Raw genomic sequence first — 100,415 nt, forward strand, 5'->3', positions numbered from 1 at the left:
AGTTTTCATGAAGAAGCGGCCTATTAAGCGGCTTTCTCGTCTGACTTCGGGATAATTATTTCTTCGGTATTATCCTGGTTATCCCGATATCGGGATAATCAAGATCTTAGCGTAGCCGGCAAACGTGCCGGACTTCAGGGTGAACGATCTGGGCTGTTCATGGAGCAAATCCGCATTGTGAAGGAGATGAGAGCCTATGACAAAGCAAACGGAAGGACAGCTGACGCTGTTCGACCTCGATATATGGTCTGGGAAAATGTACCCGGAGCTTTCTCCAGCGCAGACGGAGAGGACTTCCGGGCGGTACTGGAAGAAACCTGCCGAATTGCTGACAGTACCGTATCTGTACCTCGACCTACGGGAGGGGTATGGCAATCTGCTGGGGCCATATTGGGACCTCAATTCTCCGTTGCTTGGAGAATATACGATGCTCAATACTGGTCCGTCCCACAAAGGCGCAAGCGTATCTTCCTTGTCGCAGATTTTGGAGGCCGCACCGCACCCCAAATACTATTTGAGCAAGACCGCCTGTTTGGGGATTCTGCGCCGGGCGAAGAAACGCGGCAAGGAGCTGCCTTCTGTTCTGAAACAGGCGCTGGAGATCCAGGCGGAAATCCAGCCAATTCCGGAGGAACAAGCGGAGAATCCCTGACCCCGTGGGATGTGCAGAGCCGCAGGATTTATGAGGAGGATGGCGTTTGGCCCTCCCTGTATGGAGGGGAAGGCGGCGGTCATGGGTATGTATCGGCAGAAAAAAACAAGCAAATCACCATCCCCATCAACACACAGATTGCCATGCGGCACAAGCGGATGGGCGAAGGCACCGGGCTGGGCATCGGAGAGAACGGCGACCCGGCCTTTACTTTACAGGCGGCGCATTCCCATGCTGTGTTCAGTACGCAGGTAGAAAGCAACACATCCGTTGCCTTTGCGTGCAATCAGCGGGATGAGGTGCGCGATCTTAATAATGTTGCTGGAGCGATACAAGCCCAGCCCGGTATGAAGCAACAGACCTTTATAGTGGATTCCGCAGATATTACTACATTTCATATCAATCAGCGGGATGAAATAATTGATTTACATGGAATTTCGGGTGCGCTGTTAGCAACTTGCAATATGCAGATGCAAACATTTGTATCTGAGTCTGTTCTTTGCCTGAACGATCAGGGCGGAAGTGTAATGGACGTAAGTCACAATGTTACTGGAACACTTCGGGCACGAATGGATGGCCACCCTCCACTAGTTTTGGGCAACGATCCAGAATTGTTTGAAAATCATGGTATTGACTCGCGCTATACCGGCCCACATGAAGTAGCCCCAACCATGTCTGCCAGATACGGTACCGGCGGCAATAACGTGCCGCTCATTTCCCAGCCGTCTGTGTTTCTTGCGGATTCCGGGGAAGAATCGTCACCTGCCGAAACGTACTGCATTGCCGGCAATATCATTGACAGGCAGGATCACAACGGCGGCAACGGTATGGGGTTTCAGCCGGACATCAGCTACACCTTGAACACCGCGGATCGGCATTGCGTATTTTCCCAGCAGCGGAGCGATGAGTATGCTTCCAATAACGTGGTCAGCACCCAGAGTGCAAGACAGTATAAAGACGCCACCGACCTTGTGTGTGAAACGGATGTTGCTGGTCTGGATTGCCGCAATGGGACGGAAAACGGAAACTTAAGCGGAACACTCCAATCCAAGACGGATGGAGGATATTCCCTCAATAATGTGCATCCTGTCCGCATCGGCAAGCTGATCAGGCGATTGACGCCGCTGGAATGCGAGCGTCTCCAGGGCTTCCCCGATTACTGGACGGACATCCCCGGCGCTTCAGACAGCGCAAGATACAAAGCCCTCGGCAACAGCGTTGCGATCCCCTGTGTTGAGCATGTACTTCGGGGGATCGCTTATTTTTTACGAAAATTTAAACAAGAATGGGAGGAATCCGAATGTATACCTACATCTACCCCGACAACCTGAAATCCAAGGCAGTGCTATGGCTGTGGCAGCTGCGCGACATCGGTATCATCGGCGTTGGCCTTTTGCTTTCTGTGTTTGCGATAGCGCAGCTTAAGTTTCTGCCGCCCATCGTCATCACAGCCCTCTATGCTTTTTTGACCATCCGTTTTGACGATACCAGCATCCTTGATTTTATCCGATACGCCTGCGCCTTTTTCCTTACAAAGCAGCAGACCTATGAATGGGGGTACAGCGAACAATGAGCAAAGCAGAAAAGAAAAATGTGAAACAAAAGCAGTATACCCGCCAGCTTATTAATACCAAGGCGGTCACCGACCATAGTCTGGAAACCTTCCGCGGCGATGAACTGGTGTATTTCATCATCAAGCCTACGAACATTTCCGTTTTATCCGAGGCCAGCATATCGGCTCGGATCTACGCCTTGATGACCGTCCTTAAAGGTGTGGCGGAGCTGGAATTCCTGTGTTCGAACAGCCGGGAAAACTTCGAGGATAACAAAGAGTTTCTTAAAAGCCGCATGGAACAGGAGAACAATCCGGCTGTTCACAGGCTGTTGGAGCATGACCAGACCCACCTTGACCGGATACAGGTACAGATGGCGACGGCACGAGAATTCCTTGTAGTCATACGGCTCCGAAACGAGAAAGAGAACGAAGCGCTTTCCTATTTAAGCCGCATTGAAAAGACACTTCGGGATCAAGGTTTTTCCACAAAGCGCGCCGACAAGGAGGATATCAGGCGTCTGCTGGCGATTTATTTCGAGCAGAACGTCACCACGGAGAAATTTGAGGACTTTGACGGAGAGCGCTGGATGATCCTGAATGAGTGAGTACAGCTCATCCAGACACCTAAAGTGTTCTAAAAAGCCCCAGCCTTTCAGCAGAACGAAACAGGCCGGGCTGCCTTCATCATATAAAAAAAGGAAGTGACCCCTATGGCATATAAGAATAAAGCACAGCGGGCATCTCAAACAGAGGATGTCCGTATTCAGGAATTTTTGGACATGATTGCCCCGTCCGCGATCAAATTTTTTACGGACTATTTCATTTGCGGAAATACATTCCGGTCCGTTTGGGCGCTCCGTGAGTACCCTACCGCTACGGAGGAACAGGCCATCCTCCGGCACCTTGGTGAAAAAGACAGTGTCACCCTCCACATCTACACCCGGCATGTGTCCCCTGTTGAAGAACGCAAAATCATATCAAATGCTGCCAACAAAAACCGTATGCAAAGAAGCAGTACTCAGGATCTGCAGCAAACCGTCACGGCAGAATCGAATCTCCAGGATGTGACCGCTATCGTTGCACAGATGCACCGGAGCAAAGAGCCTCTCCTCCACGCGGCGGTATATATTGAACTGTCCGCTCATGACCTTAACCAGCTGGGGCTCTTGCAGACGGAAGTGCTGACTGAGCTGGTGCGAAGCAAGCTAAATGTTGACCGGCTTCTGCTCCGCCAGCAGCAGGGCTTTTTATCGGTCATGCCAAGTGGCTGGAATGTGTTTTCCGACCAGTTTGAACGGGTGCTGCCCGCCAGCTCCGTTGCCAATCTGTATCCTTTTAACTACAGCGGCAAAACCGATCCCAACGGTTTTTATCTGGGCAGGGATAAATTCGGCAGCAACATCTTAGTAGATTTTAATCGACGTGCCGATGACAAGACCAATGCCAATATTTTGATTTTAGGCAACTCCGGCCAGGGCAAGAGCTACTTATTGAAACTCATCCTTACCAATCTGCGGGAATCCGGCATGAATATCATCTGCCTTGATCCGGAAATGGAGTTTGAGGATCTCACCAATAATCTGGGTGGATGCTTCATCGATCTGATGACGGGCGAATACATCATCAATGTGCTGGAACCCAAGACATGGGATGAAAACGGCAGCCCGGAGGACAAGGATGCACCTCAGACCTTCCGTATCTGCAGCAAGCTTAGCCAGCACATTTCCTTTCTCAAGGATTTTTTTAGAACCTACAAGGATTTTACCGACCGTGAGATTGACACCATCGAGATCATGCTGGGTAAGCTCTACGAAAAATGGGGAATTACCGATCATAGTAATTTTGACCGTTTAAAACCAGAAGATTATCCCATCCTGTCCGACCTGTATGAGCTGATTGAGTCGGAGTACAAAGAATTTGATGAAAGCCGCCGCCAGCTCTATACCGCAGATACCCTGCGGGAAATCTGCCTTGGGCTCCATTCCCTGTGCAAGGGCGCGGAGTCTAAATTCTTTAACGGGCACACCAATATAAAAAACAGTGAGTTCGTGACCTTCGGCGTCAAGGGGCTTCTGCAGACCAGTAAAAATCTGCGCAATGCCCTTCTGTTCAACGTGCTGTCGTATATGAGCAATGAGCTACTCACCACCGGCAATACTGCCGCCAGCATTGATGAATTCTATCTGTTCCTTTCCAACCTGACCGCCGTCGAATATGTCCGTAATTTTATGAAGCGTGTAAGGAAAAAGGACTCGGCAGTAATTCTTTCAAGTCAGAATTTGGAGGATTTCAATCTGGAGGGCATCCGGGAGTACACCAAGCCGCTGTTCTCTATTCCGGCGCACGCATTTCTGTTCAATGCCGGCAATATCGACAAGCGGTTCTATATGGATACCCTGCAGTTGGAGGAATCGGAATACAATCTGATCCGGTATCCGCAGCGGGGCACCTGCCTCTATAAATGCGGCAACGAACGATACAACCTCATGGTTCAGGCCCCGGAATATAAAGCGGCGCTGTTTGGAAAGGCAGGTGGCAGGTAATGGGCAGGCTGGAAGAATTCAAGGAAAATAAGCAGTATATCCTCGAAGATGCCCTCGGCAGCATTACGCCGGCTGACAACCGGGAAGCTGATATTTACAGCTTTATGCGTTCCTATCTGAACGATGAGCTGGGTGGTGTGGACAAGGCGGAGCTGTTAGAGGAACTGGCAAAGTGTATTACTGGCCAACCTTATGACCGGCCTGAAGCCTGGGAACCCTTTTACTCCCAAAAGGAAATTGATGAGCTGGCTGCTGTCATGGACCGATTTATTGACGGCTTGACCGAGGGCTGCGCAGAAGGACATCTGCCTCCGGCTAAAGCCCTCGCTGACAAAGCGTGGTCTGAAATCAGTATGCTGGATGAGAAAACAGGCAATCACCTTCTGGATTCCTGGCGGCGGGATGAAATCTACAACTGGATGAGTGAGGCTTGCGAAGCTTCCATTCAGGAGGCACTGGAGATCAAAAACAGCATGGGCGGAATGCAGATGTTGTAGCGAGGGGGTGAAACAAGCATGGACATGAAAGAGCAGCGCTTCGGGGTTGAAGTTGAAATGACCGGTATAACGAGGAAAGAGGCCGCTGAAATAGCTGCATCCCATTTCGGAACAGTTTCCCATTATGACGGTACTTTTTACGCAACATATTCCGCGCTGGATGAACAGAACCGCAAGTGGAAATTTACCTACGACAGCAGTATCACTGCCCAGCGGAAGGTTGGAAGAACGATAACCGAGGCCTCGGATGAGTATAAAACAGAGATGGTCACCCCCATTTGCCGGTATGAGGACATAGAAACCATTCAGGAGCTGGTAAGAAAGCTCCGTGCGGCAGGCGCAATTGTAAATAATAAGTGCGGCATCCACATCCATATTGACGCTTCTCCGTATAACGCGGGTACACTTAGAAACATCACCAACATCATGGCTTCCAAGGAGGATCTGATTTACAAGGCCATGCAGGTGGAGGTAGCAAGAGAGCGGCAGTATTGCAGGAAGGTGGAGCAGAGTTTTCTCGACGAGATCAACCGGAAAAAGCCCCACACGCTGGACGAGGTAAGCCGCATCTGGTACAACGGCCGCGACGGTCGCTCTGAGCACTACCACGACAGCCGGTACCACTGTTTAAACCTTCACTCGGTTTTCCAGAAAGGTACCATTGAATTCAGGCTGTTTAACAGCACTACTCACGCCGGCAAGATCAAGGCATACATTCAGCTCTGCCTTGCGATCTCCGCACAGGCCCTCAACCAACGATGTGCCAGCCGTCAAAAGACAAAGAGTTCGAATGAAAAATACACCTTCCGCACATGGCTCCTGCGGCTGGGGCTCATCGGTGATGAATACAAAACCGCCCGGCTTCACCTGCTGGAGCATCTGGACGGCTGTATTGCGTGGAAGGACCCAGCGCAGGCACTCCAGCAAAAGGAACGATTAAGACAGAAAAAAGAAAAAGAGCTGGCCGAAGCGGCACAAGCAGCATCGCAACAGCAGGAGCAAACAATTGAAAACGAACAGGAACAGACCGGGGCTGAAGAAGAAAGCCCCGGTCTTTCTATGAGCATGTAAATACTCATGAACCATTCTGGACAAGGAGGAATGAAAAATGAAATCAGAAATGCTGTACATTGCCTACGGCAGCAACCTAAACCTGCCGCAGATGGCGTTCCGCTGCCCTACCGCCAAGGTGGTCGGCGCCAGCGAAATAAAGGATTACGGGCTGCTGTTCTGCGGCAGCCGGAGAAACTCTGTCGCAACGGTGGAGCCGCTTAAGGGTTCCACCGTCCCTGTTCTTCTGTGGACGTTAAAGGAAAGGGATCTGCAGGCTCTCGACCGCTATGAAGGATATCCCCATCTTTACCGCAAGGAGATCCTCGATGTGGAGCTGAAAGGCAGGACGGTTCCCGCCATGGTCTATATCATGAATGAGGGCCATCCCTACGGTTCCCCCTCGGATTACTACCTAAATGTCATTATGGAGGGTTATAAAACCGCAGGCTTTGATACCGAAATTCTGGAACAGGCCGTGGAGAGATCCGTCCAGCTGGCACAGGAACAGCAGGAGCAGGAACCGGAGCAGGGCAATCTGTTCGGCCAGAAATGGTGGTGATGATGCATGGCAGATCCCGCAACCATCGCTCTGGCGGTCAAAGCCGCTGTTGCCGCCGCCACCGACAAGCGAACCTGGAAGGCCCTCGGCGTTATCATCGCTGCCATTTTAACACCTTTTATCCTCATCATTGTGATGATTACCAGCCTTCTCTCCGGCACTACTGACCACAACAACATGGCTGTTCAGCTTTCCTTTCACGGCGGCGTGATCTCCGGGCAGGTACCAGAAGATTACCGCCAGTACATTGAGGATATGCGGTCCGGCTTTACGGAATTGGACGCTGCCATCGCGGACATCACGCCCATGATTGAGGACGGAAGCCTTGACCCCACACAGGTCAAGGCCGTTTTTTATTCTCTGTATTTCGGCGTCGAATCTCTGCGTGGCATGGATTACCGGGGGATTGCCGATTGCTTCGTCCGCTATGAGAAACGCACCCGCACCGTGACGGATGCAGACGGTAATGAAACCGAAGAAACGTATACCGTGGCTGTTCCGATTGACTCCCTGCCTGAAATCTATGCAAATCTTGAAAGTACCCTTGGCCGGGAGATTACCTATGAGAATAAGGCCAACGCCTCAGAAATCTACTATAGGGCGCTGTATGGAACAGGAGCGCCGGGAGAAGGCGATAGTTTTGACCAGTGGTCGGATTGGACACCGGAGCAGCTGGCGGATCTGTTCTACGACCTGCCGGTGGGCGAAACAGGCTCTGAGGCTGTTCAGATTGCCCTGGACCGTCTGGGAGATCCGTATTCCCAGGAGCTTCGAGGTTCTGGCGATTACACCGATTGCAGCTATCTGGTGCAATCGGTGTACCGCCAGCTGGGAGTCAAGCTCCCCGGCACCGCCGCTGCGCAGGGCAAATATTGCGTGGATAACGGCCTGACCATCTCCAAATCAGACCTGGCTCCGGGGGATCTCGTGTTCTGGAGCCACAAGGTAAACGGACGATATCTCAATATTACGCATGTGGGGATTTACGCCGGGGACGGTATGGTGGTGGACGCATCATCCTCCCGTGGCAAGGTAGTATACCGTAGCCTGTTCGATGCGGATAAACAGGTTCTGTACGCAAGGCCATATGCCGAAGCGTCTAAAACAGCATCCGCAAGTGGATTTGTCTCTCCGCTTGGGAGCGGTTGGCGGTCCATGGTAACTTCGGAATTCGGCGGCAGAACTGACCCCGTCACAGGAGAATGGGCCGGACATGACGGTATTGACCTTGGCGCTGCTAAGGGCACGGCAATCCGGGCAGCTAAAGACGGCACAGTGGAAACCGTGAGCTATGGAACTACAGGATATGGTTATCACCTGACCATCGATAACGGCGGCGGGCTGGTCACGCTATATGGTCATTGTTCAGAGATTCTGGTCAGCGAGGGGCAGACCGTAAAGGCCGGAGATGTCATCGCAAGGGTGGGTTCCACCGGAAAGAGCACCGGAAACCACCTGCACTTTGAGGTGAGAGTAAACGGTACAGCAAAAAATCCAAGAAACTATCTGCCATAGGCAGGAAAAGGAAGGAGAACAATATGCTGAATTTACAGGCAGTCTTTGAAAGAAAGACCAATGAATTCCCCGTAAGGGACTGTGTGATTGAAAAAATTGTGGAATTGTCGGAAGAAGAATACCGGCAGTTCAAAAACAATCTGCTCCGGGATACCGGCTTTATTGCAGAGAGTGCGGACTTCATGCTGATGGATGGAAACGGCCTGAATCATTGTTTACTGGTGTTGGAAAAAAATAATTCCGAGGGTGTTCTTATTCAGAGTGAAGGATATGACTATGCCAGGTATGCCAGCCTCCTGCCGGGGGCAAGAGATTTTATCACGGTTCGGTTGGGTAAGCTCGCAGACCAGATCATCAGGGATGGTACACAGAATACCTCCAATGGCACATGGGCTGTTTATTTTGATGAGATCAAAGAGCAGTACGATGCCACCCTTAACTTTGACAACGGTATCGGTGCTATGCTGCTTTCCATCATGGAAGCAAGACCGGAGATGGCGGAAGTGGAACCGATGGAGGATGGCTATGACATGACCTTCTATCTCGATTACTGTCCGAATCTCGACGAGAAAGAAAAGCTCTCCTCCGGAATTCCCGACGATGTGTTTCGCTTAAAAGATTTAATCAGGGTACCTATTGAGGATTTCCACCTTGTTCATCATGAGGTGGACATGGAGCCGGCCACCATCGTATACCTGGCTTCCGACACCCTAACCGATGCCGGAAAACAGGAATGGGGCGATGTTTTGAATACACAGGTGGTGCGTGTGTTTCATGGTATTTATGGTATTCAGGCGGAATGCGCAGGAGTAGATCCCCAGCGTCTCGCTGATTTTTCTCTGATGTTGGCTGGGGATTGCCCCAATGAAGATTATGAAACCTGGGTTAGACCGGAGCCGGATGAACCCGGTATGACCCTGAAATTATAAGGAGGAAAAAATATGAGTACGACTGAATTAAAAGTCCTTTTCCCTTCGGAGCGGCTGGATGCCCTCCGTTTTTTCATGGAGAAAAAGGAACAGACCATTGAGCAGGAGTTGAAGGATTACCTCGACAAGACCTATGAGAAGGTAGTTCCCACTCAAGTAAGAGAGTACGTGGAGAGCCGCATGGAACAGACTCCTGCACAGGAGCAGGCATCGGAGGCTGAACAGACTCCTGCCTCCAGAGAACGTCCAGCGCGTCAGACCCGCCGTCAGCGGGAGCAGGCTGCGCCTGAAATACCTCCTTCTCCGGAAGCGCAGACCGAAGCAGAAGGCCCCGGCGAAGAAGAAACTCCGGGCATGACTATGAGCATGTAAATCGCAGAAAAGAAAAAGGAGGTGCTGAAAATGATTCGACTTGGTATAGATAACGGAAATTACAACACCAAATCCTCGGAGGGGATGCTTTATGCCTCCGGCTATGCGGCAAGCGACAAGGAATTCATCACGCCGGAGATGCAGCTCTTTTTTGAGGGCAGATATTATGCCATCGGGGAACGCCGTATGCGCTTCCAACAGGATAAGACCAGGGAGCCGGACGCTTTTCTTTTGACACTGCCGGCTATCGCGGATGCCATGAAAAAAGCAGGAACCACCAACGCGGAAATCGTCCTTGGCGTGGGACTGCCCATTGACAGTTACGGTATGCAGAAGGAAGCATTCCGTAGGTATTTCCTGCGTGACAATATCTCGTTTCGGTTCGAGGGAACATTCTACCGCTGCCATATTGAAGAGTGCAAGGTGTTCGCCCAGGGGCATGCGGCGCTGTGCCGCTATTACCCGCAGCTGAAGGATTACCGGAGCATCACTCTGGTGGACATCGGCGGCTATACGGTGGATATCCTCACGCTCCATGACTTCCGTCTGGACAGGTCGAGCTGTGCCAGCCTGCGCATGGGTACCATCACCCTGTACAGCCGGATTCAGGATACGCTCCAGCGCAGTGACATCCTCCTGTCGGATGAACTCATCACCGATGCCATCCGCGGGGAGATCCAACATGCCGACAGCAAATTGATTGAAACTGTGGTGGAGCAGGCTGTGGCAGTTTACTGCAAGGAACTGTTCAACGCCCTGCGGGAGCGCGGACTGGATCTGAGGCTCCCCACGGTGTTCGCGGGCGGCGGCGCTGAACTGCTTGAACCCATGTTGCACGGGAGCGGCCTGAATACGGTGGCGGTGCTGAACCGGTTCGCCAACGCAGATGGCTACAAGCTCCTGATGGGGTGAGCCTATGGCCGAGCGAAAACGATATTATCTTTCCTTCGATATGGACAGCCCAAGGCATCGGGAAGCGGAAGCGCTGTTTGCGCAGCAGGCCAGCCGGCAGCGCACCGAGTATGTGGTCAACAGTATCCTGACGGCACATCAGACGGAGAACCTGGAACAGATCGTCCGGCAGGCAGTCCGGGATGAACTGCAAAGTGCCAAGTTGCCATCGCCAACCACGCTGCCGGGGAAAACGGATACCGGTGTTCAGTTGTCCGATCTTCCCGGCAGCCTGATCCATGCGCTGGAGGAATTGTAACCATGTTGGCTCACTTTCCTGCCGTCGCTATGACGGAGGGTCGGAAAATGCACCAACATGGCTCACTTTCCTCTGAGAAAAGCAGAAAGGAGTGAACCTATCTTGAAAATGTCAACCATTCAAATTCAGTATGATACCGGGAAGTTGTGCGCTCTCCGGCAATGCATGCCCGATGAAACAGCGCTAGAGGCCGGACTGGAGGCTTCCCTCAAAGCTTTGTATGAAAAACATGTTCCAGCCGAAGTACGAGAATATATCGACAGCCAGAAAGGAGGCGATGCTTCATGAAAGAACCGATTACGCTGGAACAGTTTGTGCAGGAACATCCTCACGACATGATCCAGATAATGTCACCCGGCGGTTATGTTACTATCTCACCCAATCTACCATTGACCGAATTATCCGCTCATGCGGGTGTGCGGGGTACGGAAATTCCAATCCCCTGGGAGGAATTGAAGGACCAGATTGTCGAAAACTGCAATTACAATGAGATCGATGGGAACTGGTATCTGCTTACAGGCGAGCCCTCTCAGGACTACCCTGTTCAGGCTCCTGAAATGCACCTGTGAAGCAAAGAAAAAGGTTGCTAAGAAAGTCGGCATACGATTGTATTTTTATCTCTGTTGTTCGCGCTGTGGGTACTAACAAATAATCCTGCAAAGTGAGCAGTTTATGGCAGAATACCTGGGACTGGAGGAATAAGGTGCCGACTCCAACCGGCCCGCCGCGAAAAGACTGGCATAACCGGCCACATGACACTGTCAACCCGGAGATATCCGGGCTTATTTTAGTTGCCGCAATGACAGCCAGCTGTTGCCGCCCGTGTGCCCCTGTGTCGGCTTTTGACGGCAGGAGTGGCACCGTAACACCTGAAGACGGGCAATGCGCCGTGTAAGGGCTTTGTGAAGGAGCTTGGGAAAAGAGAAAAAGCGCCCTTCGCAGAAACCTAAAACCCTACCGAAAGAGGGCTGAACCATGGGGTCGAAAACGATGCGGGTTAAAGGAGCGGGGTCGTAAACGCCCCACTCCGGCTCACATCTCCCCGCAATGCGGGGAGAAAAGCGGTTTTTCACCGGGGTCGTAAAAACACCCAAGGAGTTGTTTCCGGAGTTGTAAGGAAAACAGAATACCGATAAAAGCGGGAAATAAAGGCTTTTCATAGGGGTTGCGACAGGTGTTGCACCTCTTTTTTGATAGAAAAGGAGGTTTGCTATGTCAGAAGAAGAAAAAATCAAAAAAAAGTTCCCTTTGTGGATGTATCCGGAAACCAGACAGCTGGTGGCAGACTGGTACAAAAGGGATAACTGCCAAAGCCAGAGTGAATTCATTGAAAAGGCAATTAAATTCTACTGCGGCTATATCTCAGCAGAGGAAGGCGTCCGGTTCCTCCCTGCAGCCATTACTTCGGCCATGACAGGCATGGTGGATGGTCTGGAAAACCGTATGGCACGACTTACCTTCAAGTTGGCGGTGGAGATGAGCATGATGATGAACATCCTCGCCGTCAATGCAGATTACGATGAAAACACGCTGCGCAAGCTCCGCGGCAAATGTGTGGAGGACGTGAAACGGTCAGTGGGTTCCGTGACCTTTGAGGATGTTGTGAGCTTCCAGAAGCCGGAAAGGCGTGACTGATCATGCCACGAATTATCTTTAAATGCCGCTACTTAAAAAATGCGGCGGCCCACGCGGAAAATCTGGTAACCTATGTTGCCACACGGGATGGTGTAGAGAAGCTTCCGGAGCGGATGCGAAACCGTCATGCCACAAATAAGCAAAAGCTGCTGGTATCGGATATTTTGGAGCAGTTTCCGGATTCCACCGGACTTTTTGAGTATGAGGATTATCTGGCGAAGCCTACCATGGAAAACGCCTCGGAATTTATCTCCGCTGCCCTGGATCAGAATCTTGACCAGCTGGCACACAAGGAAGTCTATGTCAACTATATCGCTACCCGCCCTCATGCTGAACGACTGGATACCCATGGCCTGTTCTCTGATGAGGATATTCCGCTGGTATTGTCACAGACGGCGCAGGAGGTGGCGGCACATACCGGAAACATCTGGACACCTATCATATCGTTGCGGAGGGAAGATGCCACCCGGCTGGGGTACGACAATGCTGCCGCATGGATGGCACTGCTGCGCAAGCAGCGGAATGTCTTTGCCCAACAGATGAAAATCGAACCGGAGAACCTGCGGTGGTATGCTGCCTATCACGATGAGGGTCATCACCCTCACTGCCATATGATCGTGTATTCGGTCGATCCCCGTGAGGGCTTTGTAACGAAGCCGGGCATTGAAGCCATGCGCAGCAGTCTGGCGCGGGAAATCTTTCAGCAGGATCTGCTCCAGATTTATGCAGAGCAGACAGAGCGTAGAAATGCACTGACATCGCAGAGCCGGGATGCCCTGCAGGTACTTCTGGTACAAATGCAGACCGGTGCCTGTGACAATCCCGTGCTGGAGGAACTACTTTCTCAGCTGGCAGAACGGCTTCGGCACACCACTGGTAAAAAGCAGTATGGCTATCTAAAAGCACCGGTTAAGGAACTGGTGAACCGGATCGTGGATGAACTGGCGAAGGAAGAACGTGTGGCAGCGGCTTACGCCCAATGGTACGAGCTTCGCAATGAGGTACTGCGTACTTACAGAGATGAGCTTCCGCCACCACTCCCTCTTTCTCAGCAAAAGGAATTTAAACAGATAAAGAATATGGTAATTGCGGAAGCAGTCCGGCTGGGCAATCAGGAGTTCACCTTTGAGGGGGATGATCAGGCGGAACCGCCTCTGGAGTATGAACCTATCATGGAGGAAACGTTCATTCCGGAGGATCTGGAAGTGATGCCAGATGCGGAGCCTGACGAGGAATTGACTGAGGAAGCAGAAGACTATCGATCCGAGCCTGACAACGATCATGACTTCGAATCGCCCAACGTACATTCCGGCAGTACGGATACAGTATCATCCAGCGGGAAGCCACATATCGCATGGAACAGCCGCTATAAGCAGGCCCGAGCATTCCTATACGGCAGTGATCTTTTAGAGCCGGACTTTGAACAGGCTCTTGCCCTGTTCCTGCTGGAAGCGGAGGATGGCAATGCCCTTGCCATGCATGATCTGGGAAGAATGTACGCAGACGGTCTGGGTGTAGAGATGGATGCAGACGTTGCCTTTGTCTGGTACGGAAAGGCCCTTGCCGTTTTTATGGCAATTGAAGCCAAGAAGGAACATCGCTATGTAGAATACCGTATCGGTAAGCTGTATGCAGCAGGGCTTGGCACGGAGAAGGACTATTTAGAAGCGGCAGACTGGTTTCAGCAAGCGGCTTCCAAGCGCCATAAATATGCCCAATACTCTCTTGGCGGTTTGTATTTCTGGGGCCAGGGCGTGGAGCAGGATTTTCAGACGGCATTCAGCCTGTACAAACGTTCGGCCGCTCAGGGAATGCCTTATGCAGATTATGAGCTGGCAAAGATGTACCGGGACGGAGTTGGAACAGCACGGAATGCTGGCGAAGCAGAGCTGCACTTTGAGGCCGCTTTCCATGGTTTTCAGCAAATGGAACGGCAAAGCCGTGATGACAAGCTGCAATACCACCTTGGACAGATGCTTTACACCGGCACCGGAACAGAAAAAGATGTGGACGAGGCTCTTCGCTATTTTGAAAAGTCTGCCCGGCTGGGGAATGTCCACGCACAATATATGCTGGGAAAAATTTATCTGGATGCGGACAGCGGGCATTTTAATGCGGAGAAAGCCATCCTATGGCTCACAAAATCAGCGGATAACGGCAATGCGCTGGCACAGTATGCTCTCGGAAAACTTTTCCGGGACGGAAATCATGTGGAAAAGGATATATCAAAAGCAATTGCGCTTTTTACACTGGCAGCAGAGCAGGATAATTCCTACGCTGCCTATGCTCTGGGAAAGCTCTATCTGCAGGGAGATGACATACCCAAGGTTATGGATGCCGCATTAAAGTGGCTGACAAAATCTGCTGACCTTGGCAACCAATTTGCGCAATATGTTCTTGGCAAACTGTACCTGACTGGTGAGGATGTGCCAAAGAACATTTCCAAGGCGCTGGAGCTGTTTCATAAATCAGCGGAGCAAGGCAACCAATTTGCACAGTACCAGCTCGGTAAGCTGTACCTGAAAGGAGAGGATGTTCCAAAAAACATTGGAGATGCCATTCGTTGGCTTACAGCCGCCGCAGAGCAGGAAAATCAATATGCGCAGTACCAGCTTGGAAAGCTGTATCTGCTTGGCGAAGATGTTACTAAGAATATAGAAGTTGCTATACGCTGGCTGACCGCTTCGGCGGAGCAGGGTAACCAGTTTGCGCAATATACCCTCGGTAAACTTTATCTGCTGGGACGGGATATCCCTCGTGACCGGGAGGCCGCTGTGAGGTGGCTCACCCTTTCTGCGGAACAGGGCAATCTATATGCACAGTTTTTTCTTGACCATCTGGACTCGTTCAGGGACCCTTCCTTATTTCTGGCTGTCACCCGGCTCTTACATCATGCCAGCCGGATATTTCAGGAGGAAGCCAGAAGACTGCCAGGTGCTCCCGGTATGCACACAGATAGCAAACTGAGCAGAAGACTCCGGCAGAAAAAGATTGCCCAGGGCCATGCACCGGACGATCACGAACAAAAATTCACAACCTACTAAATGTGAAGGAGGTTTCCATGCGAAAACAATCTCATGGGCAGACGAAACAGCTGCCCTCCATACAGCAAAAACAATTGTATCCCAAGCCGTCCGTTCATCAACGGGCGGCGTTTTTTTGTGTCCGCCACGGGCACATGCGCTGCGGGAAACGCAAGCGATAAAGGAGGTGCTTCGGTATGGCATATGTGTATTTTACTGATGAACAAAAGCAGCGGGCCAACGCAGTGGATCTGGTGGACTTCCTCCAGAGGCAAGGAGAGCAGCTGGTTCGTTCCGGTCGGGAATATCGCTGGAAGCGGTATGACAGTGTTACTGTGCGTGGCAACGAATGGTTCCGTCATTCCCGCAAGGAGGGTGGCCGTGCCATTGACTTTGTTCAGCAATTCTACGATATGAGCTTCCCGGATGCAGTCTCCTTTCTGCTCGGCGGGGAATCCGGTGTGGAATGGAACCAGACAGAGAAGAGCGCCCCTCCGCCTCGTAAGGAATTTTCACTACCGGAGGAAAATCCGGACATGCGCCGTGTTTTCGCCTATCTCATCAAGCAGCGCTTCATAGATCGGGACGTACTGTCCCATTTTGCACACAAAAAGCTCATCTATGAGGATAAGCAGTATCATAACGCTGTGTTTGTAGGGCTGGATGAAAATGCAGTTGCCAGGCACGCCCATAAACGAGGTACTTTTACTCAGGGTGAGCCTTACAAGGGAAATGTGGAGGGAAGTGATCCCTGTTATAGCTTCCACTGGATCGGGGAAAGTGACACCCTCTATGTCTTTGAAGCTCCGGTGGATATGCTGTCCTTCATTACCCTGAATAAGCAGGACTGGAAGCAGCACAGCTATGTGACGCTGGACGGTGTATCGGAGCATGCCCTGCTGCGCCAACTGGAGCTGCATCCGCATCTGAAGAACCCGGTGCTGTGTCTGGACCATGACGCGGCGGGGATTGAAGCCACTGGCCGGCTCAAGGATATTCTCTGCGAGAAGAATTATTACGATCCTGCCTATATGGACATTTCCGTTCTCAGATCGGAGTTTAAGGACTGGAATGAGGACTTAAAGGCTCTTCATGGCATCGATCCCATTCCGGCACAAGAGCATCCGAAGCTGGTGCTTCTGCCACAGATGTGTTCGGCAGTGCTGGAGGTTTGTCGAATGCAGTCTGTAAATCAGGAGGCTAATGCCCGTCTGCTGAATGAATGTGAACAGCTGGCGCCCCTGTTGCGCTCAGATAGTCTCCAGCGAAACGTATTAGAGGAACAATGCCGCCAGACAGTGGCTTGTGCTTTGATTTCCATTCAGAATACCTGCCGGCAGATGGAAATTCCGGTATCCATGGAGCGTGTAACCGGCTGGCTGCAGGCGGAATACAAACCTCATGAAGATAGGGGCTGGCTGCGCTCCAAAGCGGAGGATATTCGAATTGCCGTGAGGGATGTGTCCAGCCGCATCCGTACTCCTGGTATCCGCACGGCAGACGAACAGAAGCTTTTTATGCGCTCCTGCCTTACACTGGCGCTAAGCTGTATGAAAGCGCAAATGTTCATCGTGCTGGAAGCGCAGGAGCAAGCACCCAGGCAGGAGAAAACTGTAAATTTTACCATGACGATGTGAAGGAGGGATGACTGTGCAAACATCGCAACTTGTAACGCTGCTTGCTGCCGGACTGACCATGTTCGGTGTGATCGGCTTTTTATCACTGCTTGCTCACTATTATACCTTAAACGGTATCAAGTCAAAAACCGTAGGTGATGGTCAGCATGGTACAGCAAGATGGGCAACCAAAAAGGAAATACAGACAGTATATACGGCAGTCCGGTATGAGCCGGAAAAATGGCGGAAGGGAGAAAATCTCCCGACGGCACAAGGGTTAATTGTGGGCTGGAAAAAGGCTTCCCTATTCGACAAGACCGCTCCCCACGGCTATGCGCTAGTGGATGACGATGATGTCCACTGCCTGATGATCGGTGCGGCAGGTGTCGGCAAGACCGCCAATTTTCTCTATCCTAACCTGGAGTATGCCTGTGCTTCCGGTATGAGCTTTATCACAACCGATACCAAGGGTGACCTTTATCGTAACTATGCGGGTATTGCTAAGCATTACTACGGCTACCAGGTGTCAGTCATTGACCTTAGGAATCCCACCCGCTCGGACGGCAACAATCTGCTTCATCTGGTAAACCGCTATATGGATTTGTACCTTGCACATCCGGAAAGTCTGGCATATAAGGCCAGAGCGGAGAAGTATGCGAAAATAACCGCCAAGACTATCATCAGCTCCGGAGGCTTTGACAGCTCTGCAGCTGGACAAAATGCCTTCTTTTATGATGCGGCTGAAGGACTCTTAACCTCAGTAATCTTGTTAATTGCTGAATACTGTGAGCCCAAAGAGCGGCATATCGTGTCTGTGTTCAAGCTCATTCAAGATCTGTTAGCGCCCAGCGGTGTCAAGGGTCGAACACTGTTCCAGATGCTACTGGCACACCTACCGGACGATCATAAAACAAAGTGGTTTGCCGGTGCTGCTCTAAACAGCGCAGAGCAGGCCATGCAGAGTGTCCTGTCCACAGCACTGTCCCGGCTTAATGCATTCTTGGACTCGGAGCTGGAGCAGATACTGTGCTTTGACACTGCTATTGATGCAGAAAAGTTCTGTAAGCAAAAAGGTGCTATTTTCCTTGTTATGCCAGAGGAAGATAATACGAAATATTTTATCATCAGCCTGATTGTTCAGCAGCTTTACCGTGAAATCCTTTCGGTAGCAGATGAGTATGGAGGTAAGCTCCCGAACCGTATCATGATGTTTTTGGATGAGATTGGAACCATACCGAAAATTGAGTCTGCAGAAATGATGTTCTCGGCCAGCCGCTCCCGACGTGTATCGATTGTCGCCATCATTCAAAGCTTTGCGCAGTTAGAGAAAAACTATGGAAAAGAGGGCGCCGCCATAATTATTGATAACTGTCAGGACACCGTGTTCGGCGGCTTTGCTCCCAACAGTGAATCGGCGCAGATTTTGTCAAAGGCTCTTGGTAGCCAGACCGTTATGAGCGGTTCCATCAGTCGGGGAAAGAACGATCCCAGTCAATCCCTGCAGATGATTGAGCGCCCATTGATGACGCCCGATGAACTTAAGTCCATGCTCAAGGGCCGATTTATCGTCACTAAGACCGGAGTCTATCCCATGCGCACCCGTTTAAAGCTGTTTTTGGATTGGGGTATCACTTTCGGCAAGCCCTATGAGATTGCCGAACAGTCTGCCCGACAGGTACAATATGCAGACCGGCGCAAAGTGGAAGAAAAAATTATCCGGCGCCATGCCGCCTGTGAGGACGTTCCGGAGGAAACTGGGGCGGAGGCGACTACATCAGGAGGGATATTTCATACGTCGACGCCGACGATTAATCTTGATCCCTTTGAACAAAAGCAGGAGTCTACAAGGAGGTGAAGTTGTGGGTTATTATACATCCCTATATTCCTCGGAACTGCCGCACCGGGCTGTGGCGGTATATATGTATCTGCGTGATCGCTGTGATAAGGACGGCAAATGTTACCCAGCGATTGGTACCATCGCCAGAGAGCTGAAGTTATCCCGAAGCACCGTCAAACGTGCCCTTGCCGACCTGGAAAAGAACGGCCGTATCCGCAAGGAGCAAAGGTGGAGGGAAAATGGCGGTAAGAGCAGCAACATGTTTTATCTGGCGCAGAGAAATTCCAACTGATCCGGTAAAAAGTATGATCTTCCCGCCAGGGGGAAGGTCTGTTCTATTCATGGTCCAAGGGAGGGGTCATGGTGGACCATCAAGGGGAACTTCTCACTCTAAGTAAAAAACAACATCAGAAAAAGAATAATAGGGGATAGATCGTCAGAGTTCCACTTTTATCGTGATGGGGGAATTACCGCAGTATCCGGATGGATCACGATGATTCCCTTTTTTCCTGGCATATGCAATGAGCTGTGCCGCTGGCTCCAAGTAGGTAATGATATCATCATAAACTGCAGTATTGCTTACAGTATAAATTACAGTCACCCTTCGTGTGTTGGAAGATGATCAGGGACAATAATGAGCATAAAATCCGGATTATTGCTGATACCATAAAAGTGTTGAAAGAGCCTTTGAGAAAAAGAGTTTAGGGATGTTGATAAAAAAATGAAAAATAAAAAACGAAAGAATTCGTAGACCTTCTCTTTTTTATGCAAAAATATAAAAATAACTGTTGCAAAATACAACTGTTGTATGTTATTATGATTCCGAGGTGATGATATGATTAACCAAGGAAGTGAAACCTTGCGAGAGTTGATTCGGATACTTGTCAGAGATTTAGGCATTCTAGAAAAAAGCGATGCTTCTTGTTGTGGAGTTACAATTACGCAGTGCCATGCCGTCGTTGAAATTGGACGAAAAGGAAAGATTTCATTAGTTGATCTCGCTGGATTGTTGGGATTGGATAAAAGTACAATGAGCCGGACAATCAATAATTTGGTGGAATCAGATTTGGTTCTCCGGGACTTAGATACGGAAAACAGACGGTATGTAATTATTCAGTTAACTGAAAATGGCAGAAACGTATTCAAGAATATCGAAGAAAGTATGAATGGGTATTATAAGAGCATTTTCAACTCAATTCCGGAAAACAAAAGGAGCCAAGTGATGGAGAGCTTACAACTTCTCACAAATGCGGTCGAAAGCAACAAATGTTGCTAAGAGCTTCAAATTATTAGAAAAACTAATACAGGAGGTAATTTTTTATGGCAAAGAGTATTCAGGATGAAATCAAAACGTATTATGGCGCCATTGCGAAAAAGGTAAGCGATAATGCAAAGGCATCCTGCGGATGTGGAACGTCTTGCTGCGGCGATACTGCTAAAGAGTCCATTCTTTATTCTGAAGATTTTACAGCGGGAATACCCATTGAGGCGATTAATGCTTCTTTAGGGTGCGCCAATCCCCTCGTGCTTGCAAATTTACAACCAGGAGAAACTGTCCTTGACTTAGGTAGCGGCGGAGGTATTGATGTCCTGATTTCCTCAAAATATGTAGGGGAAACTGGAAAAGTCTATGGACTGGATATGACGGATGAAATGCTGGAATTAGCAAATCAGAATAAGAAAAAAAGCGGTGCGGAAAATGTGGAATTCATCAAAGGGTATATTGAGGATATTCCCTTGCAGGATGAAACTGTTGACGTAGTTACTTCGAATTGCGTAATTAATTTGAGCGAAAGCAAGGAAGATGCATTGGGAGAGGCTTACCGGGTAATGAAAAAAGGCGGAAGACTTGCTATAGCGGATATCGTTCAATTAAAAGCGGTTTCAGATGAAATAAGAGAGAGTATTCAGATGTGGGTGGGTTGTATTTCCGGTGCATTAACCGTAGAGGATTACAAAAGAATCCTGAAAAAGGTTGGCTTTAAAGAGATTGAGATCACCCCTGTAAACATCTACACTAAGGATGTAATTAAAGATATTGCAGAATCCAAAAATCTAGGTGACATTTACTCTAAAATGGATGAAACTGCATTGGATGGAGCTTTTGCAGGCGCACATGTTAAGGCTTACAAATAGGGAGAAAATTTATGGATTATAAAGTTGAAGTAATGAAAGCATCCGACTGGACACAGGTTGCAAAGATTTATACAGAAGGAATAAATACCAAAATCGCTACATTTCAAAGTGAGGCACCAAGCTGGGAAGAGTGGAATAAAGGACATTGTGAATCCTGCCGTTTAGTAGCCAGGGATGGTGATATCATTTTGGGCTGGGCTGCTTTATCTCCCGTTTCCAGCCGGTGTGTTTATGCCGGGGTTGCAGAAGTAAGTATTTATATTGGTAAGCAATATCAAGGTCAAAAAGTTGGTACTACACTTCTGGATAAATTAATTGAACTCTCAGAAGAAAACGGGTATTGGACATTGCAATCAGGAATTATAAAAGAGAATACCTCCAGCTTGAATCTACATAAAAAATGTGGTTTTAGGGAAATTGGTTATAGAGAAAGACTCGGTAAAATGAATAACGGTAAGTGGCATGATGTAGTATTAGTTGAACGAAGAAGTAAACTCGTTGGCTAATTGATAAAGCAAGAACCGGAGGTGTATGAACATGTTAATTTTCATAATAGGTATACTTTTACTTTTTATTATTGCATTAATCCCAGGTAATAACAATTCGGCATATGAAGAATATTGCCGGAATGAATGCTGGAGCAGAAGGAAGCCCTGCTGCTATCGGTAAACTTGAGACTGCTGAACACATAAACATTATTGACTTTAGTATTAGCCAAAGCACGACATCTTAGGCCGCTTTTCGAAGCGGTCTTTTTAAAAAAATACATATTGACATACATCGATATGAAGCTTATAATAATACATATCGATAAATGTAAATGTGAGGTGAGAAAATTGGAAAATAACTTTGAGAAAAGCGCACGAGTTTTTAAGGCACTCTGTGATCCTAACCGTTTGATGATTATTGAATTGCTGAAAAGTGGTGAGAAATGTGCATGTAATCTTTTAGAGGAATTGAATATCTCGCAATCAACATTATCCCACCACATGAAATTGTTATGTGAGTCCGGTGTGGTTAACTGCCGACGTGATGGAAAGTGGATGAACTATTCCCTTAGTAAAAAAGGATTTGAAAATGCACACCGTTTATTAGAGGAAATAATGGAGGCAGCTGTACTCCTTGACATAGATGGAGAATGTGACTGCGAATAAAACAGGAGGAATTATTATGCGTATTGTTATTATTGGTGCGGTAGCTGCCGGAACATCTGCTGCCGCAAAAGCCAGAAGAAACAGTGAGGATTCAGAAATTGTTATTTATGAAAAAGATAATTTTATATCTTACTCCGGTTGTGGTATGCCTTATTACATTGGCGGAGAAGTAGAAAGTGCAGGTGAGCTGACTCCTCGTGATCCAGCATTTTTCAAAAGCAAATATAATGTAGATATTCACACGTTGCATGAGGTTGTTTCAATCCATCCCGATGAGAAAAAAGTATCTGTCAGGAACCTTTCAACTGATGAGATGTTCACCGATTATTATGATCGGTTGGTACTTGCCACTGGCGCAAGAGCAGTTATTCCACCGATTAAAGGAACTGACTTTGAGCATGTATTTACCTTACGAAATATCAATGACATGAATCAAATTAAAAATTTTATAGACAGCCACCGCCCTCAATCTGCTGCGATTGTCGGTACAGGTTTTATTGGTCTTGAGGTGTGTGAGAATCTGCAGAAGCTTGGGATCAATGTGACTATGATTGAAAAACTGCCTCAGGTGACTCCGGGGTTGGACAGTGATATGGCTGTTTATGTTGAAGAACATCTGAAAAGTAAGAGTGTATCCGTGGTGACAGGTTCTTCTGTCGAAGAGATTACAGAAAAGGCTGTTATTCTATCGGATAATACGGAAGTTGCTGCGGATGTGGTACTGCTCTCAACGGGAGTCCGTCCGAACAGCGAGCTTGCAAAGTCGGCAGGAATTGAACTGGGTGTTACGGGTGCGATTAAAGTTAACAGCAAAATGGAAACCAGCCAGAAGGATATCTATGCCTGTGGAGACTGTATCGAGCAATTTCATGTTGTAACAGGAAAACCAGTATATCGGCCACTTGGCTCTACTGCCAACAAGACCGGCCGGATCGCCGGTGACAGCATCACTGGCGGCAGACTTGAATTCCGTGGAGTGCTTGGAACCGGTATATTTAAAATCTTTGATTTAACAGTGGCCCAGACAGGGCTCTCCGAACGGGAAGCAACGGAACAGGGGTATGAAGTTGTTGTATGCCATAATATCAAGCCGGATAAACCGGAATATATGGGCGGCAAGGAAATGGTAATCAAGGGAATCGCTGATAAGAACAGCGGCAGACTTTTAGGTGTACAAATTATCGGTTATGCTGGGGTTGATAAACGTATTGATGTATTTGCAACGGCCATTACCTATAAGGCACAGGTAGAAGATCTATTCCATCTTGATCTTGCTTATGCTCCCCCTTTCTCGACCACTAAAGATCCTGTGATGTATACCGGAATGATACTGGACAATGCCATTCAGGGTGGCCGTCCACTGATAACTGCCAAGGAACTGGACGCATTAATGGAATCAGGAGAAAAATATAACCTGATTGATGCACGTGTAGCAGCACAATATGATAAGGGGCATATTGACAATGCACAGAGTATTCCTCATTCCAAACTCAGGGATGCAGCCAATGAATTTGACCAGGACACTATTGCGGTTACCTATTGCAATAAAGGTGTTACTGGCAATGCTGCACAGAATATTTTGTTGGGGAAAGGTTATAAAAAAGTGTTCAATCTATCCGGTGGTCATAAACAATATAAGAAAACACATCAAGATTAAAAAATATTGTAACACATGGTATCTTATCGGCATAATATGATTGTATGCTCATATAGTAATGCTGATTTGATTGCCATGGCTTATCTGGAAAGGCAATCCAAAACATTTAGTACAGTTTAAAACTTTTCCTGAATGTCTTAATAATTATTTGTGAAATCATTTTACTGGAGGAAATATAGAAATGCAAAAACAAAAGTTATCTTTTCTAGATCAGTTTTTGACCCTATGGATTTTTTTGGCAATGGGAGTAGGGGTTTTATTAGGATTTTTATTTCCAAGCCTTGCAAAAACCTTGGAAGGTATGAGTACAGGTACAACATCATGGCCCATAGCTATCGGCCTTATCATAATGATGTACCCACCTTTGGCGAAAATTAAGTTTGAGGAAATGGGTAAGGTTTTCAAGGATAAAAAGATCCTTGTACTTTCTCTCATTCAGAACTGGATCGTAGGCCCAATATTAATGTTTGTTCTGGCAATCCTGTTTTTGCCTGACATGCCGAATTATGCAATAGGGTTGATAATTATTGGTCTGGCACGTTGTATTGCAATGGTAATTGTGTGGAATACGCTCGCCAAAGGTGATAATGAGTATTGTGCTGCGCTGGTAGCTTTGAATTCCATCTTTCAGATCTTACTTTATCCCGTGTACATTTATTTGTTTGTGACTGTTCTGCCAAATTGGCTGGGACTCTCATGGGGCGGTACGGTTGTGAATATCTCTATTCTAGATGTTGCCAAAAGTGTTCTGGTTTACCTGGGTATTCCTTTCGTTGCCGGCTTTTTGACAAGAACCATCCTGATAAAGAGTAAAAGCAAAGAATGGTATGAAAAAGTTTTCATTCCTAAAATATCTCCCATTGCTTTAATTGCACTGCTTTATACAATCATTGTCATGTTTGTGTTAAAGGGACAATATATCGTGTCTTTACCTCTTCATGTGGTAAGAATAGCGATTCCTTTACTTTTATACTTTGCGATTATGTTCCTTGCCAGTTTCTATATGTCATATAAAAAGAAAATCGATTATGAGCGTACCATAACACTCTCTTTTACGGCAGCAAGCAATAATTTTGAGCTGGCAATCGCAGTGGCAGTGGCAGTTTTCGGAATTTCTTCTGACCAGGCATTTGCAGCGGTAATAGGTCCGCTTATTGAGGTGCCTGTGATGATCGCACTCGTAAATCTCGCATTGCATTTTAAAAATAAATACTTTAGTCCAAACGGAATGGTTAAGACTAATTAGATGATGAAAAAGGTTGACTTTAACGGGAAGGAGGGATAACTGTGGCAGAATATTATGATTATTATGGGATTTCAATGCGAAAAGAGCAAGAAAGACTGGAAGAAGAAAAAAGAAAAGATATTTTAATTGGAGATATTATGAAAGAGTTAAAAATTATAAATGAAAGATTGGAATTAGTTGAAGCTAAATTGAATCAATAACTTATAATGAATGCAAAAGATTTAAGTGCTTATTTAATTTGCAGATTGTGAGAGGGTGAAATAATGATAGATATTTTTAAAGCATTGTCTGAAGAAAGCAGGTTGCGGATACTATCGATAATTCTGGAGGATGAACTATGTGTCTGCGAGATAGAATCATGCTTAAAAATGACGCAATCGAATGCCTCACGCCATTTGACGGCATTAAAGAGGTGTGGAATCCTGGAGAGCTACAAAAACGCACAATGGACGTATTACAGGATAAGCAATGGTTTTATTCAGGAAAACAAAGAGCTATGGGAATATCTGAAACACAAGCTGAAAGAGCTTCCTACCTATATCTCGGATTATGAAACGTATCGGAAATGCAAAGCACAGGGATTGTGCAATTGCGATAAAAATCCACATTAAAGGAGTGATTAAAATCGAAAAAGAAAAAACACAAGGCATCGGGTTTTTTGAGAAATACCTTTCTATATGGGTACTTCTCTGTATGGCATCAGGGATTTTGATTGGGAAGTTCTTGCCTGGAATCCCTTCAGTATTAAACAAAATGCAGTTTGCGGAGCAAAATATTCCAATCGCAGTCCTCATTTGGATTATGATTTATCCAATGATGATGAAGATTAATTTCCAATCTTTAAAGAACGTAGGAAAGCATCCATTGGGTATAGTGATATCAAGCGGCAGTAGTTGGTTGATCAAACCTTTCCTTATGTTCGGGCTTGCATCGCTATTCTTTCTGGTGGTCTTTAAAGCTCTAATTCCTGCCAACTTAGCACAAGACTTTGTTACAGGTGCAGTTCTGTTAGGTACGGCTCCATGTACTGCTATGGTATTTGTATGGAGTAATCTGACAAAGGGAGATCCTGCACATACTCTAGTACAGGTTTCGGTCAACGACCTGCTTATTCTTGTCCTTTTTGTACCGTTAGTCCAATTCTTGCTAGGCGTTAACAATGTTCAGATTCCATGGGATACGCTTGTATTTTCAATCATACTATTCGTAGTTGTCCCGTTGGTTGGTGGTTTTCTCACACGGGCTTTCATGATAAAGAAGAAAGGCGAAGAATACTTCAACGAAAAATTTGTTCCCAAATTTGATGGCATTACAACCTTGGGATTGCTCTTGACTCTGATAATTATCTTTACTTTCCAAGGCGATATTATTTTAGAACAGCCATTATTCGTACTATTGATAGCAGTACCGCTTATTCTCCAGAATGTTATCTCAGCTACTTTTACGTATCTGATATGCAAATGGACGAAACAGCCCCATAATATAGCGGCGCCAGCGGCTCTTATTGCTGCCTCTGATTTTTTTGAATTATCGGTGGCAGTGGCGATTGCCCTTTTTGGCCCAACTTCCCCGGTAGTGCTTGCTTGCACAGTTGGAGTGCTTACCGAGGTTCCTGTCATGCTTCTGCTTGTCAAGTTCGTAAACAAGACGAAGCATTGGTTCCCCCAGCCGATGGCTGATAACAAATAAAAAACTTTAAGGAGATGTTTTCTATGAAAAAAATGTTTATCTATGAGCCTGCTATGTGCTGCTCAACAGGACTTTGCGGAGTTGGTGTTGATCCCGAACTTCTCAGGATTTCTACAGTCCTAAATACGCTAGGGAAAAAGGGAGTTGTAGTTGAAAGATTTAATCTTTCTAATTCACCCCAAGAGTTTATAAATAACAAAGCAGTGAACGAATTCATTAACGTAAACGGAGTTGACGAATTGCCCGCCATCGTCGTAGACGGAGAGATCGTAATAACCGGCAGATATCCGACTAACGATGAGTTTTCAAGCCTGCTTGGTATTCCTTCAAGCACTTTGGCAGAGAATCCAAGAGCTGTAAAAGCAAACATTAAAAAATCAGGTGGTTGCGGATGTTCCGGTGGTAATTGCTGCTAATTAAGTTTCTAATGAAATTAACCACTTTGAGGGACATATCTCATATTTAGATTGAATGCGATTTGCTTATAGATATGTCCCTTATGCCTGAATAAAATGGAGGTATCCATATGGAGAATTTTAATCCGCAAGTAATTGCGCTTACTAAATATTTGTTTTACACGGGAAAAGGCGGTGTAGGAAAGACTTCAACCGCTTGCGCCACCGCAGTAAATCTTGCAGACAGCGGCAAAAAGGTACTGCTCATCAGTACCGATCCTGCATCCAATTTACAGGACGTTTTTGGTCTTGATTTGAACAATAAGGGGGTTCCTATTAAGGAAGTGCCAAACCTTGTGGTAGCTAACCTTGACCCAACACAAGCGGCGGCGGAATACCGTGAAAGTGTGATTGCTCCCTATCGCGGCAAGTTGCCTGATGCAGTTCTAAACAATATGGAAGAACAGCTTTCCGGTTCCTGCACGGTTGAGATAGCGGCATTCAATGAATTTTCAAACTTTATTACGGATGAAAAAGTGCAGAAAGATTATGACCATATTATATTCGATACTGCACCAACAGGTCATACCCTTAGAATGCTACAGTTGCCTTCAGCGTGGAGTAATTTCATCAGCGAGAGCACACATGGAGCATCCTGTCTTGGACAGTTGTCAGGATTGGAAAGTAAAAAAGAAATTTACAAAAAAGCCGTTGAAACTCTGTCAGATGGTAAACGGACTACACTCATTCTTGTTTCCCGACCCGAAGCAGCTCCCCTAAAGGAAGCAGAAAGGGCTTCAAAAGAACTTGCGGATATTGGCGTAAACAATCAGACAATTGTCATGAATGGTGTGCTGACTTCTTATGATGACAAAATTTCTGAAAGTCTGTATCACAAGCAGCAAAAAGCGCTTGTAGATATGCCGGAAGGGCTGAAAAAGCTGACTATTTATACCGTCCCCCTTAGAGCCTATAACATTACCGGACTTGACAATGTAAGAGCATTATTAACCAAAGATCAATACATTGTCCGGGATGAGAAGGTAAACGCTAAAACAATCCCAGAGCTTAAAAATGTAATTGACGACCTATACAAATCAAATAAAAAAGTTATCTTCACTATGGGAAAAGGTGGCGTTGGAAAAACTACCATTGCGGCAGCGATTGCGATGGGATTGTCTGCAAGGGGCAGAAAGGTGCATCTTACGACTACTGACCCGGCAGCCCATCTCAAATTTGTTATAGATGAAAGCAGTGGCATCACCACGAGCCGTATTGATGAACAGGCAGAGCTGAAGAAGTACCAAGAGGAGGTGCTTTCTAAAGCAAGGGAAACCATGTCAGATGAGGATATTGCTTATGTGGAGGAAGATTTGCGTTCTCCCTGTACGCAGGAAATCGCAGTGTTTAGGGCTTTCGCAGAGATTGTGGATAAGGCGGAAGATCAAGTAGTTGTCATTGATACCGCACCGACTGGTCATACGCTTTTGCTTCTTGAGTCTACACAAAGCTATAATCAGGAAATCAAACGATCACAAGGCGATATTCCGGAATCAGCTAAAAAACTGTTACCGCGACTGCACAATATGGACGAAACAGAAGTCATTATTGTGACCCTTGCAGAAGCTACCCCAGTATATGAAGCAATGCGCCTTGAAGAAGATCTAAAGCGTGCCGGTATTGCGGCAAAATGGTGGGTAATCAATTCTTCACTCTTTCATACTGGCACAACAAATCGTATGTTGGCCGCAAAAGCAAGCAATGAAATTGAGTGGATTAATAAGGTGGACGAACACACAGATAGCAAATTTGCTGTCATCGGCTGGAGTTCTGATGAAATCAAAGGTGATAAGCTCAAAGAGTTAACAGTTTAAGCATTCTTACATTTGAAGAAAAGTCTTTATCTGTTGACGGCATTTCTGTCTTAATGGATAATTAGTACAAAAGTATAAAGTCGAAAATTAAATATTGTTAGGGCAAACCTGTCTAAAGACAGGGACGCAAAGCCATAGGGTCTACGGTGCAAAAAGCACTATGATAGCCTGGTTGCTAAAATAGCTTATGTGTCTAAAACCTGCCCGTTTATTCGTGGCAGGTTTTTTTGTGAGAGAGGACTTTTATTTTGTGTTTTTTGATGTGATAGAAATAAAAGCCGCATTATTCTTTAAGGATGTATTTGATAAAACGACATGATGTCTTAATTGAATAAGGAGAAATTTGTATGAAACGACAATTCCAGCGATGTCAAATAATACAAACTCAAAATAGAATATTTTTAAAAGCAGATGGTCTTGAATCAACAAAAGTTGATACAGGGCCATCTGCTTTTTTTGCTTTCGACAAAATTATTTTAAAAAAATGATATATTTCCAAATTTCGCCAATTAAATTGTAAGGCGGTGTTAGCAGGTGAACACAGATAATGACGTACCAGAATATTGGTGGGTCATGATGCAAAGGATGTTAAATTTCGGCATGACAACACCTGCTAGGTGTATATCATCCATTTAAGTAGGTGCTGCCGTGTAGGTTGGAGATGATGTTGTATGTTCCAGGTATACAATATCAAGCATTTCGCTGCCGTATCCAACATACATAAGGCAAAAACTATACGCCATGGGCCACATCACCGCCATCAAAGAGAACATCATAGCAAAGGCAAAGATAGCGGCCCTCCGGGCAGTGAACTGCTTGATACGTTAGCTTTTGCGGCCGAGTTTATTTTTTACAGTAAACTCGGCTGTTTTTATTTCTATGGACAAAGGCCCAAATGCCGTTCCCCTCCGCTTGTTCTTCATTTCCAGATTTCAAAAATCATGAAATGGAGGACAAGCCCTATGGCTAAATTTGAAAAGAGGACGAACTATCGGGAGAAATACCCTGACTTGAGCCATGAGATTATAGAGGTAATGCAGCAAAGTGACCGGAAGATGGAATACCAGCAATATGACCTGAAGGCAGACCGGTACAGGATTGACTACACAAAAAGAACCGTGACCTACATCCCCAGCCGGGAGGACTCCTATGACCGGCTTCTGGATGAGGACAGGCAGTTTCCCATGGAAGCCGAAACGGTGGAGGACGCCGCTGTCAAGGCTGTGATGATCGAACGTATGCTTGAATGCCTCAAGCTACTCTCCCCGGAAGAACAGGAGCTGATCACCGGGCTGTTTTTCAAGGGCAAGAGTGAGCAGGAGTATGCCGATCAAATCGGTATATCAAAAATGGGCATCAATAAACGCAAGCATAAGATTTTGGACAAGCTCAAAAAAATGATGAGAATTTAAAAGTTTTAGTTTACACCCCCCTCACTCAACGTGGAAGTAAGTGAGGGGGTTTTTCTATTCTCTCTCTTGCTCTTTGATAATTTAATATCCGGCAGCTTAAATACATGAGCTGTCCAGCCGTGTGAAAAGCGGCAGCGACGTTAACGGGAGCGCTGGGACTGCCTCGGATGGGTGACAGACATCCGCAAAACGATGGCATCGAAGGTGACGAGCGATAAGACCCGGTTATAAAACAGCCCATGGTGGGCTGTTTCGCAATGAAATGGACAGTGATAATGCTACTTCCGCCCAGCCACAGACATCGCAATGGGGGCGGCTCGGTGAGAACCGCGGAGAGGTGAAATTCCTATGAGGTTTGCCAACCACAAACCGTTTATGGTGCCGCCCTAATGGAACCTTTTGGTTCTTTACGCTTTGGGAAGTAGTGTCGAATAAAAGCGCAAAAATGAAGAACAAGCAGATCTTTTGATCTCAGAAACTATGCGGCAGGGTATATCTATGCTCTGCCGCATCCTTGTGAGATTAAATTAATACATAAATATTTTTAAAAATAGCAAGGAGGAAATCAGAATGGAAAAAGAAGCATTAAATGATTTGTTAGGCAAAAACCTGATCATTGGATATGTACAGGGGTATGACGGAAAGCAACAGAGCTACTATTTTGAGAAATCCCCGTCCAACATTGCCAGCTTTATCATGCTACATAAGGAAAATACCGACAAAATGATTTTGACGGACATGGCGGACAGGCTGGTACTGAATACCTTTGGCGAATTTATCAACCGCTGCCCGGATCAGGAGTACCTGCAGGAAATCTTAAAAGATCTGATACCCATGCAGCTGGGTGAGAAAGAGCCGGCCGACATCCTGATCGCCGATGAAGTGGAATTTCAAGCGCTCCTGTACGAGGAAGATCGGCAGGTCACAGAAGCCGAGATACGGATGCTTTAATATTGGTTATATAAACAGTTTTGCAGGCGGCAGGATGTACCATTCCTGCCGGTTGTCCATTTTTAGAAACGGAGGGTTAGGTATGGAGAAACAGAAAAGTGCCTGGATCTATTGCCGGATTGATGCTCCGGAAGATGCACACGGCAATTTAAAAAATCAGAGAAAAGAACTTTATGATTATGCAGAACAGATGGGTTTTGAAGTGGTCGGCTTCTCTGAGGATACCGGAAGTGGACTGGATTTTAACCGCAGCGGGCTTCTGGAGGTCAGGAAAGCTGCCGGGGACGGCAGGATGGATGTGCTGCTGGTGAAAACCATTGACTGCCTGGGGCGAAATACCGCCAAGTTGCTGGAGTTTTTCCAGGGGCTCGACCAGCTGGACATCCAGCTTTATTCACCGCTGGAGGGTGAAATCCATCTGGACGATCAAACCCTTTCTCTGCGATAAATGGGAGGTGAGCCATATGTCAAAAACCGAAGAAGCCAATGAGGTGAAATATAAGGTGGCAGTAAAACTTCTGAATATCATGCTCAGAAATGGCATTATCACCTCTTCTGAATACGAAAAAATAGATGATTTGAACCGTCAAACATTCACGCCGGAACTTTCAAAAGTATATGTGTAATAACACTAGCTATATTGAAATTTGTGTGGTAATGTATGTTGCTAACAGGAGGTCAAAACTTGAAGAAAGGAGGAAAATATGGCAAAGAAGATAACGAAGATTGATCCTGTTAAGCAACGGGTTATCCAGCAATTACAGCCGAAAAAGCGGGTTTGCGCCTATTGCCGGGTGAGCACTGACTCCCGTGAACAACAGAATTCCTTTTCCGTGCAGCTGGGGTATTACAAACCCTTGATCGAAGATCAGGAGGACTGGCAGTTTGCCGGAATTTATGCCGATGAAGCAAGAAGCGGGACGAAACTGCAAAAGAGAGATGACTTTTTAAGGATGATGAAAGACTGCGAAAATGGCAGGATTGATATGATCATCACGAAATCCCTGACCAGATTCGCTAGAAACACCGTAGACAGTATTCAGGCAATCAGGAGATTAAAGGAGCTTGGTATTGCGGTCTTTTTTGAAAAGGAACACATCAACAGCCTTTCGGAAAAAAGCGAATTAATGCTGACCATCTTAAGCTCCCTGGCACAGGGAGAATCCGAAAGTATCTCCACCAACAACAAATGGGCCGCTGTGAAACGCTTTCAGGACGGCACCTTCATCCTTGGTACTCCGGCATACGGCTATACCAAGGATGAGAACGGTGAGCTGATTATACAAGAGGAAGAAGCCGAAGTGGTCAGCCGCATCTTCCGGGAATACTTAAATGGCAAAGGCACCTATGTGATTGCCAAGGATTTATCGGAAGAAGGAATCCCCACCATCCGCTCCGCTGAAAAATGGCAGGACTGGGCGATTAAGGATATTCTCCAAAATCCCATTTATACAGGAAACTTGCTCCAGCAGAAAACCCTGACCACGGATGTGGTTCCCTTTAAGCGGAAACCCAACAAGGGTCAGTTGCCTCAGTACCTGATCGAGGACAACCATCAACCCATTATCACAAAAGAACAGGCGGAAGCGGTCATGGAAATCTTTGATTACCGTAGAAAGCAGATGGGAATGGACGATACGGGAAAATACCAGAGCCGGTATGCGTTCAGCAGCAAAATCTTCTGCGGGGAATGCGGCAGTACGTTCAGGAGGCAGAAAATCTATATCGGCAAGCCTTATGAGAAAATCCAATGGTGCTGTCACCGGCATATTGAGGACATTACCAAATGCAGCCAGAAGGCTGTCCGGGAGGATGACATCCAATGGGCTTTTACAGTAATGTGGAACAAACTCGTAAGCAACTATACAGAAATCCTTATTCCCCTGTTGGACACATTGAAGAAACTCCGAATGGATGAACAGCAGGAACAGGAAATCAGTGAATGCAGTAACCGGATCATGGAACTCACAGAGCAGAGTCATATACTCAGTCGATTAGTATCGAAAGGGTATATCGACCCTGCTGTTTTTATAGAGCGGCAAAATGCTCTGACACTGGAGCTTGCCGCGGCAAAAAAGAAAAGAGGTCAGCTTCTGGATAATAACGGTTTCGAGCGAGAGATCGCCGGAACGGAGCTCCTGTTGGAACGAATCAAAAACAAGCCTGACGTGATAGAAGAATACCGTGAAGATCTATTTTTACAGATAACAGACAAGGTCATCGTACAGAAAAACGGACAAATCACCTTCCTGCTTATCAACCAGCTGGAGCTGTCCGAACCCTGTAGAAAGGAGGCTGTAGAGGATGATGCAAAGACATATGCCCATCGGCTATAAACTGGTGGAAGGAAAAATACAGTTTGATGAACCCAAGGCGGCTGCCGTAAAAAAGGTATTTGCGGACTACCTGTCCGGAACCTCCACCCATGCCATTGCAAAGCAGCTGACCCAAATGGGTTTTATGAACGCCAGTGACAAAGCATCCTGGAATCATGGCTCCATCGGCAAGATACTGGAGAATGTTAAATACCTGGGAAATGAATTTTACCCGCAGATAATTGATACCAGATTATTTGAGCAGGTACAGAACCGCAGGAAAGAAAGATGTGAACAACTGGGGCGAAGCATACAACCGAACAGTCAGAGCCGCAAACATACCTTCAGCGGTAAACTCCGGTGCGGAGAATGCGGCGAGGTTTACCGCAAATATATCGAACACTGCGGAAGAAAAACGGAAAAGTCCTTGTGGAAATGCAAGAGGTACATCTTCAAAAATAGGGTGTGCTGCCTCTGCGGTTTCCTCACAGACGAACAGATCGAAAAAGCCTTCCTTGACGTTGCCAACCGGATTCTTACCAAAATACAAATTCTTGACCGGAAGCCCCAAAAAGAACCTGTCCCATATAATCGTGAATTTCATAGATTGGATCAGCAGATTAAAGAGCTGGAAGCAGGAGGACAGTATTCGTCCAAAGAGCTTCCGGCTCTTCTTTATGAAAGGGCAAAAGCATTTTATCAATCTGCGCGGATTGATGACACCGACTACAACACCGGGAGGATGAAACAAGCATTTTTAGGCAGACAGCCTCTCAGGGAATTTAATGGGGAACTGTTTCTTACGGTAATCAAGCAGATCACGGTCTACGTCGACCATCGGCTGGTGTTTGAATTTATTAACGGTCTTATCATGGAGGCCGAATATTAATGCAAGGGAACGGTGAAATCATGAAAAAGAAAAAACAGGTAGCCAAAAACCAGAAGGCTAAGTCTTTAAAGGCTGTGATTTACATGAGGGTGGGTAGCGTGGAGCAATTAAATCTTAAGGGACAGCAGAACTATTTTAACTCAAAATTAGAAAGCGTTCAGAAAGGAGAAGAATGAGATGCAGACAACGACAGCGAAAAAGAAAAATATATCTTACATACCACCGCAACCGGAGTATGACCGAAACATAAAGGTTCAGTTTAAAGCCTTGCGGGTAGCGGCATACTGCCGTGTCAGCACCACCTTGGAACAGCAGGAAACCAGCTACGAGGCGCAAGTTTCCTACTATACAGAAAAAATAAAAAGCAATCCCAACTGGAAGCTTGCCGGCATATACGCTGACGATGGAAAAAGTGCAACTAACACCAAGAAGCGTGATGACTTCAACACCATGATTGATGACTGCATGGCCGGAAAAATCGATATGGTAATCACCAAGTCGGTTAGCCGCTTCGCCAGAAACACGGTAGACAGCCTGCAGAATATCCGTAAACTCAAGGAAAAGAACATCGCTGTCTTCTTCGAAAAAGAAGGTGTGAATACACTGGAAAGCACCGGTGAGCTTTTAATCACCATCTTAAGCAGTCAGGCACAAGAAGAAAGCCGGAACTTAAGTGAGAACACCCGATGGGGTCTGGTTAGACGCTTTGAAAACGGTATCGTCTCGGTCAACCACAACAAGTTTTTAGGCTACACCAAGGACGAGAATGGTGAGCTGGTCATCGTACCGGAGGAAGCAGAGTTGGTCAGACGGATTTTCCGGCTTTATCTCGAAGGGAACAGCATCGTCCAGATTTGTAAGATTTTAGATGGTGAGGGGATCACCACCGTCACCGGATTAACCAAATGGTGCCCCGGCGTCATTGATAAAATGCTGAGCAACGAGAAATACATGGGAGATGTCCTTCAGCAGAAAACATTTACGGTGGATTTCCTCACCAAAAAGCGCGTCAAGAATAACGGTATCGTCCCTCAATATTATATTCAGGATGACCATGAAGCCATTATACCCAAAGAGCTTTACTACCGGATACAGGAGGAAAAAACCAGACGGGCAAGCCTGAGCAAAACCGCGGTTGCAAGAAAAGCAAAAAAGGAGAAAAGCAAATACAGTTCCAAATACGCACTGACAGACATCACAGTATGCAAGGAATGCGGACAGCCCTACCGCAGACAAGTCTGGTCGAAATACGGTCAAAAAAACGCCGTGTGGCGGTGTGAGAACCGCCTGAAGAACGGCACAAAGCACTGCAAGCACTCCCCAACTCTAAAAGAGGAAGTCCTGCAGGAAGCAGTTATAACCGCTATCAACAGCGTCGTGGAGAACGATGGCGAGTTTGTGAGCGCCTTTCGGGAAAATGTCATTCGGGTCATTGGCAGTTACTCCACCAAAAACGTGCCGACCGAATATGACGGGCAGATTGAAAAGCTGCAGGGTGAGATGCTGGCCCTGATTGAGGAAAACGCAAAGAAGGGTTCTCTCACGGAAGATTTTGACGAACAGTACCAGAGGATCGCAGAGCAGATCAAGAATTTAAAGCAGAAGAAGCTGGATCTGGTACGGGAACGGAAACAGGCGGAAAGTTTACAGCAAAGGGTCACTGACATGGATGCTTGCCTGAAGAAAACCACATGCGAGGTGCGAGAGTTTGACAACGACTTGGTCCGAAGGCTTCTGCAGAACATCAGGGTAATCAACGAGGAACTGATCGAAATTCAATTCAAATCCGGAATCGTGATGAAACAGCAGGTTTCATATTATGAATAAAAGATAGGCAGGAATGGTTACGGTATGGCTATTCCTGCCGAAGATAAAGCTGTTAAGACTAAAATCCTCAGAGCACTGAGGGTTTTAGTGTTGGCAGGTTTATGAAAATCTTTTGAATATTCTGCAAATTATTGTCTAAAAACATAATTGCGTGTTGAAAAGTACTAGGAAAAGATATACAATTATGGTAACAATGTAATTTATATTCTTGTTGTTTTTGTGGGTATAATATGCCAAATTTTAATCAATTATTAAAATTGCAATAAGCGAAATAATTAATGTTTAAACTGGTGAAAACTTTTTGGTAAGTGAGGTACGTATATGTGGAAAGATTGTGAAACAGAACTGGATTTCTTGGATTTTGATTATCTGACTAAGATCCTAGAGGATACTGTTAATGATGAAAAATTATTACCTTCAAGTATTGGTGTTTATGGTGATTGGGGAAGTGGAAAATCTAGTCTAATGTATATGTGCAAAAACTTACTTTCGAAGCAAAAAGGTACAGTTTGCCTTATGTTTAATGGTTGGTTATTTGAAGGATATGAAGATGCAAAAACAGCGATACTTGGTTCTATTTTAGATGGTATTGCTGAAAATAGAAATCTTTCTGATAAAGCAAAACTAGTGCTGGAAGGATTATATAATAGCGTAGATAAATTCAAACTTATAAAGAATGGATTGAAGTTTGGGGCAGATATATTCTTGACAGGAGGAATAGGAACAATTGCAGACTTAACCATTAGAAATATTTTAAAGGATGCTTCAAAAAAAATTCCTGATTTAGATATTGAAAAAGTTTCAGAGGAAATAAAAGATAAGCTTAATAATAAAGAGTTAAGAGATGATATTAAAAAATTCAGAGAAGAGTTTGCAGAATTATTGATTAAGGCTAGAATAAAAAAACTGGTAATTTTTATTGACGAGTTGGACAGATGTAACCCAAATACGATTTTGGATACATTAGAAGCTATGCGCTTGTTTTTATTTACTGGAAGAGTTTCTTTTGTAATTGGTGCGGATGAAAGGCATATAGCATATGCCGTGAAAAATAAGTTCAATGAAATAGAAGGAATTCAGATGGATATCGGTAAAGAATATCTAGAAAAATTAATCCAGTATCCAATTAGAATTCCAAGCTTGAATGATTATGAGATGGAATTTTACATAATGAGTTTATTATTTCAGAGTAATTTATCAGAGGATGAATTTGAAAAACTGCTTAATTATTTAAACAGAAGGAAGAAGGAACAGTTTTTACAATTTGCAGTTGATTACGCTATGGTTAATGAATGTGATCAAAGCATTGCAGAAAAAGTAAAAGATGATATTTTAGTAGCCAAACAATTATCTTCAGTTTTAACAAAAGGATTAAATGGTAATCCAAGACAGTGTAAGAGGTTCTTAAACACATTAGATATGAGATTGAGAATGGCAAAATATAAAGATATAACTTTGGATACAAGAGTACTTGCTAAAATTATGGAGGTTGAATATTTTAGAACATCGCTATTTAGAAAGATGGCACAATTATCATTATCGGGGACGCTTAGTATAGAGTTAACTCATCTTGAAAAAAAGAAATATGATGAATTGAATGAATTGAAACTATGGAAAGATGATTTATGGGTTACAGAATGGATAGAATCAGAACCTATTTTACAATCACAAGACTTGAGTATGTATTTTTATTTTACAAGAACATCACTAGACAATAAAGGAATAAGTAAAGTAAATAAAATGTCAGATACTGCAAAATTGATGTTTGATGGAATTCGCAGCGGATCAGATATGTATTTAAGAGATGCAATAAAAAATATAGACAATATTAGTGATTTTGATGCAGAACAAATATTAGATGGGCTTTTTAGTGAATTAACGCAAGATACAGAATTGGATAATGAGAAATTAAAACGATTTTTAAGGTGGGGTAGTGCCAAAAATGAATTACAAATTTCAACTATTGAATTTATAAGAGGAATTACTGGAAATAAAATAAAGCCAGCAGTGTTGCCATTAATAATAGAATTTTATGTTTCGACAAAAAGATCTCAAGAATGTAAAGAAATACTAGAAAAATGGAAAAAGGAAAACACCAGCATTGCGAGTAGAATCGATAAAGCTATAGAAGGTGAAAAATAATGGGGACATCGAGTAGTTATGGAGGAAATAAAGATAAGAAGAATTTACTTCCAGATGATTATAGTGAAAATAGTAATCAACCGGTTAGTTGGCAATCTGTAAAAACAGGATTATCTAAATATATTAACGGAAATGGTGGAAATGGAATAAAAGGAACAGCTAGACAATATGTTAAGGCTGCTGGTGGATCGGCTGCTTTAGCTGCAAGATCGACAAATGGTATTAATGGTGCTGTAAATATTGGAAACATGTTTTCATCAATAAGAGAAAATGGTGTAATCGAAACTTTTGAACGGTTTGGTATAGAATATGCTGGTAAAAGTGTAGAGGAAATATGTTCATCATTAATCAAGATGTGATTATAAAAATAGCATTTGATTATTTCCTAAACGTTGGCTATGAAGCAACAACTGTGAGAATGGTATGTAAGAAAGCAAATATAGAACCGCCTAGTTTATATTATTATTTTGGTTCAAAAAAAGGGCTCTTTTATGCGGTTGTGGATAAAATGCTTGCTGACTATCAAGAAATGGGGCAAATAAATTCAAAAGAAGGTAGCATGCATCCAGAAAAACTTTTAGAAGCGATTTATGAAAATAGCATTAAGTATGCAATTACACATAAAAATGAAACAAAGTTTTATTTAAGATATACATTGTTTACACCACCTGAATTAAAAAAAGATATTGAAACATATATGACCCCAACTTATGAAAGAAAAAAGACTTTATTTAAAAAGTATCTTACTCAATTATGTGAAATGCAAGAATATAAATTTAATATTGAAACAGCATTTGTTATGTTTGAACGATTAGTGGATGATTCTACTTTTAACGTTGTTTTTTCAAATTGGAATCCAAGTAAAAAAGAAATTAGCGAAATTTTTGGTATATTCTGTAAGCTGCATTATAAGGGGATTTCATTGGCCGATAAAGAATAAAAATTAATATTAAAAGAAGACAAAACATGTGAAATGCTACAAGTTTTGTCTTCTTGAAGGGGGCATATGCTTTGATAGGAAAAATAAATTTAAATAGGAATCTTAATTATCTTCAATATATTCAGCTATATCACTAAGCTCGCAATGTAAGATACGACATAGGTGGGCTTGGTAGAAAGATGGACGAAATGCGGGAGCAATTGCGTATCTTAATTGAAGAAATACGTCATAGTGAAACGACTTTAAATGCGGTAGTAATTGATATTAAAGAAAATGTATTAAAGCAGGATGAGTCCATTGAAAATGTGTCTGCTACCACCGAAGAATTAGCAGCAAGTATGGAGGAAACCTCTGCAACGGCTGAAAGTATCAATAGTATGTCAGAGCAAATTGGAGCAGCAACAAAAAATATTGCGGATCGAGCACAAGACGGAGCACAACAGGCGGCTCAAATCCATGAAAGAGCAAATTCAGCTAAGATTCAGACAATTACACAACGTGAAAAATCAAATACCGTTCAAATGGAAATTCGTGCAAGTCTCGAACAGGCATTATTGGATGTTAAAGTTGTTGAAAAAATCGGTGTGCTATCATCTTCTATTATGGATATTACCAATCAGACCAATCTTCTTGCTTTGAATGCTTCTATAGAGGCAGCAAGAGCTGGAGAGGCCGGAAGAGGTTTTGCAGTTGTTGCAGAGGAAATTGGTAATCTGGCATTTCAGTCAAAAGATGCAGTCGCTAAGATACAGGAAGTAACGCAAAAGGTTACAACCTCCGTATCAAAACTCTCAAGTGACTCTCAAAGATTGCTAGAATTTATTACTACAGATATTAATGAAAGCTTTGATACCTTTGATAAGGTGGCGGAAGCTTATAATAAGGATGCTGTTGACTTAGACTCTCTGATTTCAGATTTTAGCGCAACTTCACAAGAACTGTTAGCCTCCATTGATGGCGTATTAACTTCTATTAATGCAATTAGTACGGCAGCTAATGAAGGTGCCATCGGAGTTACTGAGATTGCACAGCGATCTTCTGATATTATGAATATGGCTGGTGTTATTGACCAAACGGTTGATAAATGTGTTGAAACCACAGTTGTATTGCATCGAAATATTGAGAAGTTCAAGATTTAGATTTGTTATATAAATAAAAATTAAGGTTAAAAAAAGCGGTTGAAAAGTACAAGATTGTATTTTTTAACCGCTTTCTTTTGGTAAGTTTTCATTCGAACTATATGATATAAATGAAAGTAATATTGGAATAATGCACAAATATTGTATATACATATTAAGAACTAATTAACAAATAATCTTTCTAAATAAAAAAACGACTTACATTTTCAGAAATATTGTGTTAAACTAATAGTAACGTGAAAAATAAGAGTAATGAGTAGTAAAATCCTATTCGTAATTTTATACAAATCAACATTAAGAATCCGATTCGTTCATATTCACACTGAGGGTAGCGGATTTTTTGAATGTTGAAATGGTTTATGTAATGGAAGTGTTATTGTAAAGCAATTAAGATAAGGAGTATGAAGTATGTTTGATGTTGGTGATTAGATTGTTTATGGTGTAAATGGAGTATGCAAAGTAGAAAAAGTCGGTACGGTAAGTGTTTCTGGCATACCAAAAGATAAAATGTATTATACATTAGTACCAGTTTACTCGAAAGGAAGTACTGTGTTTACTCCTACGGATAATCTGAAAGTTGTCATGCGACCGGTAATATCGAAGGAAGAAGCTTTGACTTTAGTTGACAGTATAAATGAAATTGAAATGATTATGGAACAAGACGATCGATTGCAAGAGGTAAAATACAAGGAAGCATTGAAAAAATGCGACTGTAAAGAGTGTATTCGAATCATTAAAACCTTGTATCAAAAAAGACAGACAAGAGTTGCAGAAGGTAATAAAATAACATCTGGAGATGAAAGATATCTTCATTTAGCACAAGAATACTTATATGGAGAATTAGCTATACCACTTGAAATGGAGAAGAATGAAGTGGAAGCATTTATTAGTGCAAGAGTGGAGATTTTAGAACTGGCGTAGAGGACGACATGAATATAATAATCTTAGCAAGGAGAACTATTTTGTTCTCCTTGTTTTTTAGTATACTTTTCGTACAATATGCACAAAAAAAAGCAGTTCATTTGTAATAATTGAAAGTTGATTTCCATTACAACACCATATATAATCATAATTATACCATATAATTTCCAAAGGAAATTATAAAGGAGAAGGAGGTAATCATGATGAACCGCAGCAAGAAAGTTTTAGTAGTGGCACTCGTTTTAATTGTATTGGGGAGTTTTTGTGCCAGCATGTTTAACACTTCCATGTTTCAGGTAAAAGTCAAAAAGATTGATTTTGAAACGGAGCATGGAACACTATCCGGTCTGCTTTATATGCCAAAGGGTGCAGGCGCTGATGATCCAAGACCAGTGATTGTGACCACACATGGATATCTTAATTCCAAGGAAATGCAGGATGCACCTGCCATTGAAATGTCCAGAAGAGGCTATATTGTGCTGGCACTTGACATGTATGATCATGGGGATTCTAGATGGAAAGGGGATATTCCAGTAGGTAGTCAGTTTGGGACGTTCTGGATTTATTCTCAGTATGATGCGGCAAACTATGTGGCAAAGCAGGATTATACGAAGAAGGATGAAAAGGGCAATGCATATCTGGCAGTCAGCGGACATTCTATGGGGGGATTTTCGACATTGGTTGCCTTGTATATGGATGAAATGGCATCCTTACAAACCGGTACAAGATCAATATATGCTGGAATTTCGGTAGGAGCAGACTATTCCTATGCTTCTGCGGTTGCTCCTGAGACAGACTACATAGCAGCATTTGGAAACCGCACCGTAGGTATGATTGCTGGACATTATGATGAGTTTTTCTTTAATAAATCGGATGAGGAAAAAACTGCAAATGAAAAGAAAGTAACGGGTACGGTTACTTATAAAGATTTTGCGGCGACTGCATCCGGTAAACAGTTTTTAGGATTAACAAGTGAGGATACTGCAAAATCAGAGCAGTTTTACACAGTAGAGTCTGGTGATCTTTTATATGAAGGAAACGTGGTTCGTGAATCTCAGACCGGACAGCACATCATCTACACACCAAATCAGACGCATCCATGGAATCATTTTTCAAAAACCACAACATCAGATTTAATTGATTTTTATACAACAGCATTTGATGGGGTGACATCTGTAAATCAAGCAAATGCTACTTTAAATTCCGAAAATCAAATTTGGTTTTTAAAAGAACTTTGTAATTTAATCGCTATGATTGGTTTCTTTTTATTACTGATTCCAGTGGTAGGTATGCTTTTGAAGGCTCCATTTTTAAAGCAGGCAGTTACCGAAGAAATTCCAATGTTATCACCGGAAAAGACAAAACTGCAAAAAATTGCATCTTGGGTGTCCATTATTGCATGTATGCTTTATCCTGGAATTTTATTTGCTACGTTAATGGATAAGGAAAAGACCGGACTAATGGTTCTGGCTGGTATTGCGGGCATTTCTGTGGTTGCCGGTGCTATTTTAGCCATTGTAAAGAAAGAAAAAGCTGGAGTTTTAGCAGCTGTCATTAGTCTAATTACAGCCTTGGTGTTCTTATTTGCAGATAAGATACTTCCGCTTAGTCCATTCTTTAATGAACCAACCACAAATCAAATTATTTACTGGGCAATCGGCAATGGACTTATTGCATTAATTGTAGCCATTTTCTTTTATGGAATTACAAAAAAGAAAGATGGAACTACATGGAGTGCTTATGGAGTAAGTGGAAAAGTAAAATCCATCCTGGCAAGCTTTTGTATAGCTATACTTAGCATGATTATTTTATATGCAGTACTATTCCTGATTCAAGCAGTTTTTGGAACAGATTTCCGTTTTTGGACAATGGCTGTTCGAACCTTTAAGCCTGAATTTGTAGTCGTTTGGCTACGGTATTTGCCATTCTTCTTTGTTTATTATTTCATCAATGCCATTGCAATCAATGCGAATACCAGAGGAAAGAAGGGCGGTTATGCCATTGCAATCGGACTTAACGTTGGCGGACTCATATTATGGCTTTTATGTCAGTATGGCATGGATTTTGCAACTGGTACAGCTATGCTTCCAGCACAGGCATTGAATGGAATTTTATTAATTGCAACCATCCCTTGCCTTGCAATTGCAGCCGTCTATGCTAAGAAACTGTTTGAGAAAACACATAATGTGTGGCTGGCAGCCTTTATAAATACTATGTTCTTTACGATGATAACCGTTGCAAATACGGTAATGTTTTGGAATATGATAAACGCATAACTTGTACACCCGGTGAATTGTTGGTATAATAATTGAAGTATTGATAAACGAGGTGCTGAAATGAAACTGGAATGGATGAGAGAATATCGAGATGTAGTGGAACAACTAATAAAGTATTGTAACGTATATGCGGCAGCCTATAAAAAGGAAGGCATTCCGGGAACGGATATTCCAATTTCATATGCCCAGATTCAAGTGATTGAATACTTGTTAGAAAATGAAGAACTACACCAAAATATGAAACAGATTGCAATGAGACTTGGAATTACGACCAGTAATTTTTCCAAATTGGTTAATAAGCTGGAACAAAAACAGTTGCTGGAAAAATTTCATACTGCCGATAATCGGAAAGAAGTCATCATTCAAGTAACCGAGTATGGACGACGGGTCTATCAGGAATATTCGGACTACATTTATCGAGAACATTTTTCAAAGATGTTTGAGGCAGCAAAAGACATTCCAAAAGAATGCCTTCCGCTGATTGCAGATATGCTGGGAGTTCCTTATAAAAATGCAAATTGTAAAAAGAAAGAACCCCCTGTTTTAATTCCCATTCATAAAGATTAAGAGCTAAGAAAGATAATTTTCAATATAAAAGCTAGAAGTTATGTGGAAGAGTTGATTCGAATCCGTTAAGTTGATTCGGGTCAGCTCTTCTATTTTTTCCATTCGGTAGGAAAGACTATTGCGATGAATAAATAAAGCAGCAGCGGTCTGAGTTGCATTATACTGGCATTCGATGTACTTTCTGAGCGTCTCATAAAGGAATGTACTATTTTTCTCATCATATTGCTTTAATATTTTAAGTGCTGGATTTACAAATTCGGATAGATCCTTTTGATTTGGATAGTGTGACAGCAAATCATAAAAAGCAAATGCATCATAAGAAAGTATGGTATCCGACATATCCAATTTTAATGATAAATTATGTAAAAAAAGACATTGTTCAAAATAATTTCGACAGCTGAAAATATTAGTAAAATTCTGGCTTATATAAAGGTTTTTCGAGACTTTTGGAAGAAGCTCACGAAGTTTTTTCTTTTCTGTTTCTTTCAAATCGAGTGTATTAGATAATGCAATCAATGCCACAATATAACCTTTGTAATGGGTGATGTAGGCCTGAGGAAAGACAAGGCAGAGTCGTTCCAGGGCAAAACTTTCCCATTGCTTCTCATCGGATAATGTACCGCATGCAGCGACAAGACAGCACATATTCTTTGGAGGCTCTATTTTGGAAGCTTTCATTCGAATGGATATGTTTTCGAACTGCTTATCATCTAACAGATGGTAAAGTAGAATGCTCTTGAGTGATCCATGAATACCTGCAAAATCAGGATTTTTGCTTAATATATCGCTCATTACATAGCTAATGTTTGGTAGCATTTCACGTTGCATTAAATTGAGAGGTGTCTTTTCTTCGAGCATAATCGTATAGCCAATTAATGAATTATTCCAAAAAATTTTACTGCATAATTTGCTATGAGGCGATGCGGGACAATCTAGTACATAGGATATAGAATTAATTGGAGAAACCGTATTTGCCATGATTTCATTGACAGCAGTAATGAATTCGTAAGTACAATAACCACGCGCAATATTTTCCTTCCATAGATGATCTGTTATTTCAAAATTATCTGAATAGAGTAACACTTTAAATCCAGTATCAATTACGATGACTGGATTTTTTAGTTTCTGCGCGGCAGCATTTACAATTGTTTGCCCATTATCACCACGGATGGACATAGCAATGAGTTGTGAAAAGTCATTGGATAACTGCAGGGATTCATAAAATAATCGGTGCACATAATTGAATACAGAAGAGAGGTCTTCTGGTTGTATGAAGGCAAAATTTCCGTTGGGCAAAGACTGTTTGGTAAGGGGGGTAATGGAAATTAATTGTTCTGGGAGTAAAATTTTCGGGTTAAGAGAGGATAAGTCTCCAATGTATAAAATTCCATCTTCAAAACTGCTAGCTTTTGCATCCAAAAGCTGAATATCCGTAATTTTATCAACATTTGCATCACTTACAATTGTTATTTTGTAGTCAGATTTTAAGTTCTCCATGATATGTCGAAACTGCATAAAATATGCTCCTTTCCATACTGTGCAACTAGCACAAACATAACAAGATTCATTCGTTCAAAGCACCCGTTTATAACGGTATTTGGATGTGTTAATATTATAACAAGAAACGAAAAGCCTGACAAGTCAAAATATAAGGAGGATTTTAAAAATGAAGTATGAAAAATTGTTTCAAAAAGGAATGATTGGTAAACTTGAACTAAAGAACCGTATCGTGATGCCTGCCATGGGCGTTTCACTGGCTAGTTCTACCGGTGAAGCAAGTGATGAAATGATTCGCTATTACGAAGAACGTGCCAAAGGAGAATGCGGTCTCATTATAACGGAGATCACAAGAGTTGATGATATCTACGGTGTGGGAACTTCCAATCAATTAGCAGTAACAGATGGGAAAGACATCCCAAGACTTCAAAGACTAGCAGATGCGGTACATAAATATGATGCAAAGATATTTGTTCAGCTACATCATCCAGGAAGACAGACCTATAGTAGATTACTTGATGGAAAGCAAATCGTAGCTCCATCTGCTGTTATGTGTAATGTAGTCAAAGAAATGCCTCGAGCTCTGACTACGGAGGAATGTGAAGGCATTATGAAAGCTTTCGTAAAGGGTGCAGTTATAGCAAAGTCAGCAGGTATTGATGGAGTAGAAATTCATGCCGCACATGGCTATTTGATTGATCAGTTTTTATCTCCATATACTAACAAGAGAACGGATAAATACGGCGGAAGCTTCCACAACCGTATTCGTATCTTGGAAGAGATGATTACAGCAATCAAACATTTATGTGGTCCTGATTTCCCAATCAGTGTTCGTATCAGTGGAGACGAATTCGTAGAAGGTGGATTAAAATTAGAGGATTCCATCAAAATCGCGCGCACTCTGGAAAGCTATGGAGTCGATGCAATCAATGTTAGTTCTGGTATCTATGAATCTGGTGCAACCATTGTCGAGCCAGGCTCTTATCCACAAGGTTGGAAAAAACATTTGGCTACGGAGATACGTAAAAATGTAAAAATTCCTGTGATTGCAGTCAACAATATCAAACAGCCATGCGTAGCAGAGCAGCTCCTTGAAGAGGGAGTTTGTGATTTTATTGGAATCGGAAGAGGACAGTTAGCCGATGAAGAGTGGGCAAAGAAAGCGAAAACCGGACGCGAAGATGAAATCAGAAGCTGTATTGGATGTCTACACTGTTTTAAGACTTTAAATACAGGAAAACACATTTCATGTGCTGTTAACCCAAGAGTTGGACGAGAACTTGAATATAAAGATTACGAAAAAGATGGAAAGAATCAAGTGGTTGCAGTAATCGGAGGCGGACCAGGCGGAATGCAGGCAGCCTTAGTATTAGCGAAACGAAATTATAAAGTAGTTCTATTTGAGAAGAGCGCTGAACTTGGTGGTACATTAAACATTGCAGATAAACCTTTATTGAAAGAAAAAATTACATTACTGAAAAACGGAATGAAAACACAAGTAGAAAAAAATAACATTGAAGTGCGCCTAGGCACCAATGCAACGGTAGAAATGGTGAAAGAATTAAATCCAGTCGGAGTTTTTGTTGCCTGTGGAGCTTCACCAGTTGTTCCGAAATTACCGGGTATTGAAAATAGCAAAGTAGTGACAGCAGAAGATGTACTTAGTGGAAAAGTAAAAGCTGTAGGAAAAGTTGCCGTGATTGGTTCCGGATTAACTGGATGTGAAACTGCTGAAACATTGGCAGAGCAAGGCCATAGCGTTTCCTTAATCGAAATGGCTAAGACCATTGGACCTGGAATATATCCATCCATTTTAATGGATTTAATGGGAAAATTCAGAAAGTTCAATCCACAGATTTTGCCAGGTCATAGACTTGCAGCGGTTACGGATAAAGGCGTACTTGTTGTTAATGTTGCAAACGGACAAAAAATGGAAGTAGAAGCAGATACGGTTGTACTTGCGCTTGGTGTTTCTCCTCGCAGGGGCGTGGTTTCAGAATTTGAAGCTTCGTTTGATGAGGTTCGTGTTATTGGAGATGCATCAAGGGGCGGTAGTATTGTGGAAGCAGTAGCAGATGGATTTGGTAAAGCATTCGTATTTTAGATAAGTGCCGTTAAGGCGGCGGATAGGAGAGCAAATATGAAGGATTTTAAAGGAAAAGTAGCAGTAATTACCGGAGCAGGTAATGGGTTCGGCGTTGAAATTGCAAAGGAATGTGCCATTCGTAATATGAAAATGGTTCTAGTTGATATTGAAGGTGAGGATGTTGAACGCACAAAGAAATTGGTAGAGTCTATGGGTGCAGTAGCAGTTTCTCTTACGGCAGATGTAAGCCTTCTCGAAGAAGTAAAAAAGATGGTGGATATTACCATCGAAAACTTTGGACAGATTGATTTACTCTTTAATAATGCAGGTGTAGCAATTCCAGGTTATATCTGGGAACTTCCAATGCGTGACTGGGATTGGATTGTAAGCATTAATGTCATGAGTCAGGTATATGCAATGAACCTTGCCATTCCTATCATGTTAAAGCAAGGAACACCTTGTCATATCATTAATACAGCTTCTGTTGCAGGACTTATTACATCCGATGGAATGCCAGCATATCATACAACAAAGCATGCATCCGTAGCACTTTCAGAAAGTGTAAGCTATGATTTACAAAAAATAAATGCAAATATAAAGGTTTCTGTGCTTTGTCCTGGATTTGTGCAAACAGATCTGCATCACTATGAAAAACATAGACCAGAACGATTTAGCGCGGTGGAAGATCCATATTATCAAAGTGATTCTTTTAAAATGCATCAGGCAATCGCAGAACATGTAGTGACCACAGGAATTCCGGTTGACAGCATTGGTATGAGCGTATTTAATGCAATTGAAGACGAAGATTTCTACATATTAACGCACCCAATTTACTCCACCTTAATCGGAAAGAGAGTAAAGGATATGTTAGAAGGAAAAGGTCCAGATTTAAAGGCACTACGTGGATAATTTTAACTTAAATGTCAATTTTTATGTGTTATAATAAAACCACAAAGATAAAAACACGTCCCGGTAGGTAGTCCGGGAGCAGCATAAGCTGTCAGTAACCTGCCTCCTTGGTTGTCCATTCTTTGTTCATCTAATTCTTTAAGGAGGGAATAAAATGGACAAAGTATGTGAAATATTGCAGGTATTGTTTGAGGAACCATTCTGGATTGGTGTATTTGAAAAAAGACAAGAAGGAAAACTTAGCGTATGTAAAGTCACATTTGGTGCAGAACCAAAAGACTACGAAGTTAAAAATTTTGTACTTTCGAATTACTATAATCTTCGATTTGGACCAACTGTTGAATTTAAAATGAAGGAGAAAGAAAAAGTAAATCCAAAGCGTCGCCAAAGGGAAGTAAAAAAACAATTAAAAAACGCAACCATTGGTACAAAGTCCCAGCAGGCAATCAAGTTAGGACAAGAAGAGGTAAAACTTGATCGTAAAATAGCGTCAAAAAAACGATGTGAGGAAGAAAAAGCTTTTCAATTCGCTTTAAAACAACAGAAGAAAAAAGAAAAACACAAGGGCAGGTAACTGCCCTTTCGTTTTATTTTATCCATGTTATGCTAAAACATGTTATGTTAAAATGGAGGTATGTGAAATGGGAGAATTAGCGAATCTATTCAATATCGGAAAAGAAGTGGAACGACAGTTAAATGAGGTAGGTATTACAACGGAAGATGCGCTAAGGCAGATTGGAAGCAAAGATGCCTGGTTAAGAATCAAGAAAATAGATGATTCAGCCTGCATACACCGACTATACGCATTGGAGGGGGCAATCGAAGGGATAAAAAAATCCCAGTTAAGCCCTGAGAAAAAAGAAGAACTGAAAGAATTTTATCGGATACAGACTGCATTATAGTTTCATATAGATTGGAGGCAGAAGATGATAAAACCAAAGGAATTAAAAGTAGGAGACAAGGTAGCCATCGTTAGTCTATCAAGTGGTATGCTTGGCGAAGATTTTGCGAATCATAATTTAATTTTAGGACAAAAGAGGCTACAGGAACTTGGATTAGTACCAGTTTTTATGCCAAATTCATTAAAGGGGATTACATATTTAAAGGAACATCCAGAAGCGAGGGCACAGGACTTAAAGGAAGCTTTTACGGATCCTCAAATCAAAGGAATTATTTGTGCGATTGGAGGAGATGATACCTATCGACTGTTACCGTATTTACTTGAAGATAAAGAATTTATCGATAGTGTAAGAAATAATCCAAAGTTATTTACGGGATTTTCTGATACGACAATCAATCACCTAATGTTTTATAAGCTTGGAATGACAAGTTTTTATGGACCAACCTTTGTCTGTGATTTAGCAGAATTGGATCATGATATGCTTCCATACACAAAGGAAGCTTTTTTGCAATACTTTCATAAAAAGGAGAAAACTCCAATAGTATCTAGCCTTTACTGGTATGAAGAACGAACCGATTTTTCAGAGAATGCAATTGGTACGAGCCGCGTACTGCATGAAGAAGTTAGAGGCTTTGACGTAATCCAGGGTCAAGGGGTTGTTAGAGGAAAATTGTTAGGAGGGTGTCTGGAAAGTCTATATGATATTCTGAGTAATACCAGATATCTGGTATTATCATCATAGATTTTATCAATATGGAAAAAGAAGAAGCGAAAGAGCGCCTGATGCAGGAATTACGTCGATTGCTTGATAAAGATCCAATCAAGACTACGGTTGTAGATATGACCGCATTGAACCTGGTAGAAGTGACACGCAAAAAGGTAAGAAAACCTCTTGCAGAACAGTGTAAATTTTTTCGATAAAGGATAGTCATAGATATAGGATTTTAATATTGAAACACAAAAAAAGAAACAGGCGACTGTTTCTTTTTTTGTGTACTTATCTATGCTCCTTCGCATAGATCACATAATTGATACCCTGTGTTAACACACCTGATACTTACGAATGGCTCCTGTATTCCAACGGAGTGCATTTTGTTTCTTTTTTAAATAATTTAATAAAATATCCGCAATCATCATAGCCGAGATATTCCGATATGGTTCGCACGGACCAGTCTGTAGAATGAAGCAGTTCTTTGGCATGATCGATCTTTTGCTGATTCACATAATAGGAGAGATTGCCCTGGTTCATTTTTGCGAATAGTTTGCTGAAATAGCTAGGGGATATATTGCACAAAGCAGCCATTTTCTCAAGAGTAATGGACTCCTGCGGATTTTTTTTGATGTACTGCAGGGCTGGGGCAATAATCTGATTCGTTTCTTTTTTATGTAGCCGGTTAATTGTCTGTATTCTGCTGTATTCTTCCGTTTCGGTGCCATATTTCGAAGAAACAGAAGCGGAGGTCTTGGAATATTGAGATAATAAGGACTTAAGTTCGGCCTCTTCAATGCAGTAATTCCCAACATGCAGCAACATATTCGCTAAGGCAATGATTTTCTCAAATCGCATCACAGGAAGTTTATCATAACTTGCTTTTAAATCATCGTTCATGGAGGTAATTGGATGGTTGACATTAGGAAGGATATGTTCGGGCTCAAGGTCCATATCCTCTGCTGCAAGCAGTACCTGTCCCGCCATAAATGCTCCCAGATACAGGTCATTAATAAGAATGGGAATTGCAAAATCAACCAGCCCGGCATGGCAGGTATACAGATACGGTCTATGGATACGTGCCGCTTCTAATCCGCCATGGGAATCACATTTTTCACAGTAGACACCATGTTTGGAGGCACGGACTTTCTGACAGAATTCACTGCAGTTGCTGTGACGGGTCAGAGGTCTGCCCAGATAATCCACGGTAATGAACGCAAGATCCGTTGCAGCAGCAAAGTCATCTTGGATTTTTTGAAATTTCATTGGATTGACGATCTGGTCAATCTCGCGAAAGGTTGTTTGCATAAGAGTCCTCCTGTTGGTGTGTATCAATAAATAGGAAAATATTGCACACTGTGCCATATAATACGATTATACACAGTGCAAGTGTGATTGTCAATATAGCCAAAACAAAAGGATAAGCGCACACGAATCTATATAGATTGCATAAAATGCGACCAGAAGTGCCAGATTCTACCCAGCCCTCCGCTATATATTTCTATGGCAATTTCGTATGACTGTGTGGATTCCTTTCATGTAATTTACGGACTTTTTTTCTATAATGACAGTACAAACAGCGGACCAGACAAAGATAAGGTCTGCATAACCTATGGAAGGTTGAAAGGAGTACGCGATGAGAAAAGCATTTATATGTCCATCCAAATATGTACAGGGTGAAGACGAATTATTGAATTTGGGGTATTTTGTGAAGGAATTTGGTGCGTCGGCATTGTTGATCGCCCATCCGGACGATGTGGCAAGAGTAAAAAGCAAATTAGATGTAACTGCGAAAAAGTTTGACATTACTTTTGTGGAAAGCAGTTTCTGTGGTGAGTGCTCCAGAACAGAAGTAGCGAGACTTCAGCAGGTAGCAAAGGAAAATGGATGCGCATGTACCATTGGATTAGGCGGTGGAAAAGCTATTGATACCGCAAAATGTGTTGCCCAGGGAGAACATCTGATCATCGTTCCTACCATAGCTGCAACCGATGCCCCAACGAGCCATTCTGCCGTGCTTTACACAGAAGAAGGCGCATTTGATGACTATGCTTATTTCAAGCAGAATCCGGATGTGGTACTGATTGATACTACGGTAATCGCCATGGCACCGACTCGCTTCCTGGTGTCTGGAATGGGCGATGCACTTTCTACTTATTTTGAGGCCCGTGCAACTTCCACATCCTTTTCAAATGTAAATGCAGGCCTGCCATGCGGATTCCGCGAGGGCGTCTGTGGGGAAGCCAAAGGAACCAATGCGGCATTAGCACTTGCTACCTTATGCTATCAGACACTGATAACAGACGGCTATCAGGCAAAAGTAGCCTCAGATCACAACATGGTGACAGCGGCTCTTGAGAACATCATAGAAACCAATATACTCTTATCAGGTCTTGGCTTTGAAAGCGGCGGTCTTTCTGCAGCACATGCCATTCATAACGGACTTACCATGCTAGAAGGAACCCATCGCTATTTCCACGGAGAAAAAGTGGCATTTGGAACCATCGCACAGCTGGTACTTGAGAATGCACCAAGAGAGGAATTAGAAGAAGTCATCGAGTTCTGTCTTGAAGTAGGTCTGCCTGTCTGCTTAGAAGACATCGGCGTTCCTGCAATTACACAGGAAGAACTGATGCAGGTCGCAGCCAAATCCTGTATTCCAGATGAATCTATCCATTCCATGCCATGTCCAATTACAGCAGAAGCTGTTGCAGCAGCCATCATCACAGCAGATTCCATTGGTATGGACTATAAGAATAGAAATTGAGAGGTATCCTATGAAAAAAATTATGAACCAGCCTGAAACCTTTGTAAAGGAAATGTGCCAGGGCCTTGTCTGTGCCCATCCGGAACTGCGTTTCAATGAAAAATATAAAATTATCACAAAAAAAGAAATCAATCCAAACAAAGTCAGCCTGATCAGCGGTGGCGGCAGTGGCCACGAACCAGCCCATGCTGGATTTGTCGGAACAGGAATGCTAGATGCAGCCGTGTGTGGCGATGTATTTGCCTCACCATCCCAGATACAGGTATACCAGGCGATAAAAGAAACGGCAAGCACTATGGGAACCTTACTGATCATCAAAAATTACAGCGGGGACATGATGAACTTTCAGAACGCCTCCTACCTTGCAGGAGAAGATGGCATCGACGTGGATTATGTCAAAGTAGAGGATGACATTGCAGTGTGTGACAGTCTCTATACGGTAGGACGCCGTGGTGTAGCAGGAACTGTTCTGGTCCATAAGATAGCAGGAGCCTGTGCAGAACAAGGGAAAAGTCTAGCCGAAGTCAAAGCGGCGGCTCAAAAAGCGGCAGCAAATGTGAGAAGCATTGGATTTGCATTTACCTCCTGTACCGTTCCTGCAAAAGGCACTCCGACCTTTGCAATCGGGGAAGACGAGATGGAATATGGCGTGGGAATTCACGGCGAACCTGGTATCAAAAGAGAGAAAGTCATACCTGCAGATGCCCTGGCAAACCGCATGATAGATGCTCTTTTAGCAGACCTTAAGATAGACGGTACCTCCGATACAGAGATTGCTTTACTGGTGAACGGATTTGGGAGTACACCATTACAGGAACTCTATCTGCTCAACCATTCGGTAGTAAAGGAATTACAGAGCAGACACGTGACCATCCATCGTATCTTTGTTGGAAATTATATGACAAGCATCGACATGGCAGGCGCTTCTGTATCCATCTTAAAGCTGGATGAGGAATTAAAAGCATTTTTAAACCAAAGATGTGAAACACCTGGTTTTAAAGTAGACGGTCCGTCTGATCCGGTCCCAATGGCACACGATACCACACAGGCTACAGAAGCAGGGAATGTATCCTTTACAACGGAGACCGATCCTGTCCATGCAAAAGTAGCCGCACATACAGTCAGCCTGGGTAATGTAATCTATATGATCGATAAGATGAGCGAATGCATCATTAAAAATGAAATTCCATTTTGTGAACTCGACTCCCATGCCGGAGACGGTGACTTTGGAATGAGCATTGCAAAAGGGTTCAAACAGCTAAAGAGAGAATGGCAGGAGATCCTGTCCTCAAAAGCAGACAACATAGGTACTTTCTTAGAAGCCTGTTCCATTGTAATCATGGAGCATTGTGGCGGAGCATCAGGTCCGATCTGGGGATCTGCATTCCGTGCAGCAGGAAAATATGCAACAGAGAAAACAGAACTGACGACTCTTGAGTATGCCGAAATGATGCAAAAAATAGTTGCTGGCATTCAAAAGACCGGAGAACGTTCCTTTGGCCGTGGAGCTGTAGTAGGCGATAAGACTCTTATTGATGCCCTTGCACCATGTGCTGATGCATGGATGGACTGTGCACAAAAAGGTGACTCTATCAAAGTGGCACTGGAAAAAGGAGCTCAGGCTGCCAGAGAAGGTGCTAAAAAGACAGAAGACATTGTTGCAAGAATGGGACGTGCTGGAACCGTTGGTGAACGTAGTCTTGGATATCCGGATGCAGGTGCCTATGGAATTGGTGTAATTTTTACAGAAGTTGCTGAATCTATGAAGGAAATGTGATAAAATAGTGGAAACAGAAGAACGTGTGGAGATTGGCAACGCATCTCCACAAAATAGGAAAGGGGTATTAAATGATATGATTTTAAAAACTTTTTGTTTTGAATCAGAAGATGGAACCAACGTGTTTGTCTACAATTGGATGCCAGAGGATAAGGTCGCAAAAGGAGTCGTTCAGATTGCCCATGGTATGGCTGAGACAGCTGAGCGGTATGCACGTTTTGCCACCGTTCTGACAGAGCATGGCTATATTGTATATGCAAATGACCACAGAGGACATGGAAAAACAGCAGGTACCTTAAAGAACGTTGGATATCTTGCCGAGAAAAACGGGTTCGACTGGATGGTAAAAGATATGCATCAGCTTACCAATATCATAAAGACTGCACATCCGAACCTTCCCCTTTTCTTATTTGGACACAGCATGGGATCCTTTGCCTCACAGCGCTACCTGATGCTTCACAGCAAAGAACTGACAGGTGCAATTCTTTCCGGTTCCAATGGAAGCGACCCATTGTTGCATAACATAGGCTTCCTGGTGGCGAAGAATGAAGTCCGCAAACAGGGACGTAAGGCAAGCAGTCCGAAGATGAATCAGATGTCCTTCGGAAGCTTCAATAAGCCATTCAAGCCAAATCGCACTGAATATGACTGGTTAAGCAGCGACAATGCCCAGGTGGATGCCTATATCCAGGATCCTTATTGTGGCGGAATCTTTACCACCGGATTCTTCTATGACTTTTTAGAAGGTCTTAAGACCATCGATAAGGTTCAAAATGTAAAACTGGTATCAAAAAACCTGCCAATCTATATTTTTTCCGGTGAAAAGGATCCAGTAGGACGCTTTGGAAAGGGTGTTAAGAAACTCTATCACACCTACAAGAAGTGTGGCATCACAGATGTATCCTTTAAGTTATATCCGGGCAAACGACATGAAATGCTCAATGAGACCAACCGGGATGAAGTAATGAACGATGTGGTGCAATGGCTTGAAAAACAACATCGCGGGGCATAAGGTGGCTTTAGTATAAAGAATGACATCATAAATAAATATTTTTTCTATTTATCAATCAATAGTAATCGAAAAATCAATATATATAATGGGATAGAGACTTAAGCAGTGCTTAGTCTCTGTTTTTATAATGTGACTACCTTCTTCTTATTCTGGATGAAACTTATACCTTGTCCTTTTTAGAGGAAGCTCATTTAGGATATTTGGGTTACGGAACCGGTTTGTATGACAAGTATACACAGGAGCGTCAGGTGCAGTTTCCTTTTGATGTTTATATAGGAAATGTATTCAGGGAGAAGAATACATGGATTACCGTAGGAAATGTAACAAACTTTCGTATTGCCCCTTGGGTTGTAGAGGCTTCCTACACTTTAAAAATGCGGAGTATAGCAAAGAACTCTATTGCAGAACCTTCATGGGAGTCAAAAACAGAGCAGTCGGCCAACTTAAATAATCAGAATTATGTTGCAACGGATACCATGGCAGTAGATGTAAGTGGTAATATCTATGATTTTAAGATTACAAACATCATGGACTATCCACTATGGGAGAATGTGTTCTTAAAACCGGGTTCCATTAAGTCTAACGGTACTGCATTCTCAGTTGGTGTCTATAATAAAAAAGGCGCGCAGACAGGAACCGCAAAGTATACTATGCCTATTATGCCAGGTTCCCACCCTTTCATTGATAATCAGGGAGCAGTAAAACTAGGTTACACCTTCCGCTATTCGTTTACCACAATGGCATCGTTAAATGACAATCGTGATTTTATTCGGGTAGAGCCACGTTTTTATTATGTAAAGAATGATGGCAGTGGAAGACAAGAAGTAGATCTGTATTATCATGATACCGTAAATAAGAAACAGGTATACTTTCTGAAGGTTGGAACAGTTTTGGATCATGATAATGTAAAAAAAGTATCATTGAACAGTCTTGCAAATGTGGTCGAAGAAAAAGAGATTGAAACTACAGCTGAAATGACAGGAAGAAAAGAGGATTCAATCAGATACAAAGAGGTAGATTGTTACAGCCCACAGATGATTACGTTACCATCACAATTGCGTACCTTTGCAGGAAGTACAAATAATGTCCCATCTACTCGTATTAACCAGGCAAAGATGAGTGTACAGAAATGGTATGGGGAATATAGTCTTCCGGCAGAAACCTTTGCAGTGCCAAAGGGATATGACGTTCTTAATGCCGCACGGCTAAAGAATGGTTTATCAGGAAGAGAAGACTTCTGGTTAAAAGACGGGTACATCATCATTAACTTCGATATTGAAACATACCACTACAACAGTACGACTGGAGTAGCAGAACGTCATTTAAGTTATATCAATAAGCAGAACAGCCAGACTTATGGATGCTGTAATATGTGGAAGAAAGAAGGATATACTTATACACGAACTAATTATGGAAAGACTTTTGACCTAACCGATGGTGATACCATGTTCCTATATACGATATATCAGTATGGACGAAAGACCAATGCATCCACAGATTATTCTTCTAGGGGAACGCATTAAAAGTATTAAAAGAACAACGGAGATACAATAAAAGCAGCCAATGGCTGCTTTTATATTTAATAATTATGAAATTAGAAAAATGAGAGCGTTATTCAGTGTAGTTTGGATTCTGATAGTAGTAAAGGATGCAAGACAGACTGCAAGGGTATGTCCTTTTAATTCAACAATAATATCCGCAGTTGTTTCCGGTTCGCTCTTAGAAGAAGGGCAGTGCTGATAAAACAATGTTGTAAGTTCCTTTTCCCTATCCAATTCTTTAATTTCTAATATTTGAAAAGTTGTGACTCTGCATCGTGTCGTAACTATGATCTGAAAATCATTCCGAATAAATTCCTTAAAAAAGGCATCATCTTTTGGCAGCACATTAAAATTATCCAGAATAATCAGACTGTCAGAACGCAATTTCTGCAATGTCTGATAGTGGGTTTTAAATAATTCTTCTTCGGTCATTTCTGCTGTATCGTCAGAAAAGGAAAGACTTGCGATACATTTCTTTAAACTTCCTTCGTAATGAAAAAATAGAATGTTATTATATTTCTTTATGTTTTTACTTGCATAGGCTTTGGAAAACTCACTTTTACCAATTCCAGCAATACCAGTGACAAATAACAAAGAATGCTCTTGTAAAAGTGACGATGCTTCCTTAAGTTCTTCTTTTCTTCCAAGAAAAGTTTTGGTTGCAGTAGGTACTTTGGCAGATAGCAGTTTATCGGATAAATCCGGTGAATATAGTGTGCCATGCGTATGATCATTTAAGATGGCATAACGCACTACTTCTGCAAAGAAGCCCTCCAAAGTTGGAACTTCCAGCATTTCATCAGCTTTCTTATCGCCAATCACATCTCTACTGTCATTAATCAGTTCTTCCAACTGGGAACGAGCCTGTGATTCATTAATTAGGTTTGAAATAATCTTATCTCTGAAATCATCTTTCATAAAATCAAAATTATTATCATCCTCATATGTCCGGATAATCTCCATAGGAATCGGTCTTGCGCCACTACACCAATAGCTATATTTACTTGCATCAGCATCAGTAAGTTCGAAATCTTCACTGTCATGTAAACAGACAGAGAATAGGTTTCGTACTAGCTGGTGCTGTTGATATGTTTTCTTTTTATTTTCTAGAAGAATGCCTATGACATTCGAAAAGGTAAGTCTGTTTTTCAACTTAATCACTCCGTTTCAAAAATTTTGTTAAGTCTATGCTAAGTCTCCGTCAATAGTTGGGAGATATTTTCGTTGGTATCATTAACTCATAAATTGGTAGCCAGATGAAACCGTAATCACATTTCAAGGATATCAAAAGTATAACACATTACAAACAAATGTTCTATCGGAAAATTGTTTGTATAACGTACATTGAAAAATAATTCTGATAAAACCAAAAGGTGGAGGCAGAATTCATAGGCTGTAGAGTGGAGGTGCCCGAATCGTTGCAATTGGCAACACCAGAACCGTACTAGCAAGTACAGAGTTAGTTGTTTGAAAACTAACTCCAAGGCTACGGATGAGAGAAAAAAGAATCATCCGGAAAAGAACATACGAGGGGTACCGGGGGAAGTCCGCCCTGGCGAAGATAATCAGAAAAGTCAAGATAGTAAGATCTGATAGGAGCAGGGCGAAAGGAATCACGTCAAGTTGGGAGAGGATCTCGCGCAGGAGAGGCCCACAGTTATTTTTCACAGATAATTGGATGGAAGCGAAAGCTACCGCCCCACTCTACGAATGGAAGCCAAACAGTCTAATCACTTTTGCAATAGCTGTTGATTCACTTTATCAACCATCGTTAGGTGGAAGGAAAGAAGGTGATGTATCGAGAATAACAAGAAGGAGGTGTCTGGGATGACAAAGGAGATGGAATTTGCAAAGTGTATCGCTGTATTAAGAAAATTAATTCGATTAGGATTGATTTCAGAATCAGAATATACAGTAGCAAGAAAACGGTTGATGGACAGATTTTTGATACTAGAGGAAAGCAATCCGAAAGTAGCATAAAAAATCTATTTTGATATTCGTTAACAATTAATTAAGAAGATAAAATAGCAGTATACAAAGGAATTATCTTTTGTGTACTGCTATTGTACTATAGAGAGTTTAAAGAATGGAGGAATTATATGGGAGAAGTACAAGTATTAGAAGCAACAAGAACGGTTCCTAATGGCAGGGGCAGAGCAAGAACAGAAAGTAGTGGACTAAAAGTTGAAAGGATTCGTGTGGCTGCTTATTGCAGAGTATCAACAGATGGTGATGAACAGCTTGGAAGTTTTGAATCTCAAAAGCTTTATTATGAAGAAAAGATTGCAGCAAATTCAGAATGGGCAAGTGCAGGTATTTTTGCAGATGAAGCAATTACAGGAACAAAGGTGGATAAGAGAGAAGGATTTCAAGACATGATTCAGAAATGTCAATATGGCGAGATTGACTTGGTTCTTACAAAATCCATTTCAAGATTTGCCAGAAATACGCTAGATACGTTGCAATATGTGCGAATGCTTAGGGATAGAAATATTGCCGTTTTCTTTGAAAAAGAAAATATCAATACCCTAGATATGAATGGCGAAATGTTATTAACGATTATGAGTTCCCTGGCACAACAGGAAGTGGAATCCCTTTCCATGAATGTCAAAATGGGTCTTAAGATGAAAATGAAAAGAGGTGAAATGATTGGATTTAATGGTTGTCTTGGATATGATTATCATCCAGAGGATAAGTCCATTACAGTAAACGAGGATGAAGCGGAAATTGTCAAATTTATTTTCGATATGTATCTGCAAGGCTATGGAACCACAACCATTGCCAAAAGGCTGATAGAACTTGGGAAGAAGAATAAGAAAGGGAAAGTCAGCTGGCATACCCATGGAGTTATGGGAATTATTCAGAATGAAAAATACAAAGGAGATATTCTTCTTGGAAAAACATTTACTACAGATCCAATTTCAAAGAGAAGGCTTGCTAATATGGGAGAGGAAGATCAGTTTTATATCCGTGACCATCATGAAGCAATTGTTTCCAGGGAAGTGTGGGACGAAGCGGAGCAGGTTCGTCTGAAACGATCCAAGAATAAAGTGGTGGAAACTACCGGGAATCGGGAACGTTATACAAGGCAATATGCATTTAGCAGTATGTGTGAATGCGCCTATTGTGGGCATAAGTTGACAAGAAGGACAAGGCATAGCAGTTCTGTATATGAAAAACCTGTATGGCAATGTATGAATGCCACCAAGAATGGAATTGCCTGTTGTCCAAATTGTAAAGCCATTGATGAAAATATTTTGGAAGGAGCCTTTTTGGAAGCCTTCGGTTTACTAGCTGGTAATTTTGATGATGTGCTTGATCTGGTCATGACTCATGTAGAGGAAGCGGCAAGCAATGATGAGGACATCAGAAAAAAGAAGCAGATAGACAAAGACATATCTTCACTGGAATCTAGAAAAAGTCGAATGACAGATATGCTCATTGATGGTACAATTACAAAAGATGTTTTTAATGATAAGTTAATAGAAATCACTAGAAAACTTCATAATTTTGCCGAGAAGAAACTTCTATTGGAAGAGAGTATCGGTAAACAGAAAGATGTTGGCAAACGAATGTCAGAACTTCGTGAGACACTAAAGCAAGAAAATATCCTTGATGAATTTGACCGAGTAGTCCTTGAAAGTATTATCGACAAAGTTATAGTCGGAGGATACGATGAAGAAGGCAATCCAGATCCTTATAAACTGACTTTTGTATTAAAAGGGAATCAGTCAAAAACGATTCCGAATGCAAAGGACAATTATAAAGAGCAGAGGAATTCAGAGAAAGGAAAGAAGGTGTCATAGATGGAGAAACAGCTGGCAGAAGTTGTTGATGGGACTGAAATCAAAGAAATAACTGAGACACAAAATTTGTGTTCATGTGAGAATGACGGGGCAAGTAATATGGTCTCATCAGAGAATAACGACGCATGTGGAGGTAATAACTCTGTTGCAGAAAGCTTGAGGCAGAAGTGCAGAAAAGTTATGCCGATTTGACATATTAAAACGAATAAGTAAATAATACAGAAAGTAAAGATAGGCATTAGCGTGATTGTACCGTAGGGTAAATATACGTTAATGCCTTTTCTTTTTTTACATAAAGACGATTTGTTAAGATAACATTCATATTATTACACTTGTACGGATATTGATTATGAATTTGATACAATTTATTTCGAAAGGAGAAGCAGAGATTCGGTATAACAAATGTGTTAAGATATATGAATCATGGTGAAAACACATAACTATATTTTACATATTTGTGAGCAGATAGGTTTGAAGGCACTTTAATCCGAATAAATACCTGCGAGCAAGTCAATGGCAGGTGTTAAATGAAAAAGGTTAGAAAAATTGAAGTACCCGAGAAACAAACAGATAGCAGAAAATTAAAAGTAGCAGCATATTGCAGGGTGAGTACTAAATATGAGAGCCAGAAATCCAGTATAGATCTGTAGGTAGAATATTATACAAAATATATTGAGAAGCAGGCGGATTGGGAATTTTTATGGATATGACGTTATTGATGGAGAAATAGTATCAATAAAGAGCAGGCGGAGGTTGTAATAAATATTTTTGAATGGTATCTGGCAGGTTTATCTCTGAGGCAGATAAAGAATAGGTTGGAGTCTCTGGAAATTAAAACAGCTACTGGTAATAATGTGTGGCATGAAAAAGTAATACTTGGAATGCTTGGCAATGAGAAATATATGGGAGCAGCATCCTCCAGAAGTCTTATACTCAGGATTATCTGAATGGAAAACGTGAGAAGAATGATGGACAAAGAACCAGATACTATGTGTATGATACTCATTTGGGTATTATTTCAAAGGAAAAGTTCTTTGAAACTGTTTGTGAAATTAGGAATAGAAAAAGAAACATAAATAACAGTGATGGGGATATAAAAACAAGTGGAAAAAAATATAATGGGCAGAATTTGTTGGCAAATATACTGGTTTGTGAAGAATGCGGTGCTTCATTCAGAAGACGTATAGAACGAGGAAAAGTAGTATACAGATGTGCTACGAGAATGGACAAAGGACGAGAGGCATGTGAGAATTCACCAACAATTGAGGAAAGCTGGATCAAAGAAGAACTCGCCTAAGAGGGTTTGCGATGGGGAGTATATGGAGGAGAAAGTAAGGAAGATGGTGTATGAGATTAGAGTTGGAAAAGACAGAGTGTTAAAGATTGAAATAAAGTAGATAAAGATAATTATATTATTTTTTATATGATACAAAGCATCAAGAAATAGAACAATTGTTGATGCACGCACCAAATTTTTGTCAAGATTTCGCCATCCTCTGTGAGTGAACTCATTATCCTTAGAGAATATGCAGCAGGGAATGAGACTGCTGGAGTAAAAGTTTGATAAATGAGGTGTGAGATTACGATAAAACGGCAAGAGCGATTATGAAAAAGCTGTTCTTGTTGAAGATAGAAATTTTATGAATAAATTCTGTCAATATAACTGAAACTGTGTGTTTCATTATAAATGGTCTTTTATTTAAATTGTCGTAATAAGAAAATCATAAAAAGTTATGTCCAATTATGTCCAAAATTATATTGACATTATTGGTTATAAATGCTATTATAAAAGAGTAAAATACGAATGTGTCCAAAAAAGAGGTGCGAATATGAAATCGGGTTTGGTTGTAAAATTAGTTGAGGCTCATAGTTCTAGTAGCGAAGATGCTTTTAAAATTGCATTGAATAATTTAGCTGAAGATGAAGAGAAAAAAGGGAATGCAACCACGGCCTCGTTGCTGAGGAATGCGTATGTTTATGACAAAAAACGTTCAACCACATACAATGACAGTCCGCTTTCTGAAATGTCATTTTCAACACAGAGTGCCATCCCTATGCCTAAAGACAGGGATAGCACATTAGACTTACTAGAGGTTTTAACTCCTAAAATTAAACTATCTGATGTGGCTTTGCCGGAGAAGACAGTTCAAGTTCTGAAACAGGTTGTTGCGGAGCAAAGATCCATAGAACAACTTGCTGACAGAGGCGTTGTACCTGCGAATAGACTTTTATTTTGTGGCCCTCCGGGCTGCGGAAAAACTTTGACGGCAAATGCATTAGCGGGCGAATTGGATATGCCGATTGCATATGTGAAACTTGATGGATTGGTCTCCTCATATCTGGGACAGACCGGAACAAATATAAGAAAAATATTTGACTTTGTTAAGAATAAACGCATCATGTTGTTTTTAGATGAATTTGACGCAATTGCAAAGAAGAGAGATGATTCAAATGAATTAGGTGAATTGAAAAGAGTTGTTACAACACTACTGCAAAATATGGATGCAATGCCATCTAATGTTTTCTTGGTAGCAGCAACAAACCATCATCATCTTTTGGATCCAGCAATATGGAGAAGGTTCAATTCTTCCATATTATTGGAACTACCAAATTTAGAACAGCGAACACAGATGATTGATCATTTCTGTTCAGAAAAATTGACTGATTACAATATTGATCATAAAACATTGACAATTTTAACTGATGGAATGAGCGGTGCCGAAATTCAAAGTTTTATGCTATCACTCGCAAAATACTGTGTTTTGGAAAACAAAAAAGGTTCCATTTCGCAAAAGGAAATAGCTGAAATTTGGTTACAACAAAATACTCTTTTTATTAGTGAGAATAGCGAAGACTTTATGAAAGCCTTATTTCGATTGAAAAAGAACGGTATCCCCTTAAGAACTTTAGAAGAAATTACGGGTATACCGAAATCTACATTAGATTATCGTTTTAAAAAGGAGGGTATGAATGATGAGTAATGAACGAAGAGACCATTTGTGGATTCCGGATGAAGAAGTTGTCCGATTGGATAAGACTTTAACTGCCCGTCCGGCACCGAGGAATGTATCTTATGCAGAGCATGGACAAAAACTTAGCCATAGCCTGCAATCAATTAAGCAGACGATTGATAGCGTTGCTACTGACGACTCATTGATCGATTCAGGTCTTATGATATTCAAAGTAGAATTGCCTACTGGAGAAAAAATCAAAGATAAAAAAGATCTATTTCTTTCAACTGGAATGCAAGTAAAAGCGGTTAAAAATGAAAATAAAGCTGTTATTGCTACGACCAAAATGCAATTTCAATCATTGAAAAAAAGAGTGGACGATTATACACGCTCAGGAGCAGGGAAAACTTATTTTGATTTTATTGAGGATTTCAAGCCTTACGCAGGCAGTGAAAAAAACTCCAGTGCATTGCAAAAAACTACTTGTTCAGATGCAGTTCCGCCTTCTCTTGATATTCAAATAATGCTTGTCCCTAATTTGGGAGAAGAAGTAAATGGAAAGGCAATGAAGAGACTAATTGACAAAATTTCTGTACATGAAGGCAGTATCCAAGAGCAACCATATTATTTATCAGACAACACACCAGTTATTCGCGCTATAATTCCATCAAGTTCATTGATACACTACGAAAATGACTCTGCTATATATAGAATTGAGGAAACGGATTTTTTTAGTGCGGACGCTGCTTCAAAAAATGCGATTGACCTAAACGATTTGGAATTGGATGAAGACGTTTTAATTGACAATCTTCCTATAGTTACTGTTTTAGATTCGGGAGTGAATTTTCCAAATAATTTGAAATCGTTGATTCTTGAACATTGGATGGACAGTGGATCTGTCGGCGGCGATTCTGAACATGGAACCAAAGTTGCGAGTAGGGTCGCTTTTAAATATATTTGCAATCAATTACCTTGCACAAAAGTAGTTCCGCGAACAAGGATTATCGATTGCAGTATTTTAGATGGAAGTGTACCAGTAAATATCTTCATCAAACGAATACAAAATGCTGTTCATACTTTTTGTGATATTTCTAAGGTGTACAATTTGTCAGCAAATGCTGCATCTCCAATTGAAGGAGATGAAATGAGCATTTTGGGCTATGAACTGGATGCATTGCAGCTAAAACTGAATGTACAATTTGTGGTCTCGTCCGGGAACCATCAATTATGGAGCACTGAATCGAGTTTGGAAGATGTTTTGGATGATGACGATTCAAGAGTATCAGCACCAGCAGATTCTATGTTATCTATTGTCGTTGGTGCTATATCTGGAGAAACTCATCCGAACAGTTTATCTTCGGTTAATGAAATCACATCATATAGTCGAAGGGGACCAGGGTTTAATGGTTTCTCTAAGCCGGATGTTACTGCTTATGGTGGTTCAATTACATGCCTTGCTGGTTCTGTTTCTGTTCCAGAGGATAGATTCTCTTTACTTTTAGACAAAAACGGTAAGTTGACACCAGATGCAGGGACAAGCTTTACTGCACCAGTTGTTGCTGGAGATTTTGCAGAGATTTTAGGGATCACGCCTAATCAAGATATTTTGTTGGCGAAAGCTTTACTATATCACAACACTCAGCCTATTTGGGAAGAGGAAAGCATAACTGACGAGGAATTAGCTTTTGCTCATAATCTGTATGGCAGAGGATTATCTAATGTGGATGAAAGTAAGTATTCTTCGCCGTCTAAAGTGACTTTTTTGAGAACAGGAACGTTAAACAAAGTTACCAAAGAGAGAGTAACATTCTTCATGCCGGAAATTTTAGCAGCTCAAGTAGGAAGAAATGTTGCCAAAGTTTCTGTAACATGTGTTTCGATGCCGCCAGTTGATAGAACAAAAGGAACTGAATATTTAGGTGCATATGTAAGAGCCTCGTTGAAAAAAGGTAGCTCCGATGGACGATTAAAACCTGTTCAGCAGGATTTTAAAGAAGGACGTCAGAAATGGGATGTATGTCACCAATTTACAAAATTGTTTTCGAAATTTGAAGCTGGCGACTGGCAGATTTGGCTTGAACTGTTTTCACGTTGGGATGAAGAGAACATAGATGTGCCATATGCTTTGGCAGTTACTATTGAAGATGTTAGCAATACGTTGGATGTTTATAGTGAAATTGAAGCATTGAATAGATATCGTTCGATTAATACTCTCAGATTGCGTGTAGATGCCTAAGAAATACATAGTCAAAAATATTCAAATACAGAAGGGGCTGGTTGTTCTAGGAAATGTAAAGAGAAATAACATGAAACATACTTCAGAAAAATCAAAAGAAGGTGAAGAAAGGTACATATATGGAAAAAATGGTAGAAAATATTGTGATTCAGTTAATAATAGCTACTTTCACTGTTGTTTTTACAGTTATACTAGAAAAGTTAGTTACTAAAAGTCCGCCCAATGAAATAAGTAAACATATTACATTAAATACAATTAATGAACAACCGAATATATTTATTCAACCGACTCAAGTTATAGTAAAAGAAAAGACTATTTATAAAGAGAAAAATAGTAGTTCAAATGACATTGGTGTATTTGAAATGTTTATCATTGGAGCAGTTATTCTTTCAATGGTGATTACAGGTTACATGAAATTTAGAGTACAAATTCAAATAGGGATTATTGGCATGGCATTATCTTTAGAAATAATGGTTTTAATAGTTGCATGGTTTGGAATACGTAAAGGATTATCATTCGATAATAGAATTAAGAGTATTATGGCATTTAATATACTGTCTGTGATTATGGTACCAATATTAGTGGTACTTGTTGAACACCCATTTATGTATAAGAATGTTGATAAAGTAGCAATAGTGAATAATATTAATCAAACGGGAAGTTTTTCAGTATTTGATGATATGTCAATAACAGTATTTTTAACCTATCAAATTACAGGACTTGTATTAGCAGTAGTTTATATGTTGTATGTTCTTAGAGCAAATTTATTTTTAATTGCTTCAATCAATTTGGTTTTGCAGAGTAGGTTGAATAAACTTTGGGCTATTATTTATAAAAAAACTTATAAAAATCATAAGAATAGTATAACGTATATTGTTATTGGTAGTGTGCTGTTGGTACTAAGTTTTTTTATGGTTTCAGGAATTTTAGCAAATATATATGAGAAAATAAAGTAGTTGCCGCTCATTACACCTTGGAAACGTGGTAGTAACTATAAGCTTTAAAGGCAAAGTATAGCAAATTTCGTACGAGCAACGTTAAGACGGTGGTAAGATCGGATAGACCTAAATCTAGATGAGGTTATTCTCTTTGATCAGATATAAAATAGAGTCCAATATCTGAGAGGCACGATAATACTATTATGTTATGTTGTTTGAATTAAATTGTAAGTAATAAAGCCTTCAAGATTAACTCGTTTTTGAAGGTTTTCTTATTTACAATTTTATTCAGATTGTAAATAAGAAAGCGAGTACCGTTTACCATATAAATGATAACAGCAGACGGAGCTAAATATAAAAAAGGCAATTAGCAAGGATCTGAAAAAAATGCATTCATAGGCTATTTTTCTGAAATATATCCTGAAGCCAAGGGGGTACCAGGTTCATCGGTCATCTTTTTTATCTTCTCAAGGCATGTAGAGGCCACAATCCTGTTGCAGAAGATTTAAATGTTGAAATTTGAATGATTTGAGATGTTTGGAAAATGAGTTTGATTTAGACGTGAGAGGATGACTTTCGCGTCTTTTCTTTTACGCGTATAATTTTCATGGATATTCAATTTATATGAAGAGGATGAGCCATGAAAAAGGTTAGGATTATACCTCCTATTCCGAAGGAGTATAAAAAGCTCAAGGTTGCCGGGTATTGCAGAGTAAGCACATCTGGACCTGCACAATTGCGCAGCCTTGAGATTCAGATAAAAACTTACAAGAAAATGATTCGAAGTCACCCCGACTGGATTTATGCAGGGGTATTTTATGATGTCGAAAGTGGGCTGCGTCGGAATGGTAGAACCGATTTGAACAAAATGCTCAGGAAAGCTGCGAAAGGTGAAATTGATTACATCATCACCAAGTCAATCAGCAGGGTGTCGCGAGACACTCTGGAGATTTTGCAGATTATTAGATTTTTAAGAGAGCGAGGGATCAACATGCATTTTGAAACAGAAGACTTGGATTCAATCAATGTGGATAAGGAATTTGAGATTACACTGAGGGGGATGCTGGCACAGGATGAAAGCAGAAATACCAGTGAAAACATTCAGTGGGGGTTTCAACGCAAGTTTGAAAAGGGCGATATTTTTACACAGTATAAGAATTTCATGGGGTATACCTGCGTAGATGGCGATATTGTTATCGTACCAGAGCAGGCTGAGGTTGTCAGGAAGATATTTGACTTGTATTTACAAGGACTATCACTGGGACAAATAAAGGCTTATCTACAATCCCAGGGGATTAAAACTGTAACGGGGAAAGATGTCTGGGATAGAAAGACGATTCAGAAGATACTCAAGAATGAAAAATACAAGGGTGATACGATGCTGCAAAAGACTTTTACTGAGGATTTTATGACTGGTAAGAAAGTCAAGAACATTGGGCAACGCGGTCGATATTATATTAAGGACAGCCATCCGGCTATTGTTTCCGCTGAAGTATTCGATAAGGTTCAGGAGGAAATGGCTAAGCGTGCAAGTATTGTTAGAAATGAAGACGGTACGGTAGAAGCCAGCGGGATCAAATACAACGGTAAATATCTTCTGGGGAATCTGCTTGTGTGCGGTTATTGCGGCACATCGTATCGAAGAAGAACAGAGAGGGGCAAGGTTGTCTGGAGGTGTTCGACAAGGATTGAAATAGGGAAAGGTGCTTGTCCTAATTCTCCTACTTTGGATGAAGAGTGGGTAAAGGATATTCTAAGAAAAACATATTCCAATGGCATATGTGAAGAGGATTTAAGAGAAAAGATAAGTAAAATTAAAGTATATACAAAGCATATAACGGTATTTTATAAAAATGATGGAGAGACCGTAGATTTTGAAATTTGGTATTGATAAGCGCTAAATTAAAGTGTCCGAATGTGTACGAAAATTATTGACAAAACGGAGCACTGGTAATACAATAATAACAGTAAATGTCCGAAAGTGTACGAAAGTGTACGAAAATCATATGATGGAGAGTGTGACCATGAAGTCGGAATTGATAGAAAAATTAATCATTGCCCATTGTGATGGGGATGAAAATAAATTTATAGAAGCACTAAATAAATTGGTGAAAGATGAGGAGAAGAAAGGAAATGTACCTACTGCGTCAAGATTGATGAGAGCCTATGATAACAACAAGAAATCTGGAAATGTCAGTACAGATTTTAGCCCAAATACAACTGTTTTTTCATCACAGATGAATACTCCGAGAGATAAGGACAGTCTGCTAGAGTTATATGAAATTGTTCATTCAAAGATGTCATTAGATGATGTTATATTGCCTGAAAAGCAGAAGGATATTTTAGAACAGATTGTTTCAGAACAAAACAATGCAGAAGAACTATTAAAACACAATATGCCACCTATTAATAGAGTATTACTATGCGGCCCCCCTGGCTGCGGCAAGACTATGACTGCATATGCATTAGGTCATGAGCTAAATTTACCTATTGCATATGTTCGTTTAGATGGATTGGTGTCATCCTATTTAGGCCAGACCAGTACTAATCTGCGTAAAGTTTTTGATTCAGTAAGAAACCAAAGGATTATATTATTTTTGGATGAATTTGATGCTATTGCGAAAAAAAGAGATGACAGTAATGAGTTGGGCGAACTTAAGCGTGTTGTAACTACTTTGCTACAAAATTTTGACAATATGCCGGGAAATGTTTTTTTAATAGCTGCAACAAATCATGAGCATCTTTTAGATCCAGCAATATGGAGAAGATTTAATGTAACAATTACACTAGAATTGCCAAATGAAGAACAACGGCGAATCTTGATAGAAAAGGGAATCTCTAAGTATGGTGTTGAACCGCAGATCGACTATAAATTAATTGCAAAAGTATCAGAAGGTATTAATGGAGCACAGATAGGAGAATTAACAACGGCCGCAGCGAAGAAAAACCTTATCAATAAGAAACTAAAAACGGAAGATGTTATTGATATACTCATCCAACAATTAAGTAAGTTTTCGGATAGTGGGAATGAGCCGATGAAAGTCATTCACGAAATGATGGAAAGAGGAGTTTCATTAAGAACCGCCGCAAAAGCTCTGGGAATGTCGCATAATACTTTAGATTATCAATTAAAGAAGTATAGGGGGGAATTAGATAATGAATGACCAAGACAAATTTCATTTGTGGATACCTTCTGGGGAAGTGACTAAAGTACTTAAAAAACCAACTAGCAGAAATAAAAATTATGGTTTAAATCCAGCTGAGCATGGAAGTAAATTGTCTAAAGGCTTACAGGATATATTGGATATATTCAACAAATTAAAAGCCGGGGATTCCCTTCATGATGAAGATATCATGACCTTTAAAGTTGTATTGCAAGATGGGGAAGATTTTTCTAACAGAAAAAAGTTAATGGAAGATGAAGGGTTAAAAATTAATGCTGTTAAAGATAGTCGACATGCCATTGTATCAGCCAAGAAAGACGTCTTTGACAGATTGCAAGGGCGTATTGGAAGATATAGAGATCGTGGGACTGTAAAAGATTTTCAATATATAGATGATTTTGAACCATTTAGTTCAAGAGATAAACAATCAGCCTCTCTGATCCGTTATTTTCAAGAAAATAAAGATCAAATTGCAGTTGATGTTCAAATGATGTTATTACCAAACTTAGGAAATGAAATTCAAAAAAAAGCTGAGAAAAAACTAGTAGAGAAGATAATAAATAAGAACGGAAGTCTTCCTGCAGATCCATTCCAACTTACGGATGGAACAACAATAATCAGAGCATTGGTTCCTATGTCAAGTTTTAATGAGATAGCTGATGACCAAGCAATATATAGAATTGAGCAAACAGTTTTTTTTCTTAAGTATGCTCCTAGTGTATCTTCACCTTTTGGAAAAGGATTGCAACTGAAGCCAGGAGTGATAATTGAAGAATTGCCAGCAGTAGTTATATTAGACGATGGAGTTGATTTTCCAAAAAATTTGGCGCAGCTTGTTCCAATACATTGGCGAGCTACAGGATGCAATCGGCCAGTATTTTTCGGGAGCCATGGAACACCTGTGGCAAGTAGAGCTGCATTTGAAAATCTAGGGCTCTGTATATCTGATGAAAATCTCACGCCAAGAGTAAAGATTATCGATGCTAATATAATAGATGGGGAAAAGACAGCTTCAAATATAGTAATCCAAAGAATAAGAGAAGCTGTTATAACATTTTCACCTATTGCAAAGATATTTAATTTTTCATATAACGCACAGCAGCCAATAGATGGTGATGAAATGAGTTTTCTGGGATGTGAATTAGACTTGCTAACAAAGGCATATGGGGTCAGATTCGTTTTATCTGCAGGAAATCACCAATTAGTGTTTTCAGAAGATAATTTAAAGGACATTTTAGATGACGATGATAGTAGAATTGCAGAACCAGCCGATGCGATGCTGGGGATAACCGTGGGAGCAGTGGTTGGCCATACCCATAATGGAAGTATAAGTAAGGAAAATGATATTGCCCCTTATTCGAGAAAAGGGCCAGGATTTTGTGGGTTCTACAAACCTGATTTAGTAGCGTATGGGGCAACCCAATTTAAAAACGGTATTGCCCCAAGTGATCCATATGCACTATGCTTGTCGAATACAGGGTATTGTGCACTTCCGGGGACGAGTTTTACAGCTCCGACGGTTGCTGGAGACTTGGCACAGATACTGCCTGTAGTTCCAAATGAGGATATAGGCCTTGCTCAAGCACTTTTGTATAATGGAGTTATCCCTTTATTTGAAAATGAAGGGATAACTCAAGAAGAAGCAGAATATGCAGGTAATTTATATGGACGAGGATTATCAGCACCTAGAAAGAGTATGTATTCATCTGAAGATAAAATATCATTTTTACATACTGGAACATTGAATCGTTTAACAAAACAAAGAGTGAAATTCCATATTCCAACAATCTTAGCTGATGCAAAAGTCAAAAGAGGTGACGACAAAGCGAGAGTAACAGTGACTTGTATAGTTCAGCCGCCTATTGACAGAACCAAAGGAAGTGAATACTCGGGGGCCTATATTCAAACCTCAATCCATCGGTTAAATTCAAATGGGAAAAACGTTGTGGACAACCCGGATGTATCAGATAATAGAAATAAATGGGATTCATGTTACCATTTTTCAAATACATTTTCGAGTTTTTGCGCAGGAAGCTGGGAAATATGGCTTGAACTTTTTACACGGTGGGGAGTTGAAGATAATGACGAAATACCATACTCATTGGTGATTACCATTGAAGATTTGACACAGGCTGGAAATTTATATACAGAAATAATAAAAGAGACAGCTGGACGTTTCACTCCAGTACAACCAGTACGGTTAACTGTAAAGTAAAGACTGGGAATTTATACTCTACATTACCATGCATTGAGGTAGAAAAGGATACTACCTGATGATAGAATGGCTGAAGATATCTTAAATATTATTTCCAATACAATTATGACAAAATAATTGAAAATATGAGAATTTTCCCATATAATGGTTGTTGAAGTTAGTCTGTAAGATTGATCAGGGAGATGTCTTAAAAAAGGGGGGGAGATTTTTGAAAAAAGCATTAATAATTGGTATTGATGAATATCCAACAGCTCCCTTAAATGGGTGCATAAATGATGCCAATGCAGTAGCTGAGCTGTTAAGAACAAATGGCGATGGATCGCCTAACTTTGATGTTTCCCTTAACCTCAATGTAGGAACAAAAGCTGAGTTTTTGGAACTGCTTGATGATCTATTTAGCGGTAATGCTGATGCTACATTACTTTATTTTTCAGGTCACGGAAGTGAATCGGGTCATCTTGTAACTCCTGATTATCGAGGTAGAGATTTAGGTGTATCGATGACTGATGTATTAGGGTATGCGAACAGATCAAAATGTAATAACAAAATCATTATTTTAGATTGTTGCTTTTCCGGTAAATTTGGTGAACTACAAGTTACAAATAGCAGTGAGTCAATACTTGGTGAAGGCATTACTATAATGACAGCTAGTTCTAGGGATGAGGTATCCATGGAAAGTAATGGGCAAGGCCTTTTTACAAGTCTGTTTTTACAAGGTTTAAGAGGAAGCGCAGCTGATATAACGGGAAGAATAACACCCGCAGGAATATATGCCTTTATTGATCAATCCCTCGGTGCTTGGCAACAACGCCCGGTTTTTAAGACCAATATCTCACACTTTCTTTCAATTCGTGATATAGAACCAAGAGTTCCTAAAAGTATTTTACGCAAACTAGGTCAGTATTTTGATTCTCCAAGTGATGAATATAAATTAGACCCATCATTTGAATTTACCAACAACCCAGCTATTGAACATGAAGTTATTGAGCCCTACGCTAAAGACGAAAATGTTAATATATTCAAAGAACTTCAATTATACGAAAGTGTTGGACTTATTGAGCCGGTAGATGAAGAGCATATGTATTTCGCAGCAATGAAGAGCAAATCTTGTAAATTGACAGCGTTAGGTTTGCATTACTGGAAATTGGCAAAGGATTCAAGATTTTAAGGAATTATTGAGGAGGAAAAGAATAATGATTAATGTATTTATACCACATCGTTGGAACAATAATGATTATGCTGAAATCAGCGCTCTATTGGAGCGAACAAAATTTAATGTTAGAGATTACTCAGTACCAAGTAGTTCGCCGTTCGATAGTATTGACAGAAGATTTAACGTTGACCCTCAAATTCAGAAGCAAATTAAGTATGCGAGCGTCGTTATATGCTCAAATCGGCCGGCAAATAATACGGGCATGTCTCTGGATGAAGTTAAGTTTGCAATTAGCATTGGAAAACCTGTAGTAGCAGTCAAAATTTTAGATAGCACTAGCAAGTATATTTCAGAATTAGGTATTTCCATTGTTGCTAAGAGAAAAGATTCGTTAGAAGAGTGGATTCGTCGGAATGTATAGAAGTGTAAAAAGCTTTAACCTTTTCAAATTGGGTTGAAGTTTTTTTACTATTAAAATTATCGTTGCAACATTTATAACGGTGGGTATTCATGCCTCCACCCTTGTCTCCTTAAACAAACAGAATGCTGTTGTTTGTCTTAACACGCCTGAAACTTAACTCAAAAATTAAAATCGAGTTAGCTATTAAATATATGGACACGCCTATTGGGAATCCAATAGAAATATATCTGGTAAACTAATTTCTATTTAGTCTTTTCAAAGATATAAGATTTTTAATTCTAGCCTTTAATTTTGGTATGATGTACTCGACATTAATTGTAAATAATGGAGGACATATGATTAAATATTCTGAAAGAGATTTTTCGAAGCTATACAGATCCATAATGACAGAAAACCGATATATTTTTAGTGCTGAAATTCTAGAAATAATTAAAAAGATAAATGACTTTTTTGTCAATAGGGTAGAAGTAGTACCAGTGGGAAGCATCATGTATCGAGCTCAAAAAGGTGTTGCTGGATTTGATGATTTACCGATTCCTTATGGTAGAGATAGGATGCTCCCTCTTGATCACAAAGCAAGGGAAGGGCGCGCGAACCCAAAAGGGATACCTTATATTTACTTATCTAATAAAGAATATATAGCTATTTCAGAGGTGCGGAGTTGGAACGGTGATCAAGTATCATTAGCTTCATTTACTAATAAAAGGGAATTACGTCTTATAGATTTTTCATCAGATGATACCCCCAATTTAGTAATTAATTTTAATATATCGGAGATGGTCTCTGATAATTCAATTGAGACATTATGGGGGGATATAAATCAATCATTCTCAAGACCTGTTACTTCTAATGATGATGCAGCTGAATATGCACTAACACAGATGATAGCAGAATGTGTTAAGAATAGTGGGTATGATGGTTTGTTTTATAATTCTTACTTTAGTAAGGACAATAAAGAGGGGAAAAATATTGTAATATTTGATAAAAATTTATTGAAATTGCATAAGGTCACTGTTTATGAAATAGAGGGGATTGATGTGAGATTTAATGAGTGTACAAATCCTCACTTCTATAAAGATTAGCCTTCCCGTTCTTGGAAATCTAGCCGCCTAGGCCCCACTAGGTTCAAGCGACATCTTTTTTGTAACTCAAGGCATGTAGAGATGGTGGTATTTATGTCACGAAATGAGAAATCGATATAAACGGTTCTTACCAGGCGGTCTTTTCGTTGAAGATATGCTCACTTCTGATATAATTAGAATTATTATAAGGTTTGTATTGGGGGGTAGTGGAATGTATCAATTAAAAAAGTGCGCATTATGTGGTGTTGAAACAGAGCTTGAACTGAGTCATATCGTTCCGAAGATGGTGATGCGTACTCTGAAGAAGACAGCAATCGGCAACATTCGAAACTCGGATAATCCAAACGTCCCTGTACAAGACAGCGAAAAGCACCATATGCTGTGTGGCAACTGCGAAGACTTATTCAGCGAAAAAGAGACCTACTTTGCAAACAACCTGTTCCACCCATACCAAAAGAAAGAACGCATTCAGTTTGAATACGATTCCAGACTATTTTACTTTCTGACATCCTTAAGCTGGAGAAGCCTCTATTTGGATCTACTGGATTTTTCAGAGAATGATGTCGTCGGCATCGATGCATTTGAGCATTTGATTGCCTGTGAAAGGGATATGAGAGAGTACCTTCTGAATCAGCGAAGCGACATTGGAACCATCGAACATCATATTTTCTTCTTTGAAGAGATAAAAGAAATATCCGGCAACACAGAAATGGCCGGCTTGAGACCGCATGCCATTTTCCACAGGGGAATCCAAAGCTATACCTTTTGTTATGAAGAAGATCGGACGTATGGAACCATCACGAATATGATGGGCATTATGCTGATTACGCTTTACAGTAAAGGGAGCCATGAACAATGGGACCGAACGCAGATTATTAACGGCAACGGGCATATCGAGGCAAAGGATCAGCATATCACAAGCGTGGTCGGAAATGAGTTTACAAATATGCTGAAAACGGCGCAGTCAGCTTCTGATTCTATGAGCGATAAGCAAAAGGAGAAAATCGTCGAGAACCTGAAGGCAAAGGCAGGACAAATAAAAGATTATCCAATATTTCAAGACTGGCTTAGCGACCGCGAATTGGACAAGAAATAAATAATGGTTAGTTTTGATATGTTCCTTTGAACCATCTCGAAAATTTCCTATGGATTTATTCTCGTGGACGGATGAGTTTCAAGGCGGTCAGAAACATCAATGCTATCGTGTCGTGCCATATAGAGTGCTGTTGCTTGCTTGAGAGGGCGTAAATCATTGGCACTATCGCTATAGTACTATTTTAGCAAAGAGGTAAAGCTATTGAAATGGTTAGATTTGTCTTATAGCGATTTTTATATCCCATGTGAAGATAATCAAAAAACAGTACGAGGCTATCTGTTGGCGAGCTTTGGCGTTGATTTAGAGAGGTTGCCCTTCATTTTCTTTGAACCATTTAATAAACACAAAACCCAGAGCGGCTGCGGCGGAGCATTTACGGAAAGGAAAGTTTTACTGAGTGATATATTCGGTACAAGTCATAATGATTATGGTGGCAGAGATATAATAACGGCGTTTATGAAGATTAAGCGTGCAAAAGAATACATATTGAGCGGCAGAGTTACAAAAAACAAGTATTTCCGAATGCTAAAAAAGCCTGTTGATAAACAGGATGCTCCTGTCGTGTTATCACAAGTCGATGGGAAGTACTATGTTGACGGAAATGACAACCATCGTGTGATTTTTTACAAGATAATGATGCTCGCAGAAATTCACGCGAACTGTCATCATGATTGCACGAATGAATGCGTTTTAACAAGAGATGAATTCATGCGTATACGAAAAAAATATTGGTTAAATGCTAAAGTAAGACATTTTAAATAAAGCGATTTCCCGACCAGGGAGATGCAAAATAGATATGGCATCTTTTTTATAGCCTAAGGCACTGCGAGGTCTGCGTCAAATTGTGCCGAAGGTATGGATAAGAGGTTAATTATTGGATTGAAAAGCGGATATGTTAGAGAAAACTTTAATTAATTTATAAGAAAGGTTTTATGATAAGAGGCGTCGTATCTATATGGATGATAAATTTAAGAAAAATCTTCAGTATCTATCAGGATTATCTCTATTGCAATTTGAAGCCGCTTGCCATTTCAACTTGACAAAGCATTTAATTGAATTGTTTAAGTTTCATGCTCCACAACCTCAATATGGTTGTGAAAGGGGATTAAACACCTTTATAGCAATGGGTCATCAACTTGATGCTTCGGTATTCCTTTATGAGAGCATAAAGCAACTATCTATTTGGGATGATGAAGAATGTAAAGTTTTTAAAGAGCAGCCATTTTATGCTGATTTAGAAGTGGTGAGAAATAATATCCATACGTATTTTAAAAATGGTGGATTTGCTAAGAAAGCCAATACAATTATTGGACAAAAACTTAAAGAATACAAACTTGATAAACCAGACGTGTTTCATATGCTGAGAAGTGATATTTCATTGGTTTTTGAAATTGTGGATGACCTTAAATGCCTAATAGGATGTGACTATTTTATCTATCATTGCATTTATGAAAGTGAGAATAAAGAATGGGTGGGAATTGATTATCATGGCTATGCAGAATTTCTTTCCTCTAATATTAAAGCCATTGCACTGACAGTGGACGAAACACAATATCTGTTATCACAGTTGCATTTTCGTGAAAAAATGCCGGTAGTTGAATTGTTTGATTATAAAAGCGCTGATTTAGTCAATTGTAGTGCGGTTTCGTCCATATCCACTTTTAGATTAGTGTTAATGTTATATCAGATTAGCTACATATTGTTATTATTAGATGAAATTTTTGATTATGAATCAATAAATAAGGATGATATGTGGGCTTGCTTTTTCAGTAAGCTTTTAGCAATTAAGTATGATGAGGCTTTTGATAATTTACAAAGTCTGTTAACGTTTTCTAAGAAAGACGACAGGAGGATATTGCTTGAATATTGCAAAAATGAAAATCTTATAATTGGAAATTTAGTAGCCAGGGAGTTTGCTCAAAAACTTAGAAATACAATTCATTATCAAACAATACTTTTAGACACCAATAAATTTAGAGAAAATTCTACTAGGGGCATAGTTACAGCGATTTACTTGTCTAATACGGATACAAACTCTATGGGCGAATTTAAGAATAAAAGTAAAGCAATGATACTTGAAATGAAACTATTACAAAAATTTATACGCAAAATAATTTCAGTAGATAAAAAATTATTATAATTAGAAACAGTTTTCAGGACTGATATATTGTAAGTGTTTAGATTAAGAGAAAAGTTTATGATTCACGCCAAGGCCCCACCAGCTTTAGGCGGCATCTTTTTTACCGCTTCAAGGCATGTGGAGTGTGTAGTATTGATAACAAGGGTGGAGAAATAACAGTTAAGACGGTATACTGTTGGAAACGTTTAAGCCGATAAACTTGGAGTTATAGAGGCGGTTGAATGGGAAAAATATTAGGATCTTGGAGTGGCATGCGAAAATATCTTGAGCAGGAAATGCTTGCAGACAGTTTACACGGACGGGTTCGGTATAACTGTACTACTTACGTTGGTATGGATGGATGTCATATTTTCGAAGTCTATATTGATAACAAACTGGTAAAGCAGTTCTCTTGGGAAACAGTGAATACTTATTTTATTGAGAAAGGATATAAAAAGAATTCGAATCACTTTGGCCTAGGCGAATACTGGGATGCGTTTTGGGCTCTCATGGATTCTGTTCCAATGCAAGCAAGACAGGAATATACGGATAATGAATTCTGTGAGTCATTGGAGAATTACCGAAATCAAAGTATTCAGGTCAGCATTCATTCTGATAATCCATTGGAAAGAATGTTTGCTGTGTTAGATAGACGAGTTGGTAAAAGAAGCCTTGAGAAACTGAAAGAAACGATGGAAGAGCAAAGTGAATGGCTTCAACAGTTCTATAGGTTAAGATTAAATGCAGAGAATTATGAAGAATAAGAAGCGGAAAGCTATTCCTGAAAGTACCATTTCAGCGGGATGTCGTCATACCGTTGGTCTTAAATCAGACGGCACAGTGGTTGCTATAGGTAATAATGAATATGGCCAGTGTGATGTTAGCGGTTGGCGTGGCATCCAACTTCCTGGCGTTTAGTTATCAATATTATACAGACGACTGTTACTGAAATATGGGTTTCCGCCAAGGCCCCACCAGGTTCCGTCAGCATCTTTTTTACCGCTTCAAGTCATGTGGAGACCATAAACCTGTTACAACGAGAAATATATGATATAATATAGATAATTATGGAAATTTCGGAGGTGGTAATATGGCAAGACGTGGTTACGGAAGTATATTAACTGCAATGGCAAGGGAAGCGGCGAGGCAGCAAAGAGTGGCCGAAGCCGACCAAAAAAGAAGAATTCGTGAGGCTGAAAGAGCAAGACGTGAGGAAATTAGGCAAGCAGCGTTAGATGCGAAAGAGGAGAAGCAAAGATATCTTGAAATTAGGGTAGATGAAGTCGATGAGATGAATGAGGAATTGGAAGAGAGAGTAAGTGATTTATTAAGTATTTTGACAAACACTCTGTCGATAAATGATACGATATCTTTTAATTCTCTAAAAATACATGATGCTGGTCCAAAATATAAACCTCCTGTAGAATTGGCAACTCTGAACAATGAACCGACTCTTGAATATTTTATACAAAATGTAAAATCGCCAGGATTTTTTGATAAATTAGTGCCTGGATGGCAGAATCGATATGAAAATGCCAAGAAACAGGCGGAAGATAATTATAGGCAGGAAAAAGAAAGGTATGAAGTAGCGGAAAATGAACGTAAAGACAAGCTAGAAAAATATAAAGCCCGGTATGAAAAGGAAAAAAGTGATTGGGATTTGAAAGTTCAACAACGGAACAAAGAAGTAGACGATTTTGAACAATCGTACAAAAACAAGGATATTGCCTCAGTTATTTCTTATAATTCTATGGTCCTGGAGAGATCACAATATCCTGATGAGTTTCCACAGAACTTTAGAGTTACATATGCAGAAGATTCTAAAGAGCTAGTAATTGAGTACCAATTGCCAACAGTGGAAATAATTCCTGCCGTGCAGGAATATAAATACGTAAAAAGCAGGGATGCTATCGATGAAAAGCAGAGAAAACAGACAGAAATTAAAGAAATATATCAAGATGTCATTGCCGCTATTTGCTTAAGATCCATTCATGAGGTATTTGAAGCTGATCAGGGAAATGTGATTGATTTAGTTGTATTTAACGGATATGTTGAGACAGTAGACCCTGCCACAGGGAAAGATATAAAGCCATTTTTAATCTCAATTAGGGTTACAAAAGAAAGATTCCTAGAAATTGACTTGAAGAGGGCTGAGAAGAAAGCCTGTTTAAGGAACCTTGGAGCCCAAATATCTCCGCGTCCTGATGAATTACAGCCTGTAAAACCGATTATTGAATTTGATATGGTGGACAAAAGATTTGTTGAGCAACAGGATGTGCTTTCAGCACTCGATAACAGGCCAAACTTAATGGATCTAAATCCGTTTGAATTTGAGAACCTGGTAGCTAATCTGTTTGGGAAAATGGGATTGGAAACAAAACAGACACGTTCATCAAAGGATGGCGGTGTTGACGCTGTGGCGTTCGATAACAGGCCGGTTTTGGGTGGAAAAGTGGTTATCCAAGCCAAAAGGTATAAGAATCTGGTAGGAGTTTCCGCAGTAAGGGATTTATATGGAACCATGATGAATGAGGGCGCAAATAAAGGCATTCTTGTAACGACAAGTAGCTATGGCCCAGATGCTTATGACTTTTCGAAGGACAAGCCTATAGAATTAATTGACGGTGGAGCGCTTCTGTATTTACTGGACCAGGTAGGCGTGCAAGCTCGCATAATTTTTCCTGAAGATAAAAAATAAAGTTTTTCGGTCGTTAACAGTGGAAAGACTCATTAAGTGTAAATATTAGAGAGGTGAAATTATGATTCTAACATTGTCAATCGTAGAACTTGAACGTAGAATATCTGAAAAATATGAGCATGGAGAGAAGCTATTGTAGGTATTAAGATTGTTAATACCGCTATAGGTATAGCGTCCCTGTGACGCATAGAATATAGCAATCCGGAGGAAGAAATGGACGATAGAATTGTAAATGAGATTTTGGAATTTCGTGATGAGCGAGGATGGAAACAATATCATAACCCTAAAGATTTAGCAATTTCCCTCTCTCTCGAAGTCGCAGAACTGTTGGAGAATTTTCAATGGTCCTCTTCCGAAGAGGCTGTCGCCAAACGGATGCTCAGTATTAAAGAAGAACTAGCAGATGTTCTAATCTATTCGGTATTATTTGCCGAGGCAGTTGGTTTGGATTTGGATGAAATTATTATGGAAAAGCTAAGTAAGAATAGCAAAAAGTATCCTGTCGAAAAAGCTTTTGGTAAGAAGGAAAAATATACGGAGTTATAATATGCTTGTTTATGCTGAAGAAAAAAAGGACTTTATGCTGCACGTTAGGGATAACCGGATCTCTGAAATGGTAGCTGATTGTATGAAACGAAAACTTGGCCGTCGAGTAGGGTTGCCAGAACAACGATCTTGGCAGGCTTCTCTACAGCATATGCGAAACATCCTCGACGACACAGCAATTCCTGATAATTCAGGAATTGCAATTGAATACAATGTTCCGCAAACCGGAAAAAGAGTTGACTTTATTATTTCGGGATACGATGATAATCAAACTGGAAATATCATTATTGTCGAACTGAAACAATGGGATGAAGCGAAGTTGACAAAAATGGATGCCGTAGTTCGCGTTGCACGATTCGGTAATGTTTTACATCCATCGTACCAAGCTTGGTCCTATAAAACAGTTATGGAGGATTATAATACAACCATCCAGCAGGAACAGATTGGATTGTATCCATGCGCCTATCTTCACAACTACAAAGAAGATAAAAACGAACCGATTATCAAGAATGCGTTTTACGAAGATTATTTACGTGAAGCCCCTGTTTTTCTGATGGATGACAACGAAAAGTTGCGCAGTTTCATAAAGCGTTTCATAAAACATGGCGATAAAAAAGAAGTTCTTTACAAAATTGAGGCTGGTAAGATTCGTCCCTCAAAAAATCTGGCGAATTGTCTTACATCCATGATGGAAGGTAAACGGGAATTAGTTCTTGTCGATGATCAGAAAACCATTTATGAAATGGCACTAGATTTAGCTGATACTGTGACTGGAAAGAAGAAGCGTGTGCTCATTGTGAGAGGCGGACCGGGCACAGGCAAAACCGTAGTCGCAATTAATTTAATTGTTGAATTAACGAAGCGGGAGAAACTGGTTCAATACGTGACAAGCAATGCAGCGCCACGGGCGGTTTATGAATCGAGATTATCCAGCACAATGCATAAAACTCGTATCTCAAATTTGTTCAAAGGTGCAACTGTGTATCAGGATTTAGATAAAAATACTATGGATGTATTGATAGTTGATGAGGCGCATCGATTGAGTGCAAGAAACCTGCTCAATACATATAAAGGCAACCAAGTTAAAGACTTGATTAATGCAGCGAAACTAACGGTATTCTTCTTGGACGAATCACAAAAGGTGCTGATAGAGGATATTGGTAGCGAAGAAGAGATTGTAAAACAGGCAAAAGTATTCGACGCGGAAGTTATTACGGTGGATTTGCCATCACAATTCCGATGTAATGGGTCTGATGGGTACCTCGCATGGCTTGACAATACACTCGGCATTCGTGAGACGGCGAACGTGACACTTGAAGGGATTGATTATGATTTTCAGATAGTGGATTCTCCCGCCGAATTACATCTTTTAATTCGTGAGAAAAATGTGTTAGAGAGTTCCGAAAGTGGATCGAGAGTAGTTGCGGGGTATTGTTGGCCGTGGGCGAGCAAGAAAAATCCTTCAGTTACAGATATCAACATAGGAGATTATCATGCACGGTGGAATAAGTTTAGCGATGGATCTTTGTGGGCGATTACAGAAGGTTCAATAGATGAGATAGGCTGTATTCATACTTGTCAGGGACTTGAGTTTGATTACGTCGGTGTAATCATCGGTGAAGATTTGATTGTTAAGAACGGTATTATCACAACACAACCTGAAGCGCGCGATAAAGTGGATGCAAATAAAACTCTTCGGGGTTATAAAACAATGATAAAGGATAAGGATTTGTCTGTTGTGGAAAAAGCTAAGCTCATGGCGGACGAAGTCATTCGGAATACTTATAAAGTGCTGCTGACACGAGGACAAAAGGGATGTTATGTTTATTGCTGCAATAAGGAATTAGCAGAATATCTGAAAAGAAGAATCAGGGATTCCTATTATAACTATAATGAAGAGAGACTTGAGTATTTAATGGTAGCAGAAGATACCGATATGGAATACGGGGAGTAGAGTTAGCTATTAAACAGCTACCGACTAAGTTGACGGATAAATCTTAGTAAGGAACATAAGAATGGATAATACGTGAAGATGTGAGAGCGTACATAAAAGAATAAAAGAGAAAGACCCTAAAAGATGATTTGAGATTTGCCGCCAAGGCCCCAGTTTCCGCCAAGGCCCCACCAGCTTTAGGCGGCATCTTTTTTACCGCTTCAAGGCACGTCGAGGTGATAATAAAGATGTCGAAATGTGGTTTGGAGGGCGAAAAATAGACTTAAACCACAAGATGTTGTGGTTTTGATGCAAGAATAGAGCAAAAATCGAGGCAAAAAAGTGCAAATTTTGACCCGTTTTTTTGACCGTTTTCATAGATGACATCGGATATCTTGAAGGATACTATCATCAAACTTGATTTAAGATAAGAACACCCAAATGTATTGAGATGTATAAATTCAGCCCTATTTTCCATATCAGTTTTCTAAACAAATCTTCACTATTTAATAAAGTGCTTCATTATTCATGTTGAATAATTAGCTCTTCAATAGTAAAATCGAATTAATGGAAATATTTAAAAAAGTAACAGAACTCTGTTTTATGTATTGATGTAGTATAAGAGGTGTATTGTGGCAAGCTATATTCAACTGCCAGAAGTATAAGGCAAGGTGTAGGTAATCTAATATCATAACAAAGAAGTAGGAAAGATTTATGAATACAAAAAAAATAATTAGTAATGCTTTTCAGGAATTACTCAAGAAAAAGGAATTTGAAAATATAACTATCAGATGATCTTAACGAAGCAGATATTTCGAGAACAACATTCTATCGCCACTTTGAAGATAAATATGATTTGATGAACTGGTATTATTACGATCACATTAATAATCTAATTAAAAAAATGATTTTACCCACTATCGCAATTTTTTATTAGAGAATCTTGAATTTGTTGAAAAGAACAAAACATACTTCTTAAAAGTGGTAAAAACAACAGGAATGAATTCTTTTGAAGATTTTGTTATTAAATATGCTATGGAATATTATCAGGACAGTTATGAGAAAATCCATGGGAAAGAAAGTTTTACACAGAAAGAAATAATTCAGATTCAATTGCATATGGTGCAGCAAAACAATTATGTTTGTGGATCAATAGAGGATGTGATATTCCTTCGAAAGATTTGGCAGATTGGATTACAGAGATGCTTCCGCTTTTTCTAAAAGAGTATGTTTTATAATTAACAATATCATTTTTAAACAAACCCGTTGATATGTTTCGAAAGAAACAAATCAACGGGTTTGTTTCTTTACGACATTATTCGAATTGTTTAATATTTAACCAATGAGATGTCGCACAAAATATCAGTCCAGCGGGGGGAACGGACTTTGAAAGAAGCGATCAAAAGCTCCAACAAGAGAAAGCAGAACCGTCCTCAATAGCTAAATTGTTACACGGACATTAGTTAAGTTCAATAGCTGATCTACTAAATTATCAAAGACAAGAAAACTCGGAACTGAAGAACAAAAGAATTTCCAGTAGTTTAAGAAATGCATCGCTCTTTCTTTAGGGTTTGTATCTGGAAAAAGCCTTTGAAAACCCTACTAAACTATTTTAAGGGGAGGAAATTATTATGAGTAATTTAACACTTATGATACAGCCAATAAAAATTGGTGGAACTATAATCAAAAACCGAGTGGTTATGCCTCCAATGGATAATTTTGTGAATATGGACGGTTCATTTTCACGCAAACATTACTGCTATCTGACAAATCGTGCCCGAGGTGGCGTGGGATTGATTGTCATGGAAGCTGCCAGCGTTTCCTGGCCAGAAGGAAAAATCAGTGAACGCCAGCTCAGAATCAACAGTGGAAATATTACACCAGAACTGCGTGAGATGGCAGACAGTGTTCATGCATTTGGAACTAAAATTATAGTACAGCTTCATCATGGCGGATTTATAGCTGTTCCAGAGTATAGTGGTGGCGTACAGAGCGTTGCTCCAAGTGAATATGGCGGAGCACGCGCGCTCACTTTGGAAGAGATTGAAAAGATTAAACAGGATTTTGAGACATCTGCTAAAGTGGCACAGACTGCAGGTCTGGATGGTGTGGAATTACATGCATCCCATATGTATTTGTTGAATCAGTTTAGGTGTCCTGCATGTAATCAACGTAATGATCAGTATGGTGGTAGTCTTGAGAATCGTTTCCGTATTGTGAAGGAAATCATCGAAGAAATTCGCAAGGAATGTCCGGCTCCTTTCATTTTGGGAGTTCGTCTTGGTATCGAAGATCTGATTCCTGGTGGTACAACACTGGAAGAAGGTATGCAATATGCGAAGTGGTGTGAAGAAGCTGGTGCTGATATGTTGAATATTACTACCGGATTCTTCAGTTCAGTAAATAATGTTACGGAAACTCAGTGGCAGGAGGAAGGTGCACGTGTTTATATGGGTGAAGCTGCGAAAAAAGCGGTAAAAATTCCTGTTGCGATTGTAGGTAAACTCCGTACCCCGGAATTCTGTGCAAAAATTATTGAAGAAGGGAAAACGGATATGGTTGTAATTGGTCGTCAGTTGATCTGTGATCTGGAATGGCCAAATAGAGTACTGTTTAATCGAACAGACGAAATTCGTCCTTGTCTAAACTGTGACGAAGGATGTCTTGGACAGTATAGTTTCCAGCATGGTACATTACATTGCTCAATGAATCCTTATGTAGGCTATGAGGATTTATATTGTGAAAATAGTGTCCTAAAAACAGGAACTCCGAAAAATATTGTAATAGCTGGTGGTGGTATAGCTGCAATGCAGTTTACCATTATTGCACAGAAACGTGGTCACTCAGTTACCATTCTTGAAAAAGCAGATAAGCTGGGCGGACAGTTAATTTTGGCAGCGGTTCCTCCGTATAAAAGAGAAGTAGGAAAAGGACTAGAATGGTTTAAAAAGACGGTTTCTGATTCAGGTGCAATAATTAAACTTAATATGGAAGCAACCGCAGAAAGCATTGCAGCGTTGAATCCAGATATAGCAATCGTGGCAGTTGGTTCTCTGCCAAACCGTCCTCCAGTACAGGGGATTGATAATGCCATTGATTCCTGGGATATTCTAGAAGATGCTGATTCAGCACCGGAAAACAAAAAAGTTGAGATTCTTGGCGGTGGTGTAGTTGGTTCTGAAGTGGCTCATCTATTAATAGAAAAAGGCTGTGATGTCAATATTATTGAGATGCTGCCTGAAATCTGCCATGGTCATGAAGCAATTCATAAAGCCCTGCTAGAAGGATTCCTCAGCGCGAATGCAACACTCAACTTAAATGCTACAATTACTGAAGTTGGAAAAAACTATGTGAAATTTATTGATAATGAGGGTAGAGCGCAGAATCTTAATGCTGATGTTGCGATATGTGCAACTGGTCAGAGACCGTCAGGAGATATATTATATGATGAACTTCTGGCAGTTGGCATTGAAGCCTATAAAATAGGAGATGCCGTAAAAGCAGCAAATATTCGTTGTGCAACACGCGCTGCATTGGATCTGGCGTACACTGTTTAAGAAATGTTTATGGAGATAAATTATGAGTAAATTTGAAGGTAAAATAGCAATTGTAACAGGTGGAAGTTCTGGAATTGGTGCTGCAACAGCTCTTGCTTTAGCTAAAGACGGTGCAGATGTGGTTGTACATTATAATGGCGGTAAAGAACGTGCAGAGAAAATTGCACAGGAAATTCAGGCAATGGGAAGGAAAGCGATTGCTCTTAAAGCAAATTTAAGAAGTAAAGTAGAAATATTTCAATTAGTAGAAGACACGATTGCTGAATTTGGAAAAATTGATATTCTTGTAAACAGCGCAGGTAGATTCGATCATTATACTAATTATGAAACGATCACACCGGAAATATGGGATGAAGTTATCGAAACTGACATTACGGGAACATTCTTTTTCTGTAAATATGCATCCGATTATATGATCAAAAGTAGAAAAGGCGTGATTGTAACAGTAGCTTCTGCAGCAGGAGTAATTAGTAATGGTGGTGGCCCTGCATATACAACATCAAAATGGGCAACTATTGGGATGATGAAGAATCTGACTGCATTTCCGGGATGTCATGGCATTCGAGCGAATACAATCTGCCCGGGATTAGTTGCAACACCTATGGTCTCAGATCTGCTCGATAGCGACGATTTCATGAGTAAGATTAATGGTACTCCGGCAGGACGGGTAGGAACGCCAGAAGACATGGCTAAACTGATCTGTTTCCTTGCAAGTGATGATGCAGAGTATATTCATGGTGATGCTATCTTGATTGATGGTGGGCTCGTAGCAAACGGTGGACTGTAATTTATCTGTGTATATCAAAATCTAAATAAGTGAATTACTAATAAGGACGGATCTCATATCATTAAGATTCGTCCTTAAAATTCTATTTGCCTGATTATCAAATAGAATGAACCTGACTAGGATTATTCATGAAATCAAATTCTATAATTATTTGCTTGAAAAGGTTGTAGAATTTGATTTTATTTTTTACTGTTTAAATTCACTTTTGATGTGTATTGCTATTACTCAATTAATGATATTAGAATATCAATGAAATGATCATAGTTTTTTGAATGTATTAGTTTTTGAACATTTTCAGGCTCCGAAATGATACGGATGAAATGATCGAAGATATCAACGAAAATATCTCGCTCTTTTTTGTTGAAGGCAATTAAAGCGATGATTTGTGCACGTTGATTACCCCATTCGACTGGTTTGTCGTTTATGACAATCGAGATGGATGATTTAATTGCATTCATATGCATGGAATGAGGAACGGCAACATTATTGTTGAAAACGGTTGAAGACATTTTTTCACGTTCAATGACATCATCAATGTAGTTTTCCTCGATGAATCCACATTCAACCATTTTTGCACCAATGGACTGAATCATTTGAAACACATCAGGTCGATAAAGATTTTGGTGGAAGATTTGCGGATTAAAAAGTTGAATCAACTGCTTTTTGAGCCGATTATGTTCTTTTTTCTTTTTGAGTTGAAGAACTCTCGAGTTGATAAGATCTATTTCCGTTTCTTTTAGAAAAGGAGAAACTACAATAACCTCTGCGCCGGTATCGGCAGGTAGTTCGACTGTCGAAATGACCAACTCCGTGTTGATTTCAGTAAAGTTTGAATCAATGGTAGTATATACTCTTTGGATGTCTAAAAGGGCATCAAAATAATGATTGATTCTATCAATCATGGTCTTATGTGTATCGTAATAGTCTAGACATATTATTGTACAACTTATTCTTTTGCCTGTTATTTTTTTCTGCTCTAGAAAAGCAGCGATATGAAAAGCTACATAAGCAATTTCATCTTCACTGATCTCAATGGATTCCTCTTTTTGAATGTCGTTTGAGATATAAACAGCTAAATCGTATATCAATGGATAGGTTGCTTTGACCTGCTTTGCAAGCGGATTTTTAGCAGATTGCTTATGGTGGGCACGAATGATCAAATTATGGACATGTAGCATAAAACGGATAAGGAATTGATCATCATAAAGGCTCACCATGTAATTTTCATAAACCTTTTTCAGTACTTGCTCAACCAGAGTGATTTCGTGAGCATCCATGTATTCTGACAAATTCTGTCTATTTAGGATATCCTGACGCAAAATTGTAGTCTTACTAATCAACATAGCAGCTAGATTATATAATTCGAAGCTGTCAATACATACATCGAACTGTGATTCAATAAGTTTCGCGATGGCTTCGGCTGCCTGGTATTCTTTTTTATCGCTCAGAATATCTAAATTTTGAGGACGAATGATATGGTGCTTTTTGATTCGTTGTGTGGTTATCATGATATGAACCAAAATATTACCAATGGTATATTCATTTACATAAAGGTTATGATCTCTCAGGAGGCCAAGCATTTTCTCTTTGAATTCGCCTAAATCATAGCCGAAGGCTTCTTCGATACTTTTCAGATTTAATATTTTTGTATTGCATTCTTGATAAAAGATATAGGTCATCAGTTTTCGTTTATTGGTTTCCATACCCTCCATAATAATTAATTCGCCTGAGTGACGAATAGACAAATTAAATAACTCCAGAATAGGCTTTGCTTTTCTTAAATCATTTTCCAAAGTTGGCTCACTGATAAAAATTGAATCACTGAGGTCGAAGATGCTGAGACCATCACTATTTATAACGAGTTGATTCAATATATAATAAATTCGTTTTTCAGGTGTTTGGTAGTAAGTATCATTTTCTTTCAGCAGCTCTTTGTATTTTTTATAAGCTGAAGGATTAATCTTATATCCGGAACTTGATGAAAGTATTAAAGGAGTTTCTGTTTGGTTTGAATTGATCAGGCTAATCCATTTTCTTATTGTACGCGAAGATACGGCAAAATGATTGGCTAAAAGACCGGCTTTTAGCCAATCATTCCTATTCAGGAAAAAATCAATGAATTCTTTATGTCTCTCAATATCCATAATAACACCAGATTTTAGCTATAGCTGTTAAATGGTTATATTTTAGGCTAACATGATAAAAAAGTCAAATTATTTTGTTCCTATAGGTAGGAAGCTAATTTATTTGATAGGTTAGATATGATGTGCGATAATAAATCACAACTTGGAAGGAGGGTTAAAATGAAGGAAGTAAACGTTTTAATTGTTTGTGGTGGTGGAGCATCCAGTGGGTTTTTGGCTCAAAGTGTAAGAAAATCGGCGCAGAGAAGAGGCTTAGCCTTTAATATAAAAGCGCGTAGCGAATCTGAGGTTGAAGATTATATCAATGATATTGACGTGTTACTTTTCGGCCCTCATTTGAAATACATGGAAGAAGAACTGAAAAAGGCAGGAGAAACACATCAGGTTCCTGTCGCGATGATTGATCAATCCATATATGGGCGGTTAGATGGAGAGAAATGCGTAGATGTTATTCTAGAATTATTAAAAAACAATATCTAAGAAAGGAGATATCACAATGAAAAAGTTTATAGAGTGGATGAATGAAAGATTTGCTCCGGCAATGAACAAAATCACCGGAAACCCTTGGGTTTCTTCAGTTCAAGGTTCAATCATGGGTGTTATACCTTTAATTCTTGTGGGTTCATTGATTACCATGGTTTCGATCCTCAATGGATTTTTCCCGAATATGCCTGACTTTTCACCGATTTCCTCATTCTCGTTCGGATTGATGAGTATGTTTATCGCGTTCTTGGTACCATACAATGCCATGGAGAAATTCAAGAAGAATGATAGAAAGATCATCTCAGGTCTAACTGGTATTGCACTGTTCTTGATGCTTCTGAAGCCTAGTTTCATGGACAACGGTGATATTGCGATCAGCTTTGAAAGGCTGGGTGCGAACGGTATGTTTGTTTCTCTTTTTGTAGGTTTAGTTGTGGCAGTGTCAATGTATCTGTTCAGTAAAAAATCATTTTTCAGTGCCTCGAGTTCTTTGCCAGACTTTATCATTATATGGTTCGACACGATCATTCCGATCACATTATTACTTGTTATAGGTTGGCTCTTCACATTCCAGATTGGTTTGGATCTGTATGCCATTATTATAAAATTGTTTGAACCATTGTCCTTATTGGGACAAGTTTTTGGGGATTTGTTCTTGGTACTTTTGTTTGCGTTGCATTGTATTCATTCGGAATCAGTCCTTGGGCGCCATATCCGATTTTTTTCCCGATCTGGGTTGCCGGGATCGAAGCGAATGCCCATAATATAGCTGCAGGTCTACAACCACATAATATCCATACCTTTGAAACTTTGATGGGATGGATATGGCTTGGGGGTATGGGAACAACTTTGCCATTGGTGATCATGATGCTGTTCTGGGCTAAGTCCAGCCATTTGAAGGCTATCGGAAAAATAACGATAGCACCAGCAATCTTCAACATCAATGAACCTGTCGTATTTGGCGCCCCGATTGCTTTCAATCCTATCCTTATGATTCCTATGTGGCTGAACGGACTACTGATACCTGCAATCACTTATATTGTTCTGAATATGGGGATGGTTACGATTCCTTCACAAGTCATGCAAATGTGGTACATCCCGGTTGGCATTTCCACATACTTGGTCAACTTTGACTGGAGAGGGTTGATATTATTAGCGGTGAATCTTGCTGTATCATTTCTTATTTGGTATCCTTTCTTTAAAGTTTATGATATGCAGGAAGTCGGGAAAGAGATCGCAGAAGCGAAAGTTCAGAACTCATAGTAGAAGTAAGGAAGATAAGTCATATGTCAATCAACATAAATGAAACAGAAATGAATGAGTTGAGCATGAGCATTATTATGCTCGCAGGTAATGCCAGGACAATGGTCAACGATGCTTTGATGATTGTTGAAAAAGGTAATTTTGATGATGCGTATCTAAAATTGAAAGATGCAAAAAAAGAGATTGCTGCTGCGCACTCGAAACAAACCAAAATGATTCAAGGAGAAGCAGGCGGGGATAATATCCCATTCTCTTTACTCTTTGCCCATGCGCAGGACACCTTGATGGTTGTCATGAGTGAGTATAATACAGCAAATCGATTGATTTCGCTATTTAAAGTATTAGATTCACGATTAAAGAAGTTGGAAGAATAAAGGAAGCGAACATATGAAATATAAGAATCCTACAGCCTTTCCTCAAGATTTTTTATGGTCTGCAGCTACGTCTGCATATCAAATTGAAGGTGCGTATCTGGAAGATGGGAAATCCCTATCAGTTGTTGATCTCAATATTAATTCTGCTTATGCCGATACGAGCATCACATCGGATCATTACCACCGTTTCAAAGAAGACGTGGCCCTAATGAAGGAATTGGGATTAAAAGCCTATCGGTTTTCAATCTCCTGGCCTAGAGTACTGCCGAACGGCAGAGGTGAAGTGAATAAGAAGGGTATTGAATTCTATCTCAATCTCGTTAAGGAACTGAAGGAAAACGGTATTGAGCCTTTGGCTACTATTTATCATTTTGATTTGCCGGATTGTTTACAAAAAGAATATGGTGGCTGGTCCAGTAGAAAAATCATTGATGATTTCGCTTATTACTGTGAAGTGCTTTTCGAACACCTCGGAGAAAATATCAAGTACTGGTTCACCATCAATGAGCAAAGTAATATGTTCTTGCTGCCATACTTGATGGTGTTCGACACAGATAAATCTTTGGAAAAACAGAAATACGAAATGAACCATATCATGACATTAGCACATGCTAAATCAATCCAGTTATTTAGGGAGATGGTTCCTTCGGGTAAAATAGGACCAGCTATCGGTATTTCTCCGAATTATCCTAAGAGTTGTGACCCGAAAGACATTCAAGCATCAAGAGAAGCAGATGATTTTAGGACATATCTTTTCACAGATCTTTATGTTTATGGACATTATCGTCCGAACATATGGAAATACATGTTAGAAAATAATGTGGCTCCGACTATTATGGAAGGGGACCTGGAGTTGATTGCAGGTTCGAAACCGGATTTTCTAGGACTCAACTATTATCAAAGCAGGGTGGTTGCTTATGCGCCGGAAACCCTGGAGAACAAGGATATTATTCTTAATACAGGCGGTAACAAAGGCGCAACTGGCTATGAAGTTATACCCGGTATCTATCAAGGTTCATCAAATCAATATCTAGAAAAGACGGACTGGGATTGGGAAGTCGATCCGATAGGATTGCGGGTACTGCTGAATGATTTGAATGACCGGTATCATCTGCCGATCATAATTACTGAGAATGGAATAGGTGCAATCGAGGAACTAACCAAAGAGCGGCAGGTGCATGATTATTATAGAATTAATTATTTAAAAAATCATCTGGCACAGTGCCGATTGGCAATTAATGACGGTGTAAAACTGTTTGGTTACTGCCCATGGTCTTTTATGGATTTATTGAGTACAACCAGCGGATTTCGCAAACGTTATGAATTTGTTTTCGTAAATCGGGAAGATGAGGACTTGATGGATTTAAGCCGCATCAAGAAAGATAGTTTTTATTGGTATAAGAATATTATAGAAACTAACGGAGACATGCTTCAGGGAGATGTTTAGGAAATGAAAGGAGAAAGAGCATTATGATATCAAAAGACATCCAAATAATAAATGAATTGGGCCTTCATGCAAGACCTGCCTCATTATTTGTCACAACAGCCTCAAAATTCAACTCAAACATTAAGGTTACTTTTGAGGATAAACAAGGTGATGCAAAATCTATCCTGAATGTGCTGGCATTAGCTGTCAAAAAGGGGGATAAGATTACAATTCATGTTGAAGGACAAGATGAAGCCGAAGCTGCCAATGCATTGCTTGAGTTGGTGGAAAGTGGATTCAATGAGTTTTGATCGTAATTAATCGAAGAGAAAGAGGAGGTCTGAATGCTTAGAGGAACAGGCGTATCTCCGGGAATCGTTTTTGGGAAAGTTTTAATTATAAAAAACGAACCATTGATCATTAAAAAAGATAAAATTAAAAATGTCGAAATAGAAAAAAGTTCTCTACTTAATGCGCTTGAGAATTCGAAGGAAGAATTGATGAAAATCAAAGAGAAAGCAATGCTTGAGATGGGGGAGGAGAAAGCAGCTATTTTTGATGCACACCTCAACATACTGCAGGATCCGGAACTTTTGAAGAATACATTAACTGAAATAGAGACGAATAGTATCAATGCGGCATATGCATTTCAAACCGTTGCTGAGCAGTTCATTGCAATTTTTGAATCCATGGATAATGAATATATGAAAGAGAGATCTGCTGATATAAAAGACGTATCCGATCGTGTCGTTCGCAACATCTTGGGACAAAAAGTGGTAGAGTTGTCTTCGCTAGATGAAGAGGTCATTTTAGTAGCCCATGATTTAACTCCATCAGATACTGCGGCGATGGATAAGAAAAAAGTCAAGGGCTTCTTAACGAATCTCGGTGGAAGGACTTCTCATACAGCCATCATGGCAAGAACCCTTGAAATACCTGCTATCATTGGATTGAAAACTATTACTGAACAAGTGGAAAATTCCGATTTTGTTGTGTTGAATGGGGAGACTGGTGATGTCATCATCAATCCAAAGAAAGATGAGATAGATGACTTCTATAGGCGCAGAGAAGTCTATATGAAAAATAGAGAAAACCTAATTGCCATGAAAGGACGAGAAAGCACGACCATCGACGGGAAAAAAGTTGAACTTGCAGGGAACATTGGTACTGCTAATGATATTAGCAGCCTGAAGAAACATGACGCAGAAGGTGTTGGATTATTTAGAACGGAGTTCGTTTATATAGAGCGTAATGCTCTTCCGACTGAAGATGAACAATTTGAAGAGTATAAAAAGGTTCTGGAAGCATGGAATACAAAACCGGTAGTGGTTAGAACCATGGATATCGGTGGCGATAAAAAGCTCCCATATCTCGGCGTAGAGGAAGAAGTCAATCCATTCTTGGGTTACCGTGCTATCAGACTTTGTTTGAAAGAAAAGGAAATATTTAAGACACAATTAAGGGCATTGCTTAGAGCCAGCATATATGGTGAGTTGAAGATCATGTTTCCGATGATTTCAAGTCTGGAAGAACTCCTGGAAGCTAAAGAAGTTTTGCATGGTGCCAAATTAAGCTTGGATGAAGATAATATTCCCTATGCCAATCATATAGAGGTGGGCATGATGATTGAGGTGCCTTCTGCTGCCATCATCAGTGATATCCTGGCAAAACATGTGGACTTTTTTAGCATCGGAACAAACGACTTGGTGCAGTACACATGTGCCGTGGATCGTATGAATGAAAAAATACATCATCTATACAATCCCCTCAATCCTGCTGTATTGAGGTTAATAAAAATGGTAATTGATAATGGACATCAAGCAGGCATATGGGTTGGCATGTGTGGTGAAATGGCAGGTGATGAGAGTATGATTCCACTCTTGATAGGAATGGGACTCGATGAATTTAGTATGAGCGCAACTTCGATATTACCTGCAAGAAAACAAATCACGTCATTATCGTATGAGACGGTAAAACAGCTTGTGGATCAGGTTATGAAAATGGGCACCGTAAAAGAGATTGAAGCTTTCATGGAAAAGATGACTAATGCATAAATTCATTACTTTCCCAAGATTAGCTGATTGTTAAGAAGTAAGGTCGACGATATTCATTTTGAGGAATTTATCCAAGTACGATTTTATTAATAAATTTGCAGCACTGAATGGCGAGCCAATGTACTTCATCATCTCAGGGAAGAAAACGGAAGAACAAACGTGTTTCTCAAATAGCCTCTACGGGATTGAAATGTTCAACAGCACCATTAGTCGGGCTGCTGATAAAATCCTCCCGATCACAAAGGATGGCAAAGCAGACCGCTTGAAGAAATCTATGCAGTAGTATTTATGGACGCCATTCATTATCATGTAAGGAACGAAGGCCAGATCATCAAGAAAGCAGAAACATAGCACGTAGAAGCGATAGTTCTGATGATGTATTGTGTTTTGGAGGAGGAAAAGTAGGATATGTCCACAAGATGTTGTGGTTCCGGAGCAAAAAACGGGCTGAAAAGTGCATTTTTCGGCCCGTTTTTTGGGAAATTTAGTCTTAGGGATATGCCAAAACGAGAGATTTTAAATGAGTATTCTATCCGATTTCCAGGTGTATGCGTCCGGAACATCCGGACACGAAACCGGAAGTATCCGGACACTTTGCCGGCTAAATTGATTGTAAAATAATTGCCGCTTTTCGGTAGCAAATATTGTCAGTATTTAGAATTCATCGATGCCTCGCATTTTCTTGGCGGTCATAACTTCTCTCATCAAAATCTTTGAATCAAGTTCGAGAATGTAGGAGTTATGGATGATCCGGTCCATGATCGCATCAGCGAAGTTAGAATCGGGGAAAAGCTCATACCACTGCCCATGAGATATCTGCCCGGCCAGGATCATAGAGCCTCTGTTGTAGCGGGATTCTGCAATTTTCAGTATGTCACGGCTTTCCTCAAGACTGTATGATTTCAACCCAATATCATCAAGGATCAAGAGTCGTGTGCTTTGAAGCCCTTTCATAAATTCCGAGTATTGATTATGGGACTTTGCATCCTCAATGTTCAGAAGCAGTTCCGGAATCCTGTCATCCTGGGATTTTGTATTTGTCTATGCACCCCCGCGTTAAGCACTTGCAAAAATCTAAAGGGTTATTATGAAGGACATGAGTGATCGCCTGATATGTGAATCATTTTTGGCGGATTTCTTATGAACTGTCAGGATCGGAATTTGTGTCGAGAAATCATTCTTCATCTGGCTCTGATTCAGATGGGAGAGAGCTCCAAAAGACTTCCCAGTAGCAACCAGCGAAGAAATGGAGGCACTCTGGGATGCTGAAGAAGAGGAAGTGATGCAAGCAGAATTCCGAATGTTGAAAATGGGATAATTACCAAATAATTGGTCGATTTTTCTTGTGAGAAACTTCTCATAGGGATACAATTGGAATAACAATGTTGTTGATATTGTTACTCCTGTGGGAGGTAAGATATATACAATAATATACCTTTAGGAGGAAAATATGGATCAAAATGCAAATCATATAGATAATACATATCGTGAAGTTGGTTTTAAGGAACTTTTTGAAGAAAAGGAACTTTGGCGTTTAGCAGTAGAAGGAAGCGGAATGGGCGTTTGGGACTGGAATATATCAACAAATAAAGTGTTTTATTCCGAACAATGGAAGAAAATGATAGGGTTTGAACCAAATGAAATTTCGGATAGCCTTGATGAATGGGAAAAACGGGTTCATCCAGATGATAAAACAAAAGTCCTTGAGGATATAAATAATCATTTTAACAAAAAAACTTATAATTATGAAAATGAACACAGAATTCTATGTAAGGACGGAACATACAAATGGATTTCCGATAAAGGGAAAATCGTATCCTGGTCAGAAGATGGAAAACCTGTTAGGATGATTGGAACACATACTGACTTAACAAGACATTTTGAATTGCAAAAGCAGATAATAGAAACTGACGAGAAGTTTAGAAATATATTTCAACAATCTCCTGTCGCCATTGAGTTATATGACTCTGACGGTAAGCTGATTGCTGTTAATAAGGCTTGCCTGGAAATGTTTGGGGTAGTTGATATTAACGAGGTGTTAGGATTTGACCTGTTTCAAGATCCAAATGTCCCTGATAGCAATAAAAGTAAACTGCTAAAAGGTGAAGCAGTAAGGCATGAATGTGTGTTCAGCCTGGATATAGTCAGAGAATTGGAACTTTATAGAACAACTAAGAGTGGAGTTATAATCCTCGACTGGGTAATCGCGCCCCTGAAAAGTGAATTTGGAGCAATTACCGGATATTTGGCACAAATACAGGATATTTCTAAACTTCAGATGGCAAATGGGAAGTTTCGGAAGGCTTTTGAATGCTGTCCGTCTCCAATGATGATTACCACTGTTGAAAAAGGCGAACTTATTGAAGTTAACAGTGCTTTTTTAAATGCTATGGATTTCACAAAAGCAGAAGTTACCGGAAAAACATTAAGAGAACTGAATATTTATAAAGATGATAATTGCAGAAGTAAAATATTAGAAAAGCTTAAAACAGATGGTTATATAAAAGAGGTTGAAGTAAATATCAGCACAAAACATGGTAAGGAATTAATATTCCTTTTTTCTGCCGATTATTTAGATACTTTTGAAAAAAAGTTTTTATTAATCGTTCTGTTCGACATTACAGAAAGAAAAAAGACGGAAGCAGAATTGAAAGCTGCAAAGCTGTCTGCAGAAACGACGAATATGGCAAAAAGCATTTTTTTAGCAAATATGTCCCATGAAATACGGACTCCAATGAATGGTATTTGTGGGTTATTAGCATGTTTATCAGAAACGAAACTTACTAAAGAACAAAAAGAATTTGTCGATGACGCCAGAAAAGCTTCTACAGAATTGTTAAATATAGTTAATGATATTCTTGATTTTTCCAAAATTGAATCCGGTAAACTGAGGTTTGAGGAAATTAGCTTTAGTATCAGAATGATTATTGATGACGCAATTTCCTTAATAAAGCCTACCGTGACGAGTAAAGGGATTGAATTACAGATATATGTTGACGCTGGCTTGCCAGTATGGGTTGTTGGCGATCCGTACAGATTAAAGCAGGTTTTGAATAATTTATTAAACAATGCAGTCAAATTTACGGATAAGGGAAAAATTGATATTCAGGTTAAGTTATTAGAAGAAAGCTGCGAGCAATTGGTAGTCCAATTTGATATACAGGATACCGGCATTGGAATACATGAGGAATATATGGACAACCTTTTTGACCTGTTTACTCAAGCAGATGAATCCGTTACAAGAAAGTATGGGGGGACTGGACTGGGGCTGGCAATATGCAGTGAACTTGTACAAATGATGAATGGTACTATTCATGTCGAAAGTATTCCGGGAAGAGGTTCCTGTTTTTCGTTTACAGCAGTTCTTGGGAGAAGTTATGAAGTGGAACTGATGAACTTTTCTCAAACAAACCAGAATGAGCTGAGCTTAATTGAAAATCAGAAACATACTGGAATATTGAGATTACTGGTGGTTGACGATAATGAGATGAACCGTAAAGTTGCATTAAGCATGCTTAAGCAGGAAAATGCCGTTTGTGATTTAGCTTTTAATGGATTAGAAGCATTAAAGGCTTGTGAAGATAAAGACTACGACATAATTTTTATGGATTGTCAAATGCCTGTAATGGATGGACTGGCAGCTACAGAAGCGATAAGGGCCAGAGAATACGGCGGTAAGCATACGTTTATTGTGGCCATGACAGCCAATGCCCTGAAGGAAGAATGGGAAAAATGTATTTCTTCGGGAATGGATGGTTATATCAGTAAGCCATTTTCCATGGCAGAGATAAAAAATATATTAGATAATTATAGGAATATCAATAGGAGAGATTTGAAACCATGCAGTAAAGGGATTGATTCTGATGAAATTGATACAGTGATAGACAGGCTTGTAGACGAGGTTCAATTTAAACCCAGTGAAGCAAGAAATACTATTCATGAATATATTGGTGAATTAAAGAATGAAATTTCAGAGTTATCTACTTTAATAAGAAGTAACCGTTATAAAGAAGCGGTAATGCTACTTCATAAACTCAAGGGTACAACAGGGAACTTGAGAATGCAAAGGCTGCATGTTATTTTTTCTGAGTTTGAAGAAGCTATCCAAAATAATAAATCAAATGATTATGCTACTTATTTGCTGCGTTTTGAAAATTATATTGAAAAGGTTGATTGAAAACATAACTTCCGTTTTCTGTACAGACAAGTGATTGAAAGAGTAAGCGCAGTTTTTTTAGAAATGA

At 40.8% G+C, this 100,415-nt stretch carries 98 protein-coding genes, 1 pseudogene and 1 riboswitch; of the genes and pseudogenes, 93 read left to right on the forward strand and 6 right to left on the reverse strand.

Translation table 11 applies throughout. The annotated features are described in order from the left end of the window. Positions 1–57: 57 nt before the first annotated feature. From KCX82_RS17785 to KCX82_RS17885, 20 genes are all read left to right on the forward strand, one after another. Positions 58–1,983: a DNA cytosine methyltransferase gene (locus KCX82_RS17785; RefSeq protein ID WP_227019925.1), complete on the forward strand. Its 1,926-nt coding sequence runs from the start codon at positions 58–60 to the stop codon at positions 1,981–1,983. Continuing rightward, positions 1,953–2,225, forward strand: coding sequence for a hypothetical protein (locus tag KCX82_RS17790; protein ID WP_014315001.1), 273 nt, complete (start codon positions 1,953–1,955; stop codon positions 2,223–2,225). Before KCX82_RS17785 ends, KCX82_RS17790 begins: the two co-directional genes overlap by 31 nt. After that, positions 2,222–2,812 (forward strand): hypothetical protein, encoded by a 591-nt coding sequence (locus tag KCX82_RS17795; protein ID WP_014315000.1) that lies wholly within the window; start codon positions 2,222–2,224, stop codon positions 2,810–2,812. The genes KCX82_RS17790 and KCX82_RS17795 overlap by 4 nt, the downstream gene beginning before the upstream one ends. A 105-nt stretch (positions 2,813–2,917) precedes the next feature. Further along, complete coding sequence (locus tag KCX82_RS17800) at positions 2,918–4,750, forward strand: VirB4 family type IV secretion system protein (protein ID WP_014314999.1); 1,833 nt, start codon at positions 2,918–2,920, stop codon at positions 4,748–4,750. Then, entirely contained in the window at positions 4,750–5,247 is a 498-nt protein-coding gene (locus KCX82_RS17805; protein ID WP_014314998.1) for a hypothetical protein, read from the forward strand. Before KCX82_RS17800 ends, KCX82_RS17805 begins: the two co-directional genes overlap by 1 nt. A gap of 18 nt (positions 5,248–5,265) precedes the next feature. Beyond that, positions 5,266–6,318, forward strand: coding sequence for an amidoligase family protein (locus KCX82_RS17810; protein WP_014314997.1), 1,053 nt, complete (start codon positions 5,266–5,268; stop codon positions 6,316–6,318). A gap of 37 nt (positions 6,319–6,355) precedes the next feature. Next, positions 6,356–6,859 (forward strand): gamma-glutamylcyclotransferase family protein, encoded by a 504-nt coding sequence (locus KCX82_RS17815; protein ID WP_014314996.1) that lies wholly within the window; start codon positions 6,356–6,358, stop codon positions 6,857–6,859. Positions 6,860–6,994: 135 nt separating this feature from the next. Beyond that, complete coding sequence (locus KCX82_RS23170) at positions 6,995–8,374, forward strand: peptidoglycan DD-metalloendopeptidase family protein (RefSeq protein ID WP_319633367.1); 1,380 nt, start codon at positions 6,995–6,997, stop codon at positions 8,372–8,374. A gap of 23 nt (positions 8,375–8,397) precedes the next feature. Further along, a complete protein-coding gene (locus tag KCX82_RS17830; RefSeq protein ID WP_014314994.1) occupies positions 8,398–9,303 on the forward strand; it encodes a DUF6329 domain-containing protein in 906 nt (301 codons plus the stop codon). Positions 9,304–9,315: 12 nt separating this feature from the next. Continuing rightward, positions 9,316–9,675: a DUF6103 family protein gene (locus tag KCX82_RS17835; protein ID WP_014314993.1), complete on the forward strand. Its 360-nt coding sequence runs from the start codon at positions 9,316–9,318 to the stop codon at positions 9,673–9,675. Positions 9,676–9,705: 30 nt separating this feature from the next. Beyond that, a complete protein-coding gene (locus tag KCX82_RS17840) occupies positions 9,706–10,587 on the forward strand; it encodes a ParM/StbA family protein (RefSeq protein WP_014314992.1) in 882 nt (293 codons plus the stop codon). Positions 10,588–10,591: 4 nt separating this feature from the next. Further along, the gene (locus tag KCX82_RS17845) at positions 10,592–10,885 is read left to right on the forward strand and encodes a hypothetical protein (protein WP_041700325.1); all 294 of its coding nucleotides are present in this window, start codon (positions 10,592–10,594) and stop codon (positions 10,883–10,885) included. Between the two features lie 108 nt (positions 10,886–10,993). Beyond that, on the forward strand, positions 10,994–11,173 hold the full coding sequence (locus KCX82_RS17850; protein ID WP_227019849.1) for a DUF6103 family protein: 180 nt from the start codon (positions 10,994–10,996) through the stop codon (positions 11,171–11,173). Further along, positions 11,170–11,454 carry a hypothetical protein gene (locus KCX82_RS17855; protein ID WP_014314990.1) on the forward strand — a complete coding sequence of 95 codons (285 nt, stop codon included), beginning with the start codon at positions 11,170–11,172 and terminating at the stop codon, positions 11,452–11,454. Before KCX82_RS17850 ends, KCX82_RS17855 begins: the two co-directional genes overlap by 4 nt. 92 nt (positions 11,455–11,546) lie before the next feature. After that, positions 11,547–11,780, forward strand: a complete 234-nt coding sequence (locus KCX82_RS17860) for a hypothetical protein (RefSeq protein ID WP_227019850.1) — start codon at positions 11,547–11,549, stop codon at positions 11,778–11,780. Positions 11,781–12,097: 317 nt separating this feature from the next. Continuing rightward, positions 12,098–12,520 carry a hypothetical protein gene (locus tag KCX82_RS17865; protein WP_227019851.1) on the forward strand — a complete coding sequence of 141 codons (423 nt, stop codon included), beginning with the start codon at positions 12,098–12,100 and terminating at the stop codon, positions 12,518–12,520. Between the two features lie 2 nt (positions 12,521–12,522). After that, positions 12,523–15,564 carry a MobP3 family relaxase gene (gene mobP3, locus KCX82_RS17870; RefSeq protein WP_227019852.1) on the forward strand — a complete coding sequence of 1,014 codons (3,042 nt, stop codon included), beginning with the start codon at positions 12,523–12,525 and terminating at the stop codon, positions 15,562–15,564. Between the two features lie 176 nt (positions 15,565–15,740). Next, positions 15,741–17,180 carry a DUF3991 domain-containing protein gene (locus tag KCX82_RS17875; protein WP_227019853.1) on the forward strand — a complete coding sequence of 480 codons (1,440 nt, stop codon included), beginning with the start codon at positions 15,741–15,743 and terminating at the stop codon, positions 17,178–17,180. A 13-nt stretch (positions 17,181–17,193) separates the two neighbouring features. Further along, entirely contained in the window at positions 17,194–19,014 is a 1,821-nt protein-coding gene (locus KCX82_RS17880; RefSeq protein ID WP_227019854.1) for a VirD4-like conjugal transfer protein, CD1115 family, read from the forward strand. 4 nt (positions 19,015–19,018) lie between these two features. Continuing rightward, complete coding sequence (locus KCX82_RS17885) at positions 19,019–19,288, forward strand: helix-turn-helix domain-containing protein (RefSeq protein WP_227019855.1); 270 nt, start codon at positions 19,019–19,021, stop codon at positions 19,286–19,288. A gap of 144 nt (positions 19,289–19,432) precedes the next feature. On the opposite strand, the gene KCX82_RS17890 is transcribed toward KCX82_RS17885, so the two are convergent. Continuing rightward, positions 19,433–19,597, reverse strand: coding sequence for a hypothetical protein (locus KCX82_RS17890; RefSeq protein WP_227019856.1), 165 nt, complete (start codon positions 19,595–19,597; stop codon positions 19,433–19,435). Between the two features lie 234 nt (positions 19,598–19,831). Here KCX82_RS17890 and KCX82_RS17895 point away from each other — a divergent pair, with 234 nt between their 5' ends. The 28 genes and pseudogenes from KCX82_RS17895 (at position 19,832) to KCX82_RS18025 (ending at position 44,526) form a co-directional block, all read left to right on the forward strand. Further along, complete coding sequence (locus tag KCX82_RS17895) at positions 19,832–20,272, forward strand: MarR family winged helix-turn-helix transcriptional regulator (protein ID WP_227019857.1); 441 nt, start codon at positions 19,832–19,834, stop codon at positions 20,270–20,272. Between the two features lie 44 nt (positions 20,273–20,316). Next, complete coding sequence (gene arsM / locus KCX82_RS17900) at positions 20,317–21,132, forward strand: arsenite methyltransferase (protein WP_227019858.1); 816 nt, start codon at positions 20,317–20,319, stop codon at positions 21,130–21,132. A gap of 11 nt (positions 21,133–21,143) precedes the next feature. Beyond that, entirely contained in the window at positions 21,144–21,638 is a 495-nt protein-coding gene (locus KCX82_RS17905) for a GNAT family N-acetyltransferase (RefSeq protein WP_227019859.1), read from the forward strand. A gap of 264 nt (positions 21,639–21,902) precedes the next feature. After that, entirely contained in the window at positions 21,903–22,286 is a 384-nt protein-coding gene (locus KCX82_RS17910; RefSeq protein ID WP_465250678.1) for an ArsR/SmtB family transcription factor, read from the forward strand. Positions 22,287–22,302: 16 nt separating this feature from the next. Next, positions 22,303–23,943, forward strand: coding sequence for an FAD-dependent oxidoreductase (locus KCX82_RS17915; protein ID WP_227019860.1), 1,641 nt, complete (start codon positions 22,303–22,305; stop codon positions 23,941–23,943). A gap of 181 nt (positions 23,944–24,124) precedes the next feature. Continuing rightward, entirely contained in the window at positions 24,125–25,189 is a 1,065-nt protein-coding gene (gene arsB / locus KCX82_RS17920) for an ACR3 family arsenite efflux transporter (RefSeq protein ID WP_227019861.1), read from the forward strand. Positions 25,190–25,230: 41 nt separating this feature from the next. Beyond that, positions 25,231–25,389 carry a hypothetical protein gene (locus tag KCX82_RS17925; protein WP_227019862.1) on the forward strand — a complete coding sequence of 53 codons (159 nt, stop codon included), beginning with the start codon at positions 25,231–25,233 and terminating at the stop codon, positions 25,387–25,389. A 63-nt stretch (positions 25,390–25,452) separates the two neighbouring features. Continuing rightward, on the forward strand, positions 25,453–25,800 hold the full coding sequence (locus tag KCX82_RS17930) for an ArsR/SmtB family transcription factor (protein ID WP_227019863.1): 348 nt from the start codon (positions 25,453–25,455) through the stop codon (positions 25,798–25,800). Beyond that, on the forward strand, positions 25,739–26,878 hold the full coding sequence (gene arsB / locus KCX82_RS17935) for an ACR3 family arsenite efflux transporter (protein ID WP_264373322.1): 1,140 nt from the start codon (positions 25,739–25,741) through the stop codon (positions 26,876–26,878). Before KCX82_RS17930 ends, arsB (KCX82_RS17935) begins: the two co-directional genes overlap by 62 nt. A 23-nt stretch (positions 26,879–26,901) precedes the next feature. Next, positions 26,902–27,294 carry an arsenite efflux transporter metallochaperone ArsD gene (gene arsD / locus KCX82_RS17940; RefSeq protein ID WP_227019864.1) on the forward strand — a complete coding sequence of 131 codons (393 nt, stop codon included), beginning with the start codon at positions 26,902–26,904 and terminating at the stop codon, positions 27,292–27,294. Positions 27,295–27,404: 110 nt separating this feature from the next. Beyond that, positions 27,405–29,147, forward strand: a complete 1,743-nt coding sequence (gene arsA / locus KCX82_RS17945) for an arsenical pump-driving ATPase (protein ID WP_227019865.1) — start codon at positions 27,405–27,407, stop codon at positions 29,145–29,147. A gap of 91 nt (positions 29,148–29,238) precedes the next feature. Continuing rightward, a riboswitch (cyclic di-GMP riboswitch) is annotated at positions 29,239–29,327 on the forward strand. Between the two features lie 167 nt (positions 29,328–29,494). Next, a complete protein-coding gene (locus tag KCX82_RS17950) occupies positions 29,495–29,635 on the forward strand; it encodes a hypothetical protein (protein ID WP_227019866.1) in 141 nt (46 codons plus the stop codon). A 474-nt stretch (positions 29,636–30,109) separates the two neighbouring features. Next, positions 30,110–30,559, forward strand: coding sequence for a sigma-70 family RNA polymerase sigma factor (locus tag KCX82_RS17955; RefSeq protein WP_227019867.1), 450 nt, complete (start codon positions 30,110–30,112; stop codon positions 30,557–30,559). A gap of 570 nt (positions 30,560–31,129) precedes the next feature. Next, on the forward strand, positions 31,130–31,510 hold the full coding sequence (locus KCX82_RS17960) for a resolvase (RefSeq protein ID WP_227019868.1): 381 nt from the start codon (positions 31,130–31,132) through the stop codon (positions 31,508–31,510). Between the two features lie 82 nt (positions 31,511–31,592). Further along, positions 31,593–31,958, forward strand: a complete 366-nt coding sequence (locus KCX82_RS17965; RefSeq protein ID WP_227019869.1) for a recombinase family protein — start codon at positions 31,593–31,595, stop codon at positions 31,956–31,958. Positions 31,959–31,974: 16 nt separating this feature from the next. Next, positions 31,975–32,136 carry an SHOCT domain-containing protein gene (locus tag KCX82_RS17970; RefSeq protein WP_227019870.1) on the forward strand — a complete coding sequence of 54 codons (162 nt, stop codon included), beginning with the start codon at positions 31,975–31,977 and terminating at the stop codon, positions 32,134–32,136. Positions 32,137–32,214: 78 nt separating this feature from the next. After that, positions 32,215–33,846, forward strand: a complete 1,632-nt coding sequence (locus tag KCX82_RS17975; protein WP_227019871.1) for a recombinase family protein — start codon at positions 32,215–32,217, stop codon at positions 33,844–33,846. Next, the gene (locus KCX82_RS17980) at positions 33,815–34,714 is read left to right on the forward strand and encodes a recombinase family protein (RefSeq protein WP_227019872.1); all 900 of its coding nucleotides are present in this window, start codon (positions 33,815–33,817) and stop codon (positions 34,712–34,714) included. Before KCX82_RS17975 ends, KCX82_RS17980 begins: the two co-directional genes overlap by 32 nt. 20 nt (positions 34,715–34,734) lie before the next feature. Continuing rightward, positions 34,735–34,890: a hypothetical protein gene (locus KCX82_RS17985; protein WP_227019873.1), complete on the forward strand. Its 156-nt coding sequence runs from the start codon at positions 34,735–34,737 to the stop codon at positions 34,888–34,890. A gap of 1 nt (position 34,891) precedes the next feature. Next, complete coding sequence (locus tag KCX82_RS17990) at positions 34,892–36,541, forward strand: recombinase family protein (protein WP_227019874.1); 1,650 nt, start codon at positions 34,892–34,894, stop codon at positions 36,539–36,541. Between the two features lie 321 nt (positions 36,542–36,862). Continuing rightward, positions 36,863–38,683: a KAP family P-loop NTPase fold protein gene (locus tag KCX82_RS17995; protein WP_227019875.1), complete on the forward strand. Its 1,821-nt coding sequence runs from the start codon at positions 36,863–36,865 to the stop codon at positions 38,681–38,683. Next, a complete protein-coding gene (locus KCX82_RS18000; protein WP_227019876.1) occupies positions 38,683–39,042 on the forward strand; it encodes a hypothetical protein in 360 nt (119 codons plus the stop codon). The genes KCX82_RS17995 and KCX82_RS18000 overlap by 1 nt, the downstream gene beginning before the upstream one ends. Beyond that, complete coding sequence (locus tag KCX82_RS18005; protein WP_227019877.1) at positions 39,018–39,623, forward strand: TetR/AcrR family transcriptional regulator; 606 nt, start codon at positions 39,018–39,020, stop codon at positions 39,621–39,623. Before KCX82_RS18000 ends, KCX82_RS18005 begins: the two co-directional genes overlap by 25 nt. A gap of 179 nt (positions 39,624–39,802) precedes the next feature. Beyond that, the gene (locus KCX82_RS18010) at positions 39,803–40,762 is read left to right on the forward strand and encodes a methyl-accepting chemotaxis protein (RefSeq protein ID WP_227019878.1); all 960 of its coding nucleotides are present in this window, start codon (positions 39,803–39,805) and stop codon (positions 40,760–40,762) included. Positions 40,763–41,191: 429 nt separating this feature from the next. Continuing rightward, positions 41,192–41,347: pseudogene (locus KCX82_RS23280) on the forward strand (CarD family transcriptional regulator); the annotation flags it as partial. Positions 41,348–41,374: 27 nt separating this feature from the next. Continuing rightward, on the forward strand, positions 41,375–41,683 hold the full coding sequence (locus KCX82_RS23285; RefSeq protein WP_405127712.1) for a hypothetical protein: 309 nt from the start codon (positions 41,375–41,377) through the stop codon (positions 41,681–41,683). 287 nt (positions 41,684–41,970) lie between these two features. Beyond that, the gene (locus KCX82_RS18020) at positions 41,971–43,959 is read left to right on the forward strand and encodes an alpha/beta hydrolase family protein (RefSeq protein WP_227019879.1); all 1,989 of its coding nucleotides are present in this window, start codon (positions 41,971–41,973) and stop codon (positions 43,957–43,959) included. A 60-nt stretch (positions 43,960–44,019) separates the two neighbouring features. Then, positions 44,020–44,526 carry a MarR family winged helix-turn-helix transcriptional regulator gene (locus tag KCX82_RS18025; RefSeq protein ID WP_227019880.1) on the forward strand — a complete coding sequence of 169 codons (507 nt, stop codon included), beginning with the start codon at positions 44,020–44,022 and terminating at the stop codon, positions 44,524–44,526. A 3-nt stretch (positions 44,527–44,529) separates the two neighbouring features. Here KCX82_RS18025 and KCX82_RS18030 read toward each other — a convergent pair whose 3' ends face one another. Then, positions 44,530–46,041 (reverse strand): PucR family transcriptional regulator, encoded by a 1,512-nt coding sequence (locus KCX82_RS18030; protein ID WP_227019881.1) that lies wholly within the window; start codon positions 46,039–46,041, stop codon positions 44,530–44,532. Positions 46,042–46,192: 151 nt separating this feature from the next. On the opposite strand from KCX82_RS18030, the gene KCX82_RS18035 reads away from it, so the two are divergent. From KCX82_RS18035 to KCX82_RS18060, 6 genes are all read left to right on the forward strand, one after another. Next, entirely contained in the window at positions 46,193–48,127 is a 1,935-nt protein-coding gene (locus KCX82_RS18035) for an NAD(P)/FAD-dependent oxidoreductase (RefSeq protein WP_227019882.1), read from the forward strand. Positions 48,128–48,163: 36 nt separating this feature from the next. Beyond that, a complete protein-coding gene (locus KCX82_RS18040; protein WP_227019883.1) occupies positions 48,164–49,018 on the forward strand; it encodes an SDR family NAD(P)-dependent oxidoreductase in 855 nt (284 codons plus the stop codon). A gap of 154 nt (positions 49,019–49,172) precedes the next feature. Then, positions 49,173–49,592: a YjdF family protein gene (locus KCX82_RS18045; RefSeq protein WP_227019884.1), complete on the forward strand. Its 420-nt coding sequence runs from the start codon at positions 49,173–49,175 to the stop codon at positions 49,590–49,592. A 67-nt stretch (positions 49,593–49,659) separates the two neighbouring features. After that, complete coding sequence (locus tag KCX82_RS18050) at positions 49,660–49,920, forward strand: TfoX/Sxy family protein (RefSeq protein ID WP_227019885.1); 261 nt, start codon at positions 49,660–49,662, stop codon at positions 49,918–49,920. A 24-nt stretch (positions 49,921–49,944) separates the two neighbouring features. Next, positions 49,945–50,661, forward strand: a complete 717-nt coding sequence (locus tag KCX82_RS18055; RefSeq protein WP_227019886.1) for a S66 family peptidase — start codon at positions 49,945–49,947, stop codon at positions 50,659–50,661. 11 nt (positions 50,662–50,672) lie between these two features. Next, entirely contained in the window at positions 50,673–50,840 is a 168-nt protein-coding gene (locus KCX82_RS18060) for a ribonuclease E/G (protein WP_405127713.1), read from the forward strand. Positions 50,841–50,976: 136 nt separating this feature from the next. Here KCX82_RS18060 and KCX82_RS18065 read toward each other — a convergent pair whose 3' ends face one another. Further along, positions 50,977–51,936, reverse strand: a complete 960-nt coding sequence (locus KCX82_RS18065) for a PocR ligand-binding domain-containing protein (protein WP_227019887.1) — start codon at positions 51,934–51,936, stop codon at positions 50,977–50,979. A gap of 328 nt (positions 51,937–52,264) precedes the next feature. Between KCX82_RS18065 and KCX82_RS18070 the strand changes: the two genes are divergently transcribed. The 4 genes from KCX82_RS18070 (at position 52,265) to KCX82_RS18085 (ending at position 57,707) form a co-directional block, all read left to right on the forward strand. Beyond that, complete coding sequence (locus tag KCX82_RS18070) at positions 52,265–53,395, forward strand: glycerol dehydrogenase (protein ID WP_227019888.1); 1,131 nt, start codon at positions 52,265–52,267, stop codon at positions 53,393–53,395. Between the two features lie 10 nt (positions 53,396–53,405). Next, positions 53,406–55,172, forward strand: a complete 1,767-nt coding sequence (gene dhaK, locus KCX82_RS18075) for a dihydroxyacetone kinase subunit DhaK (protein WP_227019889.1) — start codon at positions 53,406–53,408, stop codon at positions 55,170–55,172. A 76-nt stretch (positions 55,173–55,248) separates the two neighbouring features. Then, positions 55,249–56,184, forward strand: a complete 936-nt coding sequence (locus KCX82_RS18080) for an alpha/beta hydrolase (protein WP_227019890.1) — start codon at positions 55,249–55,251, stop codon at positions 56,182–56,184. A 167-nt stretch (positions 56,185–56,351) separates the two neighbouring features. Continuing rightward, positions 56,352–57,707: a hypothetical protein gene (locus KCX82_RS18085; RefSeq protein ID WP_227019891.1), complete on the forward strand. Its 1,356-nt coding sequence runs from the start codon at positions 56,352–56,354 to the stop codon at positions 57,705–57,707. 63 nt (positions 57,708–57,770) lie between these two features. On the opposite strand, the gene KCX82_RS18090 is transcribed toward KCX82_RS18085, so the two are convergent. After that, entirely contained in the window at positions 57,771–58,877 is a 1,107-nt protein-coding gene (locus KCX82_RS18090) for an NACHT domain-containing protein (protein ID WP_227019892.1), read from the reverse strand. Between the two features lie 340 nt (positions 58,878–59,217). Here KCX82_RS18090 and KCX82_RS18095 point away from each other — a divergent pair, with 340 nt between their 5' ends. The 25 genes from KCX82_RS18095 (at position 59,218) to KCX82_RS18215 (ending at position 88,427) form a co-directional block, all read left to right on the forward strand. Next, positions 59,218–59,556: a hypothetical protein gene (locus KCX82_RS18095; RefSeq protein ID WP_227019893.1), complete on the forward strand. Its 339-nt coding sequence runs from the start codon at positions 59,218–59,220 to the stop codon at positions 59,554–59,556. Then, the gene (locus tag KCX82_RS18100; RefSeq protein ID WP_227019894.1) at positions 59,553–59,705 is read left to right on the forward strand and encodes a hypothetical protein; all 153 of its coding nucleotides are present in this window, start codon (positions 59,553–59,555) and stop codon (positions 59,703–59,705) included. The genes KCX82_RS18095 and KCX82_RS18100 overlap by 4 nt, the downstream gene beginning before the upstream one ends. A gap of 119 nt (positions 59,706–59,824) precedes the next feature. After that, positions 59,825–61,531, forward strand: a complete 1,707-nt coding sequence (locus KCX82_RS18105) for a recombinase family protein (protein WP_227019895.1) — start codon at positions 59,825–59,827, stop codon at positions 61,529–61,531. Further along, positions 61,532–61,723 carry a hypothetical protein gene (locus KCX82_RS18110; RefSeq protein WP_227019896.1) on the forward strand — a complete coding sequence of 64 codons (192 nt, stop codon included), beginning with the start codon at positions 61,532–61,534 and terminating at the stop codon, positions 61,721–61,723. Between the two features lie 539 nt (positions 61,724–62,262). After that, entirely contained in the window at positions 62,263–62,478 is a 216-nt protein-coding gene (locus KCX82_RS23290; RefSeq protein WP_227019929.1) for a recombinase family protein, read from the forward strand. Between the two features lie 59 nt (positions 62,479–62,537). Next, a complete protein-coding gene (locus KCX82_RS18120) occupies positions 62,538–62,828 on the forward strand; it encodes a recombinase zinc ribbon domain-containing protein (RefSeq protein ID WP_227019897.1) in 291 nt (96 codons plus the stop codon). A 532-nt stretch (positions 62,829–63,360) separates the two neighbouring features. After that, positions 63,361–64,512, forward strand: a complete 1,152-nt coding sequence (locus KCX82_RS18125; protein ID WP_227019898.1) for an AAA family ATPase — start codon at positions 63,361–63,363, stop codon at positions 64,510–64,512. After that, positions 64,505–66,718 (forward strand): S8 family peptidase, encoded by a 2,214-nt coding sequence (locus KCX82_RS18130; protein ID WP_227019899.1) that lies wholly within the window; start codon positions 64,505–64,507, stop codon positions 66,716–66,718. Before KCX82_RS18125 ends, KCX82_RS18130 begins: the two co-directional genes overlap by 8 nt. Before the next feature lie 119 nt (positions 66,719–66,837). Then, positions 66,838–67,674: a hypothetical protein gene (locus KCX82_RS18135; RefSeq protein WP_227019900.1), complete on the forward strand. Its 837-nt coding sequence runs from the start codon at positions 66,838–66,840 to the stop codon at positions 67,672–67,674. Between the two features lie 622 nt (positions 67,675–68,296). Then, positions 68,297–69,547, forward strand: a complete 1,251-nt coding sequence (locus KCX82_RS18140; RefSeq protein ID WP_227019901.1) for a recombinase family protein — start codon at positions 68,297–68,299, stop codon at positions 69,545–69,547. Positions 69,548–69,680: 133 nt separating this feature from the next. Continuing rightward, entirely contained in the window at positions 69,681–70,820 is a 1,140-nt protein-coding gene (locus KCX82_RS18145; protein ID WP_227019902.1) for an AAA family ATPase, read from the forward strand. Further along, entirely contained in the window at positions 70,813–73,035 is a 2,223-nt protein-coding gene (locus tag KCX82_RS18150) for a S8 family peptidase (RefSeq protein ID WP_227019903.1), read from the forward strand. Before KCX82_RS18145 ends, KCX82_RS18150 begins: the two co-directional genes overlap by 8 nt. Before the next feature lie 208 nt (positions 73,036–73,243). Further along, positions 73,244–74,203 carry a caspase family protein gene (locus tag KCX82_RS18155; RefSeq protein ID WP_227019904.1) on the forward strand — a complete coding sequence of 320 codons (960 nt, stop codon included), beginning with the start codon at positions 73,244–73,246 and terminating at the stop codon, positions 74,201–74,203. 25 nt (positions 74,204–74,228) lie between these two features. Beyond that, entirely contained in the window at positions 74,229–74,609 is a 381-nt protein-coding gene (locus KCX82_RS18160; protein ID WP_227019905.1) for a hypothetical protein, read from the forward strand. 335 nt (positions 74,610–74,944) lie between these two features. Beyond that, complete coding sequence (locus KCX82_RS18165; RefSeq protein WP_227019906.1) at positions 74,945–75,691, forward strand: RES family NAD+ phosphorylase; 747 nt, start codon at positions 74,945–74,947, stop codon at positions 75,689–75,691. 211 nt (positions 75,692–75,902) lie between these two features. Then, the gene (locus KCX82_RS18170; protein ID WP_227019907.1) at positions 75,903–76,787 is read left to right on the forward strand and encodes a hypothetical protein; all 885 of its coding nucleotides are present in this window, start codon (positions 75,903–75,905) and stop codon (positions 76,785–76,787) included. 201 nt (positions 76,788–76,988) lie between these two features. Beyond that, on the forward strand, positions 76,989–77,549 hold the full coding sequence (locus KCX82_RS18175; RefSeq protein WP_227019908.1) for a hypothetical protein: 561 nt from the start codon (positions 76,989–76,991) through the stop codon (positions 77,547–77,549). A 193-nt stretch (positions 77,550–77,742) separates the two neighbouring features. Further along, positions 77,743–78,927, forward strand: coding sequence for a hypothetical protein (locus tag KCX82_RS18180; RefSeq protein WP_227019909.1), 1,185 nt, complete (start codon positions 77,743–77,745; stop codon positions 78,925–78,927). 221 nt (positions 78,928–79,148) lie between these two features. Next, positions 79,149–79,670 carry an SF0329 family protein gene (locus KCX82_RS18185; protein ID WP_227019910.1) on the forward strand — a complete coding sequence of 174 codons (522 nt, stop codon included), beginning with the start codon at positions 79,149–79,151 and terminating at the stop codon, positions 79,668–79,670. Then, positions 79,660–79,824, forward strand: coding sequence for an RCC1-like domain-containing protein (locus KCX82_RS18190; RefSeq protein WP_227019911.1), 165 nt, complete (start codon positions 79,660–79,662; stop codon positions 79,822–79,824). Before KCX82_RS18185 ends, KCX82_RS18190 begins: the two co-directional genes overlap by 11 nt. Positions 79,825–79,996: 172 nt before the next feature. After that, positions 79,997–81,604 carry a restriction endonuclease gene (locus tag KCX82_RS18195; RefSeq protein ID WP_227019912.1) on the forward strand — a complete coding sequence of 536 codons (1,608 nt, stop codon included), beginning with the start codon at positions 79,997–79,999 and terminating at the stop codon, positions 81,602–81,604. 213 nt (positions 81,605–81,817) lie between these two features. Then, positions 81,818–82,150 (forward strand): nucleotide pyrophosphohydrolase, encoded by a 333-nt coding sequence (locus KCX82_RS18200; RefSeq protein ID WP_227019913.1) that lies wholly within the window; start codon positions 81,818–81,820, stop codon positions 82,148–82,150. A gap of 1 nt (position 82,151) precedes the next feature. Beyond that, complete coding sequence (locus KCX82_RS18205) at positions 82,152–84,104, forward strand: DUF2075 domain-containing protein (protein WP_227019914.1); 1,953 nt, start codon at positions 82,152–82,154, stop codon at positions 84,102–84,104. Positions 84,105–85,714: 1,610 nt separating this feature from the next. Then, on the forward strand, positions 85,715–87,640 hold the full coding sequence (locus KCX82_RS18210; protein ID WP_227019915.1) for an oxidoreductase: 1,926 nt from the start codon (positions 85,715–85,717) through the stop codon (positions 87,638–87,640). Between the two features lie 22 nt (positions 87,641–87,662). After that, the gene (locus tag KCX82_RS18215) at positions 87,663–88,427 is read left to right on the forward strand and encodes an SDR family NAD(P)-dependent oxidoreductase (RefSeq protein WP_227019916.1); all 765 of its coding nucleotides are present in this window, start codon (positions 87,663–87,665) and stop codon (positions 88,425–88,427) included. Between the two features lie 221 nt (positions 88,428–88,648). Here KCX82_RS18215 and KCX82_RS18220 read toward each other — a convergent pair whose 3' ends face one another. Beyond that, positions 88,649–90,571 carry a BglG family transcription antiterminator gene (locus tag KCX82_RS18220; RefSeq protein ID WP_227019917.1) on the reverse strand — a complete coding sequence of 641 codons (1,923 nt, stop codon included), beginning with the start codon at positions 90,569–90,571 and terminating at the stop codon, positions 88,649–88,651. A gap of 159 nt (positions 90,572–90,730) precedes the next feature. Here KCX82_RS18220 and KCX82_RS18225 point away from each other — a divergent pair, with 159 nt between their 5' ends. The 9 genes from KCX82_RS18225 (at position 90,731) to KCX82_RS23435 (ending at position 96,522) form a co-directional block, all read left to right on the forward strand. Beyond that, complete coding sequence (locus tag KCX82_RS18225; protein WP_227019918.1) at positions 90,731–91,051, forward strand: PTS sugar transporter subunit IIB; 321 nt, start codon at positions 90,731–90,733, stop codon at positions 91,049–91,051. Positions 91,052–91,067: 16 nt separating this feature from the next. Next, positions 91,068–91,823, forward strand: a complete 756-nt coding sequence (locus KCX82_RS18230) for a PTS transporter subunit EIIC (RefSeq protein WP_227019931.1) — start codon at positions 91,068–91,070, stop codon at positions 91,821–91,823. After that, entirely contained in the window at positions 91,733–92,317 is a 585-nt protein-coding gene (locus KCX82_RS18235; RefSeq protein WP_227019919.1) for a PTS transporter subunit EIIC, read from the forward strand. Before KCX82_RS18230 ends, KCX82_RS18235 begins: the two co-directional genes overlap by 91 nt. A gap of 23 nt (positions 92,318–92,340) precedes the next feature. After that, on the forward strand, positions 92,341–92,691 hold the full coding sequence (locus tag KCX82_RS18240) for a PTS sugar transporter subunit IIA (RefSeq protein WP_227019920.1): 351 nt from the start codon (positions 92,341–92,343) through the stop codon (positions 92,689–92,691). A 13-nt stretch (positions 92,692–92,704) separates the two neighbouring features. Beyond that, positions 92,705–94,138: a glycoside hydrolase family 1 protein gene (locus KCX82_RS18245; protein ID WP_227019921.1), complete on the forward strand. Its 1,434-nt coding sequence runs from the start codon at positions 92,705–92,707 to the stop codon at positions 94,136–94,138. 23 nt (positions 94,139–94,161) lie between these two features. Continuing rightward, positions 94,162–94,428, forward strand: a complete 267-nt coding sequence (locus KCX82_RS18250; protein WP_227019922.1) for an HPr family phosphocarrier protein — start codon at positions 94,162–94,164, stop codon at positions 94,426–94,428. Positions 94,429–94,461: 33 nt separating this feature from the next. Then, the gene (gene ptsP / locus KCX82_RS18255; protein ID WP_227019923.1) at positions 94,462–96,171 is read left to right on the forward strand and encodes a phosphoenolpyruvate--protein phosphotransferase; all 1,710 of its coding nucleotides are present in this window, start codon (positions 94,462–94,464) and stop codon (positions 96,169–96,171) included. A gap of 118 nt (positions 96,172–96,289) precedes the next feature. After that, entirely contained in the window at positions 96,290–96,454 is a 165-nt protein-coding gene (locus KCX82_RS23430) for a hypothetical protein (RefSeq protein WP_465250679.1), read from the forward strand. After that, complete coding sequence (locus tag KCX82_RS23435; RefSeq protein WP_465250680.1) at positions 96,442–96,522, forward strand: hypothetical protein; 81 nt, start codon at positions 96,442–96,444, stop codon at positions 96,520–96,522. The genes KCX82_RS23430 and KCX82_RS23435 overlap by 13 nt, the downstream gene beginning before the upstream one ends. 303 nt (positions 96,523–96,825) lie before the next feature. On the opposite strand, the gene KCX82_RS18265 is transcribed toward KCX82_RS23435, so the two are convergent. After that, positions 96,826–97,185, reverse strand: a complete 360-nt coding sequence (locus KCX82_RS18265) for an ATP-binding protein (protein ID WP_227019930.1) — start codon at positions 97,183–97,185, stop codon at positions 96,826–96,828. A 436-nt stretch (positions 97,186–97,621) separates the two neighbouring features. On the opposite strand from KCX82_RS18265, the gene KCX82_RS18270 reads away from it, so the two are divergent. Further along, complete coding sequence (locus KCX82_RS18270) at positions 97,622–100,348, forward strand: PAS domain S-box protein (RefSeq protein ID WP_227019924.1); 2,727 nt, start codon at positions 97,622–97,624, stop codon at positions 100,346–100,348. Positions 100,349–100,415 lie beyond the last annotated feature (67 nt).

Source organism: Sinanaerobacter chloroacetimidivorans (assembly GCF_018128545.1).
GTDB lineage: Bacteria > Bacillota > Clostridia > Peptostreptococcales > Anaerovoracaceae > Sinanaerobacter > Sinanaerobacter chloroacetimidivorans.

What these genes read in the sequence shown, in the direction of transcription:
- KCX82_RS17790 (WP_014315001.1), top strand. Translation starts at nt 1,953, where the DNA reads ATGTATACCTACATCTACCCCGACAACCTGAAATCCAAGGCAGTGCTA.
- KCX82_RS17795 (WP_014315000.1), top strand. Translation starts at nt 2,222, where the DNA reads ATGAGCAAAGCAGAAAAGAAAAATGTGAAACAAAAGCAGTATACCCGC.
- KCX82_RS17800 (WP_014314999.1), top strand. Translation starts at nt 2,918, where the DNA reads ATGGCATATAAGAATAAAGCACAGCGGGCATCTCAAACAGAGGATGTC.
- KCX82_RS17805 (WP_014314998.1), top strand. Translation starts at nt 4,750, where the DNA reads ATGGGCAGGCTGGAAGAATTCAAGGAAAATAAGCAGTATATCCTCGAA.
- KCX82_RS17810 (WP_014314997.1), top strand. Translation starts at nt 5,266, where the DNA reads ATGGACATGAAAGAGCAGCGCTTCGGGGTTGAAGTTGAAATGACCGGT.
- KCX82_RS17815 (WP_014314996.1), top strand. Translation starts at nt 6,356, where the DNA reads ATGAAATCAGAAATGCTGTACATTGCCTACGGCAGCAACCTAAACCTG.
- KCX82_RS23170 (WP_319633367.1), top strand. Translation starts at nt 6,995, where the DNA reads ATGATTACCAGCCTTCTCTCCGGCACTACTGACCACAACAACATGGCT.
- KCX82_RS17830 (WP_014314994.1), top strand. Translation starts at nt 8,398, where the DNA reads ATGCTGAATTTACAGGCAGTCTTTGAAAGAAAGACCAATGAATTCCCC.
- KCX82_RS17835 (WP_014314993.1), top strand. Translation starts at nt 9,316, where the DNA reads ATGAGTACGACTGAATTAAAAGTCCTTTTCCCTTCGGAGCGGCTGGAT.
- KCX82_RS17840 (WP_014314992.1), top strand. Translation starts at nt 9,706, where the DNA reads ATGATTCGACTTGGTATAGATAACGGAAATTACAACACCAAATCCTCG.
- KCX82_RS17845 (WP_041700325.1), top strand. Translation starts at nt 10,592, where the DNA reads ATGGCCGAGCGAAAACGATATTATCTTTCCTTCGATATGGACAGCCCA.
- KCX82_RS17850 (WP_227019849.1), top strand. Translation starts at nt 10,994, where the DNA reads ATGTCAACCATTCAAATTCAGTATGATACCGGGAAGTTGTGCGCTCTC.
- KCX82_RS17855 (WP_014314990.1), top strand. Translation starts at nt 11,170, where the DNA reads ATGAAAGAACCGATTACGCTGGAACAGTTTGTGCAGGAACATCCTCAC.
- KCX82_RS17865 (WP_227019851.1), top strand. Translation starts at nt 12,098, where the DNA reads ATGTCAGAAGAAGAAAAAATCAAAAAAAAGTTCCCTTTGTGGATGTAT.
- mobP3 (WP_227019852.1), top strand. Translation starts at nt 12,523, where the DNA reads ATGCCACGAATTATCTTTAAATGCCGCTACTTAAAAAATGCGGCGGCC.
- KCX82_RS17875 (WP_227019853.1), top strand. Translation starts at nt 15,741, where the DNA reads ATGGCATATGTGTATTTTACTGATGAACAAAAGCAGCGGGCCAACGCA.
- KCX82_RS17895 (WP_227019857.1), top strand. Translation starts at nt 19,832, where the DNA reads ATGATTAACCAAGGAAGTGAAACCTTGCGAGAGTTGATTCGGATACTT.
- arsM (WP_227019858.1), top strand. Translation starts at nt 20,317, where the DNA reads ATGGCAAAGAGTATTCAGGATGAAATCAAAACGTATTATGGCGCCATT.
- KCX82_RS17905 (WP_227019859.1), top strand. Translation starts at nt 21,144, where the DNA reads ATGGATTATAAAGTTGAAGTAATGAAAGCATCCGACTGGACACAGGTT.
- KCX82_RS17915 (WP_227019860.1), top strand. Translation starts at nt 22,303, where the DNA reads ATGCGTATTGTTATTATTGGTGCGGTAGCTGCCGGAACATCTGCTGCC.
- arsB (WP_227019861.1), top strand. Translation starts at nt 24,125, where the DNA reads ATGCAAAAACAAAAGTTATCTTTTCTAGATCAGTTTTTGACCCTATGG.
- KCX82_RS17930 (WP_227019863.1), top strand. Translation starts at nt 25,453, where the DNA reads ATGATAGATATTTTTAAAGCATTGTCTGAAGAAAGCAGGTTGCGGATA.
- arsB (WP_264373322.1), top strand. Translation starts at nt 25,739, where the DNA reads ATGAAACGTATCGGAAATGCAAAGCACAGGGATTGTGCAATTGCGATA.
- arsD (WP_227019864.1), top strand. Translation starts at nt 26,902, where the DNA reads ATGAAAAAAATGTTTATCTATGAGCCTGCTATGTGCTGCTCAACAGGA.
- arsA (WP_227019865.1), top strand. Translation starts at nt 27,405, where the DNA reads ATGGAGAATTTTAATCCGCAAGTAATTGCGCTTACTAAATATTTGTTT.
- KCX82_RS17950 (WP_227019866.1), top strand. Translation starts at nt 29,495, where the DNA reads ATGAAACGACAATTCCAGCGATGTCAAATAATACAAACTCAAAATAGA.
- KCX82_RS17955 (WP_227019867.1), top strand. Translation starts at nt 30,110, where the DNA reads ATGGCTAAATTTGAAAAGAGGACGAACTATCGGGAGAAATACCCTGAC.
- KCX82_RS17960 (WP_227019868.1), top strand. Translation starts at nt 31,130, where the DNA reads ATGGAAAAAGAAGCATTAAATGATTTGTTAGGCAAAAACCTGATCATT.
- KCX82_RS17965 (WP_227019869.1), top strand. Translation starts at nt 31,593, where the DNA reads ATGGAGAAACAGAAAAGTGCCTGGATCTATTGCCGGATTGATGCTCCG.
- KCX82_RS17970 (WP_227019870.1), top strand. Translation starts at nt 31,975, where the DNA reads ATGTCAAAAACCGAAGAAGCCAATGAGGTGAAATATAAGGTGGCAGTA.
- KCX82_RS17975 (WP_227019871.1), top strand. Translation starts at nt 32,215, where the DNA reads ATGGCAAAGAAGATAACGAAGATTGATCCTGTTAAGCAACGGGTTATC.
- KCX82_RS17980 (WP_227019872.1), top strand. Translation starts at nt 33,815, where the DNA reads ATGATGCAAAGACATATGCCCATCGGCTATAAACTGGTGGAAGGAAAA.
- KCX82_RS17985 (WP_227019873.1), top strand. Translation starts at nt 34,735, where the DNA reads ATGAAAAAGAAAAAACAGGTAGCCAAAAACCAGAAGGCTAAGTCTTTA.
- KCX82_RS17990 (WP_227019874.1), top strand. Translation starts at nt 34,892, where the DNA reads ATGCAGACAACGACAGCGAAAAAGAAAAATATATCTTACATACCACCG.
- KCX82_RS17995 (WP_227019875.1), top strand. Translation starts at nt 36,863, where the DNA reads ATGTGGAAAGATTGTGAAACAGAACTGGATTTCTTGGATTTTGATTAT.
- KCX82_RS18000 (WP_227019876.1), top strand. Translation starts at nt 38,683, where the DNA reads ATGGGGACATCGAGTAGTTATGGAGGAAATAAAGATAAGAAGAATTTA.
- KCX82_RS18005 (WP_227019877.1), top strand. Translation starts at nt 39,018, where the DNA reads ATGTTCATCATTAATCAAGATGTGATTATAAAAATAGCATTTGATTAT.
- KCX82_RS18010 (WP_227019878.1), top strand. Translation starts at nt 39,803, where the DNA reads ATGGACGAAATGCGGGAGCAATTGCGTATCTTAATTGAAGAAATACGT.
- KCX82_RS18020 (WP_227019879.1), top strand. Translation starts at nt 41,971, where the DNA reads ATGTTTCAGGTAAAAGTCAAAAAGATTGATTTTGAAACGGAGCATGGA.
- KCX82_RS18025 (WP_227019880.1), top strand. Translation starts at nt 44,020, where the DNA reads ATGAAACTGGAATGGATGAGAGAATATCGAGATGTAGTGGAACAACTA.
- KCX82_RS18030 (WP_227019881.1), bottom strand. Translation starts at nt 46,041, where the DNA reads ATGCAGTTTCGACATATCATGGAGAACTTAAAATCTGACTACAAAATA.
- KCX82_RS18035 (WP_227019882.1), top strand. Translation starts at nt 46,193, where the DNA reads ATGAAGTATGAAAAATTGTTTCAAAAAGGAATGATTGGTAAACTTGAA.
- KCX82_RS18040 (WP_227019883.1), top strand. Translation starts at nt 48,164, where the DNA reads ATGAAGGATTTTAAAGGAAAAGTAGCAGTAATTACCGGAGCAGGTAAT.
- KCX82_RS18045 (WP_227019884.1), top strand. Translation starts at nt 49,173, where the DNA reads ATGGACAAAGTATGTGAAATATTGCAGGTATTGTTTGAGGAACCATTC.
- KCX82_RS18050 (WP_227019885.1), top strand. Translation starts at nt 49,660, where the DNA reads ATGGGAGAATTAGCGAATCTATTCAATATCGGAAAAGAAGTGGAACGA.
- KCX82_RS18055 (WP_227019886.1), top strand. Translation starts at nt 49,945, where the DNA reads ATGATAAAACCAAAGGAATTAAAAGTAGGAGACAAGGTAGCCATCGTT.
- KCX82_RS18060 (WP_405127713.1), top strand. Translation starts at nt 50,673, where the DNA reads ATGGAAAAAGAAGAAGCGAAAGAGCGCCTGATGCAGGAATTACGTCGA.
- KCX82_RS18065 (WP_227019887.1), bottom strand. Translation starts at nt 51,936, where the DNA reads ATGCAAACAACCTTTCGCGAGATTGACCAGATCGTCAATCCAATGAAA.
- KCX82_RS18070 (WP_227019888.1), top strand. Translation starts at nt 52,265, where the DNA reads ATGAGAAAAGCATTTATATGTCCATCCAAATATGTACAGGGTGAAGAC.
- dhaK (WP_227019889.1), top strand. Translation starts at nt 53,406, where the DNA reads ATGAAAAAAATTATGAACCAGCCTGAAACCTTTGTAAAGGAAATGTGC.
- KCX82_RS18080 (WP_227019890.1), top strand. Translation starts at nt 55,249, where the DNA reads ATGATTTTAAAAACTTTTTGTTTTGAATCAGAAGATGGAACCAACGTG.
- KCX82_RS18095 (WP_227019893.1), top strand. Translation starts at nt 59,218, where the DNA reads ATGAGAGAAAAAAGAATCATCCGGAAAAGAACATACGAGGGGTACCGG.
- KCX82_RS18100 (WP_227019894.1), top strand. Translation starts at nt 59,553, where the DNA reads ATGACAAAGGAGATGGAATTTGCAAAGTGTATCGCTGTATTAAGAAAA.
- KCX82_RS18105 (WP_227019895.1), top strand. Translation starts at nt 59,825, where the DNA reads ATGGGAGAAGTACAAGTATTAGAAGCAACAAGAACGGTTCCTAATGGC.
- KCX82_RS18110 (WP_227019896.1), top strand. Translation starts at nt 61,532, where the DNA reads ATGGAGAAACAGCTGGCAGAAGTTGTTGATGGGACTGAAATCAAAGAA.
- KCX82_RS18125 (WP_227019898.1), top strand. Translation starts at nt 63,361, where the DNA reads ATGAAATCGGGTTTGGTTGTAAAATTAGTTGAGGCTCATAGTTCTAGT.
- KCX82_RS18130 (WP_227019899.1), top strand. Translation starts at nt 64,505, where the DNA reads ATGAGTAATGAACGAAGAGACCATTTGTGGATTCCGGATGAAGAAGTT.
- KCX82_RS18135 (WP_227019900.1), top strand. Translation starts at nt 66,838, where the DNA reads ATGGAAAAAATGGTAGAAAATATTGTGATTCAGTTAATAATAGCTACT.
- KCX82_RS18140 (WP_227019901.1), top strand. Translation starts at nt 68,297, where the DNA reads ATGAAAAAGGTTAGGATTATACCTCCTATTCCGAAGGAGTATAAAAAG.
- KCX82_RS18145 (WP_227019902.1), top strand. Translation starts at nt 69,681, where the DNA reads ATGAAGTCGGAATTGATAGAAAAATTAATCATTGCCCATTGTGATGGG.
- KCX82_RS18150 (WP_227019903.1), top strand. Translation starts at nt 70,813, where the DNA reads ATGAATGACCAAGACAAATTTCATTTGTGGATACCTTCTGGGGAAGTG.
- KCX82_RS18160 (WP_227019905.1), top strand. Translation starts at nt 74,229, where the DNA reads ATGATTAATGTATTTATACCACATCGTTGGAACAATAATGATTATGCT.
- KCX82_RS18165 (WP_227019906.1), top strand. Translation starts at nt 74,945, where the DNA reads ATGATTAAATATTCTGAAAGAGATTTTTCGAAGCTATACAGATCCATA.
- KCX82_RS18170 (WP_227019907.1), top strand. Translation starts at nt 75,903, where the DNA reads ATGTATCAATTAAAAAAGTGCGCATTATGTGGTGTTGAAACAGAGCTT.
- KCX82_RS18180 (WP_227019909.1), top strand. Translation starts at nt 77,743, where the DNA reads ATGGATGATAAATTTAAGAAAAATCTTCAGTATCTATCAGGATTATCT.
- KCX82_RS18185 (WP_227019910.1), top strand. Translation starts at nt 79,149, where the DNA reads ATGGGAAAAATATTAGGATCTTGGAGTGGCATGCGAAAATATCTTGAG.
- KCX82_RS18190 (WP_227019911.1), top strand. Translation starts at nt 79,660, where the DNA reads ATGAAGAATAAGAAGCGGAAAGCTATTCCTGAAAGTACCATTTCAGCG.
- KCX82_RS18195 (WP_227019912.1), top strand. Translation starts at nt 79,997, where the DNA reads ATGGCAAGACGTGGTTACGGAAGTATATTAACTGCAATGGCAAGGGAA.
- KCX82_RS18200 (WP_227019913.1), top strand. Translation starts at nt 81,818, where the DNA reads ATGGACGATAGAATTGTAAATGAGATTTTGGAATTTCGTGATGAGCGA.
- KCX82_RS18205 (WP_227019914.1), top strand. Translation starts at nt 82,152, where the DNA reads ATGCTTGTTTATGCTGAAGAAAAAAAGGACTTTATGCTGCACGTTAGG.
- KCX82_RS18210 (WP_227019915.1), top strand. Translation starts at nt 85,715, where the DNA reads ATGAGTAATTTAACACTTATGATACAGCCAATAAAAATTGGTGGAACT.
- KCX82_RS18215 (WP_227019916.1), top strand. Translation starts at nt 87,663, where the DNA reads ATGAGTAAATTTGAAGGTAAAATAGCAATTGTAACAGGTGGAAGTTCT.
- KCX82_RS18220 (WP_227019917.1), bottom strand. Translation starts at nt 90,571, where the DNA reads ATGGATATTGAGAGACATAAAGAATTCATTGATTTTTTCCTGAATAGG.
- KCX82_RS18225 (WP_227019918.1), top strand. Translation starts at nt 90,731, where the DNA reads ATGAAGGAAGTAAACGTTTTAATTGTTTGTGGTGGTGGAGCATCCAGT.
- KCX82_RS18230 (WP_227019931.1), top strand. Translation starts at nt 91,068, where the DNA reads ATGAAAAAGTTTATAGAGTGGATGAATGAAAGATTTGCTCCGGCAATG.
- KCX82_RS18240 (WP_227019920.1), top strand. Translation starts at nt 92,341, where the DNA reads ATGTCAATCAACATAAATGAAACAGAAATGAATGAGTTGAGCATGAGC.
- KCX82_RS18245 (WP_227019921.1), top strand. Translation starts at nt 92,705, where the DNA reads ATGAAATATAAGAATCCTACAGCCTTTCCTCAAGATTTTTTATGGTCT.
- KCX82_RS18250 (WP_227019922.1), top strand. Translation starts at nt 94,162, where the DNA reads ATGATATCAAAAGACATCCAAATAATAAATGAATTGGGCCTTCATGCA.
- ptsP (WP_227019923.1), top strand. Translation starts at nt 94,462, where the DNA reads ATGCTTAGAGGAACAGGCGTATCTCCGGGAATCGTTTTTGGGAAAGTT.
- KCX82_RS23430 (WP_465250679.1), top strand. Translation starts at nt 96,290, where the DNA reads ATGTACTTCATCATCTCAGGGAAGAAAACGGAAGAACAAACGTGTTTC.
- KCX82_RS18270 (WP_227019924.1), top strand. Translation starts at nt 97,622, where the DNA reads ATGGATCAAAATGCAAATCATATAGATAATACATATCGTGAAGTTGGT.